The 114,224-nt window shown below is 71.8% G+C and carries 99 protein-coding genes and 3 pseudogenes; 33 read left to right on the top strand and 69 right to left on the bottom strand.

Going from position 1 to position 114,224, the window contains the following annotated elements; genetic code table 11:
* Positions 1-111 precede the first annotated feature (111 nt).
* From ACIBK6_RS34330 to ACIBK6_RS34310, 5 genes are all read right to left on the bottom strand, one after another.
* The gene (locus ACIBK6_RS34330) at positions 112-1,071 is read right to left on the bottom strand and encodes a DUF2690 domain-containing protein (protein ID WP_399056025.1); all 960 of its coding nucleotides are present in this window, start codon (positions 1,069-1,071) and stop codon (positions 112-114) included.
* 79 nt (positions 1,072-1,150) lie between these two features.
* On the bottom strand, positions 1,151-1,825 hold the full coding sequence (locus ACIBK6_RS34325; RefSeq protein WP_399056023.1) for a response regulator: 675 nt from the start codon (positions 1,823-1,825) through the stop codon (positions 1,151-1,153).
* Positions 1,822-2,988 (bottom strand): sensor histidine kinase, encoded by a 1,167-nt coding sequence (locus tag ACIBK6_RS34320; protein WP_399056021.1) that lies wholly within the window; start codon positions 2,986-2,988, stop codon positions 1,822-1,824. The genes ACIBK6_RS34325 and ACIBK6_RS34320 overlap by 4 nt, the downstream gene beginning before the upstream one ends.
* Before the next feature lie 101 nt (positions 2,989-3,089).
* Positions 3,090-3,575 carry a DUF3017 domain-containing protein gene (locus ACIBK6_RS34315; protein WP_399056019.1) on the bottom strand — a complete coding sequence of 162 codons (486 nt, stop codon included), beginning with the start codon at positions 3,573-3,575 and terminating at the stop codon, positions 3,090-3,092.
* 18 nt (positions 3,576-3,593) lie between these two features.
* Positions 3,594-4,451, bottom strand: a complete 858-nt coding sequence (locus ACIBK6_RS34310; RefSeq protein WP_399056017.1) for a bifunctional methylenetetrahydrofolate dehydrogenase/methenyltetrahydrofolate cyclohydrolase — start codon at positions 4,449-4,451, stop codon at positions 3,594-3,596.
* A 205-nt stretch (positions 4,452-4,656) separates the two neighbouring features.
* On the opposite strand from ACIBK6_RS34310, the gene ACIBK6_RS34305 reads away from it, so the two are divergent.
* The gene (locus ACIBK6_RS34305) at positions 4,657-5,301 is read left to right on the top strand and encodes an RDD family protein (protein WP_399056015.1); all 645 of its coding nucleotides are present in this window, start codon (positions 4,657-4,659) and stop codon (positions 5,299-5,301) included.
* Positions 5,302-5,387: 86 nt separating this feature from the next.
* Here ACIBK6_RS34305 and purH read toward each other — a convergent pair whose 3' ends face one another.
* Together purH and purN are read right to left on the bottom strand one after the other, a co-directional pair.
* Positions 5,388-7,022 (bottom strand): bifunctional phosphoribosylaminoimidazolecarboxamide formyltransferase/IMP cyclohydrolase, encoded by a 1,635-nt coding sequence (gene purH, locus ACIBK6_RS34300; RefSeq protein WP_399056042.1) that lies wholly within the window; start codon positions 7,020-7,022, stop codon positions 5,388-5,390.
* Positions 6,949-7,554 carry a phosphoribosylglycinamide formyltransferase gene (purN, locus tag ACIBK6_RS34295; protein WP_399056039.1) on the bottom strand — a complete coding sequence of 202 codons (606 nt, stop codon included), beginning with the start codon at positions 7,552-7,554 and terminating at the stop codon, positions 6,949-6,951. The genes purH and purN overlap by 74 nt, the downstream gene beginning before the upstream one ends.
* 458 nt (positions 7,555-8,012) lie before the next feature.
* On the opposite strand from purN, the gene ACIBK6_RS34290 reads away from it, so the two are divergent.
* Complete coding sequence (locus tag ACIBK6_RS34290) at positions 8,013-8,783, top strand: hypothetical protein (RefSeq protein WP_399056013.1); 771 nt, start codon at positions 8,013-8,015, stop codon at positions 8,781-8,783.
* 8 nt (positions 8,784-8,791) lie between these two features.
* On the opposite strand, the gene ACIBK6_RS34285 is transcribed toward ACIBK6_RS34290, so the two are convergent.
* Positions 8,792-10,696 carry a DUF6350 family protein gene (locus ACIBK6_RS34285; RefSeq protein ID WP_399056011.1) on the bottom strand — a complete coding sequence of 635 codons (1,905 nt, stop codon included), beginning with the start codon at positions 10,694-10,696 and terminating at the stop codon, positions 8,792-8,794.
* Positions 10,697-10,867: 171 nt separating this feature from the next.
* Here ACIBK6_RS34285 and ACIBK6_RS34280 point away from each other — a divergent pair, with 171 nt between their 5' ends.
* Positions 10,868-12,676: a sigma factor-like helix-turn-helix DNA-binding protein gene (locus ACIBK6_RS34280; RefSeq protein ID WP_399056009.1), complete on the top strand. Its 1,809-nt coding sequence runs from the start codon at positions 10,868-10,870 to the stop codon at positions 12,674-12,676.
* Between the two features lie 102 nt (positions 12,677-12,778).
* Here the strand turns inward: ACIBK6_RS34280 and sucD are convergent, their stop codons facing one another.
* From sucD to ACIBK6_RS34255, 5 genes are all read right to left on the bottom strand, one after another.
* Complete coding sequence (gene sucD / locus ACIBK6_RS34275; RefSeq protein ID WP_399056007.1) at positions 12,779-13,663, bottom strand: succinate--CoA ligase subunit alpha; 885 nt, start codon at positions 13,661-13,663, stop codon at positions 12,779-12,781.
* Between the two features lie 21 nt (positions 13,664-13,684).
* On the bottom strand, positions 13,685-14,863 hold the full coding sequence (gene sucC / locus ACIBK6_RS34270) for an ADP-forming succinate--CoA ligase subunit beta (protein WP_399056005.1): 1,179 nt from the start codon (positions 14,861-14,863) through the stop codon (positions 13,685-13,687).
* A 205-nt stretch (positions 14,864-15,068) separates the two neighbouring features.
* Positions 15,069-16,250: a VWA domain-containing protein gene (locus ACIBK6_RS34265; RefSeq protein ID WP_399056003.1), complete on the bottom strand. Its 1,182-nt coding sequence runs from the start codon at positions 16,248-16,250 to the stop codon at positions 15,069-15,071.
* On the bottom strand, positions 16,247-18,619 hold the full coding sequence (locus tag ACIBK6_RS34260; protein ID WP_399056001.1) for a DUF5682 family protein: 2,373 nt from the start codon (positions 18,617-18,619) through the stop codon (positions 16,247-16,249). The genes ACIBK6_RS34265 and ACIBK6_RS34260 overlap by 4 nt, the downstream gene beginning before the upstream one ends.
* A complete protein-coding gene (locus ACIBK6_RS34255; protein ID WP_399055999.1) occupies positions 18,616-19,755 on the bottom strand; it encodes an AAA family ATPase in 1,140 nt (379 codons plus the stop codon). The genes ACIBK6_RS34260 and ACIBK6_RS34255 overlap by 4 nt, the downstream gene beginning before the upstream one ends.
* Before the next feature lie 156 nt (positions 19,756-19,911).
* Between ACIBK6_RS34255 and ACIBK6_RS34250 the strand changes: the two are divergent.
* A pseudogene (locus tag ACIBK6_RS34250) lies at positions 19,912-20,880 on the top strand (SWIM zinc finger family protein); the annotation flags it as partial.
* Positions 20,881-21,007: 127 nt separating this feature from the next.
* Positions 21,008-22,624 carry a DUF5691 domain-containing protein gene (locus tag ACIBK6_RS34245; RefSeq protein WP_399055997.1) on the top strand — a complete coding sequence of 539 codons (1,617 nt, stop codon included), beginning with the start codon at positions 21,008-21,010 and terminating at the stop codon, positions 22,622-22,624.
* Positions 22,625-22,679: 55 nt separating this feature from the next.
* On the opposite strand, the gene ACIBK6_RS34240 is transcribed toward ACIBK6_RS34245, so the two are convergent.
* Positions 22,680-23,093, bottom strand: a complete 414-nt coding sequence (locus ACIBK6_RS34240) for a cobalamin B12-binding domain-containing protein (RefSeq protein WP_189762011.1) — start codon at positions 23,091-23,093, stop codon at positions 22,680-22,682.
* 386 nt (positions 23,094-23,479) lie between these two features.
* Here ACIBK6_RS34240 and ACIBK6_RS34235 point away from each other — a divergent pair, with 386 nt between their 5' ends.
* Positions 23,480-24,304 (top strand): esterase/lipase family protein, encoded by an 825-nt coding sequence (locus tag ACIBK6_RS34235; RefSeq protein ID WP_399055995.1) that lies wholly within the window; start codon positions 23,480-23,482, stop codon positions 24,302-24,304.
* Between the two features lie 323 nt (positions 24,305-24,627).
* Complete coding sequence (locus tag ACIBK6_RS34230; protein ID WP_399055993.1) at positions 24,628-26,130, top strand: M23 family metallopeptidase; 1,503 nt, start codon at positions 24,628-24,630, stop codon at positions 26,128-26,130.
* A gap of 13 nt (positions 26,131-26,143) precedes the next feature.
* Here ACIBK6_RS34230 and pcrA read toward each other — a convergent pair whose 3' ends face one another.
* Both pcrA and ACIBK6_RS34220 read right to left on the bottom strand, forming a co-directional pair.
* Positions 26,144-28,600, bottom strand: a complete 2,457-nt coding sequence (gene pcrA / locus ACIBK6_RS34225; protein WP_399055991.1) for a DNA helicase PcrA — start codon at positions 28,598-28,600, stop codon at positions 26,144-26,146.
* A 118-nt stretch (positions 28,601-28,718) separates the two neighbouring features.
* Positions 28,719-29,072, bottom strand: coding sequence for a hypothetical protein (locus ACIBK6_RS34220; RefSeq protein WP_399055989.1), 354 nt, complete (start codon positions 29,070-29,072; stop codon positions 28,719-28,721).
* A gap of 362 nt (positions 29,073-29,434) precedes the next feature.
* Here ACIBK6_RS34220 and ACIBK6_RS34215 point away from each other — a divergent pair, with 362 nt between their 5' ends.
* Positions 29,435-30,487: an NlpC/P60 family protein gene (locus ACIBK6_RS34215; RefSeq protein WP_399055987.1), complete on the top strand. Its 1,053-nt coding sequence runs from the start codon at positions 29,435-29,437 to the stop codon at positions 30,485-30,487.
* 48 nt (positions 30,488-30,535) lie between these two features.
* Here ACIBK6_RS34215 and ACIBK6_RS34210 read toward each other — a convergent pair whose 3' ends face one another.
* Positions 30,536-31,672 carry an alpha/beta hydrolase gene (locus ACIBK6_RS34210; protein ID WP_399055985.1) on the bottom strand — a complete coding sequence of 379 codons (1,137 nt, stop codon included), beginning with the start codon at positions 31,670-31,672 and terminating at the stop codon, positions 30,536-30,538.
* A gap of 88 nt (positions 31,673-31,760) precedes the next feature.
* On the bottom strand, positions 31,761-33,278 hold the full coding sequence (locus tag ACIBK6_RS34205) for a PLP-dependent aminotransferase family protein (protein WP_399055983.1): 1,518 nt from the start codon (positions 33,276-33,278) through the stop codon (positions 31,761-31,763).
* 28 nt (positions 33,279-33,306) lie between these two features.
* Here ACIBK6_RS34205 and ACIBK6_RS34200 point away from each other — a divergent pair, with 28 nt between their 5' ends.
* Positions 33,307-34,158, top strand: coding sequence for a methyltransferase domain-containing protein (locus tag ACIBK6_RS34200; protein ID WP_399055981.1), 852 nt, complete (start codon positions 33,307-33,309; stop codon positions 34,156-34,158).
* On the opposite strand, the gene ACIBK6_RS34195 is transcribed toward ACIBK6_RS34200, so the two are convergent.
* From ACIBK6_RS34195 to ACIBK6_RS34185, 3 genes are all read right to left on the bottom strand, one after another.
* A complete protein-coding gene (locus ACIBK6_RS34195; RefSeq protein WP_399055979.1) occupies positions 34,155-35,369 on the bottom strand; it encodes an alpha/beta hydrolase in 1,215 nt (404 codons plus the stop codon). The genes ACIBK6_RS34200 and ACIBK6_RS34195 overlap by 4 nt on opposite strands.
* Positions 35,370-35,460: 91 nt before the next feature.
* Positions 35,461-36,141 carry a LuxR C-terminal-related transcriptional regulator gene (locus tag ACIBK6_RS34190; RefSeq protein ID WP_399055977.1) on the bottom strand — a complete coding sequence of 227 codons (681 nt, stop codon included), beginning with the start codon at positions 36,139-36,141 and terminating at the stop codon, positions 35,461-35,463.
* Positions 36,138-37,409: a PspC domain-containing protein gene (locus tag ACIBK6_RS34185; RefSeq protein ID WP_399055975.1), complete on the bottom strand. Its 1,272-nt coding sequence runs from the start codon at positions 37,407-37,409 to the stop codon at positions 36,138-36,140. The genes ACIBK6_RS34190 and ACIBK6_RS34185 overlap by 4 nt, the downstream gene beginning before the upstream one ends.
* Before the next feature lie 150 nt (positions 37,410-37,559).
* Between ACIBK6_RS34185 and ACIBK6_RS34180 the strand changes: the two genes are divergently transcribed.
* A complete protein-coding gene (locus tag ACIBK6_RS34180) occupies positions 37,560-38,846 on the top strand; it encodes a PspC domain-containing protein (RefSeq protein ID WP_399055973.1) in 1,287 nt (428 codons plus the stop codon).
* Positions 38,833-39,099, top strand: coding sequence for a hypothetical protein (locus ACIBK6_RS34175; RefSeq protein ID WP_399055971.1), 267 nt, complete (start codon positions 38,833-38,835; stop codon positions 39,097-39,099). Before ACIBK6_RS34180 ends, ACIBK6_RS34175 begins: the two co-directional genes overlap by 14 nt.
* On the opposite strand, the gene ACIBK6_RS34170 is transcribed toward ACIBK6_RS34175, so the two are convergent.
* The 3 genes from ACIBK6_RS34170 to ACIBK6_RS34160 form a co-directional block, all read right to left on the bottom strand.
* Complete coding sequence (locus ACIBK6_RS34170; protein WP_399055969.1) at positions 39,003-39,521, bottom strand: DoxX family protein; 519 nt, start codon at positions 39,519-39,521, stop codon at positions 39,003-39,005. The genes ACIBK6_RS34175 and ACIBK6_RS34170 overlap by 97 nt on opposite strands.
* A gap of 119 nt (positions 39,522-39,640) precedes the next feature.
* Positions 39,641-40,885 (bottom strand): hypothetical protein, encoded by a 1,245-nt coding sequence (locus ACIBK6_RS34165; RefSeq protein ID WP_399055967.1) that lies wholly within the window; start codon positions 40,883-40,885, stop codon positions 39,641-39,643.
* Positions 40,886-41,126: 241 nt separating this feature from the next.
* The gene (locus ACIBK6_RS34160) at positions 41,127-41,318 is read right to left on the bottom strand and encodes a hypothetical protein (RefSeq protein WP_399055965.1); all 192 of its coding nucleotides are present in this window, start codon (positions 41,316-41,318) and stop codon (positions 41,127-41,129) included.
* Between the two features lie 295 nt (positions 41,319-41,613).
* Between ACIBK6_RS34160 and ACIBK6_RS34155 the strand changes: the two genes are divergently transcribed.
* Entirely contained in the window at positions 41,614-41,961 is a 348-nt protein-coding gene (locus ACIBK6_RS34155) for a hypothetical protein (RefSeq protein WP_399055963.1), read from the top strand.
* Positions 41,962-42,045: 84 nt separating this feature from the next.
* Here the strand turns inward: ACIBK6_RS34155 and guaA are convergent, their stop codons facing one another.
* The gene (gene guaA, locus ACIBK6_RS34150; protein WP_399055961.1) at positions 42,046-43,644 is read right to left on the bottom strand and encodes a glutamine-hydrolyzing GMP synthase; all 1,599 of its coding nucleotides are present in this window, start codon (positions 43,642-43,644) and stop codon (positions 42,046-42,048) included.
* A gap of 322 nt (positions 43,645-43,966) precedes the next feature.
* Here guaA and ACIBK6_RS34145 point away from each other — a divergent pair, with 322 nt between their 5' ends.
* Positions 43,967-44,275 (top strand): chorismate mutase, encoded by a 309-nt coding sequence (locus tag ACIBK6_RS34145; protein ID WP_399055958.1) that lies wholly within the window; start codon positions 43,967-43,969, stop codon positions 44,273-44,275.
* A gap of 528 nt (positions 44,276-44,803) precedes the next feature.
* Here the strand turns inward: ACIBK6_RS34145 and ACIBK6_RS34140 are convergent.
* The 8 genes from ACIBK6_RS34140 to ACIBK6_RS34105 all read right to left on the bottom strand — a co-directional run bounded on the left by ACIBK6_RS34140 (position 44,804) and on the right by ACIBK6_RS34105 (position 60,437).
* Positions 44,804-46,036, bottom strand: a complete 1,233-nt coding sequence (locus tag ACIBK6_RS34140; RefSeq protein WP_399055956.1) for a hypothetical protein — start codon at positions 46,034-46,036, stop codon at positions 44,804-44,806.
* A gap of 280 nt (positions 46,037-46,316) precedes the next feature.
* Complete coding sequence (locus tag ACIBK6_RS34135) at positions 46,317-48,116, bottom strand: GMC oxidoreductase (RefSeq protein WP_399055954.1); 1,800 nt, start codon at positions 48,114-48,116, stop codon at positions 46,317-46,319.
* Between the two features lie 52 nt (positions 48,117-48,168).
* A complete protein-coding gene (locus tag ACIBK6_RS34130; RefSeq protein ID WP_399055952.1) occupies positions 48,169-49,797 on the bottom strand; it encodes a succinic semialdehyde dehydrogenase in 1,629 nt (542 codons plus the stop codon).
* 217 nt (positions 49,798-50,014) lie between these two features.
* A complete protein-coding gene (locus tag ACIBK6_RS34125; RefSeq protein WP_399055950.1) occupies positions 50,015-51,646 on the bottom strand; it encodes a serine/threonine-protein kinase in 1,632 nt (543 codons plus the stop codon).
* Positions 51,647-51,805: 159 nt separating this feature from the next.
* The gene (locus ACIBK6_RS34120; protein ID WP_399055948.1) at positions 51,806-53,452 is read right to left on the bottom strand and encodes a serine/threonine-protein kinase; all 1,647 of its coding nucleotides are present in this window, start codon (positions 53,450-53,452) and stop codon (positions 51,806-51,808) included.
* Between the two features lie 98 nt (positions 53,453-53,550).
* The gene (locus tag ACIBK6_RS34115; protein WP_399055946.1) at positions 53,551-55,215 is read right to left on the bottom strand and encodes a serine/threonine-protein kinase; all 1,665 of its coding nucleotides are present in this window, start codon (positions 55,213-55,215) and stop codon (positions 53,551-53,553) included.
* A 202-nt stretch (positions 55,216-55,417) separates the two neighbouring features.
* A complete protein-coding gene (locus ACIBK6_RS34110) occupies positions 55,418-58,303 on the bottom strand; it encodes a protein kinase (protein ID WP_399055944.1) in 2,886 nt (961 codons plus the stop codon).
* A 229-nt stretch (positions 58,304-58,532) separates the two neighbouring features.
* Complete coding sequence (locus ACIBK6_RS34105; protein WP_399056037.1) at positions 58,533-60,437, bottom strand: protein kinase; 1,905 nt, start codon at positions 60,435-60,437, stop codon at positions 58,533-58,535.
* A gap of 867 nt (positions 60,438-61,304) precedes the next feature.
* Here ACIBK6_RS34105 and ACIBK6_RS34100 point away from each other — a divergent pair.
* On the top strand, positions 61,305-62,351 hold the full coding sequence (locus ACIBK6_RS34100; protein ID WP_399055942.1) for a serine hydrolase domain-containing protein: 1,047 nt from the start codon (positions 61,305-61,307) through the stop codon (positions 62,349-62,351).
* A gap of 37 nt (positions 62,352-62,388) precedes the next feature.
* On the opposite strand, the gene ACIBK6_RS34095 is transcribed toward ACIBK6_RS34100, so the two are convergent.
* Entirely contained in the window at positions 62,389-64,095 is a 1,707-nt protein-coding gene (locus tag ACIBK6_RS34095; RefSeq protein ID WP_399055940.1) for a glycerol-3-phosphate dehydrogenase/oxidase, read from the bottom strand.
* A gap of 234 nt (positions 64,096-64,329) precedes the next feature.
* On the opposite strand from ACIBK6_RS34095, the gene ACIBK6_RS34090 reads away from it, so the two are divergent.
* Positions 64,330-65,574 (top strand): nucleotide sugar dehydrogenase, encoded by a 1,245-nt coding sequence (locus ACIBK6_RS34090; RefSeq protein WP_399055938.1) that lies wholly within the window; start codon positions 64,330-64,332, stop codon positions 65,572-65,574.
* A gap of 110 nt (positions 65,575-65,684) precedes the next feature.
* On the top strand, positions 65,685-66,203 hold the full coding sequence (locus ACIBK6_RS34085; protein ID WP_399055936.1) for a hypothetical protein: 519 nt from the start codon (positions 65,685-65,687) through the stop codon (positions 66,201-66,203).
* Between the two features lie 73 nt (positions 66,204-66,276).
* Here ACIBK6_RS34085 and ACIBK6_RS34080 read toward each other — a convergent pair whose 3' ends face one another.
* From ACIBK6_RS34080 to ACIBK6_RS34065, 4 genes are all read right to left on the bottom strand, one after another.
* Positions 66,277-67,401 (bottom strand): GuaB3 family IMP dehydrogenase-related protein, encoded by a 1,125-nt coding sequence (locus ACIBK6_RS34080; protein ID WP_365436052.1) that lies wholly within the window; start codon positions 67,399-67,401, stop codon positions 66,277-66,279.
* A gap of 107 nt (positions 67,402-67,508) precedes the next feature.
* The gene (gene guaB, locus ACIBK6_RS34075; RefSeq protein ID WP_399055934.1) at positions 67,509-69,014 is read right to left on the bottom strand and encodes an IMP dehydrogenase; all 1,506 of its coding nucleotides are present in this window, start codon (positions 69,012-69,014) and stop codon (positions 67,509-67,511) included.
* A 138-nt stretch (positions 69,015-69,152) separates the two neighbouring features.
* Positions 69,153-69,737, bottom strand: coding sequence for a sigma-70 family RNA polymerase sigma factor (locus ACIBK6_RS34070; protein ID WP_399055932.1), 585 nt, complete (start codon positions 69,735-69,737; stop codon positions 69,153-69,155).
* A 254-nt stretch (positions 69,738-69,991) separates the two neighbouring features.
* The gene (locus tag ACIBK6_RS34065; protein WP_003948568.1) at positions 69,992-70,603 is read right to left on the bottom strand and encodes a response regulator transcription factor; all 612 of its coding nucleotides are present in this window, start codon (positions 70,601-70,603) and stop codon (positions 69,992-69,994) included.
* A gap of 428 nt (positions 70,604-71,031) precedes the next feature.
* Between ACIBK6_RS34065 and ACIBK6_RS34060 the strand changes: the two genes are divergently transcribed.
* Positions 71,032-71,361, top strand: a complete 330-nt coding sequence (locus ACIBK6_RS34060) for a WhiB family transcriptional regulator (protein ID WP_399055930.1) — start codon at positions 71,032-71,034, stop codon at positions 71,359-71,361.
* A gap of 149 nt (positions 71,362-71,510) precedes the next feature.
* Here ACIBK6_RS34060 and ACIBK6_RS34055 read toward each other — a convergent pair whose 3' ends face one another.
* On the bottom strand, positions 71,511-72,404 hold the full coding sequence (locus tag ACIBK6_RS34055) for a LysR family transcriptional regulator (RefSeq protein WP_399055928.1): 894 nt from the start codon (positions 72,402-72,404) through the stop codon (positions 71,511-71,513).
* 80 nt (positions 72,405-72,484) lie between these two features.
* On the opposite strand from ACIBK6_RS34055, the gene ACIBK6_RS34050 reads away from it, so the two are divergent.
* Positions 72,485-73,153, top strand: coding sequence for an MOSC domain-containing protein (locus ACIBK6_RS34050; protein ID WP_399055926.1), 669 nt, complete (start codon positions 72,485-72,487; stop codon positions 73,151-73,153).
* Between the two features lie 123 nt (positions 73,154-73,276).
* Positions 73,277-74,050, top strand: coding sequence for an SDR family NAD(P)-dependent oxidoreductase (locus tag ACIBK6_RS34045; protein ID WP_399055924.1), 774 nt, complete (start codon positions 73,277-73,279; stop codon positions 74,048-74,050).
* Between the two features lie 58 nt (positions 74,051-74,108).
* On the opposite strand, the gene ACIBK6_RS34040 is transcribed toward ACIBK6_RS34045, so the two are convergent.
* Positions 74,109-75,968 carry a DUF2264 domain-containing protein gene (locus ACIBK6_RS34040; RefSeq protein ID WP_399055922.1) on the bottom strand — a complete coding sequence of 620 codons (1,860 nt, stop codon included), beginning with the start codon at positions 75,966-75,968 and terminating at the stop codon, positions 74,109-74,111.
* A 320-nt stretch (positions 75,969-76,288) separates the two neighbouring features.
* On the opposite strand from ACIBK6_RS34040, the gene ACIBK6_RS34035 reads away from it, so the two are divergent.
* From ACIBK6_RS34035 to ACIBK6_RS34010, 6 genes are all read left to right on the top strand, one after another.
* On the top strand, positions 76,289-77,434 hold the full coding sequence (locus ACIBK6_RS34035) for a substrate-binding domain-containing protein (RefSeq protein ID WP_399055920.1): 1,146 nt from the start codon (positions 76,289-76,291) through the stop codon (positions 77,432-77,434).
* Positions 77,435-77,601: 167 nt separating this feature from the next.
* The gene (locus tag ACIBK6_RS34030; RefSeq protein ID WP_399055918.1) at positions 77,602-78,930 is read left to right on the top strand and encodes an ABC transporter substrate-binding protein; all 1,329 of its coding nucleotides are present in this window, start codon (positions 77,602-77,604) and stop codon (positions 78,928-78,930) included.
* 5 nt (positions 78,931-78,935) lie between these two features.
* Positions 78,936-79,859, top strand: a complete 924-nt coding sequence (locus ACIBK6_RS34025; RefSeq protein WP_399055916.1) for a carbohydrate ABC transporter permease — start codon at positions 78,936-78,938, stop codon at positions 79,857-79,859.
* Positions 79,856-80,779, top strand: coding sequence for a carbohydrate ABC transporter permease (locus ACIBK6_RS34020; RefSeq protein ID WP_399055914.1), 924 nt, complete (start codon positions 79,856-79,858; stop codon positions 80,777-80,779). The genes ACIBK6_RS34025 and ACIBK6_RS34020 overlap by 4 nt, the downstream gene beginning before the upstream one ends.
* Before the next feature lie 59 nt (positions 80,780-80,838).
* The gene (locus ACIBK6_RS34015; RefSeq protein ID WP_399055911.1) at positions 80,839-81,879 is read left to right on the top strand and encodes a hydroxyacid dehydrogenase; all 1,041 of its coding nucleotides are present in this window, start codon (positions 80,839-80,841) and stop codon (positions 81,877-81,879) included.
* 119 nt (positions 81,880-81,998) lie between these two features.
* Positions 81,999-82,694, top strand: a complete 696-nt coding sequence (locus ACIBK6_RS34010) for an ester cyclase (RefSeq protein ID WP_399055909.1) — start codon at positions 81,999-82,001, stop codon at positions 82,692-82,694.
* A gap of 110 nt (positions 82,695-82,804) precedes the next feature.
* Here the strand turns inward: ACIBK6_RS34010 and groL are convergent, their stop codons facing one another.
* The 3 genes from groL to ACIBK6_RS33995 all read right to left on the bottom strand — a co-directional run bounded on the left by groL (position 82,805) and on the right by ACIBK6_RS33995 (position 86,081).
* The gene (gene groL / locus ACIBK6_RS34005; protein WP_399055907.1) at positions 82,805-84,433 is read right to left on the bottom strand and encodes a chaperonin GroEL; all 1,629 of its coding nucleotides are present in this window, start codon (positions 84,431-84,433) and stop codon (positions 82,805-82,807) included.
* 115 nt (positions 84,434-84,548) lie between these two features.
* A complete protein-coding gene (gene groES / locus ACIBK6_RS34000) occupies positions 84,549-84,857 on the bottom strand; it encodes a co-chaperone GroES (RefSeq protein WP_004955293.1) in 309 nt (102 codons plus the stop codon).
* A gap of 315 nt (positions 84,858-85,172) precedes the next feature.
* Positions 85,173-86,081 (bottom strand): polysaccharide deacetylase family protein, encoded by a 909-nt coding sequence (locus tag ACIBK6_RS33995; protein WP_399055905.1) that lies wholly within the window; start codon positions 86,079-86,081, stop codon positions 85,173-85,175.
* On the opposite strand from ACIBK6_RS33995, the gene ACIBK6_RS33990 reads away from it, so the two are divergent.
* Complete coding sequence (locus ACIBK6_RS33990; RefSeq protein WP_399055903.1) at positions 86,080-87,381, top strand: methyltransferase domain-containing protein; 1,302 nt, start codon at positions 86,080-86,082, stop codon at positions 87,379-87,381. The two genes, ACIBK6_RS33995 and ACIBK6_RS33990, sit on opposite strands and share 2 nt — an antisense overlap.
* 39 nt (positions 87,382-87,420) lie before the next feature.
* Here ACIBK6_RS33990 and ACIBK6_RS33985 read toward each other — a convergent pair whose 3' ends face one another.
* The 3 genes from ACIBK6_RS33985 to ACIBK6_RS33975 all read right to left on the bottom strand — a co-directional run bounded on the left by ACIBK6_RS33985 (position 87,421) and on the right by ACIBK6_RS33975 (position 89,129).
* Entirely contained in the window at positions 87,421-87,786 is a 366-nt protein-coding gene (locus ACIBK6_RS33985) for a hypothetical protein (protein WP_399055901.1), read from the bottom strand.
* 66 nt (positions 87,787-87,852) lie between these two features.
* The gene (locus ACIBK6_RS33980; protein ID WP_399055899.1) at positions 87,853-88,473 is read right to left on the bottom strand and encodes a hypothetical protein; all 621 of its coding nucleotides are present in this window, start codon (positions 88,471-88,473) and stop codon (positions 87,853-87,855) included.
* A gap of 179 nt (positions 88,474-88,652) precedes the next feature.
* Complete coding sequence (locus ACIBK6_RS33975; protein WP_399055897.1) at positions 88,653-89,129, bottom strand: VOC family protein; 477 nt, start codon at positions 89,127-89,129, stop codon at positions 88,653-88,655.
* 414 nt (positions 89,130-89,543) lie between these two features.
* On the opposite strand from ACIBK6_RS33975, the gene ACIBK6_RS33970 reads away from it, so the two are divergent.
* Entirely contained in the window at positions 89,544-89,969 is a 426-nt protein-coding gene (locus ACIBK6_RS33970; protein WP_399055895.1) for a peptidoglycan-binding protein, read from the top strand.
* 50 nt (positions 89,970-90,019) lie between these two features.
* Here ACIBK6_RS33970 and ACIBK6_RS33965 read toward each other — a convergent pair whose 3' ends face one another.
* From ACIBK6_RS33965 to tsaB, 5 genes are all read right to left on the bottom strand, one after another.
* Complete coding sequence (locus tag ACIBK6_RS33965; protein WP_399055893.1) at positions 90,020-90,859, bottom strand: polysaccharide deacetylase family protein; 840 nt, start codon at positions 90,857-90,859, stop codon at positions 90,020-90,022.
* Between the two features lie 115 nt (positions 90,860-90,974).
* Complete coding sequence (locus ACIBK6_RS33960) at positions 90,975-91,280, bottom strand: hypothetical protein (protein WP_399055891.1); 306 nt, start codon at positions 91,278-91,280, stop codon at positions 90,975-90,977.
* Entirely contained in the window at positions 91,277-92,404 is a 1,128-nt protein-coding gene (tsaD, locus tag ACIBK6_RS33955; protein ID WP_399055889.1) for a tRNA (adenosine(37)-N6)-threonylcarbamoyltransferase complex transferase subunit TsaD, read from the bottom strand. Before tsaD ends, ACIBK6_RS33960 begins: the two co-directional genes overlap by 4 nt.
* Positions 92,404-92,874: a ribosomal protein S18-alanine N-acetyltransferase gene (gene rimI / locus ACIBK6_RS33950; RefSeq protein WP_399056035.1), complete on the bottom strand. Its 471-nt coding sequence runs from the start codon at positions 92,872-92,874 to the stop codon at positions 92,404-92,406. The genes tsaD and rimI overlap by 1 nt, the downstream gene beginning before the upstream one ends.
* 20 nt (positions 92,875-92,894) lie before the next feature.
* Positions 92,895-93,548 (bottom strand): tRNA (adenosine(37)-N6)-threonylcarbamoyltransferase complex dimerization subunit type 1 TsaB, encoded by a 654-nt coding sequence (tsaB, locus tag ACIBK6_RS33945; protein WP_399055887.1) that lies wholly within the window; start codon positions 93,546-93,548, stop codon positions 92,895-92,897.
* 145 nt (positions 93,549-93,693) lie between these two features.
* On the opposite strand from tsaB, the gene ACIBK6_RS33940 reads away from it, so the two are divergent.
* Complete coding sequence (locus ACIBK6_RS33940; RefSeq protein ID WP_399055885.1) at positions 93,694-94,239, top strand: hypothetical protein; 546 nt, start codon at positions 93,694-93,696, stop codon at positions 94,237-94,239.
* A 40-nt stretch (positions 94,240-94,279) separates the two neighbouring features.
* On the opposite strand, the gene ACIBK6_RS33935 is transcribed toward ACIBK6_RS33940, so the two are convergent.
* From ACIBK6_RS33935 to ACIBK6_RS33895, 9 genes are all read right to left on the bottom strand, one after another.
* Positions 94,280-94,456, bottom strand: coding sequence for a hypothetical protein (locus ACIBK6_RS33935; protein WP_399055883.1), 177 nt, complete (start codon positions 94,454-94,456; stop codon positions 94,280-94,282).
* Between the two features lie 153 nt (positions 94,457-94,609).
* A complete protein-coding gene (tsaE, locus tag ACIBK6_RS33930; protein ID WP_399055881.1) occupies positions 94,610-95,119 on the bottom strand; it encodes a tRNA (adenosine(37)-N6)-threonylcarbamoyltransferase complex ATPase subunit type 1 TsaE in 510 nt (169 codons plus the stop codon).
* The gene (locus ACIBK6_RS33925) at positions 95,088-96,323 is read right to left on the bottom strand and encodes an alpha/beta fold hydrolase (protein ID WP_399055879.1); all 1,236 of its coding nucleotides are present in this window, start codon (positions 96,321-96,323) and stop codon (positions 95,088-95,090) included. Before ACIBK6_RS33925 ends, tsaE begins: the two co-directional genes overlap by 32 nt.
* Before the next feature lie 15 nt (positions 96,324-96,338).
* Positions 96,339-97,493: an alanine racemase gene (gene alr / locus ACIBK6_RS33920; RefSeq protein WP_399055877.1), complete on the bottom strand. Its 1,155-nt coding sequence runs from the start codon at positions 97,491-97,493 to the stop codon at positions 96,339-96,341.
* 58 nt (positions 97,494-97,551) lie between these two features.
* A complete protein-coding gene (locus tag ACIBK6_RS33915) occupies positions 97,552-98,505 on the bottom strand; it encodes a L,D-transpeptidase family protein (RefSeq protein ID WP_399055875.1) in 954 nt (317 codons plus the stop codon).
* Positions 98,506-98,646: 141 nt separating this feature from the next.
* Positions 98,647-100,074, bottom strand: a complete 1,428-nt coding sequence (locus tag ACIBK6_RS33910) for an NAD(P)H-hydrate dehydratase (RefSeq protein WP_399055873.1) — start codon at positions 100,072-100,074, stop codon at positions 98,647-98,649.
* A gap of 138 nt (positions 100,075-100,212) precedes the next feature.
* A complete protein-coding gene (locus tag ACIBK6_RS33905; RefSeq protein WP_399055871.1) occupies positions 100,213-100,581 on the bottom strand; it encodes a holo-ACP synthase in 369 nt (122 codons plus the stop codon).
* Positions 100,578-102,425, bottom strand: coding sequence for a glutamine--fructose-6-phosphate transaminase (isomerizing) (gene glmS, locus ACIBK6_RS33900; RefSeq protein ID WP_399055869.1), 1,848 nt, complete (start codon positions 102,423-102,425; stop codon positions 100,578-100,580). Before glmS ends, ACIBK6_RS33905 begins: the two co-directional genes overlap by 4 nt.
* Before the next feature lie 348 nt (positions 102,426-102,773).
* A complete protein-coding gene (locus ACIBK6_RS33895) occupies positions 102,774-103,238 on the bottom strand; it encodes an ATP-binding protein (protein WP_399055867.1) in 465 nt (154 codons plus the stop codon).
* Positions 103,239-103,496: 258 nt separating this feature from the next.
* Here ACIBK6_RS33895 and ACIBK6_RS33890 point away from each other — a divergent pair.
* Positions 103,497-103,658: pseudogene (locus ACIBK6_RS33890) on the top strand (transposase family protein); the annotation flags it as partial.
* A gap of 35 nt (positions 103,659-103,693) precedes the next feature.
* Here ACIBK6_RS33890 and ACIBK6_RS33885 read toward each other — a convergent pair.
* A complete protein-coding gene (locus ACIBK6_RS33885; RefSeq protein ID WP_399055865.1) occupies positions 103,694-104,212 on the bottom strand; it encodes a hypothetical protein in 519 nt (172 codons plus the stop codon).
* Between the two features lie 174 nt (positions 104,213-104,386).
* Here ACIBK6_RS33885 and ACIBK6_RS33880 point away from each other — a divergent pair, with 174 nt between their 5' ends.
* Both ACIBK6_RS33880 and ACIBK6_RS33875 read left to right on the top strand, forming a co-directional pair.
* Positions 104,387-105,073, top strand: coding sequence for a TetR/AcrR family transcriptional regulator C-terminal domain-containing protein (locus ACIBK6_RS33880; RefSeq protein WP_399055863.1), 687 nt, complete (start codon positions 104,387-104,389; stop codon positions 105,071-105,073).
* A pseudogene (locus ACIBK6_RS33875) lies at positions 105,074-105,262 on the top strand (IS5/IS1182 family transposase); the annotation flags it as partial.
* 69 nt (positions 105,263-105,331) lie between these two features.
* Here ACIBK6_RS33875 and ACIBK6_RS33870 read toward each other — a convergent pair.
* Positions 105,332-105,766 carry a VOC family protein gene (locus tag ACIBK6_RS33870; RefSeq protein ID WP_399055861.1) on the bottom strand — a complete coding sequence of 145 codons (435 nt, stop codon included), beginning with the start codon at positions 105,764-105,766 and terminating at the stop codon, positions 105,332-105,334.
* 323 nt (positions 105,767-106,089) lie between these two features.
* Here ACIBK6_RS33870 and coaA point away from each other — a divergent pair, with 323 nt between their 5' ends.
* Entirely contained in the window at positions 106,090-107,079 is a 990-nt protein-coding gene (coaA, locus tag ACIBK6_RS33865; RefSeq protein ID WP_053727628.1) for a type I pantothenate kinase, read from the top strand.
* A gap of 80 nt (positions 107,080-107,159) precedes the next feature.
* Here coaA and glmM read toward each other — a convergent pair whose 3' ends face one another.
* From glmM to ACIBK6_RS33845, 4 genes are all read right to left on the bottom strand, one after another.
* On the bottom strand, positions 107,160-108,518 hold the full coding sequence (glmM, locus tag ACIBK6_RS33860; protein WP_399055859.1) for a phosphoglucosamine mutase: 1,359 nt from the start codon (positions 108,516-108,518) through the stop codon (positions 107,160-107,162).
* A 103-nt stretch (positions 108,519-108,621) separates the two neighbouring features.
* Positions 108,622-109,140, bottom strand: a complete 519-nt coding sequence (rpsI, locus tag ACIBK6_RS33855) for a 30S ribosomal protein S9 (RefSeq protein WP_399055857.1) — start codon at positions 109,138-109,140, stop codon at positions 108,622-108,624.
* A gap of 42 nt (positions 109,141-109,182) precedes the next feature.
* On the bottom strand, positions 109,183-109,626 hold the full coding sequence (rplM, locus tag ACIBK6_RS33850) for a 50S ribosomal protein L13 (RefSeq protein ID WP_329463553.1): 444 nt from the start codon (positions 109,624-109,626) through the stop codon (positions 109,183-109,185).
* Between the two features lie 274 nt (positions 109,627-109,900).
* Positions 109,901-111,523: an ABC-F family ATP-binding cassette domain-containing protein gene (locus ACIBK6_RS33845; protein ID WP_399055854.1), complete on the bottom strand. Its 1,623-nt coding sequence runs from the start codon at positions 111,521-111,523 to the stop codon at positions 109,901-109,903.
* Positions 111,524-111,579: 56 nt separating this feature from the next.
* On the opposite strand from ACIBK6_RS33845, the gene ACIBK6_RS33840 reads away from it, so the two are divergent.
* Positions 111,580-112,422, top strand: a complete 843-nt coding sequence (locus ACIBK6_RS33840; RefSeq protein WP_399055852.1) for a hypothetical protein — start codon at positions 111,580-111,582, stop codon at positions 112,420-112,422.
* Here the strand turns inward: ACIBK6_RS33840 and truA are convergent.
* The 3 genes from truA to ACIBK6_RS33825 form a co-directional block, all read right to left on the bottom strand.
* Positions 112,393-113,274: a tRNA pseudouridine(38-40) synthase TruA gene (gene truA, locus ACIBK6_RS33835; protein WP_399055851.1), complete on the bottom strand. Its 882-nt coding sequence runs from the start codon at positions 113,272-113,274 to the stop codon at positions 112,393-112,395. The genes ACIBK6_RS33840 and truA overlap by 30 nt on opposite strands.
* A gap of 85 nt (positions 113,275-113,359) precedes the next feature.
* Positions 113,360-113,848 carry a 50S ribosomal protein L17 gene (gene rplQ, locus ACIBK6_RS33830; protein WP_189963071.1) on the bottom strand — a complete coding sequence of 163 codons (489 nt, stop codon included), beginning with the start codon at positions 113,846-113,848 and terminating at the stop codon, positions 113,360-113,362.
* A gap of 172 nt (positions 113,849-114,020) precedes the next feature.
* On the bottom strand, positions 114,021-114,224 hold a 204-nt coding region (locus tag ACIBK6_RS33825; RefSeq protein WP_399055848.1), incomplete at its 5' end, for a DNA-directed RNA polymerase subunit alpha C-terminal domain-containing protein.

Here is a 114,224-nt window from a genome sequence, read left to right as displayed (position 1 = left end):
TTGACGTGAAGAGATGTCCGCGGTCAGGCTATCCGACCCTGGGCGTCGCGCACCCCAGCACGCCTGTGGGACGCCTCACGCTGATCGATCATCGACCGGTCGCGTGCTCGGTCATCGACCGGTCGCGGCCGATCCGGCGGCGCAGCCGCTCTTTCCGCTCTTCAGCGTGGCGCACGCCTTCGCCGCCGCGGGCCCGTCCACCGCGAGCATCTTCGTGTACGTGTCGCGGTACGCGTCCGCCACCACCGACTCCCCCGCCGCACCGCCCACGCTGATCTGCACCTTGTCACCGGGGGCCACCTGCTTGAGCCGGGCCCAGGCGGCCCGGCACGTTCTGCTGTAGCGCACCTCGACCACCGAGACGCCGACCTTGGCACTGGCCGCCGTCCTGACCAACTTGTCCGTGCAGCCCATGACTTCGGGGTCCTGGCCGGTGCACGACGCACCTACGCACTTGACCCCGGCGGGCAGCACCGGCGCCGAGGCCGTCGGGCTCGGGCCCGGCTTCGCCCGGGGCTTGTCGCCGCTCCCGCCTAGGTCGGTGAGGAGTACGGCCGATGTGATGACGAGCAGCGCGCCCACCACCCCGGCCAGGAACATGACGATCCGGCGCCGGTTGTCCGCCGGGGCGGGCGGCCCGCCGCGCGGCGGCGCCTTCGCCTTGCCCGGCCGCTTGGCGGTGAGCCCCGCGCTGGGCGACTGGGCGCGCGCCGCACCGGGCTCGGCGGGCCCGAACTCCCCGAGCGCGGCCCGCGCCTGCGCGACCCGGACGTCCTCCATGGTCCGGTCGTGCCGCTGCTCGGAGCGGCTCCAGGCCCGCTCGGCCAGCTCCCACATGGTGGTCAGATGGACCGGGTTGGTGCCGGTCACCTCGGCGAGGGCGAGCACGGCCGCCTTGGGGGCGAGCAGCCGGCCGCCCAGGTACCGCTCCCACGACGTCCTGCTGTACCCGGTGCGGTCGGCGACCGCCGCGATGCTGAGCCCGCTGCGGTCCACCAGCCTGCGCAGCTGGCCCGCGAACTCCCTCACCTGCGGGTCCAGTTCCGCCGGCAGCGCCTTCCAACGAGGCATCGACTTCCCCCCTTGCCGTCGCGCTCCCCCAGGGATGCACGGCCCCAGGATGTCAGTTCCCGGGGGCAGGCGGGGAGGGTCAGGGGCGGGCGCCTCCCGGGGTGACCAGGCCGGTCTCGTACGCCACCACCACCGCCTGGGCCCGGCTGCCCAGGTCCAGCTTGCTCATGGTGCGGTTGAGGTGGGTCTTGACGGTGGCCTCGCTGATGAACAGCCGGTCGGCGATCTCCAGGTTGGACATGCCGCACGCGGTCAGCCGCAGCACTTCGGTCTCGCGGGCGGTCAGCGAGCCGAGTTCGGGCCCGGGGTCCTGACCCGCCCGGCCGGTGCGGCAGGCGAAGGCCTCCACCAGACGCCGGGTGACGCTCGGCGCGAAGAGCCCGTCGCCGCCGCCGACCGCGGCGACCGCCGCGAGCAGCCGCTCGGGTCCGGAGTCCTTGAGCAGGAACCCGGATGCCCCGGCGCGCAGCGCCTGGTAGACGTACTCGTCCAGGTCGAAGGTGGTCAGGACGAGCACGCGGGGCGCGGGATCGGGGGCCTCGGCCAGGATCCGCCGGGTGGCCTCGATGCCGGTCATGCCGGGCATCCGGATGTCCATCAGGATCACGTCGGGGCCGGTCGCGGCCGCCTGCCGGACCGCTTCGGCGCCGTCGCCCGCCTCGCCCACGACGTCGATGCCGGGCGCGGCCCGCAGCAGTCCGACAAGCCCGGCCCGGATGAGGAACTGGTCGTCGACGACGAGCACCCTGGTCATCCCGTTGTGTCTTCTTCCCCCGGTACCGCCCGTGCGGAGGTCGGCAGGGTCAGGGTCACGGCGAACCCGCCTCGGCTCCGCGGGCCGATGCTGATCGACCCGCCGTAGAGCTTGGCCCGCTCGCGCATGCCAATCAAGCCGTGTCCACCGCCCGTACGCACTCTGTCCTGAATCGCCCCCTCGCGCCGGTCGCCGCCGCCCTCATTGATCACCGAGACCGTCAACTGGTGCTGCCCGTAGCCCAGTTGCACCTCCACCCGGGTTTCGCCCGCGTGCTTGAGTACGTTGGTGAGGGCCTCCTGCACCACGCGGTAGGCGCACAGCTCGACGCCGGGTGCCAGCGGGCGCGGGGTGCCGACGGTGCGCAGGGTGACGGGGATGCCGCCGGCCCGGATCCGCTCGGCGAGCTCGGCGACCCGGTCCAGGCCCGGCATCGGGGCGGCAGGCGCCCCGTCCTCGGCCTCGCGCAGCACCTGGAGCATCCGGCGCAGCTCCTCCAGGGCCTCGGCGCTGGTGCCGGAGATGGTCGCGAGCGCGGCCCGCGCGGTGGGCGGATCGGACTCGAAGACGAATCCGGCGAGCCCGGCCTGCACGGAGATCACCGACATGTGGTGGGCGACCACATCGTGCAACTCCCGTGCTATCCGGCCGCGTTCGGCACTCACCTCGCGGCGGGCCCGGTCGGCCTGTTCGCGCTTGAGCCGGCGGGCGAGTTCGGCGGAGCGGCGGGCGAGCGCGCCGAAGCGGATCAGCACCAGCGGGAAGACGACGGCCTGGGTGACGACGGACGCCATGGAACCGTGCGGGCTCACCACCCCGGCGTAGACCCAGACCCCCGCCATGACGAACGCGCACACCACCGCCGTACGCAGGGTGCACAGCGAGGCGACGGTGTACAGCGACAGCATCGGTCCGAAGCTGGCCACGACCGGCCAGTACCCCCCGGCCACGTATACGGCGAAGACCAGATGCGACCAGAGCAGCAGGGGCAGCGGCGCCCTGACCCGGACCGCGAGCGGCAGGCCGCCGAGCACGACCAGCGCATAGCCCCAGGCGTCGAGCGGGCTCCAGCCCTGGCTCCCGGACTCCGTGCCGAGCACCGCGGCGGCGCACACCAGCGCCACCGCGATGACCGCATCGGCGATTTGCGGGCGGATCCGCATCGCCGCAGCGTAGCGCCGGTGCGGACGGAGCGACGTCGACTTCGTCCGAGCAGGGGGACCCCCATCGGCCCGCGGATGTCTGGCCCCACCCCGGCGGAGCGCTAGCGCACCGTGAAGTGCACGGCGTCTTCGAGGAACGGCACGTTCAGCCACGGGCGGGGCTGGGCCATCAGGGCGAGCAGCACGATGGCCAGGCCCAGCGCCCCGTACGTGGTGATGTCGGTGAAACGGGACCTGACAGCGAGCATGCCGACCGACGGCAGCGTCCAGCGCATCGCCGCGCCCGCCATGAGGGCGGCGCCGATGATGATGAGCCCGACCCGGAAGGCCTGTCCGAACGGTTCGGTGGCCACTATCAGCAGCCCGAAGCCGACCGCGAGCAGCACCGAGAGCAGCGGCCACTGGCGGGCGGGTGCCGAGGCGTCCCCCGGTGCGGCCCGGCCGCCGCCCTCGGGGCGTGCGGTGTCCCGGGTGACGGAGGGGAACCGCCGCGAGCCGCCCGGGCGGGACCGCGCGCCGGACCCGCCCTTCGAGCCCGCCGAAGACTCCGCGCCCTTGTCCGGGTCGCGACTCGTACCAGCACCCATGGGGTCAGGCCTTTCCGGTCAGCCGGCGGCGGCGAGCTCGGCCGCCTCGACGACGTTGACGAGCAGCTGGGCGCGGGTCATCGGGCCGACGCCGCCCGGGTTCGGCGACAGCCAGCCGGCGACCTCGGCGACACCGGGGTGCACATCGCCGACGATCTTCCCGCTCTCGTCGCGGCTGACGCCGACGTCGAGCACGGCCGCGCCCGGCTTCACGTCCTCGGGCTTGATGAGGTGCGGGACACCGGCCGCCGCGATGACGATGTCGGCCTGCTTCAGGTGCGTCGACAGGTCGCGCGTGCCGGTGTGGCACTGCGTCACCGTCGCGTTCTCGGAGCGGCGGGTGAGCAGCAGCGGCATGGAGCGACCGATGGTGACACCGCGTCCGACCACGACGACCTCGGCCCCGTTGATCTCGACGCCGTGCTTGCGGAGCAACTGGATGATGCCGTACGGGGTGCAGGGCAGCGGTCCCGGCTCGTTGAGGACGAGCCGCCCGAGGTTCATCGGGTGCAGGCCGTCCGCGTCCTTCGCCGGGTCCATCAGCTCCAGGATACGGTTCTCGTCGATGCCCTTGGGCAGCGGGAGCTGGACGATGTAGCCGGTGCACGCGGGGTCCTCGTTCAACTCCCGCACCACCGCCTCGATCTCGTCCTGCGTCGCGGTCGCGGGCAGTTCGCGCTGGATGGAGGCGATGCCGACCTCGGCGCAGTCGCGGTGCTTGCCCGCGACGTACTTCTGGCTGCCGGGGTCCTCCCCGACGAGCACGGTCCCCAGGCCGGGCGTGACGCCCCGCTCCTTCAGGGCCGCCACGCGGACGGCCAGTTCGGACTTGATCGCTGCGGCGGTGGCCTTGCCATCGAGAATCTGGGCGGTCATGTTTCCCATTCTTTCAGGGCGACGCGTGATCGCCCAAGTTGCACTTGCACAACACATCCAGCGTTCAGCTGGACAAACTTATGTCTCATTTAGAACGATGATCGGCGCAGTGCCGCGGGCAGTGCCGGGGGGCAAACCGCTCAGAACAGCATTCCTCCGCTCGGGCCGCGTCGTCCCCGCATTAACCAACGGAGGAAAATCCGTCATGAGCTTCGGCGACCCCAACAACCCCTACGGGCAGCAGCCCCAGCAGCCCCCGCAGGACGGCAACCCGTACGGCCAGCCTCAGGGCCAGCCGCCGTACGGCCAGCCTCAGGGCCAGCCCGGCTACGGCTACCCCCAGGGCCAGCAGGCCCCCCAGGGCATCCCGCCGCAGGGCTACGGCTACCCTCAGCAGGGTGCCGCTTACCAGCAGGCCCCGCTCGGCTACAGCGGCGGCATGCCGCCGTTCGCCGGCTGGATCCAGCGCGTCGGTGCCACGATCATCGACGGCCTGATCGTCGGCGTGCCGTACGCCGTGGTGGCGATCATCGCCGCGGCTGCGGGCAAGGGCGGCGCGGCAGTCATCTTCGGGCTCCTCGGCTTCCTCGTCGTCGTCGGCCTGATGCTCTGGCTCCTGTACCAGGAGGGCACCACCGGCCAGACTCCCGGTAAGAAGGCCGTCGGCATCAAGGTGCTGCGCGAGAGCGACGGGCAGGTCATCGGCTTCGGCATGGCGTTCGTCCGCCGGCTCGCCCACTTCCTGGACAGCATCGCCTGCTACATCGGCTGGCTGTGGCCGCTGTGGGACTCGAAGAAGCAGACCTTCGCCGACAAGGTGTGCTCGACCGTGGTGGTCAAGTCCCTCTGACCCGCCCGGCCCGGCCCGGAAGGCCGCACTCCCGCACTGGGGGTGCGGCCTTCCGGGTACCTGCGCCGGATCAGACGTGCCCGGGGTCAGTGGAAGAAGTGGCGCGTGCCGGTGAAGTACATCGTCACGCCCGCCTTCTTCGCGGCCTCGACCACCAGCTCGTCGCGGACCGAACCGCCGGGCTGGACCACGGCCTTGACTCCCGCGTTCGCCAGGATCTCGAAGCCGTCGGGGAACGGGAAGAAGGCGTCGGACGCGGCGTACGAGCCCCGCGCGCGCTCCTCGCCCGCCCGCTCCACCGCGAGCCGCGCCGAGTCGACCCGGTTGACCTGGCCCATGCCGACACCGACGGACGCGCCGTCCTTGGCGAGCAGGATCGCGTTGGACTTGACGGCCCGGCAGGCCACCCACGCGAAGGCGAGTTCCTTCAACTCGGCCTCGTCCAGGGCCTCTCCGCTGACCAGCGTCCAGTTCGCGGGGTCGTCGCCCGCGGCCTGGAAGAGGTCGGTCTGCTGGAGCACCGCGCCGCCGGAGACCGGCTTGAGGTCGCCGGGCTGGTGCGGGGTGCCGTCCACCTTGAGCACCCGGATGTTCTTCTTGCGGGCGAGCACCTCGACGGCGCCGTCCTCGTACGCCGGGGCCGCGATGACCTCGGTGAAGATCTCGGCGACCTGCTCGGCCATCGCCACCGTCACCGGCCGGTTGACGGCGATGACGCCGCCGAACGCGGAGAGCGGGTCGCACTCGTGCGCCTTGCGGTGCGCGGCCGCGAGGTCGGCGTCGATGGCGATGCCGCACGGGTTGGCGTGCTTGATGATCGCGACGCAGGGCTCTTCGTGGTCGTAGGCGGCGCGGCGCGCGGCCTCGGTGTCCACGTAGTTGTTGAAGGACATCTCCTTGCCGTGCAGCTGCTCGGCGTTGGCGATCCCGCCGGGCTGGCCGTCGGTGTACAGCGCGGCGGCCTGGTGCGGGTTCTCGCCGTAGCGCAGGGTCGACTTGCGCTCCCAGGTCCCGCCGAGGAACTCGGGCAGCTGGGCCCCGCCCTCCTCGGGCGCGTACACATTGGTCATCCAGGACGCCACGGCCACGTCGTACGCGGCGGTGTGCTGGAACGCTTCTGCGGCCAGGCGCTTGCGGGCGGCCAGGTCGAAGCCGCCGTTCTTCACGGCGTCGAGCACGGCCGCGTACCGCTGCGGGCTGGTGACGACGGCCACCGACGGGTGGTTCTTCGCGGCGGCCCGGACCATCGAGGGCCCGCCGATGTCGATCTGCTCGACGCACTCGTCGGGGCTCGCGCCGGAGGCGACGGTCTCCTTGAACGGGTAGAGGTTGACCACGACCAGCTCGAAGGGGCGCACCCCGAGCTCGTCGAGCTGCGCGCGGTGGGTATCCAGGCGCAGGTCGGCGAGGATGCCCGCGTGGACGCGCGGGTGCAGCGTCTTGACCCGGCCGTCCAGGCACTCCGGGAACCCGGTGAGCTCCTCGACCTTGGTGACGGGCACCCCGGCGGCGGCGATCTTCGCGGCGGTCGACCCGGTGGACACCAGCTCGACCCCGGCCGCGTGGAGCCCTTGCGCGAGCTCCTCCAGACCCGTCTTGTCGTAGACGCTGACCAGCGCCCGCCGAATGGGCTTGACGGCGTCCGTATTAACCGAGTTCACCGATCTGAACCTTTCGTCCCTCAATGCGGTAGCCGTTACGGGCCAGGCGCCCCACGACATCGACGAGCAGCCGTCGCTCGACTTCCTTGATCCGCTCGTGCAGAGCGGCTTCATCGTCCTCGTCCCGGATCTCGACCACGCCCTGGGCGATGATCGGGCCGGTGTCGACTCCGTCGTCGACGAAGTGGACGGTGCACCCGGTCACCCTGGCGCCGTACACGAGTGCGTCGCGTACGCCGTGGGCTCCGGGAAAACTGGGCAGCAGCGCGGGGTGGGTGTTGACCACCCGCCCGCCGAACCGGGCGAGGAATTCCTTCCCCACAATCTTCATGAACCCGGCCGAGACGACCAGGTCCGGTGCGTACGCCGCGGTCGCCGTGGTCAGCGCGGCATCCCACTCCTCGCGCGAGGAGTGGTCCTTGACCCGGCAGACGAAGGTCGGGATCCCGGCCCGCTCGGCGCGCTCCAGGCCGGCGATGGCGCCCCGGTCGGCGCCGACGGCCACGATGGTGGCGCCGTAGCCGTCCGGATCGGCGGCGATGGCGTCGAGCAGGGCCTGCAGATTCGTGCCGGACCCGGACACCAGCACCACGAGCCGGGCGGGGCGGGCCGCTTCGGACGGGTCTTCGGGCCGGGCGTCGGACCGGCCGTCGAGCGGCTCTTCGAGCGGGACTTCGGGTGGATCTTCGAGCGGGGAAGGGGACGCGGAGGGGGGCGGGGAGGCCACAGCGGGGCTCTTTCTCGCGGTCGTACGTCTTTGTGTGGTCGTACGAACGAATCGCGCCCCTCGATACGGGGAACTCTACGAAAGCGCCGACCGTCAGCAACGATACCGGCACACCGGACGGCCCCCACGGGACGGGGGCCGGACCGCCAGGTAGCGTCTGGGAAGACGCCACGACACGAGACGTGTCCCACCAACTCGTCTCCGTCGGTTGGCCAGTCAGCCGTCCAGCCACTTGTCCCACCAACTTGTTCCACCTACATGCGAGATGCGACCCCGCTGGCCCGACCGGCCGGCCGCGGGTCCGAGGGGAAGACGTTCACCAGATGCCGGACCGACGCCACCAGCTGTTCGCAGCACGCCAGTCCCCCTCCCCCGGCTCCTCCTCGACGGACCCGGGGAACTCGGGACCGGGGAGCACGGGGAGCGGCGCCGGAGCGGGCTCCGGCGACGACAACCCCTTCGCACCGCCGCCCGAGGGCCGCCCCGACCAGCCCTGGCAGCCCCGTCGCCCTACGCCGGGCGACGACGACAACCAGGGTTCGCCCTGGGGCAGCCAGTGGAGCAACCACCAGCCTGGCCGCGCCCCGGGCGGCTTCGGCCAGCGCCCCGAGCGGCCCGCGGGCGGCCCTGGCCAGAACCCGCCGCCGACCCCGCCCGGCCTGCGCTGGGACCCCACGGACCCGGCCCAGCGGCGTGCCCGCTACGCCCTGCTGTCCGGGATGTGGGCGTTCTTCTTCGCCCTGTTCGACATGCCGGAGATCGCGCTGCTCCTGGGGGCGCTGGGTCTGTACTGGGCGATCAGCGCGCTGCGGGCCAAGCCGAAGCCGCCGGAGAAGGCGTCCGCCACTGCCGCCGCCCCGGCCGCGCCGGCCGCGGCACTGCCCGGGCAGGGCAAGCCGCAGCTGACGGCGGCGGTGACCGGTCTGGTCACGGCGGTCCTCGCGCTGACGGTCGTGGCGTCGAGCTTCACGATGCAGATCGTGTACCGCGACTACTACACATGCGTGGACGACGCCCTGACCAAGACGGGCCAGCTCGCCTGCAACGACCACCTCCCGCAAAAGCTGGTCCCGCTGTTCGGGGTCAAGGAGTAGCGCGCGCTTTACGCGGGGTGGGGATCGCTGTCGGGGTGGGGGGCGCTGTCGGGGTCGCCGTCGGGGGCGGGGGCTGGGCTGGGGGCGGGGGCTGGTTCGGGCGCGGATGCGGGTGCGGGCACGGATTCCGGCGCGGATTCAGGCGTGGGCGCGGATGGTGATGCTGACGCGGGCGCAGGTTCGGGTGCGTGTACTGGTTCGGCCTTAACATCCGGTTCGGGGGCAGCTTCCAGCCCCTCCGGCGTTTGAGGAGCGGGGTCTGGGGCGGAGCCCCCACGCGGCGGAGCCGCATAGTGTCGCAGCGGGAAAGGGCGGGGTGGGGAAGAAGCCGCGCGCAGCGCCCCGCCCCCACCCACCACCTCCGCCGGAATCTCCGCCATCAGCCCCCCGGACGCCTCCTTGAGCGCCGCCCACCGAGCCTCCCGCGCCCCGTCCTCGTGCCAGAGCCCGACCCCGCTCACCGGCAGGAAGTCGTACGGCTCGAAGTCCGCCCCACCCTCGGCGGCAACCGCAGCCGCCCCCGGCACCCCGACCGGCTCCGCCTTATGCCAAGGCCGCCACGACACCACCCCCACCAACCGGGCCCGAAGCGACCGCCGCTCGCGCGGAGCGGACCGCTCCCGAGTACGCCAGGCCCGCAGGGCCACCGCCCCCGGCACCCCCACCACCGCCGCCCACAGCAGCGCCGCGCCCCCGGTGCGCCACCACACCGGGCCCAGTTCAGCGAGGGCCGCCGTGCCCAGCGGCCCGCCCGCGAGCGCCGCCAGGCCCGCGAGGGCGCAGCCGCACAGCGCCGCGCCGAGCAGGGCGGCCCGCGCGGTGTCCCGACGGCCCCAACCCTCGCGCACGGCCGCCCGCGCGGTGAACCGGGCCAGGACCACCCCGGCCACCAACGGCACCCCGGCCGCCGCCCAGTTCCACCAGGAGCCGTGCCCGCCGGCCGGCACCGCCGCGAGCAGCGGGAAGTGCGGCAACGCGGGGCGGCCCGCGACTCCGAGCGGGGTCGCGAGCGTCCCCGTACCGACGGCGAAGCCGGGCCCGAGCCCGTACGAGGCGCCCCACACCGCCGCGTTCGGCACCAGCGCGACCACGAGCAGCAGCACCGCGAACCGCCCCGACCAGCCCTGCGCGAGCCGCAGGAACGAGTCCTCGGCGACGCCGGCGTGCCAGGCCAGTCCGGCGCCGGCGAGCAGCGCCCCACCGCCGAGCAGCACCGCGACGGCGGCCCCGGCCGCCCGTGCCGCCGCAGCCGTACGACTGCCCAAAAGGGCTGCCCGCAGCCACGCCGGAACCCGGTCCGGGAGCGGGCCGAGCGGGTGGCCGTGCGCGGTCCAGATGCCGAGGGCGGTCGCGAACGCCACGGTCAGCGGCAGGTGCAGTACGGCGCTGAGCGGGTCGGCGGGCAGCGGCCCGGCCGACGCGTACAGCACGGTGGCGCCGCCGATCGCCAGGTATCCGCAGGTCACCGCCCAGAACACGGCCCACCCGGAGGGCAGCGGCGCTGCGCCCCCTCCCTCGTAAACCACGTAAGCCGCGCCGACCTCGCTGACCTCGTCCTCGCCGGGCATCAGCGCGTCGCGGGCTGCCCGGTGTGCGAGCCAGGCGGGCAGCGCCACCAGAAGCAGCGGCACCAACCCGACGGGGGCGGGCGTACCGGTCAGCGTTTCGGGTCTGACCAGTTGGGTTCCGTGGGCGAGCAGCCACAGCGAGGCGGCCGTGCGCAGGGCACCACCGGGTCCGCTGTCGGGGTACGGGGAGCTGATCCACAGCACCATCACGAGCACGGCCAGGGCACCGAGCCCGAGCCCCGCCGCGATCGCGCCACGCAGCAAACAGATGGCGAGCACGGAGGAGCGTGCCTTGACGGGAAGCAACGGCAGGCTGCGGTCGGTCACTTGGGTCACCCGGGCCATGCTGCCAACGACACGCGCTTTCTACGCGTAACAGGCGAATGACCGATGTGTCGCCCAATATACGGTTATGTACTTTTTCGCCCGGGGCATTCCTAGCTGCGTCGCCATGGGTGCAGTCGCCATGGGTGCAACAGCCACTACGGCCTTCGCGGGGAGTCCTGGGAGTCCTTCATGACACAGAGCCCGGCCGAAACCAACGATGCCATGTCCGCCCTGCCCAACCCCAAGGAGCGGCGCAGGCTCCGCGAGGCGAAGTCGCTGAGCGAGAAGCAGCTCGCGACGGCTGTCGGCGTGACGGAGGCGACCGTGCGCTCCTGGGAGAAGGGCCGCACCACTCCACGCGGCCGCAGGCGCGAGAGCTACGCCCGGCTGCTCGCCACCATCGAGGCTGAGCTGGCGGCGGTGGCCGACCGCCCCGCCGTCGACGCCCCTGCCGAGACCGCCGAAGCGGACGGGAGAAAGCAGGATGCGTCCCACCCCGCCGCGTTGACCGGCGGCGAGGCGCCGGGCACGACCCACCAGGCCGACGCGCTCGGCGCGGCCCACCCAGTCGACGAAATCCGCGGCCGAGAGCCGCACGCATTCCGCCCGGCCCCCGAAACCAGCGACGACAAGCTCGCCACGCCACGCCCAGCCGACGAATCCAGCGCCGATGAACTCCCCACGCCCCACCCCGCCGACGAGACCCGCGGCGAAGAGCCGGACGCATCCCGCCTCGCCGCCGCCCGCGCCCAGCCCCCCGCGTGCGGCCCCGCCAAACCTCCGGCGAAGCCGCACGCCGCGAACAGGCGGCCCAAGCCTGCCGCCAAGCGGGCCGCGAAACCCCCAGCCACCCCGCACACCCGGCACGACCACCCGAGCCCCACACCCGCCGCACCCGCCGCATCCGTCCCGGAGCCCGCCCCCGCCGCTTCCGCGTCCGCATCCGTCCCGGAGCCCGCCAAGGCGCTCAAGGCCGACGCCCTCACCGGCGCGAGCACACTGACCGGCGGCAGCGCCCGCACTCTGCCCGAGCGGCCCGAGCCCACCGATGCGGAGCCGGACAGAGCTGACGGAGCCGACGGGAGCGAGCAGCGGGGCGGGACACCGCCCAAGGCGCGCTCCCCGCTCCCCTCGATCGCATTCGCCCCCGAGCACCCCGAACCACTGACCGGGCGCACCCCCGCCGAGGCGTTCGACGCGCTGTACGTGAGCACCGCGCCCGCCCTCGCCCGACAGGCCTATCTGCTGACCGGCCGGACCCGGCTTTCCAGGGAGTCGGTGGAGCGCGCCTTCCATCTGGCCTGGGAGAACTGGCCCGAGGTCGCCACCGACCGGGACCCGGCCGGGTGGGTGCGGGCGGCGGCGTACGAGTACGCGCTGACCCCCTGGCACCGCTTCCGGCGCGCCCATAAGCGCCCCGACCATCCGCCCGCCGAGCCCGAACGCCGGGCCCTGCTCGACGCGTTGCTCGATCTGCCGCCCGTCTACCGGCGCACGGTGCTGCTGTACGACGGCCTCGGGCTCGACCTGCCGGAGACCGCGGCCGAGACGGAGGCGAGCACCCCGGCCGCCGCGAACCGCCTGCTGCACGCGCGGGCCGCGATTGCCCGCCGGGTGCCCGCGGTGGCCGAAGCCGGGGACCCGGGGGCCCTCTCCGCCGCGCTGTGCGAACGCATCGCCGACCTCGCGCAGGCCGAACCCGCCTCCGTCACCAAGCTGCCGTCGGCTCCGGTCGTACGCATCGGCGGCGAGCGGCGCCGGCGGTTCTGGACCCGGGCCGCGATCGCCTTCACCGCACTGATCATCGGGGCGACAGCCTTCACCGTCGTGACCGTGCCGCACCACCATGTGCGCCCGGTGCCGGTGGGCGAACGCGTCGGCGGGGTCCCCGCGAACAACGGCCCGCAGCAGCTGAGCATCGAGGACCTGGAACTCCGCGACAAGCTGCGCCAGGAACCGGCGCACGGGCCCGAACGCCTGGTCCTGGAGATCCGCTGACCCGGCTCCGCCACGTATGAAGGGCCCACACCCTCTGGGGGTGCGGGCCCTTCATACGATGCCTGCGACGGCGTACCCGAGCGGGTCAGCCCGCGCGGGTGCTCAGCTGCCGAGAATGGCGCGGGCGAGCTTGGCGGTCTCGGTCGGCGTCTTGCCGACCTTGACGCCGGCGGCCTCAAGGGCCTCCTTCTTCGCCTGGGCGGTGCCGGAGGAGCCGGAGACGATGGCGCCGGCGTGGCCCATGGTCTTGCCCTCGGGCGCGGTGAAGCCCGCGACGTAACCGACGACCGGCTTCGTGACGTTGGCCTTGATGAAGTCGGCCGCACGCTCCTCGGCGTCGCCGCCGATCTCGCCGATCATCACGATCAGGTCGGTCTCGGGGTCGGCCTCGAACGCGGCGAGCGCGTCGATGTGCGTGGTGCCGATGACCGGGTCGCCACCGATGCCGACGGCGGACGAGAAGCCGATGTCGCGCAGCTCGTACATCATCTGGTAGGTCAGCGTGCCGGACTTCGACACCAAGCCGATACGGCCCGGCTTGGTGATGTCACCCGGGATGATGCCGGCGTTGGACTGGCCGGGGGTGATCAGACCCGGGCAGTTCGGGCCGATGATGCGGGTCTTGTTGCCCTTCGACTTCGCGTACGCCCAGAAGGCGGCGGAGTCGTGGACGGCGATGCCCTCGGTGATGACGACGGCGAGACCGATCTCGGCGTCGATCGCCTCGACAACGGCCGCCTTCGCGAACGCCGGCGGCACGAAGAGGACGGACACGTCGGCGCCCGTCTTCTCCATCGCTTCCTTGACGGAGCCGAAGACCGGGACCTCGGTGCCGTCGAAGTCGACCGACGTGCCCGCCTTGCGGGGGTTCACGCCACCGACGATGTCGGTGCCGTCGGCGAGCATGAGCTTGGTGTGCTTCATGCCGGTGGCGCCGGTCATGCCCTGGACGATGACCTTGCTGTCCTTGGTGAGGAAGATAGCCATGGTGTTGGAGTCCCTCGTCCCTTACTTCGCAGCCGCGAGCTCGGCGGCCTTGTCGGCCGCGCCGTCCATGGTGTCCACGCGCTGCACGAGCGGGTGGTTCGCGTCCGACAGGATCTTGCGACCCAGCTCCGCGTTGTTGCCGTCGAGGCGCACGACCAGCGGCTTGGTGACCTCTTCGCCCTTCTCGGCGAGCAGCGCGAGGGCCTGGACGATGCCGTTGGCGACCTCGTCGCAGGCGGTGATGCCACCGAAGACGTTGACGAACACGGACTTGACGTCCGCGTCGCCGAGGATGATCTCCAGGCCGTTCGCCATCACCTGGGCGGACGCGCCGCCACCGATGTCGAGGAAGTTGGCCGGCTTCACGCCGCCGTGGTTCTCACCTGCGTACGCGACGACGTCCAGGGTGCTCATGACGAGACCCGCGCCGTTGCCGATGATGCCGACCTCGCCGTCGAGCTTGACGTAGTTGAGGTTCTTGGCCTTGGCGGCCGCCTCCAGCGGGTTGGCCGACGCCTTGTCCTCAAGGGCGGCGTGGTCCGCCTGGCGGAACTCGGCGTTCTCGTCGAGCGAGACCTTGCCGTCGAGGGCGATGACCCGGCCGTCGGCGACCTTGGCGAGCGGGTTGACCTCGACCAGGAGGGCGTCCTCCTTGATGAAGGTGTCCCACAGCGTCACCAGGATCTCGGCGACCTGCTCGGCGACCTCGGCCGGGAACTTCGCCTGGGCGACGATCTCGCGGGCCTTCTCGATCGAAACGCCTTCGTTGGCGTCGACCGGGACCTTCGCGAGGGCGTCGGGGTTCTCCTCCGCGACGACCTCGATCTCCACGCCGCCCTGGACCGAGGCCATGGCCAGGAAGGTCCGGTTGGTGCGGTCGAGGAGGTACGAGACGTAGTACTCCTCGGCGATCTCCGGCGCGGTCTCGGCGATCATCACCTTGTGGACCGTGTGGCCCTTGATGTCCATGCCGAGGATGTCCGTCGCGCGGGCGACGGCCTCGTCCGGGGTGGCGGCCAGCTTGACGCCGCCGGCCTTGCCTCGGCCGCCGACCTTCACCTGCGCCTTGACGACCGACTTGCCGCCAAGACGCTCGGTGGCCTCGCGCGCCGCCTCAGGCGTGTCGATGACTTCACCGGCCAGCACCGGTACACCGTGCTTGGCGAAGAGGTCCCTCGCCTGGTACTCGAACAGGTCCACGCGCGTCCGTCCCTTTTCAGTGGTATCGCGGTTGCGTTGTCTGCTGGGCGTGCCGCGAAGGGCAACGTGACGGCGCTGTCACTGAGGGAGGCGTACACGGTGTCCGAGTACGCGGCATGTCCGTCTCGCAGGTTATCTCCGCAGGACGTAGGTCCCTAAATCACAGATCACACCTGAGCGGTGATACCTGTCACAGATCACCTGCTCAGCGCGCGTTGGCGGCTGCCCCGGGCCACGCCTCGGGTATCGGGAGCGGCCGCCGCTCGATCGCCGCGGCCATCACGTCGGGGAAGAGGTCCGGGGTGCAGGCGAAGGCGGGTACCCCCAGGGCGGCCAGGGCCGCGGCGTGCTCGCGGTCGAACGCCGGGGCGCCTTCGTCGGAGAGCGCGAGCAGGGTCACGAACTGGACCCCGGACGCCTGCATCGCGGCGACCCGCTTGAGCATCTCGTGCCGTATCCCGCCCTCGTAAAGATCACTGATCAGAACGACCACGGCGTCGGCGGGGCGGGTGATCCGCGACTGGCAGTGGGCGAGCGCCCGGTTGATGTCGGTGCCGCCGCCGAGCTGGGTGGCGAACAGCACGTCGACGGGGTCGGCCAGCTGGTCGGTGAGGTCCACGACAGCGGTGTCGAAGACCACGAGCCGGGTCGCGAGCGAGCGCATCGAGGCGAGGACGGCACCGAAGACGGCGGCGTGGACGACGGAGGCGGCCATCGACCCGGACTGGTCGACGCACAGCACGACCTCCTTCTTCACGCCCCGCGCGGCCCGCGCGTACCCGATGAGCCGCTCGGGCACGACGGTCCCGTGCTCGGGGAGGTAGTTCTTCAGGTTGGCCCGGACGGTGCGGTCCCAGTCGATGTCGCGGTGGCGCGGGCGGCTGACGCGGGCGGCGCGGTCGAGGGCGCCAGTGAGGGTGGCCCGGGTGCGGGCGGCGAGCCGCTTCTCCAGGTCCTCGGCCACCTTGCGCACCACGGCACGGGCGGTCTCCCGGGTGGTCTCGGGCATCGCCGCCGTGAGCGAGAGCAGGGTGCCCACGAGGTGGACGTCGGGCTCGACGGCCTCCAGCATCTCCGGCTCCACAAGGAGGGCCGCGAGCCCGAGCCGGTCGATGGCGTCACGCTGCATGACCTGCACCACGGAGCTCGGGAAGTACGTACGGATGTCGCCGAGCCAGCGTGCGACGGACGGCGCGGACGCCCCGAGCCCGGCACCGCGCTCCCCGGCCCCGCTCGCCCCGCCGCCGTAGAGCGCCCCGAGCGCGCCGTCCATCGCGGCGTCCCGCCCAGTGAGCGCGCGGCCCGTCCCTTCGGCGCCCGGCTCCCCGCCGAGAACCAGCCGCCAGCGCCGCAGCCGCTCGTCCGTCCCCGCCTGGATGCCGCTCAACTACCCACCTCCACAAGGTTGTTGGATCCGCCGCGCCCCAGCAGAAGGGCGACCAGCGGCAGTACGGCGTCGGCCCGCGCCGCGTCGAGCCCGGAGCCGAACCCGGGTGGGGCAGCATCGCCGTACCCGGCCCGCGCGTCCGGTCCGCGCCGCACCAGCTCCCCGAGCGTGCGGCGCACCCCTGGTTCGTAAGCGGCGAACGTCCGGCGCAGTAGCGGGAGTACGTCGGTGAACGCGTCCGGCGCCACGCCCGTCAGCCAGCCGTCCACCAGGCCGAGCAGCACCTCGTCGTGCACCAGGAGCAGGCCGCCGCCGGAGGCGCCGCCGAAGAACCCCTCGATCCAGGCGGCCGCGTCGGCGGGCGGCGTGCCGGGCGAGAGGGCGAGCCCCAGGTACCGGGCCGCGTCCTCGCTCGCCACCCGCCCGTCGTCCAGCAGCAGCCGCGCCGCCCGGCCGCGGATGCCCCCGGGAACGCTGTCCCGCGAGGCGAGCCGCGCGAGCACACCGGACCAGCGCGCGCGAAGCCCGCCGGAGCGGGTACCGACCGGTTCCGGGAGGAGGTCCATGGCGGTGTGGACGGCATCCAGATCGGTGCGCATCTCGGCGGCGCCATCCGGTTCCGGGAGGAGACCGATGGCGGTGTGCACGGCGTCCAGATGGGTGCGCATCTCGGCGGCGCCGACCGCGTCCAGGGCGGTGCAGGCGGGCGGCAGGCCGACGCAGATCCGTTCGGCGAGGCCCGCCGCGACCTCGGCGAGCCCCTCGGTGGCGGTGCCGCGCACGTCTCCGTAGCGCAGGGTGCGGGCGAGGGCAGGCAGGGCCTGGGCGAGGTGGGCGACATCGGTGTCGAGCGCCGCACGGTCGGCGAGCGCGCGCATCACCACCGGGAGCGCGTCCGGCAGTTCGGCCAGCAGGCAGCGCTCGGCGAGGTCGGTGACGTCGCCCAGCGCGGTCGCGGCGGCCGCGTCCGACTCGGCCTTGGCGGTGGCGGCGGCCAGGACGGTAGTGCCCCACACCCCTGCCTCGGCGACCCGCACCGACAGCTCGGGTTCCCAGCGCAGCCGCCAGCTCTCCCGGAAGGTGCCGGTGGAGCGGGCCCGGCCCGGCTCGCCCCAGCCGACGCCGAGCAGCCGCAGCCGGTGCAGCAGCCGGCTGCGCCCGGAGTCGGTCTCCTTGCGCAGGTCGAGCTCCAACTCCCGCGCCGACGCCTCCGGTTTGAGCCGCAGCGCGCGCTGGGCCCGTACGAGATCGCGCTGGAGCGGCACGGCGGGCGCCGCGTCGGGCACCTCACCGAGCACGTCGCCCACGATCAGCCGGTCCTGGATCAGCGCGAGCGGTACGTCGGAGCCCTCGCACAGCACGGCACGTACGGCATCGGTGGTCTCGGCGAGGCCCGGCAGCGGGCGGCCGCGCAGCGCGGCGAGCGTCCCGGCGAGCCGGACGGCCTCGATGACATGGGCCGGGGAAACCTGGCGGTCCTCCTTCCGCAGCAGCCCGGCGACCTTGGTCATCCAGCGCTCCACCGGCCGGTCGGGGGCGCTGAACAGGTGCCCGTACCAGCCGGGCGAGTCGATCCCCGCGCCGTACCCGCTGCGCCGGGCGAGCCTGCGGTACGTCCACGGCACCCAGGTCAGCTCGACCTTGACCTTGGGCAGCCCCTTGAGCAGGGCGCGGTCGCCCGCCACGGTGAACTTCCCGTCGAGCACGGGCACATGCCAGGCCCCGCAGACCACGGCGACACCGGCTCCGAACTCCCTTGCCGCCGCCCGCAGTTGCTGGCGCATATGAGCCTCGCGGATCAGGTCGCGCGGATGACCGCCGTCACCGTACGTCTCGCGGAGCACGGCCATGGCCTCGGCGAGCACGGCGAACGGCGCGCGGGGATCGGCCGAAGCCGCCCGGTGTTCCACGGCGTCCTCCCACCACCGCTCCGGGTCGTCGTACCCGGCGGCGTCGGCGAGCGTGCCGATGGGGTCGATCCGTGGACCGCTCGCCGTCTCCCCGGGCTCCTCCCCCGTCGCCAGCGAGTGGGCGGCGGGCAGGTCGATGAAGCGGACCTCCGCGCCGTGCTCCAGGGCCCAGCGGATCGCCACCCACTCCGGCGAGAACTCGGCCATCGGCCAGAACCCGGCCCGCCCCGGATCGTCCAGGACATGGGCGAGCAGCGCGACCGGCGGCCGCAGGTCCGGGTCCCCGGCGAGCACGAGCAGCGCGTCCCCCTCGGGCGGCCCCTCGATGAGCACGGCGCGCGGCCGGGCCGCCTCCAGCGCATCCCGCACCGCACGCGCCGAGCCGGGGCCGTGGTGCCGCACCCCCAGCAGCAGGGGCCCTTCCGCGCGGGCCGGGGTGGTGCGCGGCGCCGCTGTCATGCGGACACCTCGCGGCAGGCGCGGTAGAAGTCCTTCCAGCCGTGCCGCTCGCGTACCACCGTCTCCAGATACTCCTGCCAGACGACGCGGTCCGCCGCCGGGTCGCGCACCACGGCGCCGAGGACTCCGGCGGCCACGTCGCCGGACCTGAGCACGCCGTCGCCGAAGTGCGCGGCGAGCGCGAGCCCGCCGGTCACCACGGAGATCGCCTCGGCGGTGGAGAGCGTCCCCGAAGGGGATTTGAGCTTGGTGCGGCCGTCGGAGGTCACGCCGTCGCGCAGCTCGCGGAAGACGGTGACGACGCGGCGGATCTCCGCCGTCCCGTCCGGCACGGCGGGCAGGTCGAGCGAGCGGCCGAGCTGATCGACGCGGCGCGAGACGATGTCGACCTCGGCCTCCGCGGTGGCGGGCAGCGGCAGCACCACCGTGTTGAAGCGGCGGCGCAGGGCACTGGACAGCTCGTTGACGCCGCGGTCCCGGTCATTGGCGGTGGCGATCAGGTTGAAGCCCCGTACGGCCTGCGTCTCGGACCCCAACTCCGGGATGGGCAAGGTCTTTTCGGACAGGATCGTGATGAGGGTGTCCTGCACGTCGGCCGGGATGCGCGTGAGCTCCTCGACCCGCGCGGTCATGCCCTGCGCCATGGCCCGCATGACGGGACTCGGCACGAGCGCCTCGCGGCTCGGGCCGTGCGCGAGCAGCTGCGCGTAGTTCCAGCCGTACCGCACGGCTTCCTCCGGGGTGCCGGCGGTGCCCTGCACGAGAAGGGTGGAGTCTCCGCTGACGGCCGCGGCGAGATGCTCCGACACCCAGGTCTTGGCGGTGCCGGGCACGCCGAGCAGGAGCAGCGCGCGGTCGGTGGCGAGGGTGCTGACGGCGACCTCGACGATGCGCCGCGGGCCCACGTACTTCGGTGTGATCACCGTGCCGCCGGGCAGGGTGCCGCCGAGCAGATAGGTGGCGACCGCCCACGGCGAGAGCCGCCAGCGGGCCGGGCGGGGCCGGTCGTCGGCGGCGGCCAGCGCCGCCAGCTCGTCCGCGAAGGCGTGCTCGGCGTGCGGCCGCAGCGCCGCCTCCGCGCGGGACTCGGCGCGGGCGGACTCCGCGTGGGCGGACGCGATTTCGGACACGGTCATGGCTCCCCCTCAGGTCGTTCGAGACGTTCGACCGGCTTGTGGGTCCACCGTGCACCACGCCACTGACAATCACTCGTCGTCGCAGGTCAGAGCCGATTGTCAGTGGTCGCCCGTACCTTCGGGGACATGACGAGAGCGGAGCCAACAGCCGTCGGGGCCAAGACCGTTGACCCGGCGGCGGCCAGGCGGCGGGCCGAGAGACGGGCGGAGCGGGTGACCGCGGGCGCGGTCGAGCTGGAGCGGCGCCTGGCGGATCTGCTGCGCGGCGGGCTGGCGGCGGCCGAGCGCCCCGGGTACGGCCTGTGGGAGGAGACGGCCGCCCGCATGGTGGACGCGCAGGCGCCCGGACTGGCGGGCAGGGTACGGGAGTTGGGGGCGATTCCGGGTTCCGGAGCGGGCTGGCCGACGCGGCTGCTCGAAGAGTGTGCGCTGCTGCACCTGCTCGACCGGGCCTGGCTGGGCCGCGACACCCTGCCAAAACCGCTGGCCGCGACGGTCCGCTCCCGCATCGGCCTGCCCGCCACGCCGCAGGGTCCCGCGATCCGCGACAGCTGGCAGGTCCTGGCCCAGTACGACACGGCCGACGCGAAGCTCACCACGCGCCGGATATGGCTGTACGGAAGGGGCTCGGGCCGCTGGGCGCTGATCCTGGACTTCGGCGCGGCGGGCCGCGCCCCCGGCATCACGCTGCCGGTCGGCCTGGCGATCGAAGCCGACCTGACGCCGTACCCGGGCGCGGGCCGGCTGCGCGCCGCGCTGGGCGAGCGGTACGGCACCCCGGCCCGGGCCGGGGGCCCGCCCCCGGGCGGCCCGACCACCGAGGCGGTCGAGCGGTACGGGCGAGCCCTCCTGGACGACCCCTGGCTGGACGCCTGCCCCGCGACCCTGACCGAGGTCATACCCGTACCCCCGAAGGACGGCGACGACGGCTGGCAACTGGCCGACGCGGCAGGCGAGTTCGCGCTGCCGGTGACTCCGGGAACGGCGGCCCGCGCGGGCCTGTGGAGACTCGTCGCCCTGTCCGGGGGCGCCCCGGTCACGGTCTTCGGCGAATGCGGCCACCGGGGATTCCGGCCGTTGGCGGCATGGGCGGACGGGGCGGTGGAGGCGGTGCAGCTGACGTGAGCGAACCTCGGCTGACGTGAGCGAGCCTCGCTCGACGGGCCGTCGGCCAGACGGTCGGTCGGACGGCCAGACGGTCGGTCGGACGGTCGGACGAACCGAGGGGGATCGATGAAACGAGGGGGGATCGATGACCAGCACCACCATCGGGGAAATCAGCACCATCATCGGGGGGACCGGCGCATGTTCCTGGGAGGAACTGGTGGCGGCGGGGCTGCTGGGGACGGACCGGCGTCCGGTTGCCGGGACACCAGGGGAGCTGCTCGATGCCGCTGCCGCGCAGACCCTGCGGCGCAGGGCCGGGCTGCTTCCGGCCGCTGCGGGCGTACGTCCCGAGGTGGCACCGGCGGACGGGCGGCCCGCGCTGCCGGAGGCGGCCGGTCGGCGTCTGGCGCTGCTGCTCGCCGACCGTTCGGCGCCCGCGCGTGCCGGGGGCCGGCGCGGGACCGCGCCCGATCTGGGTGAGCTGCTTCCGCAGTGGCTGGCCGCCGCGAACGAGCGGGGCTACCGCGCACCGGCCTCGCTGCTGCCCGCGCTGCTCGACGCGGCGCGGGCCCGCACCGATCTGCGCCCCCTGGCGCTGGCCTTCGCGGGCTCGCGCGGGCTGTGGCTGGCCCGGCTCAACCCGGAGTGGCGGTTCGCGCTGCGCGGCGCTTCGGGCAGTGCGGCGCTGCCCGACCCCGGGGACACCGATTCCGTACAACTCCTGTGGGAGGAAGGGCTGTTCGCCGAGCGGGTGGCGCTGCTGGGGGCGGTTCGGGCGCACGATCCGGGGGCGGGGCGTGCGCTGCTGGCCGCGACGTGGCCGACCGAGCGGGCCGAGGACCGGCTGATGTTCCTGGACTCGCTGCGCGGCGGGCTCTCGGATGCGGACGAGCCGTTCCTGGAGCGAGCGCTGGCCGACCGCAGCCGCAATGTGCGGGCGACCGCGGCGGAGCTGCTGTCCGCGCTGCCCGGTTCGGCGCTCGCGGCCCGGATGGCGCGGCGCGCGGCGACCTGTGTGTCCCTTGACCGGACGGGCGAGGGGGCGTTGATCGCGGTGGAGGCGCCGCACGAGTGCGATGCGGCACTTCAGCGGGACGGGGTCGCGCCGAGGCCGCCCGCCGGGCGGGGCGAACGGTCGTGGTGGCTCGGCCAGTTGGTGGAGTCGGCGCCGCTGGATACCTGGCCCGCCCGGCTCGGCGGGCGCACTCCTCGGGACATCGTGGCGCTGCCCGTTGCCGACGGCTGGGCCGACGAACTGCACGCCGCCTGGTGCCGGGCGGCGGTGCGCCAGCGGAACGCGGAGTGGTCCCGGGCTCTGCTCGGCACCCCCTCGGCGCCGCCCGGCGAAGCGGCGGGCACGACGTCCCTGGCCGAGCGGGCCAAGCTGCTGTCCACGCTCGGGGAGGGGGAACGGGCGGACTGGGTGGCCGAGTTCATAGCCGCGCACGGTCTGTCGGAAGCGTTCCAGCTGCTCGGGGTGTGCGTCGTGCCGTGGGCCGGGGCGCTGGGCCGAGCGGTAGTCGACGCGCTGGAGATCGCGCGGGACGCGGGGAGCTACCCCTGGAGCTTCAGCGGCGTGATGGGCCTGGCGGAACGCTGCCTCGACCCGTCGGAGTCCCCCCGCCTGGAAGCGCTGACGGCTACGCCGCCGGAGTCCGAGGGGGCGTCGCCGGGGGCCGGGGGGTACTGGGCGGAGGCGTTCCAGCGACTGGCGGCAACGCTGTCGCTGCGCGCGGCGATGAGGGAGGAACTACGGGGCTAGCCCCCCCGGGCCGGGCAGCTGGGGGCTCCGCCCCCAGGGGGTCGCGCGCCCGGCGTCACGCTCCCGCCGGCTGCCTGACGTTCGCGTTGACCCAGGTCACGATGGACGCCGTGGTCGCCCCGGGCGTGAAGATCTCCGCCACCCCGAGCTCCTTCAGCGGCGGAATGTCCGCCTCGGGAATGATGCCGCCGCCGAAGACCTTGATGTCCTCCGCATCCCGCTCCTTCAACAGCTCAAGCACCTTCGCGAACAGCGTGTTGTGCGCGCCGGACAGGATGGAGAGGCCGATCGCATCGGCGTCCTCCTGGATGGCGGTGTCCACGATCTGCTCGGGCGTCTGGTGCAGCCCGGTGTAGATGACCTCCATGCCGGCGTCACGCAGCGCCCGCGCGATGACCTTGGCCCCGCGATCGTGACCGTCGAGCCCCGGCTTGGCCACCACCACGCGGATCGGACCAGTTACACCCATCACTGCCTCCACATGTCCCACCTGCGCACCCCCGCGCCGAAGGGCCGGGGAAGTGAACGAACGTTATCGACAGCATCCCGCAACCCGCCGTTTCACGGTGGAGAGGGAGGGGGAAATCACACGTGGGACACATTCGTATTGCACCGGACCCGCACCAGTCGGCCCACCGGCACCAGCCGGAACGCGGTCGCCACGGCGCGGGCGCGGTCGCAAGGGGAGCCGCTACGAAGGCGCCGCACCACCGTGCTGCCAGCCGCACAGCACGGCGGTCCGGCCCCTCGCGTTTTCGGGGCCGGGCCCGCGACAGCCTTCACCGGCGGAGCCCCCATGAGGGCATTACGGGGGACGGAGTGGTCTCCCTGTGTGCCATTGGGGAGGTCGCCGCCGTGCAGGTCTTATCGTTTCTGCCGCTGTACCTGCGCCGCGCCTGGCTCTCGGCGGCACTGGTCCGGGCCACCGCGCTCGATCTGGCCGTGCTGGCGGGCCACCTGCTCCTCTACCCCTCCGGCCTCGCGCCCGAACGACGCCCGGACAACGCCGCCACCGCCACCCCGCAGCTGCCCACCGCGGGCCGCTCACACCCGCCGGTGGTCCTGCTGCACGGCTTCATCGACAACCGGTCCGTCTTCGTACTGCTGCGCCGCTCGCTGGCCCGGCACGGCTGGCGGCATCTCGAATCGCTCAACTACTCGCCGCTGACCTGCGACATCAGGGTCGCCGCCGAACTGCTCGGCCGCCATGTCGAGGAGATCTGCGCCCGCACCGGGCACCGCGAGGTGGACATCGTCGGGCACAGCCTGGGCGGACTGATAGCCCGCTACTACGTACAGCGCCTGGGCGGTGATCTCCGCGTCCGTACGCTGGTCACGCTGGGCACCCCGCACTCCGGCACCCGCTCCGCGCAGCTCGGGCACGCTCACCCGATCGTGCGGCAGATGTGTCCCGGCTCCGAGATCGTCGAGGAGCTGCGCAGGCCCGCGCCGGACATCCGCACCCGCTTCGTGAGCTTCTGGAGCGACCTCGACACGCTGATGGTGCCCGTCGAGACGGCCCGCATCGACCACCCGGATCTGCTCGCCCAGAACGTCCGGGTGACGGGAATCGGTCATCTGGCGATGCCGGTGCATCCGGCGGTCGCGGCCGGAGTGCGTCAGGCGTTGACCGCCGGACAGCCGGAGGTCGCAGGTCAGGAGGCGTTCTCCGTGGCCTGAGCGAGTTCGTCGCCACCCAGTACAAGCCATCCGACGTCCGGGCGCCAGGGCCCTGACGGTGGCTTGGATCAGACCCCGATGGCCCCGGCGGGGCCGTACAGGCAACGCGTCACGCGTCGAACGCGTCTCGAACTCAGGGCCAAAAACTCTGCCATCAGTCCGCCGAAAGGCGGCTGAATGCCCCGTACCTCGGACCGTAAAACCTTCCGAAGATTGTCGGCCTCGCATACCGCCGGGTACAGTCGCGCCACTGCTTTCCCCGGGACCCCCGCCCGTCAGGGCACCCGGCCGCAGGTTCTGTTGCCGAGGCGAGAGAGAAGTTGGTGACTGACCAGCACGCCCACGCCGGGTACGTCGGACACGACGGTTACCTCAGCGGCAGCAGCGGCCACGGTGGCGACAGCGCCCACACCGGAAGCTTCGACGCCGATCCGCTCTACGGCTCGATGCAGTACACGGCGCAGCACACCTACGCCGGTCAGAACGGCTACGCGGCAGGCCACAGCGGCCAGTTCGACACCGGTGTCTTCGCCTCCGCGCACGACCCGTACAACACCACCGGCCAGTGGACGGTTCCGGCCCAGGCCACCGCGTACGACCCGAGCTGCGCGACCGGCGGCTTCGACGCCCGCGCCTTCGGCACCGGCCAGTTCGACACCGGCGCGTTCGCCACCCAGGTCTTCCCCACCCAGAATTCCGGTACCGGCACGTTCGACACCGCCACTTTCGACACGACGGGCCAGTGGGACGCCGGCGCCTGGAACCAGGCGCAGGGCACCGGTCAGTACGACAACAGCGCCTTCGCCGCCGCGTACGACACCACGGGCCAGTGGTCCGTACCCGGCACCCGCTCCGACACCGGTACGTACGACGCCACCGGGTGGCACGCGACGGCGGCGACACCGGCCACGTACCCCGAGCCCGAGCCCGAGAGTCACGCAGCACCCGAGCCTCAACTCGCTTACGAGACAGCTGAGTTCTCCACCCTGGAGCCCGAGCCGGAGCCCGAGCATGATCCCGAGCCGGACGCTGTCGATCTGCCCAGCCCGGTCGTCCCGGGTTCGCGGGCCGAGGCGCGGCGCGGTGCCGGGCGTCGGCGGCGCAACCCCGCCAAGCGTTCGGCGCTGCTGACCGTCGCGGTGCCGTCCGTGTGCGTGATGGGCGTCGCGGGGGTCGCGGTCGCCTCCGTGAGCGGGCTCACCGGCGGCAAGGACGACGGGACCACCGTGACGGCCGCGGCCGACCCCGCCTCGGTCAAGCCGGTCGCCGCCAACACCGCGCTGGACACCCAGCTCGCCCATCTCAGCGCCGACGCGAACAGCTTCGCCGACCGGGCCAGCCGGACGCAGGAACGTCTCGACCTCAAGGCCCGCCAGGACGCGGAGAAGAAGAAAAAGGATGACGCGGCCGCCGCCAAGGAAGCCGCGCGCCCCAAGTTCGTCGTGCCGGTGACGCAGAAGGGGCTCAGCGCGTACTACGGGCAGGCCGGCGTCAACTGGATGTCGGTGCACACCGGCATCGACTTCCCGGTCTCGTACGGCACTCCCGTGATGTCGGCGATCGACGGCACGGTCCGCACCCAGTGGAACAGCGCCTACGGAAACATGGCCATAGTGACCGGCGACGACGGCACCGAGACCTGGTACTGCCACCTGTCCAGCACCAAGCTGCGCTCGGGCCCGGTGAAGGCCGGCCAGGTCATCGCGTACTCGGGGAACTCCGGCAACTCCACCGGACCGCACCTCCACTTCGAGGTACGGCCCGACGGCGGCTCGTCGATCGACCCGCTGCCGTGGCTGCGCAGCCACGGCCTCGACCCGACGTAGCCGACGTAGCGAACTACAGCTTCTCGACCGGCGCGTAGCGCAGCAGCAGCTTCTTGGGGCGCTCGTCGCCGAAGTCGATCGTGGCCTGCGCGTCCGAGCCCGAGCCGGTCACCGACATGACGGTGCCCAGGCCGAACTGGTCGTGCGTGACGCGGTCACCGACCGAGAGCGAGACCACCGGCTTGTCGCTGCCGCGCCGGGTCGCGAAGCCCGAGGGTCCCGCCTTGGAGCGCGACGACGACAGCGAGGCGCCGATCCCGCCGCCGAGCGACTTGCCCGACACCGGGCCCGCCGGGGCGGCCATCGGCCCGGTCCGCTTCCACTCCAGGTGCTGGACCGGGATCTCCTCCAGGAAGCGCGAGGCCGGGTTGTACGAGGGCTGGCCCCAGGCGCTGCGCATCGAGGAACGGGTCAGGTACAGCCGCTCGCGGGCGCGTGTGATGCCGACGTAGGCGAGGCGCCGCTCCTCCTCCAGCTCCTTGGCCTGGCCGAGCGCGCGCATGTGCGGGAAGACGCCGTCCTCCATGCCGGTGAGGAACACGACGGGGAATTCGAGGCCCTTGGCGGTGTGCAGGGTCATCAGGGTGATGACGCCGGAGCCGTCCTGGTCCTCGTCGGGGATCTGGTCGGAGTCGGCGACCAGGGCGACCTTCTCCAGGAATTCCGCGAGCGTGCCCGCGCCTTCCTCCTCGCCCCGCTCCTGCTCGAACTCCAGGGCCACGGCGGCCAGTTCCTGGAGGTTCTCGATGCGGGTCTCGTCCTGCGGGTCGGTGGAGGCCTGCAACTCGGCGAGGTAGCCGGTCCGTTCGAGCACCGCTTCGAGGACGACGGCGGGCCCGGCACCGGAGTCCACGATCGTACGGAGCTCCTCCATCAGCGCGTTGAACCGCTTGACGGCGTTGGCCGAGCGGGCCGCCATTCCGTACGCCTCGTCCACCCGGCGCAGCGCCTGCGGGAAGGTGATCTTCTCGCGCAGCGACAGGGCGTCGATCATCGCTTCGGCGCGCTCGCCGATGCCGCGCTTGGGGACGTTGAGGATGCGGCGCAGCGGGACGGTGTCCTCGGCGTTCGACAGGACGCGCAGATAGGCCAGGACGTCCCGGACCTCCTTGCGCTCGTAAAAGCGGACGCCGCCGACGACCTTGTAGGGCAGGCCGACCCGGATGAAGATCTCTTCGAAGACCCGGGACTGCGCGTTGGTGCGGTAGAAGACGGCGACGTCGCCCGCCTTGGCCTCGCCCTTGTCGGTGAGCCGGTCGATCTCGTCGGCGACGAACTGCGCCTCGTCGTGCTCGGTGTCCGCGACGTAGCCGGTGATCTGCGCGCCGGGTCCGGCGTCCGTCCACAGGTTCTTCGGGCGGCGGCTCTCGTTGCGCTCGATCACCGCGTTCGCGGCGGACAGGATCGTCTGGGTGGAGCGGTAGTTCTGCTCCAGGAGGATCGTCGTCGCGTTCGGGTAGTCCTCCTCGAACTGGAGGATGTTGCGGATCGTCGCGCCTCGGAAGGCGTAGATCGACTGGTCGGCGTCGCCGACCACGCACAGCTCGGCGGGGGCCTGGGCCTCGCCGGCCGGACCCACCAGTTCCCGTACGAGGGTGTACTGGGCGTGGTTGGTGTCCTGGTACTCGTCCACCAGGACGTGCCTGAAGCGCAGCCGGTAGTGCTCGGCGACGTCCGGGAACGCCTGGAGCAGGTGGACCGTGGTCATGATGATGTCGTCGAAGTCCAGCGCGTTGGCCTCGCGCAGCCGCGCCTGGTACATCGTGTACGCCTGGGCGAGCGTCTTCTCGAACCCGTCGGCGGCCTGCCCGGCGAAGGTCTCCTCGTCGATCAGCTCGTTCTTCAGGTTGGACACCTTGGCGCTGAACGACTTCGGCGGGAAGCGCTTGGGGTCCAGGTCGAGGTCCCGGCAGACCAGCGCCATCAGGCGCTTGGAGTCGGCCGCGTCGTAGATCGAGAACGACGAGGTGAAGCCGAGCCTCTTGGACTCGCGGCGCAGGATCCGTACGCACGCGCTGTGGAAGGTCATGACCCACATCGCGTTGGCGCGCGGGCCGACGAGCTGCTCGACGCGCTCCTTCATCTCGCCCGCGGCCTTGTTGGTGAAGGTGATCGCGAGGATCTGGCCGGGGTGCACCCCGCGGGTCGCGAGGAGGTGGGCGATGCGGTGGGTGAGCACCCGGGTCTTGCCGGAGCCCGCGCCGGCCACGATGAGCAGCGGCGAGCCCGCGTGCACCACGGCGGCGCGCTGCTGTTCGTTCAGCCCGTCGAGCAGGGCCGCCGCGTCGATCACCGGGCGCGGGGCGCCGCCGCGGTAGTGCGCGTCCCGGTCCACGGGCGCGTCGAACCGGCCCCCGAACAGGTCGTCCGGCACCGCTTCCGGCGCGTGCGACTCCTCGGGCGGCGGCGGGTGCTCCTCCTCAGAGGGCTGGAGGTCCGCCAGGAAGCTGTCATCAAAGAGGCTGCTCATCGTCTCCCGAGTCTAGGCCGCCCCTCTGACACACCGCGGCCCCCTTGGGGAAGAGGGCCCCGGCTACGGGAGCGCGCGCCCCGCCCGGGGCCGGATCAGGCTCCCGTGCGCGACCGGCTCAGGTCCACAGCAGTGCGATGAAGATGTTCGCGATCGTGAGCCCGCCGACCGCCCCGAACAGGCCCTTCTCGATCTTCTCCTCGTCCCGCTTCACATAGACCAGGCCGAGGACCACGATCAGGATCGCGAGCTTCACGCCGATCTTGATGGTGTTCACGGTGTGGTCGTCGGCCTGGTTGAGGCCGACCAGGGCGACTCCGGTGACCAGCATGGTCAGGGCGCCGTGCAGCATCGCCGGGACGAAGCGGGCGGTGCCCGCGCTCATCGCCTTCATCTGCGTCAGGAAGCCGCCGAGCAGCGACGCGATACCGATGATGTGCAGTCCGACGAAGACACTGATGAGTACGTCCATGGGCCGGAGCCTAATTCCCGCTTAGCAGGCTCCCCGCAGCGGGTGGGGCCCGAGCGGCACTTCGGTCACAGCAGGCACGGAGCCCGCGGGCCGTTGCCCCCGCAACGGTCGAAACCGGTCGCTCCGGCGCCGGAAAGTGGCACTTCCCGTCATTACGTCGCTGGGCCGTGTCATCCAGGTTTAGCGTCCTGCCCCAGGTGGCCGACTCCCCACCGCCGCCGCACCACCGGGCGGCCGTCGGTCACCCCCGCCGAAAGGTCCGGCGGCGGGCCGCTCCCCCTGTGCGGTCCGTCGTCGGAACGGCTCCCGCGAGGGGGCCGCAGGGCGCAAGCACTGCCGTACGGAAGGACGTGAAGGCCCTCGTGGCTGCCCACCGAAAGCCCAAGCAGCATCCGCTCACCGGCCCCGCCGCCCGCACCGCGGCGACGCTCGCGCTCGCGTCGGCGGCCACCGCGACCCTCTTCGAGGGGTCCGGGCACGCGGAGCCGAAGCTCACCCCGGCGCAGGTCAAGGCCAAGGTCGACCAGCTGTACCACGACGCGGAGGTCGCGACGGAGGCGTACGACGGGACGAAGGAGAAGGCGGATGCGACCGAGCGCTCACTGAGCGAGCTGCGGGACGAGGCCGCCCGCAAGACCGATCGGCTCAACACCGCGCGCAACGCGCTGGGTTCGCTCGCGGCCGCCCAGTACCGCAGCGGCGCGGTCGCCCCGGAGCTGCAGCTGATGCTCTCCGCCGACCCGCGGCGGTACCTGGACGACGCCGCGTTCGCGGAACGGACCGGGGACCGGACCGCGGCCGCCGTGACGGGCGTGCGCAAGCAGCTCGCGGAGCTGGACCGGCTGCACTCCACCGCCGACGGAAAGCTCACCGAGCTGCGCGGCCAGCAGTCAACGTTGCAGAAGCAGAAGAGCGACATCCAGTCGAGGATCTCCGCCGCCGAGGCGCTGCTCGCCCAGCTCACCGCGCCGGAGCGGGCCGCCTACGAGGATCCCGCCGCGGCCCCGGCGGACACCCGGGCCGGCCGGTCCGCCGACGCGCCGCGCGGACCGGTCGCGGCCCCCACCGCACGCGCCGCAGCGGCCGTCGCCTTCGCGTACAGCGCGCTCGGCAAACCGTATGTGTGGGGCGCGACGGGGCCCTCGTCCTTCGACTGCTCGGGCCTGACCCAGGCGGCCTGGGGCTCGGCCGGGGTGCAGCTGCCCCGGACCACGTACACCCAGATCAACTCCGGCGCGCGGATCACCCGCTCCGAACTCGCCCCGGGCGACCTGGTGTTCTTCTACTCCGGGATCAGCCACGTCGGGCTGTACATCGGCGGCGGCCAGATGATCCACGCCCCGCATCCGGGGGCGCCGGTACGGATCGCGCCGATCGATGAGATGCCGTTCGCGGGGGCGGCCCGGCCCGCGTGAACCGGCGGGCCGGGGCGGCACGACCGCCGCACAACTTCTGACGCTACGTCAGATTCCTGCCTCGGGAGCGACCTTCGCGCCCGCGCCCATCTCCTTGGTCAGCCAGCGGAAGACGTCCGGCACCTGGGTCTTCCAGACCGCGCTGGCGTGGCCGCCGCCGTTGAGCTTCATCACGGTGACCGAAGTCGGCGCCTTGGCGGCCTTCTTCAGGGCCACCCCGTCGTTGTAGCCGTCGGTCTGCTCGCCCGAGACGAACAGCGAGACGCGCGGCGCGGTCTTGGCGTGCGTCAGGATCCACAGCGGGTTGGTCTCCTCGCGCAGCTTCGGATCCTTCGCGGTGATCGAGTCGCGCTCGGCCGCCGGGTCGTTGTAGCCGGAGAGGTCCACGCCCGCCCGGTAGCGGTCGGGGTGCTCTATCGCCAGCTTGGCCGCGCAGTGGGCGCCCGCGGAGTATCCGGCGACGGCCCAGCCGTCGGCACCGGTGTCGGCCCGGAAGTTGTCGGTGACCATCTTGCGGACGTCCACGCTCAGCCAGCTGTCGGCGTTGACGACGCCCGGCACATTGGCGCAGCCGGTGTCCTTGCCGCTCAGGAGGGTGGTGCGCGGCGAGACCAGGATGAACGGCGCGACCTCGCCCTTCTCCATCATCGGCGTGAGCTGCTCCTGCGTCTTCAGCGTGCCGAACCAGGCGCCTATCGACCCCGGGTAGCCGGGCAGCAGCTCGACCACGGGGAAGGTCTTGTCCTTGTACGCCGGGTCGTTGTACTGCGGCGGCAGCCACACCGCCACATCGCCCTCGACGCCGGAGACCTGCCCCTTGAGCGTGGTCTTCAGCACGCCCTTGCCGACCTTGCTGGTGTACGGCTCGAACTTCTGCTTCACCTTGGGAGCGGCGGCCGCGTTCCGGCCGCCGGTGCCGTCGGGACCCAGGTCCGGGGCGGCGTTGACGTGGTTGCCGCCGCCGAGGAGGTCGCCCCAGGTGTCGTACAGGCCGTTGGCGTTGTTCACGAAGAGGAAGACCACGAGGATCGCGGTGACCTGGGCGAAGGCCAGCATGAGGAGCCGCGACACCCACCGCACGACGGCGGGGCCGCCGATCCTGGTCCACAGGACGAGGGGCAGCAGCAGGGCCGCCGCGGCCGCGAGGATCGCGACCACGAGGAAAGGGGTACCGGTCAGGCTCATCACGCCCCGGTAGAGGGCCGCCCGCGAACACCAGTTGCCCCTTTTACCAGCGTTTTACCAAGTGATGACACCCTGTGCTCCTGGCTGCTCAGCCGGTACGGATTCGTGCCCTCGACTTCTCCCGCAGTACATCTGCGAGGACGGCGATGCCCTCCGCGATGTTTGATCCGCTGCCGGCCGCATAGCCGAGGACGAGCCCCGGCCGCCCGCGTCCCTGGCCGTGCCAGGACAAGGGGTGCACCTTGACACCCCGCGCGAGTGCGGCGGCGGCCAGCGCCGTGTCGTCGAAGCCCGGGCCCGCGAAGGTGACCATGAGGTGCAGGCCCGCCGCCGCCCCGTGCACCACCGCCCCCGGCAGGTGGGCGCCGATCGCCTCGATCATCGCGTCCCGGCGGCGCCGGTGGCTTCGCCGCACCAGGCGCAGCCGCCGCTCCAGCTCTCCGGACGCCATGAAGCGGGCGAGGACCAGCTGCGGCAGCGTGGCGTTGCCGAGGTCCGCGAACCGCTTGGCCTCGACCAGGGCGTCCCGGTAGCGCGGCGGCGCCACCACCCAGCCCACCCGCAGCGCGGGCGCGAGCAGTTTGGAGACGCTGCCCGCGTAGATGACGTGCCGCGGCAGCATCGAGCGCAGCGCGGGCACCGGCGCGCGGTCATAACGGTGCTCGGCGTCATAGTCGTCCTCGATGATCAGCCCGCCGTCCCGCTCGGCCCAGCGCATCACTTCGCGCCGCCGCACACCGCCGAGCACCACCCCGGTCGGGAACTGGTGCGCCGGGGTGAGCAGCACGGCCGGCGCCCCGCTGTCCCGCAGCGCGTCGACCCGTACGCCCTCGCCGTCGACCGGCACCGGCGGCGTGTCCAGACCCCGGTGGCGCAGATGCTGGCGGGCGCCGAGCGAGCCCGGGTCCTCCACGGCGACCGCCGAGATCCCGTCGGCGCGCAGCACCTCCCCGAGCAGGGTGAGTGTCTGGGCGGTGCCGGAGACGATCAGTACGTCGTCGGGGTCGGCCCGGATGCCGCGGTTGCGGGCCAGCCAGTCGGCGACGGCGAGCCGCAGGGCCGGTGTGCCGCGCGGATCACCGTAGCCGAGCTGGGCGGCCGGCAGCTCCGCGAGCACCGAACGCTCGGCCCGCAGCCAGGCGGCCCGCGGGAACGCCGCGAGATCGGGCACCCCGGGCGACAGGTCGATCCGCGCGGGCAGCGCCCGTACGGAATCGAAGACATCGGGGCCGGGAGGTGCGGCGAAGGGGTTCCGGGTGAGGCCGGGCGGCCGGGTCTCCCCGGCGCTCGGCGTGGCCGCCGTCACCGGCGCCGCGACGACCACCGTGCCCGCGCGGCCCCGGCCCACGACGTGCCCGTCCTCCGTCAGGCGCTGGTACGCCTCGGTCACCACACCGCGCGACGCCCGCAGCTCGGCGGCGAGCACACGGGTGGCGGGCAGCCGGCTCCCCAGTGGCAGCCGCCCGTCGGAGATGGCGAGCCGCAGCTGCCGGGCCAGCCAGTCGGAGCGCCCGCCGGGCGGCGCCTCGGCGATGTCGAGCTGGAGGAAGTCGCTGCCGGGCGAGCTCATGGACCGGTCGGAGTGAGCCTCATTGGACCTGTTCACCGGTCCATCGTCGCAGCACGCTGAGCCCATGAACGCTTCCCCAACCGCCCTGCCCGGCACGGCAGTCGACTACGTACACGGCTATTCGGCACGCGAGAGCCGGCGCCTCGGCGACCAGGCGGACACTCTGGCGGCGCTGCTGCACGAGGGCATCGCGTACCCGGTCGGCAGCAGGGTCCTGGAGGTCGGCTGCGGGGTGGGCGCCCAGACGGTGCACCTGGCCGCAGCCAGCCCCGGCGCCCTGATCACCGCGATCGACCGCTCCCCCGATTCGCTCGCCCGGGCCCGCGCCCGTCTGGCCGCCCAGGCGCCGGCCGCCGAGATCGCCTGGCAGTGCGCCGATCTCACTCAACTGCCGTTCCCCGACGGGGAGTTCGACCATCTCTTCGTCTGCTTCGTACTGGAACACCTGGCGGATCCGGCGGGCGCGCTCGCCGGGCTGCGCCGGGTACTGCGCCCCGGCGGCACGATCACCGTCATCGAGGGCGACCACGGGTCGGCGTTCTTCCACCCCGACAGCGCGGACGCCCGCGCGGTGATCGACTGCCAGGTCCGCCTCCAACGGGCGGCGGGCGGGAACGCGCTGCTCGGCCGGGAGCTCGAACCACTGCTCGCCCGCGCCGGATACGCCGACGCCGTGGTCCACCCGCGCACCGTCTACGCCGACCGCACCCGGCCGGGACTGGTGGACGGCTTCACGCGGAACACCTTCATCGCGATGGTCGAGTCCGTACGGGAGGAGGCACTGGCCGCCGGGGCCAGCACGCCGTCGCGGTGGGCGCGCGGCATCGCCGACCTGCACCGCACGGCGGCAGAGGGCGGCACCTTCCACTACACGTTCTTCAGGGCGGTGGCGGTGAATCCGCCGGACACCCCCTAGTTGCGTCCGGGTCGCAGCGGGCCGCCGCCCCAGTTGCTCGTGGCCTGGATCACCGAGGCGTCGGCGGTGCCGCCGTCGGGGCTCAGGCCGCCCTTCGCGTCCTGGACGCCGGTCAGCTGGGTGGAGAGCCAGCGGAAGACCTCCGGGACGAGCGGCTTCCACACCACGTTCAGGTGGCCGCCGCCGGTCTGCTGCACCCACACCTTGGTCGGCGGCTTCGCGGCCTTGCGCAGGGCGAGGCCGTCCTCGAAGCCGTCGCCCGGCTGGCCGGTGAGGAAGAGCGAGGTGCGCGGCGGGTGCTTGGCGTGGGCGAGTATCCACAGCGGGTTGGTCTCGCGGCGCAGTACCGGGTCGCTCGCGGTGATCGAGTCGGACTCGGCGGCCGGGTCGTTGTAGCCGGACAGCCCGGCGCCCGCGCGGTAGCGGTCGGGGTGCTCGACGGCGAGCTTGGCGGCGCAGTGCGCGCCGGCCGATATCCCGGCGACGGCCCAGCCGTCGGAGCGGTCGGTGGCCCGGAAGTTGTCGGTGACCATCTTGCGGACGTCCACGCTCAGCCAGGTGTCGGCGTTGACGACGCCCGGCACATTGGCGCAGCCGGTGTCCTGCCCGGCCAGCAGCGAGGTGCGCGGCGCGACCAGGATGAACGGCTTGACCTCGCCCTTCTCCATCAGCGGCCGGAGCTGGCCCGCGGCATCGAGGTTGGCGAACCAGTCCTTGGCCGAGCCGGGGTAGCCCGGCAGCAGTTCGACCACGGGGAAGGTCTTGGCCCGGTACGCCGGTTCGTCGTACTGCGGCGGCAGCCACACGTACACCTCGCCGTCCGCCCCGGACACCCGGCCGGTCAGCTGCGTCATCCGCACGCCCGCGCCCAGCCGGGAGTCGTCGGCCGGCGTGAAGGCCTGCTTGATGCGCGGCTCCTTGGCGATGCTGTGCCCGCCGGTGCCGTCGACGCCCAGATCGGGCGCGGCGCCGACATGGCTGTCGGTGCCGAGCAGATCACCCCAAGTGTCGTACAGGCCATTCGCGTTGTTGACGGCCACGAACACCACGGCGACCGCCGAGACTTGGGCGAGGAACACCATGAAGAGCCGTACGGCGCCGCGCACCACGGCCGGCCCGCCGACCTTGTGCCAGACGAACAGCGGCACCAGAACGGCGAGCACCGCCACCGCGATCGCGGTCACGAAGAAGGGGGTTCCGGTCAGGCTCATCACGTTGTGGCAAGAGTGACATGTGCGCGTCCGGGTTGCCGGTTTTGCCATGGTTTTACGCAGGTAAAGCCATGGCATCGCACCGGAGCGGTCAGACCAGCCGGCGGGCCGTCGCCCAGCGGGTCAGCTCGTGGCGGTTGGAGAGCTGGAGCTTGCGCAGCACGGCGGAGACATGCGACTCGACCGTCTTCACGGAGATGAACAGCTGCTTGGCGATCTCCTTGTAGGCGTAGCCCCGGGCGATCAGCCGCAGCACCTCGCGCTCGCGCTGGGTGAGCCGGTCCATGTCCTCGTCCACCGGCGGCGCGTCCGTGGAGGCGAAGGCGTCAAGCACGAAACCCGCCAGGCGCGGCGAGAACACCGCGTCGCCGTCCTGCACCCGGAAGATCGAGTCGACCAGATCGGCGCCGGTGATCGTCTTGGTGACGTAGCCGCGGGCACCCCCGCGGATCACGCCGATCACGTCCTCCGCCGCGTCCGAGACGGACAGCGCGAGGAAGCGGACCGGGTTCTCGGCGGCGGCCATCATGGCCGCCGAGCGGCGCAGCACCTCGACGCCACCGCCGCCCGGGAGGTGCACGTCGAGCAGCACGACCTCGGGCCGGGTCGCGGTGATGACCGTGACCGCCTGGTCGACGTCGGCGGCCTCGCCGACCACCTCGACACCCGTGGTCCCGGTCTCGCCGATCTCCGCCTGGACCCCGGTGCGGAACATCCGGTGGTCGTCGACGAGCACCACCCGCACGTGGCGGTCTGTCGTTTCCTCGGTCATGCCTCTGCCCTCTCCATCTCCAGCTCGACCTCCGTGCCCCCGCCGGGCACCGAACGCAGCCTCGCCGTACCGCCGTTGCGCTGCATCCGGCCGATGATTGATTCTCGTACGCCCATCCGGTCACCGGGCACCGCGTCCGGATCGAATCCGGGGCCCCGGTCCCGTACGGAGACGAAGACCGTGCGGCCCTCGACCTCCGCGTACACCTGGACGGCGCCGCCCTCGCCACCGTACTTGGCCGCGTTCACCATCGCCTCGCGTGCGGCCTGCATCTGTGCGGTCAGCCCGTCGTCCAGCGGGCAGTCGCCGACGACGACCACCTCGATCGGGACGCCGTGCTTGTCCTCGACCTCGGCCGCCGCCTGCTTCACGGCCTCGGCGAGCGTCTGGGGTTCCTCCTCGCGCCCGGTGCCCTCCGGCTTGTACAGCCAGGCCCGCAACTCCCGTTCCTGGGCGCGCGCGAGGCGCCGCACCTCGCCGACGTTCTCCGCGTTGCGCTGGATCAGGGTCAGGGTGTGCAGCACCGAGTCGTGCACGTGCGCCGCGACTTCGGCCCGCTCCTGGGCCCGGATGCGCATCAGGCGCTCCTCGGACAGGTCCTGCGTCATGCGGACGAGATAGGGCCCGGCGAGCAGCGCGACGCCCGCGAGCACCGCGATCGCCGCCGTCAGTACGTTGCCGAGCTGCGCCGCCGAGCCGTTGACCACCACGAAGCCGGTCAGTCCGGTGCCGACCAGGGCCACCCCGGCCAGGCCCCGGGCCCACAGCAGCAGCCCGCTGCGGCGGGCGCCCTCGGTCCAGCGGGCCCGGCGCGTGTTGTCGGCCTGGCGCCACACCAGGATGACGCCGACCCCGATCAGGAGGGTGGGGAAGACGTACGGGTTCGCCCAGCCGCCGACGTCCACCTTGGAGGCGAAGATCGCGGCGCCGAAGACCAGCGCGATCAGCGCGACGATCTGCCCCTTGTCGGGCTTGCGCAGCCTGCGCCGGCCGTCCGGGCTGACCTCGAACGCAGAGTGCCGCTCGGCCGTGCCGCCGCGGCCGAGCGGCACCACGAACCAGAACGCGGCGTACAGCAGCGCCCCCAGGCCGTTGATCGTGAGGAGCCCCAGGAACACGATCCGCACCCACACCACCGGCAGACCGAGATGCCCGGCGAGCCCGCGCGCGACCCCGCCGAGCATCCGCCCCTCGGCGGAGCGGTACAGCTTGCGGACCGGCACTTCGTCGGCCTCGGGCGGCGACAGGCGGGGGGTGGCGACTGGCATGCCCCGATCGTCACACGTGCGTACACCCCCGGGCATCAGGGTTGGCCCCCAGGCTTCCCTGAGCGGTGCCGCCCCTTGAGGGGTGAAATCAGGGAGAGGCCAGGGTCGGGGCGGGTGCCGGGGGCGGTGGGCGACCGTCACCATGTACGTATGAACCAGCCGACCGAGACGCCCCTCGCGCCGCCCGATCCGGTCCCCGAGGCCCCGCAGCTGCGCCGCAGCAGCGGCAACAAGGTCATCGGCGGAGTCTGCGGGGGCCTCGGCCGGTACTGCGACCTCGACCCGGTCATCTTCCGGATCGCGCTCGGCGTGCTGTCCGTCACCGGCGGGCTCGGCCTGGTCTTCTACGGCTTCGCCTGGCTGCTCGTGCCGCTCGAAGGGGAGGACGAGAGCGAGGCGCGCCGACTGCTCACCGGCCGGGTGGAGGGCGCCTCGCTGGTCGCCGTGCTGATGGCGCTGGCCGGCTGCGGGATCTTCCTCACGATGCTGAACGACGGCGGGGTGATGACGTTCGGCGTGCTGCTCACGCTGCTGCTCGCGGGCGCCGCCGTCTGGTCGCAGCGGCGCTCCACCGCGCCCGCGGACGTCCCGCTCGACCCGGTCGCGGCGCAGGCCGTCGCGGACGCGCCGCCCGAGACGAAGGCGCCGCCCGCGCCGTCCCCGCCGTCCTGGTGGCGGGACCCGATCGTCAAGGACGGCACCGGCGGGCCGGGCGGCGGCTATCTGTGGGGTCCGGCGGACGCCGCCGCGGCCCCGGCCCCCACAGCGCGCAAGGCCGTGAAGGCGGCGGTACGGGAGATCCGGGGGCCGCGCTCCATCGGCGGGCTCCTCTTCCTCGCCGCGCTGCTCGCCTTCGGCGCCGGGTTCGGCGGCACCTGGCGCCACCAACCGCTTGGCACCGGCCTGGAGATCGGCTTCGCGGCCGCGCTCGGAGTGTTCGGGCTCGGCCTGGTGCTCAGCTCGCTCCTGGGGCGTACGGGCTCCGGCACGATCTTCCTGGCGGTGCTCACGGCGGCGCTGCTGGCCGGGTCGGCGGCGCTGCCCAAGTCGATCGACTCGCACTGGGTACGCACCGGCTGGACACCGGCCGCGATCGGTGAGGTGCGGCCGGACTACCGTCTCGGGACGGGCGTCGCCACCCTGGACCTGAGCCGGATCGCGGTGCCGCCGGGCCGGACCCTGACGACCCGCGCGGAGGTCGGCGCGGGCAAGGCCAGGGTCGTCGTACCGAAGGACGTGACGGTGAACCTGACGATCGACGTGGGGGTCGGCGACATCCAGCTGCCCAGCGAGCGGCCGGGCGACATCCATGTGTCGCCGGACCAGAAGCGGACCACCACCCTGCCGCCGCCCGCCGGTACCAAGCCGGCCGGCACCCTCCAGCTCGAACTCAAGGTCGGCGTCGGCCAGGCGGAGGTGGACCGTGCTGCGTCATGACTTCCGTCCCGGGCGGCTCGTCGCGGGGCTCGCGCTGATCGCCACCGCCGTCCTGTTCGCGGGGGACGCGGCCGGGCGGTGGCACACTCCGCCGTACGCCGCGGTCCCGCTGGTGTGCGGCGGGCTCGGGCTCGCGGGGCTCGTGAGCTGGATCGACTACGGGGTGCGCAAGCGGCGGCGACTGGCCAGGAACGCGTCTGCGGACAGCAGCGGCGTCCCGGCCAGCACGAGCGGCAGCCAGGCCATCAAGTAGGCCAGGTCGTTGCCGTAGTAGTACGGGGTGGTCTGCCAGCTCACCGTGAGCCACAGGGAGAGCGAGATGAGCGCGCCGCCCAGTGCGGCGAGCCGCCCGAACAGGCCGAGCAGGGTGCCGATGCCGACGGCCAGCTCGCCGAGCGCGATGGCGTACCCGAACCCGGGCGGGCTCTTCAGGGCGAGGTCCACGAGGGCGGGGATAGCGGAGGTGTCCCGCACCCCGTGCATCAGCTCGCCGATGGATCCGGTGCCGGTCGCGTGGAAGAACGCGCTGTCCGTGAGCTTGTCGAGGCCGGCGTAGATGAACGTCACGCCGAGGAAGATACGCAGCGGCAGCAGTGCGTACCTGCGGGCCGTCTCCCGCCGCCCCCGGGCCTGGTCCATGCCGGTCCGCACCCTGGTCGCATATCCATGTGCCATGGCTGATCCCGCCTCCATCCGATTCGGCTCTCACCAGACGATACGGACGAGGTGAACGCGTGTCTCAATCCGCCCCGGGTGGCGGACCCCCTCCCGGGTGACAGGGGCCGGGCGGCCCCCTACTCCCCCACCTCCACCACCACCGCCTCCGTCTCCACCCCCGCCGCCGTGACCACCCGGACCTCCACCCGCCCCGCCTCGACATCCACCGGCACCGGCACCGTCAGCACCCCGTCCGTCGGGTTCGCGAAGCCGCCCGGAACCGGGATCAGGGGGACGTGGACGTGGACCGCGCCGATGCGGACCACCATCCGGGCGAGCCGGTCCGGTGTGCTCGCACCCGGCGGGACGAATCCGGCGCCCCGGATCTCGATGTCGTCCCCGGTGCGGATGGGCGCGTCCAGGTCCCCCGCCTCCCGGGCCCGTACCACGGACAGGATCACCGGACGGCCGCCCTCCGCGTACTTCCCCGCGAGATACGTCGCCGCCGAGACGGCGACCAGTACCGCCAACCCCCACGGCAGGTCCGGGAGTTGCTCCGGGCGGCGGGCCAGACGTACGGCCGCGAAGAGGACCGCGACCACGCTCACCACCACGTACTGCACGTCCGCGAAACTGCCCCGCCCCGCGTCGTCGGTCAGCAGATCGGCCCCGCGCGGCCGGTCGGCCCGCACCTTCTGAAGCCGCCGCCCGTAGACGCGTACCGTCACCACCCGGCGGACGACCACCGCGGTCTCCGAGGTGAGGAACAGAGCCGTCAACAGGCCGCCGACCCGGGACAGTTCGAGGCCGCGTAAGACCGTCTCGCGCTCGCCCGCCCCCGACGCCCCGGCCAGTCGCAGCGCCAGGACCAGGGCCGTGAAGACCGCGAACAGCACCCACGTCACCGCGACCGCCCGCGAGGTCGAGAGGCGGTTGTCCTCGCCCAGTACGGGCGCGAGGAGCCCGCCCCGTGCGCGGTGCAGGTACGCCGCCGCCGTCAGCCCGCCCGCCACGGCGAGTACGGACAGGAGCCCCGCCGTGCGTGCGACGGTCCACCCCGCCCCGATCGCCGTGGACGTCTCGGCGAGGGCGAAGACGAGAACCCCGGCCCAGATCACCGTCACCGTTGCGCGCCACACCCGCTCGGGCCAGGCTCGGCCCGCTTCCCGGCCGCATTCGGCGACCGCCCGCGCGGACAGGGTCAGTTCGTCCGACACCCACTGCCGGGACGCCCCTGCCGAGTGGGCGACGGCGGCGGGCAGCCCCTCGCCCGAAGCGAGCCAGTCCCGCTTGGCGAGGAACTCCGCCACCGCGCGCCGGTGCCCGTCCCGCGCGCCGTGCGCGCAGTCACCGCCGCATTGCCGAGCCTCCTGCACCGCCACCGAGAACTCCGTCCCTCCGCCTCAAACCCCTTGAGCCGTCAGGGAATTGTTCCGCACCAAGGGCGCTCCCCGGCCCAGCGATGAGGGGCCTGCGGGTGATTGACGCACCATCAAATTGACGTACTACGACAGGAGTTCGGGCCCGGACCGGCTGAACCGGCACCCCGCCACTCCGGAAGAAAACGGCCCGCCGCCCCGCCCGGACTTCTCGGTCGGGGCGAGGCGGCGGGGGGTCAAGCGTTTAGGACGTCAGGGTGCCGACCGACTGGTCGGTGCCGTTGTGCCCGTCGTGGCCGTTGTCATCCATCGGTACCAGCTTGCTCACCGCAGGGCGTACGTCGGGCGAGCTGACCGCCGCCGTGGCGGTGGCCGCCGAGCCCAGCAGGGCGAGTGCGGCCAGGCCGAGAGCAGTGACAGTAAGACGAGTGCGCATTTTTGCCTCCAAAGAGAGTGCGGTTGATCTCTTAAGCACGATCTCCGGGCATATGGCCCGCCGCAACAAGTACAGGGCCATTCGGCTGGCGGGGCCCGGTACCGGCCCGCAGCTCCCTGGGTTCGGGGATGTGGCGTGGTAGCCCGGGCCCGGCCGGACACCGAGCAGCTTCGCGGCAATGTGGCCCGGCCTTACCTATCTCCTTCAGCCCCTGCACAGGTCTTCTCGTCCCGGCCCCCGCATGCCATCGTGATCTGACTCAACGTCAGGGAAGCTGTGTGCGAGGGAGGTTGGCGTGGCGCAGGACTGGACATCGATCTATCTCGCGCATCGGGAGACGTACGCCGCGTTCTTGACCGCAACCGATGCAGAGGCACGAGTCGCGTGGCGACGCTGGCGCGGTGAGTACGAGGACAAGCAGCAGGCCCTTGCGGCAGTCGACGCGGCGTTCACGAAAACGCAGGCCGCCTTCAACATGATCGATCTGGAGTCCGTGGGCGCTGCGCCGGAGGCCGCGGCGCTCGTCGAGCGGATCCGGGCCATGCATGAAACCGACGACGAGCCGGCGGGCGTCTGGGAGGGGTTCATGAGGCTCCGCAAGGAGTTCGTCCAAGCGGCCCGGGAGCACCTGAAGGCCCACTGAGCAAACACGCCGAAGAGGCCGCCCCCCAGAAACAGCGACGGCGCCGCCCCCAGAGGGGCGACGCCGTGGCCGAAGCGGCGGGGACTACTCCCACTCGATGGTGCCCGGCGGCTTGCTCGTCACGTCGAGCACCACGCGGTTCACATCGGCGACCTCGTTGGTGATGCGCGTCGAGATCTTCGCGAGCACGTCGTACGGCATCCGCGTCCAGTCCGCCGTCATGGCGTCCTCGGAGGAGACCGGGCGCAGCACGATCGGGTGGCCGTAGGTGCGGCCGTCGCCCTGGACGCCCACCGAGCGCACGTCGGCGAGCAGCACGACCGGGCACTGCCAGATCTCGCGGTCGAGCCCGGCCGCGGTCAGCTCCTCGCGGGCGATCGCGTCGGCCTCGCGCAGCAGGTCGAGGCGGTCCTTGGTGACCTCGCCGACGATGCGGATGCCGAGGCCGGGGCCCGGGAACGGCTGGCGCTGGACGATCTCGTCCGGCAGGCCGAGCTCCTGGCCGACCATGCGGACCTCGTCCTTGAACAGCTTGCGCAGCGGCTCGACGAGCTGGAACTCCAGGTCCTCGGGGAGTCCGCCCACGTTGTGGTGCGACTTGATGTTCGCGGTGCCGGTGCCGCCGCCGGACTCCACGACGTCCGGGTACAGGGTGCCCTGGACGAGGAAGGCGACCTCTTCGCCGTCCGCCGCGCCCTCGGCCACGATCTCGGCCTGGGCCTGCTCGAAGACGCGGATGAACTCGCGGCCGATGATCTTCCGCTTGGTCTCCGGGTCCGATTCGCCGGCGAGCGCGGTGAGGAACCGCTCCTGCGCGTCGACGACCTTCAGCTGGACGCCGGTGGCGGCCACGAAGTCCTTCTCGACCTGCTCGGTCTCGCCCTTGCGCATCAGGCCGTGGTCGACGTACACGCAGGTCAGCTGGGAACCGATGGCCTTCTGGACGAGGGCCGCAGCGACCGCGGAGTCCACGCCGCCGGACAGTCCGCAGATGGCGCGCTTGGTGCCGACCTGCTCGCGGATGAGGGCGACCTGCTCCTCGACCACGTTGTGCGTCGTCCAGGTCGGCTCGATGCCCGCACCGCGGTAGAGGAAGTGCTCCAGGATCTGCTGGCCGTGCGTGGAGTGCAGCACCTCGGGGTGGTACTGGACGCCGTACAGCTTCTTCTCGTCGTTCTCGAAGGCGGCCACCGGTACGACGTCGGTGGAGGCCGTCACCGTGAAGCCCTCGGGGGCGGCGGAGCAGGCGTCGCCGTGCGACATCCACACCGACTGCTCGGCCGGGCTGCCCTCGAAGAGCGTGGAGCCGGTCTTGGAGACGGTCAGCGGGGTGCGGCCGTACTCGCGGGCGCCGTTGTCGTCGACCGTGCCGCCCAGCGTCGTCGCCATCAGCTGGAAGCCGTAGCACATGCCGAAGACCGGCACCCCGGCCTCGAAGATCGCGCGGTCCAGGCGCGGGGCGCCCTCCGCGTACACGGAGGAGGGGCCGCCGGAGAGGATGATCGCCTTCGGGTCCTTGGCCAGCATCTCGGCCACGGGCATGGAGCTCGGGACGATCTCGCTGTAGACCCGGGCCTCGCGGACGCGGCGGGCGATGAGCTGGGCGTACTGCGCGCCGAAGTCGACAACCAGGACGACGTCCGGGTTGCTGTCGGGCGCGGCTGCGGAGGGTGCTGCTGGCACGGGTGGCGGCCTTCCGGCGGTGGGAGGGGGTCGGTATTTGTCGATTCTACCGGGGCGGGCGGGGGCGGGTTCGTCTCACCATCCGAACCGGGATTGGCCCGCGCTCGGGGCCCCGGTCCATACTGTGCCCATGCGCGAGCACCTGACCTTCGTCTTTACCTATGGCACCCGGCCCGCCGGACGCCATGGGTTCGTTGGTTCTGCTGCTTGAGCCACTGACATACGAACTTCCCAGAGCGCCCCGGGCCGACAAGGCCCGGGGCGCTCTGTGGTTTCCGGTCCTTGCCGCTCCGGGGCACCCCATCCTCAGAAGGAGCCCCCCATGTCCGTCCCGACGACCGTTACCGAGAAGACCGTCACCGAGAAGACCGGCGCCCGCACCGACGAGGCCGCGGCGGTGATCACCGGTGCGCGTGAGCGCATCGACGCGCTCGACGACCGCATCATCGGCCTCATCCAGGAACGCACGGCCGTCTCGGCCGTCATCCAGGAGTCCCGGATCGCCTCCGGCGGCCGCCGGGTCAATCTGAACCGCGAGATGGAGGTGCTCGCCCACTTCCGCGACGCCCTGGGCAAGCCCGGGACCGCGCTCGCGATGACGATGCTGGAGCTGTGCCGGGGCCGGATCTGAGTTCGGGCGCTCCTCACCCGTACGGCACCGTGACCGTCCCCGGCCCGGCTTCGTTGGTGGGATGTCCGTGCCAGCCAGGGGCGGGCCCGAAAAAACCACGCGTGGCTCCGCTGGGGCGTGTGACGCACCTCAAGTGCGTCGTGGGACCTCGCCCCGGTGTGCGTGACCGGTCGGCAGGGGACAGCAGCCCGGTCACCCCATAAGGGCGGTCGGTTCCGGGGACGCCCGGGGCCGGCCGCATCCGGTCCAAACGGTTGCGCCGGGCGCGGCCCGTCCAGCACGATGCAATGACAAGTCCCCTACCGCACCCGCCCGTTGCCAATGGTCGACACCACTCGTGCGCCCCGCGCGCGCCGGGTCGGCCACCCGGGCGCACAGTCCAGCGGCGCACCCCCCGGCGCCGCCCCGCGGCACCGACGCTGCCCTGACGCCGGTGCCGACGGCCCAGGGCCCCGTCGGCCGCCCGTACAGCTGGTCTGTACCGGACGGCTACGGGGCCCTTCGCCTGCCGCTCCGTACGGCTGTGGACTACGTACGGCTGGTGAGGTAGCAGCCCTTCGAGCGGTCGGCGCTCAGCTCCCTGCGGTCGTACGGGTCGACCGGGGAGCCGCTCGGGGTGGGGCCCGACGCGGTGGTGTCGTCGTGGAAGTCGGGGTGCAGATATCCGTCGTCGACTTCGCACACGTCGTTGGCGAAGCTCTCGTCGGAGCGGACGATCCAGAGCTTCCCCGCGGTGCTCTCCTTCACGGACGGGTCGGACGCCTCGACGTCGAGGACGCGGCGCACGATCGTGCGGGCCACCGTCTCCGAGCCGGGCGCGGCCTGCTTCAGCGGGTAGACGAAGGTGTAGTCGGCGTGCACGGCGACTCCTCCCCCGTCGGCCTTGGTGAACGTCATGCGGCCGCGGGTCTTGACCACGTCGCCGACGAGCGCGACCTCCTTGGGGTTGAACCGGGTGAACATGAGCAGCGGGTCGTTCTTCTTGTCCGGCTTGGCCAAGGAGGTGTTGAGGTGGTCCACCTCATCCTTCTCCTGGGGGTCGATGAGCCCGAGGGCGGCCTCGGGGCGGTCGCCGCGCAGGGTGGCGGGAGCGAGGTCGGCGTCGACCAGGAGGGCGCGGGTGTTGTTCAGGGCCGTGGCCACCTCCTCCTTGGAGAGCCCGCCGACGGCGGTGGCCTCGGGCACTTCGATGCCGGCGGCGCCGTCCGCGTACTGGAGCGCGGGCGAGCCGCGGAAGGGTTCCTTGAGGGTGGGCAGGTCCGGGTAGACCGAAGCCGGGGCGACGGTGGGCGCGGCGGTCTCCGGCGGCAGCTGGGCCGCCGTGTTGCCGTCGGACGAGTCGCCGCCGGTGAGCAGGGACAGCGCGCGGGACGGGTTGAGCGCGACAAGCAGCAGCGCGGCGCAGCCCAGGATGCCGAGCACGCCCCACATGCGGCGCCGGCGTCCGGCCTGCCCGTTCATCTCCTGCCAGGCGGGGCCGGTCCGCCAGCCCGCCGGCTCGGTGCCGCGTTGCTTGCCCTTGCGGGCGTCGGCGCCGCGCCACCTGCTCCTGCGCCTGCCCTTGTCCGCGCGGGCGGCACGCTCGGCGACCTCCTGCTCCTTGCGCAGCCGCTCGGTCACCATCCGGGCCCGCGCCGAGGGCTCCTTGGGCGCGGATGCCCGGATGTCCTGCTCGGTGTCGCGTACGAACCGCTCCCAGATCTCGTCCGGCAGCGAGGCGTCGCCCGACGGCTCCCCCGAGATCGGCGGCTTTTCGCTCACTGTGGCCCCTCTTGGCATGTCCTGTGCGGCACAGGCGGCCGCGGCAGGGGTTCGACAGACGGGGCCGGGTGATGGTTGCCGTGGTGAACAAGTGGCGTGGATCACATAAGGATCTCGTGAAGGCAGGACAACCATTCGCTGTGGCCACAGGTCATGTATGCGGAACCAACAGCCCCGCCCGCGTTCTGTTCACGCCGGTGGGGCGCCACCAGGTCTCCGCATACGTGAGAGGCGCTGCACTCGGAGGGGGGTGCAGCGCCTCTTGCCGTGGGGCGCCCACTTACTCCTTCGGCGGGACCGCCGGCATCCCGAGGAACGGCAGCCTCAGGGCGCCGAACGCCTCCGCGGGCACCGCGGGGGACTTCGGTTCGACCGGGGCGAGCCGGACATAGGCCGCGCCCTGGGTGGGCCGGGGGTCCTCCTCGCCCTTGTTGGGCCAGAACGACATCGCGCGCTCGGCCTGCGCGGTGATCGTCAGGGACGGGTTCACGCCCAGGTTCGCCGAGACCGCCGCCCCGTCGACCACCGAGATGCCGGGGTGCCCGTACAGCCGGTGGTACGGGTCGATCACACCGGTCTCGGCCGAGTCGCCGATCGGGCAGCCGCCCAGGAAGTGCGCGGTGAGCGGGGTGCCCATGAGCTCGCCGACGTTGGAGCCCGCGAAGCCGTTGATCTCCGCGGCGATCGCCGCCGCCCCCTCCGAAGCCGCCCTGATCTGCTTGGGGTTGGGCGCCCCGTGGCCCTGTTCGGCGGTCAGCAGGCCCTTGCCGACGCCGTCCGCCTTCAGATGGGTCGTGAGCGAATTGTCGAGCGACTGCATGACAAGACCGATGATCGTTCGCTCGGACCAGCGGTGGTTGTTGATCGAACGTGCGAGGAGCAGGGGGTGCTTCGCCGCGTTGCCGAGCCAGTTCCGCACCCGGTTGGCTCCGAACGGCACCTGGAGGATCGACATGCCGCCCATCGCGTTCGAGCCCTTGCCGTAGCGGACCGGCTCGATGTGGGTGTTCTCGTCCGGGTGGATCGAGGAGGTGATGGCGACGCCCCGGGTGAAGTCGACCTTGGGCGCGCCGTGCCGCCTGCGGTAGCGGCGGTTGTTGGTCTGCGCGCCGACCAGCGCCTCCGAGTTGGTCCGGGTCAGCTCGCCCAACCGCCTGGAGACGTACGGGAGTTGGCCGCCCGCCTTCATGCGGTGCAGCAGGGTCTGGGTGCCGTAGGTGCCTGCGGCGATGACGACGCGGCGCGCCGTGAAGAGGCGGCCCGCGGAGTTCTTGCGGTCGGTCGGCAGGGTCGCGACGGCGAAGCCGCCCCGGGAGTCGCCGGTCACCGAGACGACCGTCGTCATCGGGTGGACCACCGCGCCCGCCTTCTCGGCGAGGTAGAGGTAGTTCTCGTTCAGGGTGTTCTTCGCGCCGTGCCGGCAGCCCGTCATGCACTCGCCGCACTCGGTGCACGCCGTGCGGGAGGGGCCCGCGCCGCCGAAGTACGGATCGTCAACTGCCGCTCCCGGCCGGGCTTTTGACGTTCCGTCCGCGTCCTGGCCGTCGCCGAAGAAGACGCCGACCGGCGCCATGTGGAAGGTGTCGCCGACCCCCATGCGCTGCGCGGCGGCCTTGAGGTGGACGTCGGAGGGCGTCATCGTCGGGTTGAGCCGGACCCCGAGCATGCGCCGCGCCTGGTCGTAGTACGGCTTCAGCTCCTGCTGCCAGTCGGTGATGTCCTTCCACTGCGGGTCCTCGAAGAACTGCTTCGGCGGCACGTACAGGGTGTTGGCGTAGTTCAGGGAGCCGCCGCCGACCCCGGCGCCCGCCAGCACCATCACGTTGCCGAGCAGGTGGATGCGCTGGATGCCGTACATGCCGAGCCTGGGCGCCCAGAGGTAGTTCTTGATGTCCCAGGAGTTCTTGGGCAGGGTGGCCGGCGTGAAGCGGCGGCCCGCCTCCAGGACGCCGACCCGGTAGCCCTTCTCGGTGAGCCGGAGCGCGGTCACCGAGCCGCCGAAGCCCGAGCCGACCACGACGACGTCGTAGTCGTACGTGCCGTCCTCGGCCGGATTCCGGGCAGGGGGTACCTGGGACATGACTCTCCTCGCGTCAAAGGGGTGCGTAGCGGGCGGGGCCCCTCGGTGGGCGTCAGCGCAGGCGCAGGGCCTTCATCGCCTTCAGGCTGCGGGTCATGAAGGCCGCGTACTTCTCGTCGTCCATGCCGAAGGAGGGGGCCAGCGGGATGAGCCGCTGCTGGGCGACGGTCTGGGCCTCGGTGTACTTGAGGATGCCCTCGGAGCCGTGCCGGCGGCCGAGCCCGGAGTCCTTCATGCCGCCCATCGGCGACTGGACGCTGCCGTACGCGGGGGCGTACCCCTCGTTGATGTTGACCGTTCCGGTGCGCAGCTCGGCCGCCACCTCGTGGCCGCGGCGCGAATCCTTCGTCCACACCGAGGAGTTGAGGCCGTACGCGGTGGCGTTGGCCCGCTCGACGACCTCGTCCTCGTCCGTGAAGCGGTAGACGGAGACGACCGGGCCGAAGGTCTCCTCGCCGCACACCGCCATCGGGGCCTCGACGCCGTCGAGGATGGTGGGCTCGTAGAAGAGGGGGCCGATGTCGGGGCGGGCGACGCCGCCCGCGATGAGCTTGGCGCCCTTGGCGACGGCCTCTTCGACGTGCCGGGTGACGGTCTCCAACTGGCGCTCGCCGACCAGCGAGCCCATGTCCGCACCGTAAGCGAGTGAGCGACCGAGCCGCATCGCCTTCGTACGTGCGGCGAATCGCTCAAGGAAGGCGTCGGCGATCGACTCGTGAACGTACAGTCGCTCGATCGATATGCAGAGCTGTCCGGCGGAGGAGAAGCAGGCGCGGACCGCGCCCGCGGACGCCTTCTCGATGTCGGCGTCGTGCAGCACGAGCATGGCGTTCTTGCCGCCCAACTCCAGTGACACGCCCACCAGTCGGGCCGCCGCGCCCTGCGCGACCTCGCGGCCGGTACGGGTCGAGCCGGTGAAGGAGACGTAGTCGGCGTGCCGGACGACCTCGGGTCCGACCACCGGCCCGTCCCCGAGGACGACCTGGAAGACCTCGGCCGGAAGCCCCGCCTCGATCAGCAGGTCGCGCGCCCACAGCGCGGTCAGCGCGGTCTCGGTGTCGGGCTTCATCACGACCGCGTTGCCGGACACGAACGCGGGCAGCGCGTCGCCGATCGACAGCTCGAAGGGGTAGTTCCAGGGCGCGATCTGCCCGACCACCCCGCGCGGCTGGCGCAGCTCGGTGACCTTGGTCAGGGTGGGCACAACTCCCGTGTGCCGCCTGGGCTTCAGATAGGCGGGGGCCTTGCGCCCGTAGTGGCGGGCGGCGACGGCGACGGCCTGCACCTCTTCGTGCGCGTGCAGCCGCGCCTTGCCCGTCTCCAGCTGGATCAGGTCGAGCACCTCGGCCTGGCGGGCGAGTACGAGGTCGTGGAAGCGGAGCAGCACGGCGGCGCGGGCGCGGACCGGGGTGGCGGCCCAGGCGGGCTGCGCCGTGCGGGCCCGCGCGAAGGCCTCGGCGACGTCCTCGGGCGTGGACTCGGGCAGTTCGGCCAGCTTCTCCCCGGTGAACGGGGTGTGGTTGGCGGTCCGGCCGGAGCCGACCACGCCCCGGGTGAGCTGGGCGACCAGCTGACCGGTGACCACGTCGGCGGCGGTGCGCGCGCCTGCGGGGGCCGGGGCGACCGGGTTGGTACCGGCGGGCTTGAGGGTGGTCGTGGGCGAGGCCTGCGAGTCCGTCATGGGGCGAGGGTATGCCCGGGCGGGCACTTTCGGTACCCGTCGGTAACGGGTTTTCGGACCCCCGGTAACCGCGCCAGCGATCGCTGGCTGCGTAACCGCTGATCAGCGGCTTACGAGCGTCCGGACCCGGTGAACTCCCGCAAGTGGAACGAGCTGTGATCCGTCACAGCGCCCTCTCCGCGAGCTGTGACGGATCCCGGTCGAGTCCCCGGCCGGCCTACAGATCGTGGATCTTGAGCCCGTCCGCGACCTGGCGGAACAGCGCCTCGCCGTCCTTGGCCGCCTTGCCCGCCGCGGGCATCGAGACGCGCAGCCGCCAGTAGCCGGTGCCCTTCCCGGGCACGAGCAGCTCGTGGAAGCGGTAGCGGGTCGGAACGGGGTCGGGGGAGGACAACGGCGTGTAGTCGGTGACGACGTCGTACGCGTTCTTGCCCTGGTGCCGCACCGTCTTGGTGGTCACCCCGCCGTCCTTGAACTCCGTGCCGTTCTGACCGCCCTTCTCGTAGTACGCCTTCCACGCGGCGGGGTCCGCGGGCAGTGATTTGTCGTTCTTGTCGTTCTTGCCGCTGGCCGGGTCGATCCGGTCGGCGTAGATCCTGAACACCGCGCTCGGGTCCGCGTACGTGACGTTGTCGCCCTCGTTGCCCTGGCTGCGCGCGTAGTCCTCGGGGACCGCCATGTCCGCGTGCAGCACCTCGTTCTCCGGCCGGACCTGCCAGCCGGCCGGAAGCCCGCCGCCGCCGAACGGATCGGTCAGGACCAGCGCGAGCGCGACCGCCACGGCGAGCAGCCCGCCGCCGAGCCCGTACTGGGCCGCCCGGTTGCCGACGAGGACCGGCGGCACCCAGCGACTTCCGCCGTTCGGCGCCGAGTCGCCCGCGTACAGCCGGGTCGCCGCGGGCGCGGCCGGCGCCGGGCCGGCCGCCGGTGCCAGGACCGCCCGGATCTCGGCGGCGGCCGGCCTGGCCGCGGGGTCCTTGCGCAGGAGCTGCATGACGAGGGTGCCGAACGCGCCGGAGCCCCGGGCGGGCATCTGCGGTTCTGCGGAGAGCACCGCCTGGAGGGTGGCGGGGGTGTTGCTGCGGCGGTAGGGCGACATGCCCTCGACCGCCGCGTACAGCACGACGCCGAGCGACCACAGGTCGGACTCGGGGCCCGGACGCTGCCCCAACACCCGTTCCGGGGCGATGAATTCGGGCGAACCGACGAACGCGCCGGTCTCGGTCAGGCCCTGCTCGCCCTCGACCTGGGCGATGCCGAAGTCGGTGAGCACGACCCGGTCGCCGCGGCCGAGCAGCACGTTGTCCGGCTTGACGTCACGGTGCAGTACGCCCGCCTCGTGGGCGGCACCGAGCGCGCCGAGCACCGCGAGCCCGATCCGGGACGCCTCGCGGACGTCGAGGGTGCCCTCCTGGAGCCGGTCGGCGAGCGACTGGCCGCGGACGAGCTCCATCACGATCCACGGCCTGCCGTCCTCCATCACCACGTCGTGCACCGTGACCACGGACGGGTGGTCGATGCGGGCGGCGGCGCGGGCCTCGCGCTGCATGCGCAGGTGGACGTTGGCCCGCTCGCGGTCCCCCAAGTGGTCCGGCACACGCGGCTCCTTGACCGCCACATCACGGTCGACGACCTCGTCGCGCGCCCGCCAGACCGTGCCCATGCCGCCGTGCCCGAGCCGCCCGACGAGCCGGTAGCGGCCGCCGATCAGCCGGCCGGTGCCGTCGGCCGCCGCCGTCTGCTGATGCTGCGTCGGCTCGTACGGGGTCTGCGGCGGTACCGGAGCGGGCTCCGGGGGTCGCAGGCCGTAGCTGGTGGGCTCGTTCGCCCGTCCCCCATCGTTCGTCATGTCCACATCCTGACGAAGGGTCGCGCACGGTGCCACCTTGACAGATGCGCGGATGCACACCCGTGACAGAAGGCGGGGGATTCGGGGCGCGGGGGATTCAGGGTGCGGTGCCCCAGGACGCGGGGACTTCAGGGTGCGGCGGATTCGGGGCCGGGGGCTTCAGGGCCCGGGGACGAAGGAGTCGAGGGCGGTGTCGAAGTTCCGCTTCGCCTCGTCGAGGCGGCCGACCGGTGCCGAGACCCACACGTCGTACATCCGCCCGTACTCGTCCCAGCACACGTCATAGGTGTGCCGGGCGCCCTCGGCCTTGGTGAAGCCGTCCCAGGTGAACTCCCACAACGCCGCGTCGAGCCCGTGATGGGTGGTCGCGGTGACCTTGCCGTCGCGGTAACCGGGGTTGCTGGTGGGCCCGTTGGCGGCCGAGTCGCGCATCACACCGAGCGGTCCTGCGGACACCGAGTTCTGCGTGCGGATGCCGATCCGCTGGGCGCCGTCCGCCGAGGTGTAGAAGACGCGCTGCGTGTCGGTCGTACGGACGTATCCGTCGGGCAGCGTGAGGCCGAAGCCGTCCGGGTCGCGCACGAACTGGTACCCGGCGGGCACCGGCGGCGGGGGCTGCCGGGGCGGTGGCGGGGGCGGCGGGGGCGGTCGCCAGGACGCGTACGGCGGGGCCTCGCCCGCGCTCGGCGCGGACTGCCGCACCGAGCCGCCGACCGTTTCCGCATCGCCGAGTGCGAAGACCGCGATGGCCGCGCCCGCCCCGGCCAGCACGATCACCAGGGCGGCCCCGACCAGCACGCTCCGCGCCTGCCACGGGCGGACGGCGGGAGCCGCCGGGGCGACCGGCGGCGCGGGCACGTCGGGCACCTCGGGCACCTCGGGCACCTCGGGCGGTGAAGGCCGCTGCGCGACGCGCTCGGTCGGCACGTAGCGCGGCATGGGCGTGCTGCCGGTCGCGGCGAAGGTGCGCAGCAGCGACTCCGCCTCCACCGCGCCGAGGCGGTGCGCCGGGTCCCGCTCCAGGAGGCCGTGCACGACGGGGAGCAGCGGGCCCGCGGCCCGCGGCGGGCGGATCTCGTCCAGGACGACGGCGTGCAGGACCCCGCCCAACGAGTCGCGGTGGAAGGGGGATTCGCCGCTCAGCGCCGCGCACAGCAGCGCGCCGAGCGACCAGAGGTCCGACTCGGGCCCGGCCCTCGCGCCCTGCATCCGCTCCGGCGCGGTGTATTCGGGCGAGCCGACGAACGCGCCCTCCTCGCTGATGGTCGAGGTGCCCGGCACCTGGGCGATCCCGAAGTCGGTGAGCACGACCCGCCCGGTGCCCTCCTCGATGAGCACGTTGGCGGGCTTGAGGTCGCGGTGGAGAACCCCCCGGGCGTGCGCGGTGGCGAGGGCGCCGAGGAGCGCGATCCCCATGCGCGCGGCCTCGCCGACCCCGACCGGCCCGGCCGAGGCGAGCCGGTCGGCGAGCGAGCCGCCGTCGACCAGTTCCATCACGATGTACGAACGTCCGCCCCCGGCGGCCCCTTCGGGGAACTCCTCCACGACGTCGTGGACGACGATCACGTGCGGGTGCTTGATCTGGGCGACCGCGCGGGCCTCGCGCAGTGCGGCGGTGGCGGGCGCGCCGCCCTCGGGGTGCAGTTCCTTGACGGCGACCTGGCGGCCGAGGAGTTCGTCGTACGCGCGCCAGACCGTGCCCATCCCGCCCCGGCCGAGCCGGTCGCGCAGGCGGTAACGCCCCGCGATCAGACGGGAGTTGAGCCGCTCCCGGGGATCTCTGGGATCCTGGTCTGCTGTGGGCACCGGGTTCCCCCTCGATCTCCCCGCACACGTTCAGGGGCCCATCATGCCGCACCCCGGCCCGGCTCCGGCGGTGTTCGCGAGAGGCCGGAAAGCCCCGGTCAGCCGCCGGTCACGGGTTTCGGCTGCCAGCCCTGCAGGACCGTGTCGAACTGCTGGCGGGTGGTGGCCCAGTCGTCCTCGGGCCCCGACATGTAGATCGCGTACTCGGGCCTGCCACCGTCTCCGTAGTACATCTGGTCGATCGCGTGCCGCTTGCCGGGGAAGTCCACCTTCTCCACGTACGTGAACTCCCAGAGCGAGGACTTCACCTGGTCCCGGAAGTTGTTGCCGTGCAGGGTGACCCGCTTGTACTGGGGCAGCCGGTCCTTGAGCGACTTCTCCATGTTGAGCATGTGCATGTACGGGTTCTCGAAGTCCGGCACCTTGGTGACGCTGATCCGGATGCGGTGCTTGCCGTTGTCCGGGGTGTAGTCGGTCTCGGCACCGTCCATCTGGCGCCGCCAGCCCTTGGGCACCAGCAGGCTGAAGCCGCTCGGGTCCTTGACCCGCTGCCAGCCGTCCGGCACCGACTGGTCGCCGCCGCCCGGCTGATGGCCGGCCTGCGGGGTGCCGGTCGCGCCGGAGGTCTCCGAGCTGCCGACGCCCGAACCTCCTTGGTCCTTCTGGTACTTCATGAACGCGTATCCGGCGCCCACCCCGATCACCGCGGCCAGCGCGACCGCCAGCGCGACGGTCCGCCGGCGCCCCCGGCGGGCCGGAGCGGCGACGGGCACCGGCGCGGGCCGCGCGGGAGCGGGCCGGTGCCGCGGGGCCGGGTCGAGCTCGGCGGGCCCGGTCTCCGGGGCGGCCGCCGAGCGCAGCTCGTCCTCTGAAAGTTGACGGGTCGGCACATAGGCCTGCGCCGACTTGGACGTACGCCCCTCCATCGCGTCGAGGAACATCCGCTCGGCCTCCTCGGCCGAGGGCCGCTCCTCCGGCCTCTTGCGCAGCAGCGCGACGATGACCGGGGCCAGCGGCCCGGCCCGGTCCGGCGCCGGGGGTTCCTCGGCCACCACGGCCTGCATGGTGGAGATCGGCGAGTCCCGGCGGAACGGCGACTCGCCCTGCACCGCGGCATACAGGGTGGCACCGAGCGACCACAGGTCGGAGGCGGGGCCGGGGTGGGCGCCCTGGACCCGCTCGGGCGCCAGGTAGTCGATGGAGCCAACGAGTTCGCCGGTCTTGGTGATGGCGACGTCGCCCTCTATGGCGGCGATCCCGAAGTCGGTGAGCAGCACCCGGCCGTCGCTGGCCAGCAGTACGTTGCCGGGCTTCACGTCGCGGTGCAGTACGCCGGCGGAGTGCGCGGCGCGCAGCGCGCCGAGGACGTGGAGCCCTATGCGGGCGGCCTCGCGCGCCTCGATGCGGTGGCCTTCGGCGGCCTTGACGGCGTCGGCGAGCGAGGGCCCGTCGACGTACTGCATGACGATCCACGGGCGGCTGTCGTGGTCGAGCACGTCGTGGACGGTGACGACGCCGGGGTGGGTGATCCGGGCTGCGGCGCGGGCCTCCTTCTGGGTGCGCGCGTGCAGCACCACCCGGTCGGCCTCGGACACGTACAGGGCCGCGGTGAGTTCCTTGACGGCCACGGTGCGGTGCAGGAGCTCGTCGTGGGCGCGCCAGACCTTGCCCATGCCGCCGCGGCCTATCGCGTCCCCGAGCCGGTAGCGCCCGGCTAGCAGCAGCCCCGCCCCGGAGCCGCTCGTGCTGTGAGTGTTTTCCACGTCCCCCGCCCGGCCAGACCTTTCCTACGGGGCCAGGTTACGGAGCGGAATCCAGCCATGGAACCTCGGGGCACCCAACCGTGACCATACGGACCGTTGGTCCCGCGATGATGAGGTCTTTCGCCCCTGCCGGGCGCCCCGCAAATCCGTCGATTCTCGTGCGGGCGGGGCGATTTCGGAGACTGCGCAGAGTGACGGAACGTCAGCGGGTGGCCCGGTAGGCACCGGTCGCCTGCCCATATATTTCCGTGACCTTGTCGCGCTGCGCCTCCGGACCGATGACCTGGACCACGTGATATCGGCCATTTATGATCATGGCCAGATTCCGGACGTACACCTGCCGCCCACTGCTGTCCCGCCAGGTGAACTGCCCCTCGGCCATGGTCCGCTGCCCCACGTCGATCCGCCGCAGGCCGCTCGACGTGGACCAGCTGGAGTCCCGGAAGGGCTGGAGTTCGCGCTCCTTGTCCGCCTGGTAGACCAGCGGATCGGAGCCGTCGCCCTGTACCGAGTCCCGCCCGGGAACGACGATCAGGGTGAAATCGCCGCCGACATAACGGACTTGCCCGGCATCGTTCATCGGCTGCCGCTGCCAGCTCTTGTCGACGCCGACCTGGAAGCCCTCGGCGTCCTTGCGCACGGCGTAACCGGCGGCCGGGGCGGGGCTCGGCCCGTCGGCGCCGGTGGTCTGCGTCTGCTGGGCGGGCGGCGTGCCGCCGGGCGCGGGCACCTGGGCGCTGCCCCCGGGCCGCGGCCCGGGGCTCGCCTGCGCGGACGAGTGCGGCGGGGTGGCGCTGCCGGTGTTCTGCGCGGAGCCCGACCTGGGCATGAACAGCACGGCGTACCCGACCGCCGTGGCCATCAGCACCAGGATCAGCACGAGCAGCAGCCGGCCGAGCGATCTGGGTCTCGCGCTCTGCGGCGCGGGCTGGCGCTGCCGGTGCCGCCCGTGCTCGACGGGCGCGGCGGCGGACCGCCGTCTGCGGCGCACGAGTTCGCCCCGGCGGCGCAGCACGGGCAGCCGCTTGGCGTCCGGCACCATCGGCGGGGCGAGGCGAGTGCCCGCCTCCGGCTCTGGCGCCGAGCGCACCAGCGAGCGCAGCCAGCCGCGCAGCTCCTCGAACTCCGGCCGCTCGGTGGGGTCCTGGCGCAGCAGCGACTCGACGACGGGCCGCAGCGGCCCGCACTCCTCGGCGAACGCGGGCGGCTCCCCGCACACCATCTGCGCGAGATCGGCCGCGCTCTCCTCGGGGTACGGGGCATGGCCCTGCACCGCGCGGAACAGCAGCGCCCCGAGCGCCCAGAGGTCGGTGGCGGGACCGATGGGCGGCGCGAGCCGCCAGTTCTCGTGTATGGGCCCGGCCTGCTCGGGCGCCCACCGCTCGGTGACGGCCCCGACGACGACCATCCGGGTGTGCCGGGCCCGCTCGGCGGCCAGGCGGGTGGCGGGGCCGCGGTAGGGGGCGGCGGGGTTTTCGGGGGCGGGTCCCGGGTCGGCCGGCTGCCCCTGGGCGTGGTTGCGATCCGGGGCGAGCGACCGTTCCCGGTTGTCGCTGCGGGCCGGTGCGGGCAGCCGGCCCTGGGCGTGGGTGCGGGCGGGTACCTGTTCCCGCGCGTTGCCCCATCCCTGTGCGGCCCTGCGCTCCTCTTCCCGTGCGGCCGTCCGGTCTTCGGCCGGGGTGGGCTGCGGGGTGCTGGGGTGCGGTCGGCGCTGGGAGTCGGCGCGGAAGGCGTCGGCCCGGAAGCCGGGGGGCAGCGCGGGGGTCCGGGGGGCGGGGCCTGCCGCGGCGGGCGGCAGCGCGGGGGCGCTCCGCCCCGAATTCCCTTGAGAAGTACGGAAGTTGGGCCCGTCCGCGTCGGCCTGCTGCGGTGCGGGCCGGGGCACCCAGCGGCCGGTCACCGGATCGTACTGGCGGCGGGTGCGGCCGGAGTCGGGTCCCTCGTTCTCGGCGTACGGGCTCGCGGCGGCCCCGCTCGGCACCCGCACACCGCGTACGGGGTCGTAGATGCCCTGGTCGCCGGGGCCGTCCGGACCGGTCCAGGTCCCTTCGAGCCCGGCCTGGGCGCCCTGTTCGGGCGAGGCGGGGAGCCCGGCTGAAGTGGGGAACGCTGCTGAGGTAGGGAGCTCGGCTGAAGTGGGCAGCCCGGCTGAGGTGGGGAGCCCGGCTGAGGTAGGGAGGCCGGCGTCCGGCCCGGGGCCCTGGACGTCGGGCCGCGAGGCGGGGGGCGCGATGTCCGGCCCGGGGCGCTGGACCGGAAGCGAGCCGTCCGCTCCGGTGCGCGCCGCGGCCCTGGCGCCCGCCCGGTACGCGGCGATCACCCCGGGCCGCGCGCCGGCCCCGGGCGGTACGGACCGCGGCGCCGGCTCGGGGTCCGGGTCCGGGTCCGGCGCTGAAGCGGCGTACCGCGGCACCTCGTTGAAGCCTTCGCCGTCCGGCGGGAGCGGCACGGTGACGTACCCGCACAGCGCCTCCTCCGCCGCGCCCACCGCGAGCCCGGTCAGCACGACCCGCCCGTCATCGCATATCAGCACCGTACGGGCGGTGATATTGCGATGCGTCCAGCCGTGCGCGTGCAGCACCCGCAGCGCGGTCAGCACGTCGGAGGCGACCTCCGCGGCGCGGAACGCGTTCAGCGGCCGCTCGGCGAGCAGCGCCGACAGCGGGCGCGCGGCGACGAGTTCGCTGACTATCCAGAGCGAACCGTCCTCCGCGAACACGTCGAAGACCTGGTCGAGCCGCGGATGGTCGGGGATCTGCGCGGCCGCCTGCGCCGCCTCGACGGCCCGGCGCACGGCGGGCTCGGCGGGTTTGCGGGTGGTCCGCCCGTAGCCGGGCGCGGCGCCGTATCCGCCCCCGCTCATATAGGCGTCGGGCGTCCCGTATCCGTCCCCGTACCCGCCGCCGGACCCGTCGTCGCCGTCGAGTACCTCCGCGTCGACGACCTCCGGCAACGGCACCTGGCGGACCAGGACTTCCTGCCCGCTGTACGTGTCGAAGGCGCGCGTCTCGGCCTGTTCGTACGCGTCGTCGGAGGGCAGCGGCAGCCGGTAGCGGCCGGCGAGCACCCGGCCCGCGTAGTCGTCCACGACGCCTCCCCACAGCGCGCTGTTCCCCCGGACCTCAGCCCCGCAGCCTCGCCACAATCCATCAATTCCGGTCGATTACCGGCCACTTGCGGCTGCGTACGGTCCGCGAGCTCTCACGATACGTGGCCCCGCCGCATCACGTCCGGGGGATACCCGTTTCCCGGGCGCGGCAGCCCCCGCGCCGGCGGCGGGTCAGCCCTCGGGCCGGTCGGCCTTCGAGGACGGCGGGTCAGCTGGGGCCGGGCTGGAAGGTGGCGAAGAGCGCGGCCAGCGTCTGCTGGGTCTCCGGCTTCGCCCAGTCCTCGTCCTTGGCCGAGAACATGATCCCGTAGCCCTGGCTGGTGCTCACGACGAACCCCCGGTCCACCGAGTGGTACTTCGTTGCGCTGTCGTTGTAGGTGAATTCCCAGTCGGCCGCGGGCCAGCCCCGGTAATCCACCCCGGCTATCCTGACCCGCTTGTAGCCGGGCCTGGTCATGGACGACTCCTGGCTCATCCAGTCCGTCACCGGGTTCCCCTTGGGGGTGTCGGTCCAGCCGATCAGGAGGCGCTGCCCGTTGGGGCCGGTGAAGCGGGCGCCCGCGTCGTCGGTCGACTTGTACGACCAGCCCGCGGGCAGACCTATGGTGAAGCCCTGGCTGTCGTGGTAGGGGGTGGTGGCCGGAGTGCCCGTCGCACCACCCTTGTTGCCGTCGCCGTTACCGGTGCCGTTGGTCGTGCCGTTACCGGTGCCGGCGGTGCTCTTGCCGTCGTCGCTCTTGCCGTCACCCTGTCCGGCCGTCGCCGGGGAGCCGTTGCCCGACGGCGAGTTACCGCCGGACGACTGCTGGCTGCCGGTCCCGTTCTTGCTGCTCGCCGGGGAACCACCGGTCGCGGGCCCGCTGGACACGGCCTTGCCGCCTTGGGGCCGGCCCGCGGAATCGTCTCCTCCGCTGAGGGTGACGGCGAGCACCGTGCCGAGCACCGCGAGCGCCGCCACGACCGCGATGATCACGAGGGTGCGGCGCGGCACGACATCGGTGAGCGGGGCGCGCGGCGGCGGCACCGGACCCGACGGCAAAGCCGACGACTTCGGCCGCACGGGCACCGCCTTCGTGCGGACGTCCCGCGCCTCCCTGGCGCTCTGCGCCTTCTCCTTGGCCGAGGCCCTCGCCTCGGCAGCCGCGTTGCGTACGGACTTGAGCGCGCCCCGCACCCGGTCGGCGGTCGCGTCGGTCTTCGGCTCGCCGGGGACCGGCGGCAGCGGAACCACCCGGGTCGCCTCGGGCGACTCCGGCTCGGGCACGGGGGCCGGGCGGTCCGGGGCGTTCAGCACCTCGGTGAGCAGCTTGCGCGCGGCGGCGTTGTCGAGCCGCTGCGCCGGGTCCTTGGCGAGCAGACCGTAGATGACCTGCTCCAGCAACGGCCCCGCGTTCTTGGGCGGGTCGACCGGTTCGGTCATCACCGCGGTCAGCGTCGCGATCGCCGAACCCTTGTCGTACGGCGGCACGCCTTCCACGCTCGCGTACAGCAGCCCGCCCAGCGACCAGAGGTCGGCGGCGGGGCCGGGCTTGTGGCCGCGGGCCCGCTCGGGCGAGATGTACGAAGGCGCGCCGACGAGCATGCCGGTGGAGGTGATGGAGGGGTCGCCCTCCACCTGGGCGATGCCGAAGTCGGTCAGCACGACCCGGCCGTCCTCGGCGATCAGCACGTTGGACGGCTTGACGTCGCGGTGCAGGATGCCTTCCCGGTGCGCGGAACGCAGTACGTCGAGGATCGCGAGCCCCACCTCGGCGGCTCTTCGGGGCGTCAGCGTGCCGTCCTCGCGCACCGCCTCGGCGAGCGACTTGCCCTCGACCAGCTCCATGACGATCCACGGCCGGTCGTCCTCGTCCACGACGTCGTAGACGGTCACGGCGGCGGTGTTGCGGATCCGGGCGATCGCCTTGGCCTCGCGCAGGGTGCGCGTGATGAGCCGGCGCTTCTCCTCGTCGTCGATGCTGGAGGGGAACCGCAGTTCCTTCACGGCGACGGTCCGCCCGAGCGTCTCGTCCACGGCCCGCCAGACGGTCCCCATCCCGCCCCGCCCGAGCACCCCACCGAGCCGATACCGCCCAGCGAGCAACCGCCCTTCCCCACCCCGAACAGCCTGCAGCCCGTCCGCGGCACCCCGGCCAACGGATTTGGACTCGGCAGGATCGGCCGGAGCAGAGCCCGACTTGGCCTCAGCCTTGGGAGCAGGGTTGGGCGCAGCAGCCTTGGCGGCCGGGTCGGCGTCAACCCCGGAAGCGGGCTTGGTATCGGCAGCCTTCGCAACGGGCTTGGCCTCAGCCTTGGGCGCAGGGTTGGACCCAGCAGCCTTGGCAGCGGGGTTGGCGTCAGCCCTGGCAGCCGGCTTGGACTCAACAGCCTTGCCCGCCGGCTTCGCGTCAGATGCACCGGCACCGGACTTGGCCGCAGCGGCACCCTGCCCGGCATCGGCGACGCCGTCATCCGCGCGCTCGGCGACGGGGGCTTGGTCGGCCTTACCGGTGTCCGAAGCCGCGCCCTCACCAGACGCCGCGCCCCCAGCAGACTGGGGAGCGGGCTTGTCCGCCCGGTCGGCCGGGGCGGCGGCGTCAGCCTTGTCCGCCGTACGCCGCCCGGGCTCCGTGCCCGCCTCGCCCGAGGCAGATTCTGCGGGCGCCGACGACGCCCCCGGTTCCTGCCGCTCGTCCCGCTGGGGTTCCCGCGACTGCTCCGCCTCCGACATGCGTCCCCTCTGCGATTCCTGATCTTCGCCCGCGCCGGCCTCGGCCCGCGGCCTGCCGTGACCTGCCCTCATGGAGGCGGCCCGGCTCACCGCTACCGACCTGCTTGTCCTGCCGGGTGCCCGGCCCGCATCGGAGCCGTTCTCGAACTCGGCGTCCGCGCGAGGCCCGTAACCCGCCCTGGCAGAGCCCCCATTGTCCCTCACGCCGGGACCGGTGATGGTCCCGGGTCCGCCGTCCGCCAAGATGGCTCCGAAGAAGGGAAGCCCGCCATGCCAACGCTTCGGGCGCTGCTCGTCGCGCCGCTGGCCACGGCCCTGTGCGCGCTCGGCACGACCCCGCTGCTCGGCGAGCCGACCCCTTCCCCCTCGCACACCGCACTCGTCCGGCTGGTCACCGACGCAGGCGCCCCGGCAGCCGCACTGCTGGCCGAGGACCCGTCGGGCACCCGGTACCGCACCGCCGGTTCCGGACTCGGCCAGAACGACCACTTCCGCGCGGGCAGCATCACCAAGACCTTCGTGGCCACCGTCGTACTCCAGTTGGCCGCCGAGCACCGGCTCGGCCTGGACGACACGGTGGACCGGTATCTGCCCGGCCTGGTGCGCGGGCACGGCAACGACGGCCGCCACCTCACCCTGCGCTCCCTGCTCTCCCACACCAGCGGTCTCTTCGACTACACGGCGGACACCACCGTTCCGGTTCCACTCACCCCCTCCGAAGCGATCCGCACCGCCCTCGCCCACTCCCCCGGGCGCCCCGGCACGTACGCCTACTCCAACACCGACTACGTCCTGCTCGGCCTGGTCATCCAGCAGGTCACCGGCCGCAGTTACGCCACCGAGGCCGACCGCCGCATCATCACCCCGCTCCGTCTCACCGGCACCTCCTTCCCGGGCGCCCGCACCACGCTCCCCGATCCGCACAGCCGCGGCTACGCCCCTGACGGCAAGGACGTCACCGAACTCGACCCGCGCCAGGCGGGCGCCTCCGGCGAGCTGATCTCGACCCTCGCCGATCTCAGCCGCTTCTACGCGGCCCTGCTCAGCGGCGCCCTGCTGCCCGCGGCCCAGCAGCGCGAACTGCTCAGCACCACCGCCACCCGGGGCATTTACGCCCTGGGCGTCTATCCGCAGCGGCTCTCCTGCGGCCTGACCGTGTGGGGCCACAACGGCCGCATCTCCGGCAGCTACGTCCGCGCCGCGGCCACCCCGGACGGCCGCCACACCGCCGTCTTCCGCGTCAATACCGACGGCCTCACCCAGCCCTCCCGCGAACTCGCCCTGCTCGACGCCGAGTTCTGCCCGGACACCACCTAGACAGGCGCGATGTCCGGCGCCCCGAGGCAGGCCCGCCCTACACCGGTGCGATGTCAGGCGCCCCCAGGCGGGCCGCGTCCGCCGTCAGGTCGTCCGGCTGGCGCTGCGACTCCCGCTCGGCCTCCACCCGCTTCTCGTAGTGCTCCACCTCCTTCTCGATCTGTTTCTTGTCCCAGCCGAGCACCGGTGCCATCAACTCCGCGCACTCCCTGGCCGAGCGCGTCCCCCGGTCGAAGGTCTCGATCGAGATCCGGGTCCGCCGGGTCAGCACGTCGTCGAGGTGGCGGGCGCCCTCGTGCGAGGCGGCGTAGACGACCTCCGCGCGCAGGTAGTCGTCCGCCGCGCCGAGCGGCTCGCCGAGCGAGGGATCGGCGGTGATCAGCTCAAGCAGGTCCTCGGCCATCGAGCCGTACCGGTTCAACAGGTGCTCCACGCGCACCACATGGAGCCCGGTCCTGGCCGCGATCCTGGCCCTGGCGTTCCACAGCGCCCGGTACCCCTCGGCGCCAAGCAGCGGGATGTCCTCGGTGACGCAGGCCGCCACCCGCTGGTCCAGCGCGTGCACCGCCTCGTCGACCGCGTCCTTCGCCATCACCCGGTACGTCGTGTACTTGCCGCCCGCCACGACCACGAGCCCCGGCACCGGGTGCGCGACCGTGTGCTCGCGCGAGAGCTTGCTGGTGGCATCCGACTCCCCGGCGAGCAGCGGTCGCAGACCGGCGTACACGCCCTGGACGTCGTCCCTGGTCAAAGGCACCGCGAGGACCGAGTTGACGTGTTCGAGAAGGTAGTCGATGTCGGCGCTGGACGCGGCCGGGTGCGCCTTGTCGAGATCCCAGTCGGTGTCGGTGGTGCCGATGATCCAGTGCCGGCCCCAGGGAATGACGAACAGCACGGACTTCTCGGTCCGCAGGATCAGCCCGGTATTCGAGTGGATCCGGTCCTTGGGCACCACCAGGTGGATGCCCTTCGAGGCCCGTACATGGAACTGCCCCCTCTCTCCGATCAGCGCCTGGGTGTCGTCGGTCCACACCCCGGTCGCGTTGACCACCTGCTTGGCGCGGACCTCGTACTCCCCGCCCGCTTCTCCATCCTGCACCCTGGCACCGACAACGCGTTCGCCCTCGCGCAGGAAGCCCACGACGCGGGCCCGGTTGGCGACGTGCGCACCGTACGAGGCGGCGGTGCGCACCAGGGTGGTCACATAACGGGCGTCGTCCATCTGGGCGTCGTAGTACTGCAAGGCCCCGACCAGCGCGTCCTTCTTCAACGCGGGGGCGACGCGCAGCGCGTGGCGACGGCTCAGATGACGGTGCGTCGGCAGGCCCCTGCCGTGCCCCGACGACACCGACATCGCGTCGTAGAGCGCCACGCCCGATCCGGCGTACAGCCGCTCCCACCCCTTGTGCTGCAGCGGGTAGAGGAACGGCACCGGCTTCACCAGGTGCGGGGCGAGCCGTTCCAGGAGCAGGCCGCGCTCCTTCAGCGCCTCGCGCACGAGGGCAAAGTCGAGCATCTCCAGATAGCGCAGCCCGCCGTGGATCAGCTTGCTGGAGCGGCTCGATGTGCCGGACGCCCAGTCCCGCGCCTCGACCAGACCGGTGGCCAGGCCCCGGGTCGCCGCATCGAGTGCCGTGCCCGCGCCGACCACCCCCGCGCCCACGACCAGCACGTCCAGTTCGCGCTCGGCCATGGCGGCGAGTGCGTGTGCGCGCTGCTCGGGTCCCAGTGTCGCTGTCCTCACGGCTTGCCTCCCGTTGATCGGGGTGGTTCCGCAGACCGGGTGGTCTGGCTCACAACTTCGATTCTGGACGGGACCACCGACATCGGCCACCGCCTGTGGACAACACTCGGGTTCCCTCACCCGCACAATGCCGCAAATCAGTCATATTTCCTCCTAGTCTGACATTCCGCACGCTCGTTCTGTCCACAGGGCTTGCGCTCCATGTCCCCTCCGGCTAAGGGAAAGGACGGCCACATGCCCGCAGATCTCGCCGTCATCGGACTCGGCCACCTGGGCCTGCCCCTCGCCCAAGCCGCCGTCGCCGCCGGCATCCAGACCGTCGGCCACGACACGGATCCACACGCCATCGCGGAACTCAACGCGGGCCGCACCCCGGTCGACGGCTCGCTCACCCCCGCCGATCTGCGCCGGATGCTCTCGGGGGGCTTCCGGACCGCAACCGACCCGGCCGAGCTCGGCCGGGTCCGTACCGCCGTCATCTGCGCGCCCACCCGCCTCGCCGCCGACCGCACCCTCGACCTCGGCCCGGTCGCCGAAGCGGCCCGGGCGCTCGCCGCGCGGCTGCGCCCGCACACCACCGTCATCCTGGAGTCGCCCGGACACCCCGGCACCACCGGGGAGTTCCTGCGCCCGCTCCTCGAAGAGGGCTCGGGCCTGCGGGCCGGGCGCGACTTCCACCTCGCCTGTTCGCCCAGCCGCGCCGACCCCGGCAACCGCACCCACCCCTACGCGGCCATCCCCAAGGTCATCGGCGGCCTCACCCCCGCCTGCACCGAATCGGCCGCCGCGTTCTACGGCCGGCTCACCGACAAGGTGGTCCGCGCCCGGGGCCTGCGCGAGGCCGAGATGTCCCAGCTCCTCGAAACCAACTTCCGGCACGTCAACATCGCCCTGGTCAACGAAATGGCCGTGCTCTGCCACGACATGGGCGTCGACCTCTGGGACGTCATCCGCTGTGCGGAGACCAAGCCGTTCGGCTTCCAGGCGTTCCGGCCGGGCCCGGGCGTCGGCGGCCACGGCATCCCGCTCGACCCGGCCCCGCTCCCGTACGCGGGCCTGCGGATGGTCGGTCTGGCCCGCGAGATCAACGCACACATGCCGAGCTACGTCATCCGGCGCTCCACCACGCTCCTCAACGAGCACGGCAAGTCGGCCCGCGGCGCCCGCGTTCTGCTGCTCGGCGTCACCTACAAGCCGGACTCGGCCGACCAGGAGGGCTCCCCCGCCCAGGAGATCGCCGGCCGGCTGATGGCTCTGGGCGCCCAGATCACGTACCACGATCCGCACGTGCCCGCCTGGCGCGTGCGCGACCAGCCGGTTCCGCGCGCGGACTCGCTGTACGAGGCGGCCGCCCACGCCGATCTGACGGTGCTGCTCCAGCACCACCGCACGTACGACCTCCAGGGTCTCGCCGTCAAGGCGCAGCTCCTTCTGGACACCCGCGGCGCGACCCCGGCGGGAGCCGCCCACCGGCTCTGATGCAGGGCCTTACACATTTCTTATGACGTCGGCGCGAGGGACTGCTAATCTTCGGGGCCGCTCAATCGCACAATCGTGCGCTTGTCCATGTTTCAGGGGGGAACACGAAGATGAGCCAGTCCTTTCCGCCGCCACAGCAGCCGGGCCAGCAGCCGGGCCAGTTCGGCCAGACCCAGCAGCCGCAGGCAGCCTTCGGCTACCCGATGGCCCCGCCGGCCGCTCCGGTGCGGGAAAACTTCGCGCTCGGACTGATCGCCGCGATCGTCGCCGCCGTCGTCACTGCGGGCATCTACGGTGCGATCATCGGCGCCACCAAGCACGAGATCGGCTATGCGGCCGTGGGCGTCGGCTTCCTGGTCGGCTTCGCCGGTGGCAAGGCGGGCGGCCGCAGCGCCGCCCTGCCCGTCCTCGGCGCCGTGCTCTCGCTGGTCGCCGTCTACTTCGGCCAGCTCCTCGGCGAGGCGATCATCGCCTCCAAGGAGCTCCCGGTGACCGTTTCGGAGATGTTCTTCCAGCACTTCGGCCTCCTGAACGAGGCCTGGAAGGCCGGCGCCGACCCGCTCACCTTCGTCTTCTTCGTGATCGCCGCCGTGGCCGCCTTCTCGGGCGCCAAGAAGGCCTCCGCCTGAGAAGCCGCCCGAAACCGCACGCGGAAGGGGCCCGGATCGCCAGACGATCCGGGCCCCTTCCGCGTGCCGAACCTCAGCGCTTGTGCTGCGCGTCCGCCACCGTGACCTCGACCCGCTGGAACTCCTTGAGCTCGCTGTAGCCGGTCGTCGCCATCGAGCGGCGCAGAGCGCCGAACAGGTTCATCGAACCGTCCGGGGTGTGCGAGGGACCCGTGAGGATCTCCTCCGTGGTGCCGACGATGCCCAGGTCGACGAGCTTTCCGCGCGGCACGTCCTCGTGCACGGCCTCCATGCCCCAGTGGTGGCCGCGGCCCGGCGCGTCGGTGGCGCGGGCCAGCGGGGAGCCGATCATCACCGAGTCGGCGCCGCAGGCGACGGCCTTGGGGATGTCGCCGGACCAGCCGACACCGCCGTCCGCGATGACGTGCACGTACCGGCCGCCGGACTCGTCCATGTAGTCGCGGCGGGCCGCGGCGACATCGGCGACGGCGGTGGCCATCGGGACCTGGATGCCCAGGACGTTGCGGGTGGTGTGCGCGGCGCCGCCGCCGAAGCCCACCAGGACGCCGGCCGCACCAGTGCGCATCAGGTGCAGGGCCGCGGTGTACGTGGCGCAGCCGCCGACGATGACCGGGACGTCCAGCTCGTAGATGAACTGCTTCAGGTTGAGCGGCTCGGCGGCACCGGAGACGTGCTCGGCCGAGACGGTGGTGCCGCGGATGACGAAGATGTCGACACCCGCGTCCACGACGGCCTTGGAGAACTGGGCGGTGCGCTGCGGGGAGAGCGCGGCGGCGGTGACGACACCGGAGTCGCGCACCTCCTTGATGCGCTGCCCGATCAGCTCTTCCTTGATCGGGGCCGCGTAGATCTCCTGGAGGCGGCGGGTCGCGGCGGCCTCGTCCAGCTCGGCTACCTCGTCGAGGAGCGGCTGCGGGTCCTCGTACCGGGTCCACAGGCCTTCGAGGTTCAGCACGCCGAGGCCGCCGAGCTCGCCGATGCGGATCGCCGTCTGCGGCGAGACCACGGAGTCCATGGGGGCGGCCAGGAAGGGCAGTTCAAAACGGTAGGCGTCGATCTGCCAGGCGATCGAGACCTCCTTGGGGTCCCGGGTGCGCCGGCTCGGGACGATGGCGATGTCGTCGAACGCGTACGCCCTGCGGCCGCGCTTGCCGCGCCCGATCTCGATCTCAGTCACGTTGTGTGGGCCTTTCCCTCTACGTCTGCATGCCCCAGTATCCCCGACATACGTCCGAGGGGCGGCCCCGGGAACTCCGGGACCGCCCCTCGGGCGCTCTGCGGGTGTCAGCGCCTGTTGTAGTTCGGCGCTTCGACCGTCATCTGGATGTCGTGCGGGTGGCTCTCCTTGAGGCCCGCCGAGGTGATCCGGACGAACCGGCCGTTCTGCTGAAGCTCGGGTACGTTGCGGCCGCCGACGTAGAACATCGACTGGCGCAGACCGCCGACGAGCTGGTGGACGACCGCGGAGAGCGGGCCTCGGTAGGGCACCTGGCCCTCGATGCCTTCCGGGATCAGCTTGTCGTCGGTGGACACGGTCTCCTGGAAGTACCGGTCCTTGGAGAACGAGCGCTGCTCGCCCCGGGACTGCATGGCGCCGAGCGAGCCCATGCCGCGGTACGACTTGAACTGCTTGCCGTTGATGAACAGCAGCTCGCCCGGGGACTCCTCGCAGCCCGCGAGCAGCGAGCCCAGCATCACCGTGTCGGCGCCCGCGACCAGGGCCTTGGCGATGTCGCCGGAGTACTGCAGGCCGCCGTCGCCGATGACCGGGACGCCCGCGGCCTTGGCGGCGAGCGAGGCCTCGTAGATCGCGGTGACCTGCGGGACGCCGATGCCGGCGACGACGCGGGTCGTGCAGATGGAGCCGGGGCCGACGCCGACCTTGATGCCGTCGACGCCCGAGTCGATGAGCGCCTGGGCGCCGTCCCGGGTGGCGATGTTGCCGCCGATGACGTCGACGCCCGCCGAGTTCGACTTGATCTTGGCGACCATGTCGCCGACCAGGCGGGAGTGGCCGTGCGCGGTGTCCACGACGATGAAGTCGACACCGGCGGCGATCAGCGCCTGGGCGCGCTCGTAGGCGTCACCCGCGACACCGACGGCGGCACCGACGAGCAGCCGGCCGTCCTTGTCCTTGGCGGCGCCCGGGTACTTCTCGGCCTTGACGAAGTCCTTGACCGTGATGAGGCCCTTGAGGATGCCCTGGTCGTCGACGAGCGGCAGCTTCTCGATCTTGTGGCGGCGCAGCAGCTCCATGGCGTCCACGCCGGAGATGCCGACCTTGCCGGTGACCAGCGGCATCGGGGTCATGACCTCGCGCACCTGACGGCTGCGGTCCGACTCGAAGGCCATGTCGCGGTTGGTGACGATGCCGAGCAGCTTGCCCGCCGAGTCGGTCACCGGGACGCCGCTGATGCGGAACTTGGCGCACAGCTCGTCGGCCTCGCGCAGCGTCGCGTCCGGGTGCACCGTGATCGGGTCGGTGACCATGCCGGACTCGGAGCGCTTCACCAGGTCGACCTGGTTGGCCTGGTCCTCGATGGAGAGGTTGCGGTGCAGTACGCCCGCGCCGCCCTGGCGGGCCATGGCGATGGCCATCCGCGCCTCGGTGACCTTGTCCATCGCCGCGGAGAGCAGCGGGACGTTCACCTTGACGTTCTTCGAGAGGTGCGAGGAGGTGTCGATCTGGTCGGGCGCCATGTCGGACGCGCCCGGCAGCAACAGCACGTCGTCGTATGTCAGCCCGAGCGTCGCGAATTTCTCGGGCACTCCGTCGACGTTTGCAGTCATGACACCTTCCCCATGGCCTTGATCGGTGCGGATGTCCATGCTAACGGGCTATATGGGTGTCTCATTCCACGAGCAAGATCATCGAGATTCTTTGTGCGTTCGTACGGGTTTCGCATTCCCGTGGGCACAAAGGCACGCCTACTGCTCCGCGAGCGCCCGCAGCCTGCTCAGCGCGCGGTGCTGGGCCACCCGGACCGCGCCCGGCGACATCCCCAGCATCTGCCCGGTCTCCTCGGCGGTGAGGCCGACCGCGACCCGCAGCACCAGGAGCTCCCGCTGGTTCTCCGGCAGGTTGGCGAGCAGCTTCTTGGCCCACGCCGCGTCGCTGCTGAGCAGGGCGCGCTCCTCGGGGCCGAGCGAGTCGTCGGGCCGCTCCGGCATCTCGTCGGACGGCACAGCCGTCGAACCGGGGTGGCGCATCGCGGCCCGCTGGAGGTCGGCGACCTTGTGCGAGGCGATGGCGAAGACGAAGGCCTCGAAGGGCCGTCCGGTGTCGCGGTAGCGCGGCAGCGCCATCAGTACGGCGACGCAGACTTCCTGGGCCAGGTCCTCGACGAAGTGGCGAGCATCACCCGGAAGGCGGTTCAGCCGGGTGCGGCAGTAGCGCAGCGCGAGTGGGTGAACGTGCGCGAGGAGATCGTGCGTGGCCTGCTCGTCGCCGTCGACCGCACGGTGGACGAGTGCACCGATGACCCCGTGGGCCGCAGCCTCGTCGTCGCGCATCGATCCATGGTGCCCCGGCGTCGTCCTGTCCGTGGCACCGCGTCCGTAGTTGTGCACCGAAGCGTTATGAGCGGGTGCGCCGGAACTCATCCCCTGCACCCCCCTCCCGCTCGACCGACCTGTCCCCGAGGAACTCCACACCTACAAGGATGCGGCATCGCGGCGGAAGCAACACCTACTGCTGCCGTTCGCGGGGCGACCGGGCCCGTCCGCCCGACGGCGGACGGGGCTCCGACCGGCTGTGCAAAGCGCCGTCAGCGCACCAGACCCCAGCGGAAACCGAGCGCCACGGCATGCGCCCGGTCCGAGGCACCGAGCTTCTTGAACAGCCGCCGGGCATGCGTCTTGACCGTGTCCTCGGACAGGAACAGCTCACGGCCGATCTCGGCGTTGGAGCGGCCGTGGCTCATGCCTTCGAGCACCTGGATCTCACGCGCGGTGAGGGTCGGCGCGGCGCCCATCTCGGCCGACCGCAGTCTGCGCGGGGCGAGCCGCCAGGTCGGGTCGGCGAGCGCCTGGGTCACGGTCGCCCGCAGTTCGGCGCGCGAGGCGTCCTTGTGCAGATAGCCGCGGGCACCGGCGGCGACCGCGAGCGCGACCCCGTCGAGGTCCTCGGCGACCGTGAGCATGATGATCCGGGCGCCCGGATCCGCGGACAGCAGCCGGCGGACGGTCTCCACGCCGCCCAGTCCGGGCATGCGTACGTCCATCAGAATCAGGTCCGAGCGGTCGGCACCCCAGCGGCGGAGGACTTCCTCGCCGTTGGCCGCCGTCGTCACACGCTCGACGCCGGGCACGGTCGCAACCGCGCGGCGGAGCGCCTCGCGGGCAAGCGGGGAGTCGTCGCAGACGAGGACTGATGTCATGGCCGCCCTCCGCAGCTGATGCGCGTCACCTTGAGCCTCCAGGCTGGGTACATGTGTCACCTGTGCGATTGACGCTCTCGGACACCTGCCCGAGCGCTTGTTCTTTCAATCGCCTCCGCACTCTCAACGATGGTCACTCGAAAGAGTTACGGGTCGGACGGGCACGTTCGGCACTCTACGTGAGGAAGCGTGCACGCAGGAGAGCTTCACGGGCTGGACGCCCCAACTTTTTGAACTATGCCCCATTTAGCGGCTTTTCTTCCCTTTTGCTGGTGTCTGTGGCTAGATTCCCAATGAGTCATATTTACATCTACTTACACAGGAGATGTACCTTCGTCGGTACGTACGTTTCGGATGAGCCCTCGCGCACACCCGTCCCGTACCGGCCCGCCCATCCGCCTCAGCACGGTTTCAAGGGGACTAGAGCAATGGCAGATTTCTCCCGCCTTCCCGGACCGAACGCCGATCTGTGGGACTGGCAGCTCCTCGCGGCCTGCCGTGGGGTCGACAGCTCGCTCTTCTTCCACCCGGAGGGCGAGCGCGGCGCGGCACGGAGTGCGCGCGAGAGCTCAGCGAAAGAGGTGTGCATGCGCTGCCCGGTGCGTGCACAGTGCGCGGCCCACGCCCTGGCGGTACGGGAGCCCTACGGGGTGTGGGGCGGGCTCACCGAGGACGAGCGCGAAGAGCTCATGGGCAGGGCGCGCAACCGCCTCGTGACGGCTGCCGCGCCGGCCGGGGGCCCCATGGGGCCCACCTGAGGAGAGCCCCGGATCGGACCGGATCAGAAGAAACGTTCCTGCGCCGTTTGGCCCAGCAACGTCGGCAAAGCGGCGCCGGGCGGCGCCGCCCATAGGAGTGTCCGCCGGACCGTGCCCGGGGGCGCCCTCACTCGTCGGACACCCCCCGCTCAGTCGCGCGCGGCGGCCCGCGCCAGCTGGTCAAGCGTGGCCGAGACGGCTGGGACCCGGGCCAGGTCGGGCAGGGTCAGCGCCACGATCTCCCGCTCGACGGCGGGCTCGACGGTCACCGTGCGCGCACCCTTGGGCCGTACGGATTCGATCGCGAGCTCCGGCAGCACCGCGACCCCGAGCCCGGCGCCGACCAGGCCGATCACCGCCGGATAGTCATCGGTCGCGAAGTCGATGCGCGGGGTGAACCCGGACGCCTCGCAGACCTCCACCAGCTGACGGCGGCAGCGCGGGCAGCCCGCGATCCACGGCTCGCCTGCCAGGTCCTTGATGGCGACGGTGCCCGCCTCGGCCAGCGCGTGCCCCTCGGGGACCAGCCCGACCAGGCGGTCGACGAGCAGCGGGCGCACCACCAGGTCGTCCCACTCCGTGGCGTTCGAGCCGTACCGGAAGGCCAGCGCGATGTCGCAGTCGCCCTCGCGAAGCATCTCCACCGAGTGCGGCGGCTCGGCGTCGACCAGCGAGACCCGGGTGCCGGGGTGCTCGGCGCGCAGGGCGGCGAGCGCGGTGGGTACGAGCGTGGACGATCCGCTCGGGAAGGAGACCAGGCGCACCCGGCCGGCCCGCAGGCCCGCGATGGCCGCGACCTCCTCCTCCGCGGCGGTCAGCCCGGCGAGGATGCCGGCGGCGTGCCGGACCAGCACCTCGCCGGCCTGGGTCAGGCGCATCTCGCGGCCGGTGCGGATCAGCAGCGGGGTGCCCGCGGAGGATTCGAGGGCCTTCATCTGCTGGCTGACGGCGGGCTGGGTGCAGCCCAGCTCGCGGGCGGCCGCCGAGAAGGAACCGGTGGCGGCGACGGCGCGCAGGACACGGAGATGACGGGCCTCGATCATTCCTTCAGCATAAGCGAATCTTGGGGATCGTGGTGGAAATTCACTCGCAGCTTTGGGTTTAGCTCGGTTAGCGTTCCCTTATGGAGCTTCTGTCTTTGAACCTGGGCCGCGCGACGGCGGTCGAGTACACCGACGCCGCGGGCGGCCGCACCGGCGTGGACAAGCGGCCGGTGACCGGCCCGGTCCGCGTCTTCGCACCGGGGCCCAAGGGCGTGGGCGCCAGCGGCGTCGAGGGCGACGACGTCTGCGACCTGCGCCATCACGGCGGCGACCACCAGGCGGTCTACGCCTACGCCCGCGAGGACTTGGACGTCTGGGCGAAGGAGCTCGGCCGCGAGCTGCCGAGCGGCTCGTTCGGCGAGAACCTCACGACGTACGGCGTCGATGTGAACGGCGCCCGGATCGGCGAGCGTTGGCGGATCGGCCGGGATGTCGTCCTTGAGGTCGCCTCCGGACGTATCCCCTGTCGTACGTTTGCGGGCTGGCTGGATCAGAAGGGCTGGGTCAGGCGCTTCACGCAGGCGGCCGTTCCAGGCGCGTACTTGCGGGTGATCGAACCGGGCGAGATCCGTGCGGGCGACCCGATCGAGGTGATCGAACGACCGGATCACGAAGTTTCGGTCTCCTTCTGGTTCCGGGCGTTCACGACCGAGCGGGAGCTGCTGCCGCGCACCCTCGCGGCGGGCGAGGCCATGGAGCCCGAGGCGCACGAAGCCGTACGGAAGTACCTGGCCCAGCAGGCCTCGTAGCGGACGGCGCCGGGCCCGGCGCCGGAAGAACTGTCGGTATTGCGGCAGTTCATGCAGCCAGGACCGGACAGGGGCAGGTCGGGGGCGGTCACCGCACCGCCACCGGGGCACTAACGTGCGCGTATGACGACTGCACTGATTACGGGAGCGACGGCGGGCATCGGCGCCGCGTTCGCGCGGCGCCTCGCGGCCGATGGACATGATCTGGTGCTGGTGGCCCGGGACACCAAGCGGCTGCGCGAGCAGGCCACCGAGCTGCACGACCGGCACGGCATCGAGGCCGAGGTGCTGACCGCCGACCTGTCCACGGAGGACGGGATCGCCGCGGTCGAGGCACGCCTCTCGCAGCCCAGGCAGCCGGTCGATCTCCTGGTCAACAACGCCGGGTTCGGCAACAAGGGCAGCTATCTGGACGTGTCCATGGCGGATGAGCTGACCATGGTGAAGGTGCACATCGAGGCGGTGCTCCGGCTGACGTCGGCGGCGGCCGCCTCGATGCGCGAGCGCGGGCGCGGCGGGGTCGTCAACGTGGCCTCGGTCGCCGCCTTCGTACCGCGCGGCACCTATGGCGCCTCCAAGGCGTGGGTCGTGCAGTTCACGCAGGGCGCGGCCCGGGACCTGGCCGGGTCCGGGGTGCGGCTGATGGCGCTGTGCCCCGGGTTCGTGCGCACCGAGTTCCACCAGCGGGCCGGCATGGGCACCGACAACATTCCGGGCTGGCTGTGGCTGGACGCCGACAAGCTGGTGGCGGCGGCCCTGAGCGACCTGGCGCGCGGGAAGTCGCTGTCGATCCCCGACCCGCGCTACAAGGCGCTGATGGGCGCGGTGAAGCTGGCGCCGCGCGGCCTGCTCGGCGGGCTCACCTCCAGGACGGGCCGCAAGTACGGGCCCAAGTAGCCAGTTGAGGCCCTGCCCCCATAGGCGCCGATGTTGGGGGCCGCCGTGGAGACCGGGTTCACCTGTCCTCCGTACGGACGGTCGGGGAGGCGGAGTCGAGCACGAGCCGGCAGGTGGTGCCGTTCGGCCAGGTCACCTGGACGGTGTGACCGGTGACCTGGATGTCGGCGAGGGTGTGGACCGGGCTTGGATCCGGCTCCGCGGTGAGGGAGGCGAGTGCGATGAACAGCGAGGATCCGGCACTGGTCGCTCCGTGCAGGGCCTGGACGACCGACGCGGGCCCGAACAGGGTTGATCCGGCGGCCAGTTGGCGTACCGCCGCCGCGTAGCCGTGCACCGGGTGCAGCTGTGCGGTGCGGCCGGGGGTCGTGGCCCAGCCGGTCTGGCGCACGGGGGTGCCGGGGGCGGCCCCGATGACCAGGTGCGCGCGGAGTTCGGCGCGTCCGTGCACCAGCGTCGCCGAGACGATCCGCACGCCGGGCGGGCCCGGGTGCGGCTCGGACAGCGATGCCGCCCAGCCGGGGCCGTGACCGAGCGGTACGGCGGGGCCCCGGCTGGTGGACACGCCTTGCGCCAGCAGGCCGAAATGGTTGTCGGGGACGCCCACCGAGGTGGGTCCGGTCGCGGTCGAGTAGGCGAAGCGGGAGTAGCAGGGGTCCTCGTCCGCGCCGCCGTCCACATGGGAGTTGCTGCCGTGGTTGTGGAGGCGGACCAGGCCGTCCGCGGCCGTCGACTGGATCAGCATGTTGGGCGGCCCGAGGGTGACGGCGGCATCCTCGGTCTCGACGGGCAGCGGCTCCTCGACTGCCGTCCATGCGGGGTGGTCGGGCGGCAGGAGCAGTCCGAGGTAGCCCTTGGCCGCCCAGTACGGGGAGGCGGGGCCCGAGTAGTGCTGGATCACCGGCGGGTACGGGCCGTGCCAGCCCAGGGTGAGCAGCCCGTCGGGGTCGGTGGCGCCCCGGTCCGCGGGCCGGTCGAGGAAGTACTTCAGGGTGCCCGAGGCCAGTCGGCGGGTGGCGCCGGGGGTGAGCGGGGTGTGCCCGGTGAGCGCGCCGAGCCAGGGCGCGGCCGCGGCGGCGAAGCGGTAGGTCAGCGAGCGGCCGTACGGCAGGGGTGCGCCGTCGGCCCCGAACAGGCGGGTGTGGGCGTCGAGTTGGGCGTGCAGCCGTGGTCCGTAGCGGTCCAGGAGTTCCTGGTCGCCCCCGAGGTGGGCGTGCAGGACGGGATAGAAGTGGAGGGCCCAGGCGTTGTAGTGGTCGAAGGAGCGGTTGGGGCCGTCGCTGTACCAGCCGTCGCCGAGGTACCACTGGTCGATGCGTTCCAGGGCGCGTTGGATGGTGGCCGCGGCGCGGTCGGTCTCGATGCCGGCGTCCTGGAGGAATCCGGCGACGGTGAGGCCGAACAGCCACCAGTTGTTGTCGACCGGGGAGGGGCCGAGGGCGGGCAGCAGCCAGTCGACGGCGCGCTGCCGGGTGCGGTCGTCCAGCTTGTCCCACAGCCAGGGGCGGGTGAGCCGCAGGCCGAGGGCGACGGAGGCCGACTCCACGACGGCCTGCCGGACGTGGGTGGCCAGCGGCCAGGCGTCGGGGGCGGCTGACGTCAACTCTGCGGTGGACAGCGGGTGTTGGGTGCCTGACGCGAGGCCGTCGGCGTAGCGGTCGAGGTGGCCGTGCGGGTCCTCACCGTCGGCGCCGGCCACGCGGAGGGCGGCGAGCAGCCAGGTGCGGGCATAGCCTTCGAGGCCGTCCGAGCGCGGCCCCGACCAGCTGGGCCGGGCGCCGGGCAGGTTGATCAGGCCCCGGCCGGGCGACGCGTGGGGCCGTACCGCAAGCAGGAGTTGGTCCGCCGTCCGCTCCCAGTGCTCGCGGGTCCAGCCGGTGTACGGGCTGAGCTCACGGTTCTCGGAGGCGATGGGCATGATGCTCCCCTGGAGACGGCGGCGTCGGCACGGGCGGGACCCGCGGGGCTCGGGTCCTGGGCAGTCCCGAGCCCCGGACGGGGCCTGTTTACCGGGCCCAGCCGGCCGGATCCGGGTCCTGTCCCGGCCTCGGGCCCAGCCGAGTCCCGTCCCGGGCCCGGCCCAGCCGGGTCCTGGTCCCGCGAAATCTCTGGGAACTTAGAACTCTGTTTGATCGAACGTCAATGGACAGGACCGAATGATCGAAACTCTCGTCATTCGATCACGGTGCAATAGGGTCATGGCCCGCTGGGCCACCACACCGCGAAGGGGCTGCCGCCGTGCGTGAAAGTGCTGCTGAACGTCATGACCGACTGCTGGAGCTGGTGCGCGGGCGCGGTTCGGCCCGGGTCTCCGAGCTCGCCGCCCAGCTGGGGGTCTCGCCCGTGACCGTGCGGCGGGACGTGGAACTCCTGGCCAACGAGGGGCGCCTCGACCGGGTGCACGGCTCGGTCTCCTGGCCGGGCGCCGCGGACACTCCCCCGCAGAGCGGGCCGGGCGCCGACCCCCGCGAGCTGGTCATCGGCATGCTCGCGCCCAACGCCACGTACTACTTCGCCGAGGTCATCAGGGGTGCGCACGAGGCGGCGGCGGCCGCCGGGGCGCGGCTGATCCTGCGGATCTCGGACTACCGGCCGCAGGAGGACGCGGGCCGGGCGGCCGGGCTGCTGGCGGCCGGGGCCGAGGGCCTGCTCATCGCGCCGGGCTGGAAGGAGCCGGACGACCCGGTCGAGCACGGCGCCTGGATCGCCGGCCTCCCGGTGCCCACGGTGCTGCTCGAACGGCGCGGGGTGCCCGGCCGGGAGCTGGACGACCTGGACCGGGTCTGCTCCGACCACAGCCACGGCGTGCTCATCGCGGTGCGCCATCTGCTCGGCCTCGGACACCCGACGCCCCTGCTCGTGGCGCGGGCGGACAGTCCCACCGCGATCGCGGTGCGCGCCGGATACCGGTACGCGCTCGACGCGCTCGGCCTCAAGTCGCCGCTCCCGCCGATCGGTTCGGTGTCGGCCGAGGCGGACCCGGCCGGGTTCGAGCGGGCCGTGCAGGCGCTGCGCACCGCGGTCCTGGCCGGGCAGGCCACGGCGGCGCTCGTGCACAACGACGTGGACGCCATCCGGATCGTGCAGCGGCTGGCCGAACTGGGCATGCGGGTGCCGGACGACCTGGCGGTGGTGGCGTACGACGACGAGGTGGCGGCGCTCGCGGACATCCCGCTGACGGCCGTCGCCCCGCCCAAGCACGAGGTCGGGCGGTACGCCGCCGAGCTGCTGATCGAGCGGCTGCGCGGGGGGCCCGCGGGCGGCCCGGGCAGGGGCGAGGAGGGACCGCGGCGCCATGTCGACCTGCTGCCGAGGCTGCGCGTGCGGTCCTCCTGCGGGGCGCCCTCCGAGCCCGTACCGAGGGCGGTGACCGCTCAGCCCTGACCTGAGACCGTTCGGTATTGATCTAAGACCGTCCAGCCGTGACCTACGACCGTTCAGTCTTGATCTGATCTTTTTTCGATCAATCGAACTTTCGCTCTTGACTTCGGTCAGAACTGGGCCAAGGATCGCGGCCATCGCCTCGTCCCCTCACGTTCAGGAGCCGTGCCGTGAGCCGCAGTTGGACCAGATCGAACTCCGCCCTCGTCGGTGCCGCCGTCGCGCTCGCCGTGCTCACGGCCTGCGGTGGCGGGGACACCAAGTCGAGCGACGCGGGCAAGGGCACCGCCGACCAGCCCGTCACCATCACGTTCTGGGCCTGGCAGAAGGGCACCAAGGACGTGGTGGACGCCTTCAACGCCACCCACAAGAACATCCGGGTGAAGTTCGAGGAGATCCCCTCCGGCAACGCCGGCGGCTACGCCAAGATCTCCAACGCGGTGAAGGCCGGCAACGCGCCGGACCTCGTCACCGTCGAGTACCCGATGCTCCCGGAGTTCGTCAGCCAGGGCTCGTTCCAGGACATCAGCAAGTACGTCACCGACGACGTGAAGAAGCAGTTCCTGCCGCAGTCGGTCCAGCAGACCACGCTCGGCGGCAAGAACTGGGCGATCCCCTTCGACGCCGCGCCCCAGGCGTACTTCTACCGCAAGGACTTCTTCGAGAAGAACAAGATCGAAGTCCCCAAGACCTGGGCCGAGTTCAAGTCGGCCGCGCAGAAGGCCGAGGCAGCCGACCCGAAGGCGCGCATCGGCACCTTCTTCCCGGACGACCCGACCACCTTCGAGGCGATGGTCTGGCAGGCCGGCGCCCAGTGGTTCAAGGCCGACGGCGACACCTGGAAGCTCAACACCACCGACGCCGCCACCACCAAGGTCGCCGACTACTGGCAGGGCCTGATCGACGACAAGCTCGTACAGACCGCGGTCTCCTTCAGTCCCGAGTGGACGGCCTCCCTCAAGGACGGCTCCACCGTCGGCTACCTCGGCGCCTCCTGGGGCGCCGGCGTCCTCAAGGGCACCCTGCCCGACCAGAGCGGCAAGTGGGCCGTCGCCCCCGTGCCGACCTGGGACGGCAAGCCGGCCAGCGGCATGCTCGGCGGCTCCACCTGGGCCGTGACCAAGGGCAGCAACAAGACCGAAGCGTCCCTTGAGTTCGCGAAGTGGATGTCGACCACGCAGGAGGGCGTCCGGGCCCGCATCAAGTCCGGTACGTCGAGCGCCTTCCCGGCCGACATCGCGCTGCGCCCAGCCGCCAAGCAGGCCTTCGACGCGAACTTCTACACCGGCGAGGACATCTACCAACTCTTCGACGCCGCGGGCACCTCGATCAACGCCAACTGGGGCTGGGGCCCGAGCATGGGCACCACCAACACCACGCTCAAGGACCAGCTCGGCAAGGTCTCCGGCGGCTCGGTGAAGATCACGGACGCCATCAGGGCCGCCCACGACGCCACCGTGACCGAGCTGAAGAAGCGCGGACTGAAGGTCGAGGGCTGACCGCGATGAGGCCGAAGGGCCCCCGGGCGCCCCTCGGGGCCCGAAGCCGCACCGGCACCGCCGCGGGCGTGCTGCTGACCCCCTTCTTCGTCCTGTTCACCGCGGTGACGGTGGTGCCGATCGGTTACGCGGTCTGGCTGAGCCTGTTCACCGAGAAGCAGTCGGGGCTGGGCTTCGGCGGCGCCGAGTCCGTCTTCAGCGGGCTCGACAACTACACGGCTGCGCTGGGCGACCGGGCCTTTCGCGAGGGCTTCTGGGTGCTCGCCGGCTACTGCGTCGTCTACATCCCGCTGATGATCGGCGGCGCCCTCGCGCTCGCCCTGCTGCTCGACTCCACGCTGGCCCGCGCCCGCCGCTTCTTCCAGCTGGCGCTGTTCCTGCCGCACGCCGTGCCCGGCATCATCGCCGCGCTGATCTGGGTGTACCTCTACACCCCCGGACTCAGCCCCGTCGTGCGGGCCCTGGACTCCGGCGGCATCGGCTTCAGCTTCTTCTCCTCCAGCGGCACGCTCCCCTCCGTCGTCAACATCGCGCTGTGGGAATGGCTCGGCTACAACATGGTCATCTTCTACGCGGCGCTCCAGGCCATCGACCGCTCCGTCCTGGAGGCGGCCACCGTCGACGGCGCGGGCGAGTGGCGCACCGCGTTCGGCATCAAACTCCCCCTGATCCGCGCCTCGTTGGTGATGGTCTCGCTGTTCACCGTCATCGGCTCGCTCCAGCTCTTCACCGAGCCGCTGATCCTCAACCAGGGCGGCAGCGCCACGGTCACCACCACCTGGACGCCCAACATGTACGCGTACACCGCCGCGTTCAACCGCAACGACTACGGCCTCGCCGCCGCCTCGGCCGTGCTCCTCGCGCTCACCGCGGCGCTGCTCTCCTTCGTCGTCACCCGCCTCACCAACCGGAAGGGCGCCAGGGCATGACCTCCCCGACCATGGCCGGGCCGGACACCGCGGCGCGTGCCGGGCCCGGTACCCCGTCGCGTACCGGCACGGCCCACAGGGCGCCCAGCCGCTGGCTGTCGAGGACCGCGGTCAACGGCGCGCTGCTGCTCTCCGTCCTCTACACGCTCTTCCCCCTGGTATGGCTGGTCACGGCCGCCACCAAGGACACCGGCGGGCTGCTGTCCGGCGAGGCCTTCTCCTTCAAGGGCTTCGACCTCGGCCACAACCTGTCCCAGCTCGCCGCGTACAACGACGGCGTCTACTTCCGCTGGTACCTCAACTCCCTTCTCTACGCGGGCGGTGGCGCCGCCGTCTGCGCGCTGGTCAGCGTCGCCGCCGGGTACGCCTTCGACAAGTACGCCTTCCGGGGCAAGGAGAAGCTGTTCGGCGTGGTGCTGCTCGGCGTGCTGGTGCCCACCACGGCGCTCGCGCTGCCCATGTATCTGCTCGCCAGCAAGGTCGGCCTGGTCAATACGTACTGGTCGGTGCTGATCCCCGTACTGGTCAACCCGTTCGGGGTCTATCTGTCCCGGGTGTTCAGCGCGAGCTACATCCCCGACGAGGCCCTGGAGGCCGCCCGTATCGACGGGGCGAGCGAGCTGCGCACCTTCTGGTCGATCGGTCTGCGCATGGTCATGCCGGGGTTCGTGACCGTCTTCCTCTTCCAGTTCACCGCGATCTGGAACAACTTCTTCCTCCCCCTGGTCATGCTGAGCGACCAGAAGCTCTTCCCGCTGAGCCTCGGTCTGTACGCGTGGAACAGCAACACCCACGCCGAGCCCGGCTACTACCCGCTCGTCGTCACCGGCTCCCTCCTCGCCGTCATCCCCCTGATCGTCGCCTTCGTCTCCCTCCAGCGGCACTGGAAGGCCGGACTCGCCGCGGGCAGCCTCAAATGACCGGCCCGGACACCCCGTTACCCTTGCGCCAGCGCCTCGTGAGGAGCCCGAGTCCCACCATGCACCACACCACTGACAATGCCGTCGCGCGGCGTCCCGCCCTGCTGCTCGCGATGGGCCCCGGCATCGCGGACCGGGTCCTCGCCGACCGGCACCGCACCCGGCTCGCCGCCCTCACCCGTACCGACCCGTACCTGGTGGCCCACGACCTGGCCGCGCCGACCCCGCCGGTCGCCGCCGCCCTCGCCGGGGCCGAGGTGCTGCTCACCTGCTGGGGCGCTCCCCCGCTCACCGCCGAGGTTCTCGACGCGGCCCCCAAGCTGCGCGCGGTGGTCCACGCGGCGGGTTCGGTCAAGCACCACATCACGGACGCCTGCTGGGAGCGGGGCATCGCGGTGACCTCCGCGGCGGCGGCGAACGCTCGGCCGGTCGCCGAGTACACGCTGGCCGCGATCCTCTTCGCCGGCAAGCGTGTGCTGCGCTCCGCCCAGCGCTACGCCGAGCTGCGCACCGCCCCCGAATGGCTGAGCGAGGGCGAGGACACCGGCAACTACCGCCGCACCGTCGGCCTGGTCGGCGCCTCCCGCATCGGCCGCCGGGTCATCGAGCTGCTGCGGCCCTTCGATGTCGAAGTCCTCCTGTACGACCCGTACGTGAGCGGAACCGATGCGGCCGCACTGGGCGTTGAACGGGTGACCCTGGACGCGCTGTGCGCCCGCAGCGACGTCGTCTCCGTCCACGCGCCCCAACTCCCCGAAACCCACCGCATGATCGGCGCGCGCCAGCTGTCCCTCATGCCGACGGGTGCCACGCTGATCAACACCGCCCGCGGCTCCCTGGTGGACGAGCCCGCCCTGCTCGGCGAACTCCTCTCGGGCCGCCTGCACGCGGTCCTGGACGTGACAGAGCCCGAACTCCCGCCCCGCGAATCCCCGTTGTACGACCTCCCCAACGTCCTGCTGACCCCGCACATCGCGGGCTCGCTCGGCAACGAGCTGCACCGGATGGCGGATCAGGCCCTTGACGAGGTGGAGCGGTTCGCGGCGGGGCTGCCGTTCGCGGACCCGATGCTTCCGGAAGCCCTGGACCACTCCGCGTAGGGCCGCAGGATCGGAGGCCGCAGGATCGCCGACCGTAGCCCGTTGATCACCCCGCCCTCTGGGACATACAGCCCTAAACTGGACGTATTCCCACCTGGACCACCACACCGGGAGGCGCCGTGAAATTCGCACAGATAATCGACTTCAAGACCGAGCGGTTCGACGACATGGACCGGCTCATGGACCAGTGGGTCGAGCAGACCAAGGGCAAGCGGACCGCCACGCGCGAACTCATCGGCAAGGACCGAGCCGACGGGGCCCACTTCGTCGAGATCGTCGAATTTCCCTCGTACGACGAGGCCATGGCGAACTCCAAGCTCCCGGAGACCGAGCGCATCTTCCAGGAGATGGTGGCGCTCTGCGACGGCATGCCCACTTTCACGGACCTCGATGTCGTGCGCGACGAGGGGTTCAACGCCGCAACGTCCCGGCGGTTCTTCCACGAGATCGCGGTCGGCGGCAACCTCGACGCGATCGAGGAGGTGTTCGCGGCCGACTACGCCGACCACGACATCGGCAAGGAGCAGGAGACCGTCGTCGGGTCCGACGGCATCCGCAACGACGTCAGCGGCTGGCGGGACGGTTTCGACTTCATCTTCGAGCTCGACCGGCAGATCTGCGAGGGCGACGACGTGGTGACGCTGTGGACCTGGACCGGCACCCACACGGGCGACTTCATGGGCGTCGCGCCCACCGGCCAGCAGGTCTCCATGACTGGCACCACGATCTTCCGGTTCAAGAACGGCAAGATCCAGGAGGGCTGGTGGCACTACGACGTCATCGGCCTGATGAAGCAGCTCGGCGTCATGGGCTGACCCGCTCCGCCGCCCGGCACAACGGAAGGCCCCCGCTCCCGCCAGTGGCGGAAACGGGGGCCTTCACACGTCGTACGACGTCACGCTCTCAGGACGTCATGACGCTCGGGTCAGTGGCTGTGGCCGTGACCGTGGCCGTGGCCCGCGTCGGCCTCTTCCTCGGCCGGCTTCTCGACGACCAGGGTCTCGGTCGTCAGGAGCAGCGAGGCGATGGAGGCGGCGTTCTCCAGGGCGGAGCGGGTGACCTTGACCGGGTCGATGACGCCGGCCTTGACCAGGTCGCCGTACTCGCCGGTCGCGGCGTTGAAGCCGAAGCCCTGGTCCAGCTCGCTCACCTTGGAGGTGATGACGTAGCCCTCAAGGCCCGCGTTCTCGGCGATCCAGCGCAGCGGCTCGACGACGGCGCGGCGCACGACCGCGACACCGGTGGCCTCGTCGCCGGTCTTGTCGAGGTTGCCCTCAAGGACCTTGGCGGCGTGCACCAGGGCGGAGCCACCACCGGAGACGATGCCCTCCTCGACCGCGGCGCGGGTCGCGGAGATGGCGTCCTCCAGACGGTGCTTGCGCTCCTTGAGCTCGACCTCGGTGGCGGCGCCGACCTTGATCACGCACACGCCGCCGGCCAGCTTCGCGAGGCGCTCCTGGAGCTTCTCGCGGTCCCAGTCGGAGTCCGTGGACTCGATCTCGGCCTTGATCTGGGCGATGCGGCCCTCGACGTCACCGGAGTTGCCGCCACCGTCGACGATGGTGGTGTCGTCCTTGGTGATGGTGACGCGGCGGGCGCTGCCGAGCACCTCAAGACCGGCCTGGTCCAGCTTGAGGCCGACCTCTTCGGCGATGACGGTGGCACCGGTGAGGGTGGCCATGTCCTGGAGCATCGCCTTGCGGCGGTCGCCGAAGCCGGGGGCCTTGACGGCCACGGCGTTGAACGTGCCGCGGATCTTGTTGACGACCAGGGTGGAGAGCGCCTCGCCCTCGACGTCCTCGGCGATGATCAGGAGCGGCTTGGAGGAGCCGGCCTGGATGACCTTCTCCAGGAGCGGCAGCAGGTCCTGGATCGAGGAGATCTTGCCCTGGTTGATCAGGATGTACGGGTCGTCGAGGACGGCCTCCATGCGCTCCTGGTCGGTGACCATGTAGTGCGACAGGTAGCCCTTGTCGAAGGCCATGCCCTCGGTGAACTCAAGCTCGACACCGAAGGTGTTGGACTCCTCGACGGTGATGACACCGTCCTTGCCGACCTTGTCCATGGCCTCGGCGATGAGCTCGCCGATCTGCTTGTCCTGGGCGGACAGCGCGGCGACGGCGGCGATGTCGGTCTTGTCCTCGATCGGACGGGCGGTCGCGAGGAGCTCCTCGGACACGGCCTTGACCGCGGCGTCGATGCCCTTCTTCAGGGCGGCCGGGGAGGCGCCGGCGGCGACGTTGCGCAGGCCCTCGCGGACCAGCGCCTGGGCCAGGACGGTCGCGGTGGTGGTGCCGTCACCCGCGATGTCGTTGGTCTTGGTCGCCACCTCCTTGACGAGCTGGGCGCCCAGGTTCTCGTACGGGTCGTCGAGCTCGACCTCGCGCGCGATGGTGACACCGTCGTTGGTGATGGTGGGAGCGCCGAACTTCTTGTCGATGACGACGTTGCGGCCCTTGGGGCCGATCGTCACCTTCACCGTGTCGGCAAGCTTGTTGACGCCGCGCTCAAGGGCGCGACGGGCGTCCTCGTCGAACTTCAGGATCTTCGCCATGGGAGCGGTTCAGCCCTCTCGGAAAACTCGGGTTAACGAAACTGCGCCCCTCGCCGCCCGGCAATCAGCGGGGTGACCAGGGGCGCAGCACTCAAAGCATTCGCTTCGAGGTGAATTACTTCTCGATGATCGCGAGCACGTCGCGAGCCGAGAGGACGAGGTACTCGTCGCCGTTGTACTTCACCTCGGTGCCGCCGTACTTGCTGTACAGCACGACGTCGCCGACCTTGACGTCGAGCGGCAGGCGCTCGCCGTTCTCGAAGCGGCCCGGGCCCACGGCGAGGACAGCACCCTCCTGGGGCTTCTCCTTCGCGGTGTCCGGAATGACCAGGCCGGAGGCCGTGGTCTGCTCGGCGTCGAGCGGCTGGACCACAATGCGGTCCTCGAGCGGCTTGATGGCAACCTTGGAGCTGGCGGTCGTCACGATCCGGTCTCCCCCTTCGGAGATCTCACGGGGTTAACTGTTTGGGGTGGCGACCAGGTGGATCCGTCGTCGCGGGTGCCGGACCTGCCCGTCGCTGTGTTGGCACTCTCCGGTGGGGAGTGCCAGAAGCGAGACTAGGACGGTGATTAGCACTCGGTCAAGCGGAGTGCCAATCTCCCACCGACGCGGCGCACCCTCGCGGGGCTCCCGACCCCGCCCCGCCGGGCACCCCGCGACGGCGCACCGGCCGCGAGCGGCCCGTCGGGAGCGGCCCGCGACCGGTGCCCGCGGTTCATCCCGGCTCCCCGGACCCGGTCATACGTAGTCCTCCAGCCTGGCCACCGCGTACCCCTTGTCGGTGATCACCTTCATCACCTGCCGGACCATGTCGGCCATCGTGCCGTTCCAGTCCTGGCGCCCCCGGAAGTGGCTGAGGATGATGTCGCCGGGGTGCAGATCGCGGTCCCACTCGCGCCATTCCATGTGATCGGTGAAGGCCTCCTCCGCCCACAGCGGCGCGGCCTGGATCCCGCAGGACTGGGCGGCTTTCAGGGTGTCCTCGTTGTAGTTGCCGTACGGCGGCCGGAACAGCCTGGGCCGCTGGCCCGCCCACTGGCCGATCTTGTCCTGCTGGTCGCAGATCTCGTGCCGCTGCTCGTCGTAGGAGAGCGCGGGCATGTAGCGGTGGTTGATGGTGTGGTTGTTGAGCGTGACCCCGAGGCTCTGCATCTTCCGGAAGTACGTGTGGTCGTCCTTGACGAGGTAGTCGCTCAGGAACGCGCTGTAGGGGATGCGGAGTTCCTGCATCATCTTCAGGAACTGGGGGTCCTTCTCCGCGCCGTCGTCGATCGTCAGGAAGACGATCCTGTCCTTGGTCGGCACGGTGGTGAAGACGGGTGGCAGCGAGTCGCCCCCGTCCGTCTCGAACCCCTTCCGGTTGGTGATCCTCGGCTTGACGGCGGGCGGAGCGGGCGCGAGCAGGGGCGGCTTGTCGAGCCCCCACTTCCTGACCGCCGCGAGCCGGGCGGCCTCGGCCTGCTTGAGCTGCTCGGAGTAGCCGGTGAGCGCGCCGGCGGGGCCTTTGGCGCCCTGGGGGCCGGGCCGTCCGGTCCCGCCGTCGTCGGCGGAGCATCCGGCGGCGAGCAGGGCGGCGGCGAGAACCGCGGCGGAGGCGGCCGCGGTGCGGGATCTGCGGGATTTACCCTTTTGTCCGACTAGCTGCATGGCGCCGCATCCTGTCAGGACCGGGCCCCGCAAGCCGTACGACACCGCCACCGCGGGCGCACCGTCGCCCACCTGGCCCACACCGGCGCGGCGGCTGGACGACAATGGCGGGGTGAACGACCTCGACACCTTCTCCCTCCTGCTGACCGGCGAGGGCCGCGCCCTGCTCGCATCACTGCGGGAGTACGACCCGTCCCAGGAGCTGGCGGTCGCCACCCGGCTGCGCCGCGAGCACGACGCGGGGCTGGTGTCGGCGGCGCTCGGGCAGGCGCGGCTGCGCCAGCGGGCGGTGGCGAAGTTCGGCGCGGTGGACGCGCACCGGATGTTCTTCACGCCGAACGGCGTCGAGCAGTCGACCCGCGCCTCGGTCGCCGCCCACCGCGCGGAGGTCTTCGCCTCGCGCGGCGTGCGCGGCGTCGCGGACCTGTGCTGCGGCATCGGCGGCGACGCGCTGGCCCTTGCCCGGGCCGGGATCCGTGTCCTCGCAGTCGACCACGACCCGCTGACGGCGGCCGTCGCCCGCGCGAACGCGGCGGCGCTGGGCCTCGGCGACCTGATCGAGGTGCGCTGCGCGGATGTCACCGACATCGATACGGCTCCGTACGACGCGGTGTTCGTGGACCCGGCCAGGCGCGGCGGTCGAGGCCGTGTCTTCGACCCCGAGGCGTACTCGCCGCCCCTGTCGTGGGCCGTCTCGGCAGCCCTCAAGGCGCCGTTCGCCGCGCTGAAGATCGCCCCCGGCATCCCGCACGAGGCGATCCCGCCGCAGGCCGAGGCGGAGTGGATCTCGGACGGGGGCGATGTGAAGGAAGCGGTGCTGTGGTTTGGCACCGGCGTGAGTCCGGGCGCGTTCCGCGCCACCCTGCTGCCCTCGGCCGCCGTCCTGTCGGCGCCCGCCCCGCTCCCCGCCCCGCCGGTGGGCCCGGTCGGCCGCTATCTGTACGAGCCGGACGGCGCCGTCATCCGCGCGCACCTGGTCGCCGAGATCGTGGAGCGGTGCGGTGGGCGGCTGATCGACGAGACGATCGCGTACGTGACGAGCGATGAGCCGTACGCGTCCCCGTACACCTCGGCGTACGAGATCACCGATCAACTCCCGTTCAACATGAAGAAGTTGAAGGCGCTGCTGCGGGAGCGCGAGGTGGGCGTCCTGACGGTGAAGAAGCGCGGCTCGGCCGTGGAGCCGGAGGAGGTGCGCCGCAAGGTGAAACCCCAGGGCCCGAACGCGGCCACGGTCTTCCTGACCCGGGTGGCGGGGGCCCCGACCATGCTGATCGGCCGCCCCGTGGCCCGGAAGTAGTTGCCGATCGGGCACCCCGCACCCCGGGACTGGTTGCGCCTAGCCGAGGTCGGTCAGCTCGTCCGCGTACACCTGGGAGAGCGGCTGGGGGCCCACGTACTGCTGGCAGTTGCACTGGGCCGATTCGAAGCGCAGCGGCTTCTTGTTCTCGTCCCAGGCGACCGGGACCTCGACCCGCTCGTGGCACCTGCCCTGCTTGTCGTGCTTGGCGAGGTGATGGGTGCAGCCGCAGACCGGCTCCGGCGGCTTGTGCGCGGCCTCCACGGCGAGCCGCTCCTGCTTGGCCGCCTCAAGGCGTTCCATCTTCCGCTCGTGCCGGGTGCGCAGCGCGGTGCGGGCGTTGTCGATCGCCCAGCCGAAGCCGCCCATCCAGAAAACGATCAGGAACCACCAGTACCAGGCCATGTGGGCCGCCCTTCCCCCGGTTGCGCCGGCGCCTGTCCGCGTCGGCACCCCCAGGATAGGCCGGGTTCAGCGGGGTGCGCCGCCGGTCAGCGAGCGCAGTACCCAGCGCCGGTGCGCGGCGGCCTTCACGACGCCGATCAGGCCGGTGAGCCAGCAGATGAGGCCGAGGCCCATGCCGTAGACGACGAGGGCGTACGTGTCGTGGGCGGGGTCGGCGGTCGCGGGCAGCACCAGGCAGACGGCGAGGCCGACCGCGCACAGCGCCGCCGACGGCAGCATCCAGGCCAGGTTCAGGCCGGGCCTGCGCAGGTTGCGGTCGAGCACCGGGTCGCGGTCCAACTCGCCCCACTGGCGCAGGAGTTGATGGATCCGGTGGTCCTTGCGCAGCCCGAACCCGACGGCCAGGCCGGTGGGGATCATCACGCCGAGTCCGAGCAGCAGGAACACCCCGCCGACGATCGCGGTGAGGAGGTCGGTGAGGGAGGTGAGCGCGGTGCCGACCAGCGACCAGCCGAGCGTGAAGAGCGCCGCCCACAACCAGAGCAGCCCCAGCCGCCCTGCCCCCAAGTACCCCTTGACCAGGGCGTCCAGGACCTGCGCCCGGTCGGCGAGCAGCGCGTTGCGGTCGCGCCAGGCGCGTATCTCGACCGGGGGCGGGGGCGGCGGAAGCGGCGAACGGGACGACATGCGGCAGAGATTAGCGGGGGCGGAACGGGGCCCGCCGCCCAGCCTCGGTCAGGCTCCGACCAGTTGGCCGGGATCGGCCCTTCGGGGACGCCAAAGGGCCCGGTCCGACCGTGCCGCGCACCCGCACGAGACCCCGGGTGCCGCGGAACTCGGCCGAACCGGGCCGGCCGCGCGCGGCGTCAGGCGTCCCGCAGTGCCTGGAGGTCCAGCTTCTTCATTCCCATGATGGCCGCGGCGACCCGCTCGGACTTCTCCGCGCCCTGGCCGAGCAGTTGGGGCAGTTCGTCGGGGACGATCTGCCAGGACAGGCCGTACTTGTCCTTCAGCCAGCCGCAGGGCCCCTCTTCGCCGCCCTCGGAGAGCCGCGCCCAGAACCGGTCGATCTCCGCCTGGCCGTCGCAGGCCACCGCGAACGAGACCGCCTCGGTGAACTTGAACTGCGGGCCGCCGTTGAGGGCGACGAACTGCTGCCCCGCGAGCTGGAACTCGACGGTCATGACGGAGCCGGTCTCGCCGGGGGTCGACTCGGTGTAGTGGGTGATCCCCCCGATGCGCGAGTCGCCGCCGAAGATGGCGACGTAGTGCTGGGCGGCCTCCTCGGCCTGGGTGTCGAACCAGAGGAAGGGGGTGATCTTCTGGGTGATCTTCGCGGACATCGTCGGCCTCCTTGCCGTCGCCGGACCGGTGCGCCCGGCATCGACAGGTAGACCGGCCCCGCCCGCGAAACTCATCGCGGTACGGCCCCCGAAGAAGCGCCGCCTCCTCGCCGCGGCCCGGCCGTTCCAGCAGATCACCGCGGACACCGGCCAGCAACATTTCTCATCGGTCGCCCATCAGGGACGTCGGCATCTTCGCAGGTCAAGGCGGTGGGACGTCCCCGGGCGTCCCCTCGCGTCCCTGGGATGCCGTCATCTGTTGCCTCTGGTGCGCCGCCTGCCCGAAGGTGATCAAGGTCTGGGAGGGGCCCGGGCAATGAGCACCCGGCCCGGTACCGGCACACACATCTATGGCTGACGTGGTCGCAGGGGCGACCGCCCGAAGCCGCTGTCTTTTACGTTGAGGGGTAACGAGTGATCAAGAAGAGTCTGGCCAGGATCGGTGCGCTGGGCGCGGCCGCCGCTCTGGCCGCCATCGCCACGACCGGTACCGCCCAGGCCTCCACCGGCGCCTCGTACGTCGGCTACGGGTACACCGAGTCCGGCGCGGGAGTGTGGTGTGTTCAGCACCTGCTCAACGACGTGGCGCGCGAGAACGGGGGCCCGACGGTCTCCGAGGACAGCTACTGGGGGCAGGCGACGTACAACCAGGTTCGTTGGTTCCAGCAGCTGGTGCACAACGTGGACTCCTCGGTTGGGGTTGACGGCGTCGTCGGGCGCCAGACCGGGGAGCAGATCCTTGAGTGGGGGGACCAGTACTACGGGGGCAACGGGTACTGCATGAGCTACGTCCCGAGCCAGACGGACAAAATCGTCTACCCGCCGACCCATCTCGACTGAGCCCGCACGCACCCGCTGGGCCCGTCCCGAACCGGGCCCAGCTGGCGTGTCTAGACGTAGTCCTCCAGGCGGGCCACCGTGAAGCCCTGCTCCTGGATGTGGCGGAGCATGTTCGCCGTCATCTCCGTCATCGAGGCGCCCTTGAGCTCACTGGGGCCGCGGAAGTGCGCCAGGATGATGTCGCCGGGGTGCAGCTTCTTGTCGCCGCGCTGGTACTGCATGTTGGTGATCTGCATCGACTCGCGCCACAGCACGATCGCCTGGAGGTCGCAGGCCTTGGCGGCCGCCCGCGTGTTCTCGTTCCAGTTGCCGTACGGCGGCCGGAAGAGCCGGGGCGCCTTGCCGTACTCCTTCTCCAGCTTCTTCTCCTGGGTGCAGATCTCGTTCTTCTGCGCGGCCTCGCCGAGGGTGCGCAGGTTCGGGTGCGAGAGCGTGTGGTTCTCGATGGAGTTGCCGAGCTCCTGCAGTGGCTTGAAGTAGCCGTAGTCGCCGCGGATGATGTCGTCGGTCAGGAACATCGTGAAGGGGACCTTCAGGTCCTTCATCATCTCGACGAACTTGGGGTCCTTCTCGGCCCCGTCGTCGAACGTCACGAAGACGATCTTGTCCTGGGTGGGGATGTCGCTCACCACCGGCACCTCGCCCGGCTTCGGCTTCACCGGCTTCTCGGCCGGCGGCGCGGGCGGTGCGGCGAACGGCTTGAGCCCCCACTTGCGGTACGCGGCCTCGGCGCCGGCCGGGTCGGCGCCCGGGGATGCCGTCGACGCGGCACCGCTGCCCTGGGCGGACGGGGCGGACGCGGACGGCGTGCTGCCCGATCCACCGCCGGACGAGCAGCCCGCGACCATCAGCAGACCGAAGAGCGCCGCACCGACTGCCTTGTTGCGCACGAGCCAACCCCATGTCCGTTTCCGTCATCACTTCCAGACAGCTTGATGCCAGAAACGGTCATAGGGTTGCTTTGAATGATCAGCAGGAGGCCATCCGACGGTCGCCGGTGGTCAGTCAGCGATCGGCTTGCCCGCCGATCGAGGCGTCGGCCGAGCCGCCGCCCGAGCCCTCGGTCACCGACTCGAAGCGCCAGCGGTGTACCGCCCTCGCCACCAACTCCCCCTCGGGATCCGGCAGTTCGGGCAGCTCCGCGTCGTAGGGCGCGTCCCACCAGGTGATGACGAGGACCCGGTCGCCGGGCGCGCGCAGGATCTCGCGGCGCAGCGGCGAACCGGCGGCGGGCCGCGCCCGCACCCAGGCGAGCAGCTCGGCGCCGCGCCCCTCGGCGGCCCGGGCCTCCCACATCAGCGCGACGGTCATGAGTACAGGTTCTTCTTGCTGACCTCGTGCACATGGTCGTGATCGTGGGCGTGCGCGTGCGCCTCACCCGACGCGTGTGCCTCGCCCGGCACGTGCGGCTCGGTCACCGGCAGCGAGGAGTCCGCCGACAGCTCCCAGTCCGACGCGGGCCGGTTCCTGGCCACCATCTCGGCGCCCAGCGCCGCGACCATCGCGCCGTTGTCCGTGCACAGACCGGGGCGCGGCACCCGCAGCCGGATCCCGGCCCGCTCGCAGCGCTCCTGGGCGAGCGCCCGCAGCCGGGAGTTGGCGGCGACCCCGCCGCCGATCATGAGGTGGTCGACGCCCTCGTCCTTGCAGGCCCGTACGGCCTTGCGGGTCAGCACGTCCACCACGGCCTCCTGGAAGGACGCGGCGACATCGCGCACCGGCACCTCCTCGCCCGCGTTCCGCTTGGCCTCGATCCAGCGGGCCACGGAGGTCTTCAGACCGGAGAAGGAGAAGTCGTACGCCGGGTCGCGCGAGCCGGTCAGGCCGCGCGGGAACGCGATCGCCGTCGGGTCGCCCTCCTTCGCGAGCCGGTCGATGACCGGGCCGCCGGGGAAGCCGAGGTTCAGGACGCGGGCGATCTTGTCGAAGGCCTCGCCCGCCGCGTCGTCGATGGTGGCGCCCATCGGGCGGACGTCGGCGGTGATGTCGGGGGCGAGCAGCAGCGAGGAGTGGCCGCCGGAGACGAGCAGCGCCATCGTCGGCTCGGGCAGCGGCCCGTGCTCCAGCTGGTCGACGCAGATGTGCGAGGCGAGGTGGTTGACGCCGTACAGCGGCTTGTTCAGGGCGTACGCGTACGCCTTGGCGGCCGAGACGCCGACGAGCAGCGCGCCCGCCAGTCCGGGCCCCGCGGTGACCGCGATGCCGTCGAGGTCCTTCGCAGAGATCCCGGCGGTCTTCAGGGCGCGCTCGATGGTCGGCACCATCGCTTCGAGGTGGGCCCGCGAGGCGATCTCGGGGACCACGCCGCCGAACCGGGCGTGCGTGTCCACGCTGGAGGCCACGGCGTCGGCGAGCAGCGTCGTACCGCGCACGATGCCGACGCCGGTCTCGTCGCAGGAGGTCTCGATACCGAGTACGAGCGGTTCGTCAGCCATCAGTCAGTCTCTTCTGTTCCTTGGGCATGTTCCTGGACGGTCAGTCGCATCACGAGCGCGTCGACGTTGCCCGGCTGGTAGTAGCCGCGCCGGAAGCCGATGGGCTCGAAGCCGAAGCGCTCGTAGAGCTTCTGGGCCCGGGTGTTGTCCACGCGCACTTCGAGGAGGACCTCGTCGCACTCGAAGGCGGTGGCGTGCTTGAGCAGGTCGGTCAGGAGGCGGGCGCCGAGCCCGGTGCCCCACTGGTCGCGGGCGGCGGCGATGGTCTGGACGTCGCCGAGCCCGCCGGCCGCGGCGAGCCCGGCGTAGCCGACGAGGACGCCGTCCTGTTCGGCCACCACGTAGCGGCGGGTGGCGCCGGGCCCGCGCGCGTGGGCGAGCTCGGACCAGAACATCCCCGCGGACCAGGCGTCCTCGGGGAAGAGGTCGTGTTCGAGGTCGAGCACGGGCGCGATGTCCCACCAGCGCATCTCGCGCAGTACGGCTGAGGTCACTTGGGGGTGACCACCTTGTAGTTCTTGGGCACCTGCGCGTCCGGGCGGCGCAGGTAGAGGGGGGTGGGCGGCAGGAACGCCGATCCCTCGGCCAGCTTGTGGGCCGCGAGCGCGGCGAGCGCCGCCGCCGACTGGTGCTCGGGGCCGCGCGCGTCGGGGAACGCCTCCGGGTAGAGCACGGCGCCCGCGCCGACGACGGGCAGGCCGCTCAGCTCGGCCGCGATGTCGGCGGGCCGGTCGACCCCGGGCTCGCCCGCGCGCGTACGGAAGTCGTCGTATCTCGCCCAGTAGACCTCCTTGCGGCGCGCGTCCGTCGCGACCGCGAAGGGCTCCTCGATGCCGGAGGCGTAGGCGAGTCCGTCCAGGGTGCACAGGCCGTGGACGGGGACGCCAAGCACGGAGGCGAAGGTCGCGGCGGTGACCAGACCGACCCGCAGCCCGGTGTACGGGCCGGGGCCGACCCCGACGACCAGGTCCGTCACGGCGTCGAGTTTCAGCCCGGCCTCGGTGAGAACCCGCTCGACGGCGGGCAGCAGGAGCTCCCCGTGCCGGCGGGCGTCGACCTGACTGGACTCGGCGACGACGGCGGTGCCGTCGTGCAGGGCGACGGTGACGGCGGGGGTGGCGGTATCAACGGCGAGCAAGAGCACGCGAACAGCCTACGACCAAGGCGCCGGGGGCACGGCGTCCCGCCCGAGCCGTCACCTGCTGCTACCGTCAGCCGCAGGTATGACCGTAGACATGCACGTACGTACGAAAGGGGAAGCCCAGGTGGCAAGGAGCAGCTCGGGATTCGTGGCCGCGATCACCGTGGCCGCTCTCGCGGTGGTCGGCTTCCTCGCCTTCCAGGCCTCGGCGAGCGCGCCCCCGGCCGCCGATCTGGCGGCCCCCGGCACCAGTGCGTCCCCCTCCGTGAAGCCGTCGAACGCGCCGCCCGCCGGCTCGCCCGCCAACCGGGAGGACCTCACGGTGCCGGCCGACTCGGGCACCGGCGTACGTGTCGTGTACGCGCTCGGCGCGAAGCGGGTGTGGCTGGTGGGCGTGACGAAGACGCCGAAGACGTTCGCGGTCATGCCGTCCGCGATCAGCCCGAAGCCGGGCACCTACATCGTGACCTCGCGCTCGGGCAACGTCACGGGCTCGGACGGGGTGGCGGTCGAGCACGTGGTGCGGTTCGCGAGCAACGAGAACGTGGCGATCGGCTTCAGCGCGGCGGTCGACGGCTCCATGGCGAGCCCCAAGGCGGGCAAGAAGACCGGCGGGATCCGGATGAGGCGGGCGGACGGCAACGCGATGTGGACGTTCGCGACCGTCAACTCGAAGGTCGTCGTCGTCCCGTAACCGCAAGCGCCGCGGCCGCGGCGGCGTACGCCCGATCGGGCTACGCGGCGTCCTTGCGGGCGTCGTCCTCGGCGGCGGGCGGGGGGCTTTCGCGCGGCGGGGTCGACACCGCGCTGGCAGCGGCGCACGAGGCGAGCAGATCGTGCACCGACACCTTGGGCGGCACCGGTACGCCGCGCGGGGCCTGCGGCTTCGCTTCGCGTTCCGGCACGGTCATGGCGGCCTCCTGGGGCTGCGGAAGAAGGCGCGGTTAGGTAGACCTAACCAGGTCTCTGCCTCCATGTGACCACGCCTGGTACGACCCGCGCAACATTTTACCGACGTCTTGTCGGAACGCACGGCTCCCGCCGGCCGCACCCGAGGCGCGTCGTCAGAGGCTCTCGACTCCGGCGCCCGTCCAGCGGGTTCCGATCCCGGTGACCGTGACGATCCTGCGGTCGTCGTCGGTCTCGCCCACCACGCGGTCGATCAGCACCTGGAGCCGGTCCTCGGAGAGCTCCTCGACCTTGCCCTCGCCCCACTCCACCACCACCACGGACTCGGGCAGTGACACGTCGAGGTCGAGGTCCTCCATCTCGTCCAGCCCGCCGCCGAGCCGGTACGCGTCCACGTGCACCAGCGCGGGCCCGCCCACCAGCGAGGGGTGGACGCGGGCGATGACGAAGGTGGGCGACGTCACGGCGCCCCGCACCCCGAGGCCCTCGCCGAGGCCCCGGGTGAGGGTCGTCTTGCCCGCGCCGAGCTCGCCGGTGAGCATCACGAGATCGCCCGGGCGGAGCAGTTTGGCGATGCGGTGGCCCAACTCCTGCATTTCGGAAGGGGAGTTGAGGGTCAGGCGGGTGCCGGCGTCAGCCGCCGGGCTGCTGTGCGGTGCTTCCATACGTCCCAACGTTAGCGGCCTGCGGGACCGCGCCGACCCGGGCCAGGAGGTCCGCGAGGCGGTCGGTGACCGTCTCGGGGTGCTCCAGCATCACCAGGTGCCCGCCGTCCGGCACGATGACCAGCTCCGCGTCGGGCAGCAGATCGGCGATGGCCTCGCTGTGCGAGCTGGGCGTGACCAGATCGCGGTCGCCCGCCAGGACCAGGACCGGAACCTCCGCGAAGACCGCGAGGGCCGCGGCCTTGTCGTGCTCGGCGAAAGCCGGGTAGAACTCCGCGACGACATCGATCGGGGTGCTCTCGATCATCCGCTCGGCGAACCGGGCGACCGCCGGGTCGACGTCCTTCGAGGAGAACGAGTAGCGCTTGATCATGCCCGCGAACAGGTCGGCCGTCGCCCGCCGCCCCCGCTCCACCAGCTCGGCCTGCGAGCCCAGCGCCTTGAGCACCCCCGGCAGCACCCGGCGCACGGCGTTGACCCCGGCCACCGGAAGGCCGTAGTTCACCTCGCCCAGCTTGCCCGCCGACGTACCGACGAAGGCGACGCCGGCCACCCGCTCCCGGATCAGTTCGGGGTACTGGCCGGCCAGGGCCATGATCGTCATGCCCCCCATGGAGTGGCCGACCAGGACCAGCGGGCCGTCCGGTGCGGCCGCGTCGATGACGGCCTTCAGGTCGCGGCCGAGCTGGTCGATGTCGACCGGCACGCCGTCGCGCTGGGCCTTGCCGCGGTCGGAGCGGCCGTGGCTGCGCTGGTCCCAGTGCACCGTGCGGACCACTCCGCGCAGCGCCGCCCGCTGGAAGTGCCAGGAGTCCTGGCTCAGGCAGTAGCCGTGCGAGAACACCACGGTGACCGGGGCCGGGGGCTTGCGCCCGAAGAGCCTGCGCTTGCGCGAGCCGTTGGACCCCGCCGCCGGCTCCACCTCGTCGGTCTCGTAATACAGGACGGTGCCGTCGTCGGCGACCGCCTTGCCCGGCGTGCCCCGCAGCGCCCCGTAGGGCCCGGCCGCGTCGAGCGCCAGGCGCGCCTTCTGCCGCATCCCGCGCCCGACGGTGAGCCGCTCTATGGCGACCCCCGCCGCCGCGCCCGCCGCGACCACGCCTATCGCGGCACCCGCGATCCCCGCCAGGCGCCAGTTGCCCAGCGCCGACTGGGCATCCTGGACCGCGGATGCGACGGCGTCCCCCGTGCTGGTCTCGCTCACCGTGCCGCTCCGCTCTTACTCGTCGTCGGAACACTCATTCACATAGACGCGGGGCACCCGTGCGCCGATCCGGGTCACGATCTCGTAGCCGATGGTGCCCGCCGCCTCGGCCCAGTCCTCGGCCGTCGGCTCGCCCCGGTCGCCCGGCCCGAACAGGATCGCCTCCGCGCCCGGCTCGACCGTGTCCCCCTCAAGGTCGACCACGAACTGGTCCATGGCAATGCGGCCCGCCGCGGTACGTACTTTCCCACCGACCAGAACCGGCCCGCGCCCCGAGGCGTGCCGCGGGATGCCGTCGGCGTACCCGAGCGGGACGAGGCCGAGGGTGGTCTCGCTCCCGGTGACGTAGTGATGCCCGTAACTGACGCCGTGACCCGCCGGAACCTGCTTGGCAAGCGCCACCGAGGCCGCGAGCGTCATGACGGGCCGCAGCCCCAGCTCCCGCGCGGTGCCGAGCTCGGGGGAGGGCGAGACGCCGTACATCGCGATGCCGGTGCGCACCAGGTCGAAGTGCGCCTCGGGGAGCGTGAGCGTCGCCGGGGAGTTGGCCATGTGCCGCACCTCGGGCGTGACGCCCGCCTTCTCGGCGAACGCGAGCATCTCCTGGAAGACGGAGAGCTGGGAGGCGATCGAGGGGTGCCCCGGCTCGTCGGCGCAGGCGAAGTGCGACCACAGGCCGGTGACCGTCACCTCGGGGGTGGCGAGCGCGGCATGCACCAGTTCCGGCCAGTCGGCGGGCTGGCAGCCGTTGCGGCCGAGCCCGGTGTCGGCCTTGAGCTGGATCCTGGCGGTGCGCCCGGCGGCGCGGGCGGCGTCGGTGACCTCGCGCAGCGCCCACATCCCGCTCACCGAGGCATCGATGTCCGCCTCGATCGCCTCGCGCCAGGGGCCGCCCGGCGTCCACAGCCAGCACAGCATCGGGCCGTCGATGCCGGCCGCGCGCAGGGCGAGCGCCTCCAGAGGGGTCGCGGTGCCGGTCCAGGCCGCGCCGGCCTGCCGCGCCGCCCTGGCACAGTGCACCGCGCCGTGCCCGTACGCGTCCGCCTTCACCACGGCCATCAGCTGCGCGCCGGGTGAACAGGCGCGCAGCGTACGCACGTTGGCGCGCAGCGCGCCCAGGTCGATCTCGGCGCGGGCGCGCACGGCGGGGTTCTGTGTGTTCGCGGTCATCACGCCAAGTCTCTCAGAGCGCAGGGGGACCCGGATTGTGCCGCGGGACACACGCGGATCAGGTGCCGTCCCGGTGCCCCCACACATAGACGGCATCTCCCTTGCGCAGGACGTCCCAGAGCTTGCGGGCGTCGCTGACGCTGAGGTTCACACAGCCCTGGCTGCCGACGGAGGTGTAGACGCTGTGGTAGATGGCGTGGAAGGCCTGGCCGCCGTCGAAGAACTGGGCGTACGGCATGGACTGGTGGTAGATCGTCGACCAGTGGTTCTTGTGCCGCCAGTAGACCTTGTGCCAGCCGGCCCGGGTGGGCAGACCGGCCCGCCCGCTGCGGATCGGCACCGGACCGAACGTCACCTTCTGGCCCGTCTGCACCCACATCAGCTGCCGCGTCAGGTCCACACAGGCCACCCGCTGCGCCTTCACGGGGCACTTGTGCGCGGCGTTGGGGTTCTTGCGCGCCGACAGGAACTGCATCCGGGACCAGGTGACCGGCCCCGCGAAGCCGATGGCCGGCTGAATGCCCTGCGCCTGCTGGAACTTGCGGATCGCGGCGCAGTCCGCGGCGGACTGCCTGCCGTCCGCCGCGAGCCCCAGCCAGCGTTCGACCTGCCGCTGGTAGGGCCCGGTCCTGCTGGTGCAGCTGCCGGCCTTGGCGCCGAGCTCCTCCCGCGGCACGTACTCGACGAGCCGGTCCGCGCCCGCGGGCGCCGCGGCGGGTTCAACCCGGTCCTCGGCGGCCCCGGGCTCGTACACGAGCGGCGGCAGCACCTGGTCGGGGGTGTCGAGCGGGGCGCCCCGCGGGTCGAGCGGCACCCCGGGCACCAGCACGTCGGCGGGCGCCGGCTCGGCGGGCACCGGCGCGGGCGGGGCGGGCGGGGCGGGGATTCCGGGCGGCGGGGGCAGCGGGTGGTCCGCCACGGGGGCGGCGGCCCCGAGCGCGAGCGCGGCCGCGAGCACCAGCCCGCGCGCGCCCCATTTCTGACGTTTCTTACGCGTATGTCCTTGTCTCATACGCGTAGCGAACCTCGCACTCCGGGCGTGTCGCGGAAGCCGCGCGGCAGAAGTCACCCAGCAATGGGCCAAGCGTGGGGCGCGGCCGGGGGCGCAGGATGATCAGACCCCGTCACCTGGCGCGGCCGGGGCCTTGGGTGATCAGACCCCCGTCACGTCCCGCCACACCCCCGGCAGCGCTTCCGCCACCGCGTACGCCGTCGTCGGGGCGCCCTGGGCGGCGTGGCGGCCCGCGAGGCCGTGCAGGTAGGCCGCGACCGAACCGGCGTCCCGCGCGTGGAGGCCGGCGGCGAGCAGCGAGCCCGCGAGGCCGGACAGCACGTCGCCGCTGCCGGCCGTGGCCAGCCACGGGGTGCCGGTCGGGTTGACCCGGACCGGCCCTTCGGCGTCCGCGACCAGCGTGGTCGAGCCCTTCAGGAGGACCGTCGCGCCGTACCGGGCGGCCAGTTCGCGCACCGAGGCGAGGCGCTCGGCCTCGACCTTCTCGCGCGGGACGCCGAGCAGCGCCGCCGCCTCGCCCGCGTGCGGGGTGAGCAGGGTGGCCGCCGACCGGGCCCGTACGGCATCGGGGTCGAGACCGCGCAACCCGTCCGCGTCCACCAGGACCGGCACGTCCGAGGCGAGCACCTCGGCCACGCCCGCGCCTTCGCCCTCGCCGAGCCCGGGTCCGACCACCCATGCCTGCACCCGCCCGGCCTTGGCGGGCGAGCCGTCCGACACCAGCGTTTCCGGGAAGCGCGCGATCACCGCATCGGCGCCGGGCCCCACGTACCGCACGGCTCCGCCCCCGCCGCGCAGCGCCCCGGCCACCGCGAGGACCGCCGCGCCGGGATACCGCGCCGACCCGGCGACGACCCCGACGACGCCCCGCCGGTACTTGTCGCTCTCGGCCGCCGGAACGGGCAACAGGTCGGCCACGTCGGCGTGTTGGAGCGCCTCGGCATCGGGGACGGAGGGCAGGTCGAGCCCGATGGGGATCAGCCGCACCGCCCCCGCGTACTCCCGCGCGGGGTCGATGAGCAGCCCCGGCTTGTACGCCCCGAACGTGACCGTCGCATCGGCCCACAGCGCCTCGCCGGCCACCTCGCCGGTGCCCGCGTCCACGCCGCTGGGCAGGTCGACGGCGACCACCAACGCGTTCGACCCGCGGGCGGCCCGGGCGACCGGCACCGCGTCGGGACGCAGGCCGCCGTGGCCGCCGATGCCGGTGATGCCGTCGAGTACGAGGTCGGCGACGGCGAGCACCTCGTACGGGTCGTCGGCGACGCGTCCGCCGGCCCGGGTCAGCGCGGCGAGGCCGCCCTGATGGGCGCGGTCGGGGGCGAGCAGCACCGCGTGCACTCCGGCGCCCCGGCGGGCGAGGCGGGCCCCCGCGTACAGCGCGTCGCCGCCGTTGTCCCCGCTGCCGACGAGCAGCACGACCCGGGCCCCGTACACCCGCCCCAGCATGGCGGCACAGGTCGCGGCGAGCCCGGCGGCGGCCCGCTGCATGAGCGCGCCGTCCGGCAACCGCGCCATCAACTCCCGCTCGGCGGCCCGGACGGTCTCGACGGAGTAAGCAGTACGCATGGGCCCCACTTTCCCCCACCCCGCCCCTTCCCGAAACTGGGAATGCTGCTCAGCGAAAATCCAGCCCGTCCGGCGTTTGAGGACTGGGGGTCTGGGGGCAGAGCCCCCGGTTCGGGAAGGGGCGGGGTGGGGAAAAACTCAGCCCTCCGCGATCACCACCGCCGACGCCACCCCCGCGTCATGGCTGAGCGACACATGCCAGTGCCGAACCCCCAGCTCCGCCGCCCGCGCCGCCACAGTCCCCCGCACCCGCACCCGCGGCTGCCCGCTCTCCTCCACGTACACCTCCGCGTCAGTCCAGTGCAGCCCCGCCGGCGCCCCCAGCGCCTTCGCGAGCGCCTCCTTCGCGGCGAAGCGCACCGCCAGCGAGGCGACCCCGCGCCGCTCCCCGCTCGGCAGTATCAACTCCTCTTCCACGAACAGCCGTTGGAGCATCGCCGGGGTCCGCTCAAGCGACTCCCCGAACCGTACGATCTCGGCCACGTCGATCCCCACCCCGATGATCATTCGACGGTGACCGACTTCGCGAGGTTGCGCGGCTGGTCCACTTCGTTGCCGCGCGCGGTCGCCAGCTCGCAGGCGAAGACCTGGAGCGGCACGGTCGCCACCAGCGGCTGGAGCAGCGTGGGCGTGGCCGGGATCCGGATCAGGTGGTCGGCGTACGGCACCACGGCCTCGTCCCCCTCCTCCGCGATCACGATCGTCCGGGCCCCGCGCGCCCGGATCTCCTGGATGTTGGACACGATCTTGTCGTGCAGGACGGACCGGCCCCGGGGCGAGGGAACCACGACCACCACCGGAAGATCCTGCTCGATCAGCGCGATCGGCCCGTGTTTGAGCTCGCCCGCCGCGAACCCCTCGGCATGCATGTACGCCAGCTCCTTGAGCTTGAGCGCGCCTTCGAGGGCTACGGGGTAGCCGACGTGCCGCCCGAGGAAGAGCACGGTGTTCTTGTCGGCGAGCGAACGCGCCAACTCCCGTACGGGTTCCATGGTTTCGAGGACCCGGTCGACCTCGGAGGCGATCGCGGCGAGGTCGTGCACGACGGCCCGGACCTCGTCGCCCCACTTGGTTCCGCGCACCTGCCCGAGGTACAGCGCGACCAGGTAGCAGGCCACCAGCTGGGTGAGGAAGGCCTTGGTCGAGGCGACGGCGACCTCGGGACCCGCGTGCGTGTAGAGCACCGCGTCCGACTCCCGCGGGATCGTGGACCCGTTGGTGTTGCAGATCGCGAGCACCTTCGCGCCCTGCTCGCGGGCGTGCCGCAGCGCCATCAGGGTGTCCATGGTCTCGCCGGACTGCGAGATGGCGATGACCAGCGTGCGCTGATCGAGGATCGGATCGCGGTAGCGGAATTCGCTCGCGAGCTCCGTTTCACACGGAATCCTGGTCCAGTGTTCGATCGCGAGCTTCGCGATCATTCCGGCGTGGTACGCCGTCCCGCAGGCCACGATGACGACCTTGTCGACCTCCCGCAGCACCGCGTCGGGGATCCGCAGCTCGTCCAGGGTCAGCGAGCCCGCCGCGTCGATCCGCCCGAGGAGCGTGTCGGCGACCGCCTTCGGCTGCTCGGCGATCTCCTTGAGCATGAAGTAGTCGTAGCCGCCCTTCTCGGCGGCCGACGCGTCCCAGTCCACGTGGTAGGCCCGGGTCTCGGCCGGCGCCCCGTCGAAGTCGGTGACGCTCACCCCGTCCCGGCGCAGCTCGACCACCTGGTCCTGGCCCAGTTCGATGGCGGAGCGGGTGTGCGCGATGAACGCGGCGACGTCGGAGGCAAGGAAGGACTCCCCTTCGCCGACGCCCACGACGAGCGGCGAGTTGCGCCGCGCGCCCACCACGACGTCCGGCTCGTCCGCGTGCACCGCGACCAGCGTGAACGCGCCCTCAAGGCGCCGGCACACCTGCCGCATGGCCTCCGCCAGGTCCTCGGCCGAGGAGTAGCACTCGGCGAGGAGGTGCGCGACGACCTCGGTGTCCGTCTCGGAGGCGAGCGTGTGCCCGCGCTCCGCCAACTCGGCCCGCAGCGCGGCGAAGTTCTCGATGATCCCGTTGTGGACGACCGCGACCCGCCCGGCGTTGTCCAGGTGCGGATGCGCGTTGGCGTCGGTGGGCCCGCCGTGCGTGGCCCACCGGGTGTGCCCGATGCCGGTCGCCCCGGCGGGCAGCGGCGCCTCCAGGAGCGCCTTCTCCAGATTGACCAGCTTCCCGGCCTTCTTCGCGGCGGCAAGCCCGCCGTCCGCGAGCACCGCGACGCCCGCCGAGTCGTACCCGCGGTACTCCAGCCGCTTCAGCCCCGCGACCACGACGTCCAACGCCGACTGCCCGCCTACATATCCCACGATTCCGCACATAAAAACCCCTTCGTGGCCGCCTGATCAGCGACTCAAGGTGTCACTTACCGCCCCTGGCACCCGCTGGGAGCCGGTGGGGAGTTCAGCTCCCACCGACCCGCACATCGAGCGCTTCGAGACCACGGGTCCCGAGCCCGGCAGCACGTGCACGCACGTTCGCAGCGTGCACGCCGGGTCCTCGTGACCGAGCCACCTTGCCACGAGAACCAGCGACTCTTCCGCTTCGGACAGTGCCGACGCGTAGGTGTGGCGCGGAACATGCAGGCTCCGCGGGGTCGTCGAGGTCGGATTCACCCGCACCGACGGATCGCTCGCCCGCCGTCCACTGGGGGCAAGCCTTGGGTTTGATCACGATGTCCCCCGCCCGCCCTTGACCATGCGGAACCACACAGCATTGGAATGCGGACGCGGGCCCCCGTAGCAGGGCGCACCCCACGCATCCGACAGGTCATCGACCAGGACCAGTCCGCGCCCGCGCTCACGGATCTCTGGCACCGCTTCAGGCGGCACGGGCAAGGCGTGGGGCTGGTCGTCGTGGACGCAGACCGACACCTCGTGGTCGCCGAGGATCACCTCGACGTGCACGAGGTGCGCCTGCGTATGCCGGTAGACGTTCGTGACGAGCTCACTCGTGCAGATCTTCGCCGATTCAACGAGTTGCGTGTACCTGCCGACTTGGAGCAGCGCAGCGACCGAAGCGCGCATCTCGACGGCCGCCGTCTTCCGGTTCGCGGTACTGAGCCGGTGCGTCCTGATCGCAGTTGAAGCGGTTGAAGCCGATGGTTCGGGAGGTCCTAAGGCTGCGGTCGTCATGGTCAACGTCTCCCAACGCGGTTATTCGCGCTCACCTCGCGCGACTCCCGCCGTGCAATCAACTGGGCTGACAGCGAATACGTACTCGCCCTCGCCGCCCTCGCCCGCGGCGAGCACGTCGGATACGCCCTCGCACTCCGCAACGGAGAAACCGCCGAGTGGTGCGTCCGTCCCGTGCCATATCTGCAACTCGCCCTGCCCGGCTGGTGCGACCAGCCGCATTGCACCGGCACCACCTGATCGGGAATCGCACGGCCGATCCGCACTCTCGGTACGGACCAGGTGCGCAAGGGTCGACCGTGGAGCCTGACTCTGGTGGACCGGATCCTGCTCGTAGCGGCTTACTGGCGTACGAACTTGACGCTGCGGCAGCTCGCCCGACTGTTCGGGGTGTCGAAGGCCGATAGTGCGGCCGGGCGGCGGGGCGTCAGGGAGCCGGTGAGGTGGGCCCGGCATCAGACCAGCGAGGCGGCGATCAGGGCGACGGCGGAACCGGCGAAGACGGTCGTGTTGCGGAGGTAGGCCTGCCAGCGCACCCAGCCAGGGAAGGCGTCTTCGGCGGCCTTGAGGAACGGTGCGACCTCGATGCGGGCCAGTTCCGGGTCGCCCTTGCGACGGAAGGCGGCCTCGACGGACTTCACCGCGGTGAGGTTGCTGTGGACGATGACGGCGTTCATCAGGATCACCAGCGAGGAGAAGATCCAGGTCAGCAGTTGAGCGATGTCGGGGCCCGCGAAGTTCAAGGCGGCCGTGAGGGTCATCACCGCGGCGACGGTCACCGGGGCCGCGGTCTCGTGTCCGCCGGCGTCGAACCGGAGCTTGTTCTCCTCCAGGACCTCGGGGCGGACACCCTGGCGGCGCAGTTCGGCAACAGCGGCGGCCTTCGCGGCGGGCCCGAAGCGGTGACGGACCACCGGGATGCTGACGAAGGCGACGGCGACGAGCAGTTGCATGACGGCGGCGAGGGCGTTCACGGGGCTCTCCTTCAACTTGGCGTACAGAGTGGGCACTTGAGGTCCACCCCACGGGATTGCACTTAGTTCAAGTGGCGTCGACGTGAATGACTGTAGGGCAGGACTTGAACTAAGTGCAAGACCTCGGCGGGTGCCGTCTTGAACTATGTGCAAGTGGCTGCGTACCGTGAGCCCATGCCACGCGACACACTCACCCGGGACCAGATCGTCCGCACCGCCGTCGACCTCCTCGACGCCGACGGCCTGGAGGGCCTGAACATGCGCGCCCTCGGCAAGCGCCTCGACTCCGCCGCCACCGCGGTCTACTGGCACGTCAAGAACAAGGACAACCTCGTCCTGCTCGCCACCGACCAGGTATGGAGCGAGCTCACGCTCCCCGACCTCGACGCCGCCCACTGGCGCGAAGCCGCCACCACCATGGCCACCGACCTGTACCAGATGTTCACCCAACACCCCTGGCTGGTGCAGGTCCTAGCCGCGCACCTCGTCTACGGCGAGGGCAAGGCCCGCCACGACGACCACCTTCTGGCCGTGTACGAAACCGCCGGCTTCACCCCCGACCGGGCCGACCGGGCCACCGCCGCCGTCTTCACGTACGTACTCGGCAACGCGGCCGGTGCCGCCGCGACCGCGTCCCTCACCCGCAAACTCGTCCAGGCCGACGAGCCCGCCACCGCGGAACAGCGACTCCAGGACGTCATGGCAAAGGCCCACGACGTGGCCAAGAACTACCCGCGGCTGCGCGCCCGTTTGGAGACCCCGGCAGCCACCGGATACGCCACCGCCCCCGAAAGCACCTTCGAGTTCGGCCTCCAGTCACTCCTGGACGGGCTGGAACGACAGCTCTCGACACAGCCGTAGGCCGCCGTAGGCCGGGCCACAGTCATCGCGGACGGCGGCTATCAGGGCGCTGGCCTGCTCATCCCGCACCGCCGTGAACGCGGCCAGACCGAACTGCCGGTCCTTCGTGACTGCCGTCTGAAAGGCGACGGCGTTCACGCCGCCGTGCTCGGCATCGCCCGGCTGCACAACCTCGCCCTCACGGGGTAACTCCCGCCCCGTACGAGACCAGAGAGGCCCAAGGGAGGCGGCTCCCCGCCTCCCCGGCTCGGAGAATGCTCAGTCGATACAGAATTCGTTGCCCTCGATGTCCAGCATGGGGATGCACGACTCGTTTTCCTCATCGGCATACAGCGTTTGCACGTGGGTCGCACCGAGCGCGACCAGTCGTGCGCACTCAGCTTCGAGCGTGGCGAGGCGCTCGTCCCCCACGAGCCCGGTGCCGACCCGGACGTCGAGATGCACCCGATTCTTGACGATCTTGCCTTCGGGGACGCGCTGGAAGTACAGGCGCGGGCCCACACCTGAGGGATCACTGCAGGCGAACCATGAACCCCGCTCCTCAGGCGGCAGGGTGCGGTTGAAATCGTCCCAGGTGGCGAACCCCTCCGGTGGCGGCGGTATGACATACCCCAACACCTCGCACCAGAAACGAGCGAGGCGCTCAGGTTCTGCGCAGTCAAAGGTGACTTGGAACTTCTTGATCGCTGACATCGGCGCACCGTACCGCGCACCAGGGGGACCCTGCCGCTCATTTCCCCAGGCGGATCCGCCCGCCACCCGTCGCGCCCTGGGTCACCTTGGACGCCAAGTGACCAAACCGGACAGTCCACGAGAACGGACGCCCCGCGCAAGACCGATTCGGATCGACGCCACGTCCCCGCGGAAGGGAACGCACCCGCACCCGCAGGCCGCCGCTTCCCGCCTGATCGACGGGATCCCGGGTACCCCGTCGACCCCTTCAGCCGGATTCGTGCCCTCGGCCACGTGACCCACCCCACCCCCCACGCGGGACCCGCACCACCCACAATGGGGAGGTGATCACTTCGCCGCCACGGAGCGCCCACCGCAAGCCGGAGGCGACTCCCTACGTGGACCTGACCCGCGCCGAGTGGAGCGCCCTGCGCGACAAGACGCCGTTGCCGCTGACCGCCGACGAGGTCGAGCGGCTGCGCGGGCTCGGCGACGTCATCGACCTGGACGAGGTGCGGGACATCTATCTGCCGCTGTCCCGGCTGCTCAACCTGTACGTGGGGGCCACCGCCAATCTGCGCGGCACGCTCAACACCTTCCTGGGCGACGCGGGCAACGGGCACGGCACCCAGCACGGCACCCCGTTCGTCATAGGGGTGGCGGGCTCCGTCGCGGTCGGCAAGTCGACCGTGGCCCGGCTGCTCCAGGCGCTGCTGGCCCGCTGGCCCGAGCACCCCAGGGTGGAGCTGGTCACCACCGACGGCTTCCTGTACCCGATGGCCGAGCTCCAGCGGCGCGGCCTGATGTCGCGCAAGGGCTTCCCCGAGTCGTACGACCGCAGGGCCCTGACCCGGTTCGTCGCGGACATCAAGGCGGGCAAGGACGAGGTGACCGCGCCCGTCTACTCGCACCTCATCTACGACATCGTGCCCGACGAGCGGCTCGTGGTGCGCCGGCCCGACATCCTGATCGTGGAGGGTCTCAACGTCCTCCAGCCCGCGCTGCCCGGCCAGGACGGCCGCACCCGGGTCGGCCTCGCCGACTACTTCGACTTCAGTGTGTACGTCGATGCCCGCACCGAGGACATCGAGACCTGGTACCTCAACCGCTTCCGCAAGCTGCGCGAGACCGCCTTCCAGAACCCGTTCTCGTACTTCCGGAAGTACACCCAGGTCTCCGAGGAGGAGGCGCTGGACTACGCGCGCACGACCTGGCGGACCATCAACCGGCCCAATCTGGTGGAGAATGTGGCGCCCACCCGCGGGCGGGCCACGCTCGTCGTGCGCAAGGGGCCCGACCACAAGATCCAGAAGATCTCCCTGCGCAAGCTCTGAAGGCTCCGGAAAGCTCCGGAAACACGCGTGCGCCGGTCGCCCGGAACCTCTCCGGGCGACCGGCGCACGCGCCAACTGCCTTAACCCAGCGCCGACTTGACGACGTCGGCGAGGCGGCCGGCGATCGAGCGGGCCTGCTCGATGTCGGCGGCCTCCACCATGACGCGGACCAGCGGCTCGGTGCCCGACGGGCGCAGCAGCACCCGGCCGGTGGCGCCCAGTTCACGCTCGGCCTCGGCCACCGCGGCGCCGAGCTCGGCGGAGGTGGTGACCCGGGACTTGTCGACGTCGGGGACGTTGACGAGGACCTGCGGCAGCCGCTCCATGACGGCGGCGAGCTCGCCGAGCGAGCGGCCGGTCGCGGCGACCCGGGCGGCCAGCATCAGACCGGTGAGCGTGCCGTCGCCGGTCGTCGCGTGGTCGAGGATGATCACGTGGCCGGACTGCTCGCCGCCGAGCGCGTACCCGTGCTCCTTCATCGACTCCAGGACGTAGCGGTCGCCGACCCCCGTCTGGACAAGCTCGATGCCCTCGCGCTCCATGGCGATCTTGAAGCCCAGGTTGGACATGACGGTGCCGACGACGGTGTTGCCGCGCAGCGTGCCCGCCTCGCGCATGGCGAGGGCGAGCACCGCGAGGATCTGGTCGCCGTCGACCTCGTTGCCCGCGCCGTCCACGGCCAGGCAGCGGTCGGCGTCGCCGTCGTGCGCGATGCCGAGGTCGGCGCCGTGCTCCACGACGGCCGCCTTGAGGAGGTCGAGGTGGGTGGAGCCGCAGCCGTCGTTGATGTTGAGCCCGTCCGGCTCGGCACCGATCGTGATGATCTCGGCGCCGGCCCGCGTGAACGCCTCCGGCGAGACCCGCGCGGCCGCGCCGTGCGCCTCGTCCAGAACGACCTTCAGACCGTCGAGGCGGTTGGGCAGCACTCCGATGAGGTGGGCGACGTACCGGTCGAAGCCCTCGCCGTACGACCTGACGCGGCCCACGCCGGCGCCGGTCGGGCGCTCCCACGGCTCGCCCGTGCGGTGCAGCTCGTAGATCGCCTCGATGCGGTCCTCCAGCTCGTCGGCGAGCTTGTGGCCGCCGCGCGCGAAGAACTTGACACCGTTGTCCGGCATGGCGTTGTGGCTGGCCGAGAGCATCACACCGAGGTCGGCACCCAGCGCGCCGGTGAGGTACGCCACCGCGGGGGTGGGCAGCACACCGACGAGCAGGACGTCCACGCCCGCGCTCGCGAGGCCCGCGACGACCGCGGCCTCCAGGAACTCTCCCGACGCGCGGGGGTCGCGCCCGACCACAGCGGTCGGCCGATGCCCCTCGAAGGTCCCCGCCTCGGCGAGCACGTGCGCCGCCGCGACCGACAGGCCGAGCGCGAGCTCAGCCGTCAGATCCGAGTTGGCGACACCGCGCACGCCGTCCGTGCCGAAGAGTCGTCCCACGTCTGTCCTCCGAAAACCTCAAAGTGCCAGGTGATAGACGAACGCCCCGGCAGCACGGAAAGTGCTGCCGGGGCGAACGAAAGCCGTACGGGCAGGCGCGGATTTAGCGCTTGCTGTACTGCGGAGCCTTACGGGCCTTCTTGAGACCGGCCTTCTTGCGCTCGACCGCACGGTCGTCGCGGGAGAGGAAGCCGGCCTTCTTGAGGGCGCCGCGGTTGTTGTCCACGTCAGCCTCGTTCAGCGCGCGGGCCACGCCGAGGCGCAGGGCACCGGCCTGACCGGACACGCCGCCACCCGAGATGCGGGCGATGACGTCGTAGCGGTTGTCGAGTTCGAGCACCTTGAAGGGCTCGTTGACTTCCTGCTGGTGGACCTTGTTCGGGAAGTAGTCCTCGAGCGTACGCCCGTTGATCTTCCACTTGCCGGTGCCCGGAACGATCCGGACGCGGGCGATGGCGTTCTTGCGGCGACCCAGGCCGGCGGCCGGCTGCGGGTCACCGAAGCGGGACGCCAGCGACTCGGAGGTGTACTCGCCCTCGACGGGCACCTCGGACTCGAAGGTGGTCACTTCGGCGTAGGTCTCGTCGCCCTCAAGCGGGGTCTCGACGGTGGTCTCGGCCACGATTCTCCTCAGATTTCTTTACGTCTTAGGGGGTGGCCGGAACTACTGCGCGACCTGGGTGATCTCGAACGGCACCGGCTGCTGGGCAGCGTGGGGGTGCTGGTCGCCCGAGTAGACCTTCAGCTTCGAGAGCATCTGACGGCCCAGGGTGTTCTTGGGGATCATGCCCTTGATGGCCTTCTCGACGGCCTTCTCCGGGTTGTTCGCCAGGAGGTCGTCGTAGCGCACCGAACGGAGACCGCCCGGGTAGCCGGAGTGGCGGTAGGCCATCTTCTGGGTCTTCTTGTTGCCGGACAGGTGAACCTTGTCGGCGTTGATGATGATGACGAAGTCACCCATGTCCATGTGGGGCGCATAGACGGGCTTGTGCTTGCCCCGGAGGAGGTTCGCGGCGGTGGTCGCCAGACGACCCAGGACGACGTCCTGGGCGTCAATGACGTGCCACTGGCGAGTGATGTCGCCGGGCTTGGGGCTGTACGTACGCACTTCGTAGCCTTCGCTTCTTCAGTGGATGGGGTCCAGACACATTGCACCCTGAAGCGATCATGCAGCTTGGGCTCACAATGCCGGGGACGCTGCCCGTATGCGAGCCACTGGTAACTGCTCCAGAGAACCTACGTAAGGGCCCCTCGCGTGAGAACGACCAAGCCAATACGCATAACAAACCAGAAGAATACCCGGCGCCCCCGGGCGGGTCAAAACCGCCAGAGCCCGACCTGGCCGGATTCGGCCGTATCGGGCCCTGGCCTGCGCAAATGCCCTAGCGCGCCCGCTCCACCCGGCGCTCGTCCCACACCGGCTCCGCCGTCTCGCGCACCACGCCGTCCGAGCCGAACACCAGATAGCGGTCGAACGTCTTCGAGAACCAGCGGTCGTGGGTGACCGCGAGCACCGTGCCGTCGTACGACTCCAGACCGTCCTGCAGCGCCTCCGCCGACTCCAGGTCCAGGTTGTCCGTCGGCTCGTCCAGGAGCAGCGCGGTCGTACCGGCCAGCTCCAGGAGCAGGATCTGGAAGCGGGCCTGCTGGCCGCCGGAGAGCTTCTCGAAGGGCTGGTCGCCCTGCCGCTCCAGCTCGTACCGGCGCAGCACCGACATCGCGGCCCCCCGGTCCTTGGCGTGCTCGGTCCACAGGATGTCGACCAGCGTGCGCCCGAGCAGCTCGGGGTGCGCGTGGGTCTGCGCGAAGTGGCCGGGCACGACCCGCGCGCCCAGCTTCCAGTTCCCGGTGTGCGTAACCGACGGATCACCGGCGAGCAGCCGCAGGAAGTGCGACTTCCCGGAGCCGTTGGAGCCGAGGACCGCGACCCGCTCGCCGTAGAAGACCTCCAGCGAGAACGGCTTCATCAGCCCGGTCAGCTCAAGGTTCTCGCAGGTCAGGGCGCGGACACCGGTACGGCCGCCGCGCAGCCGCATGGTGATCTCCTGTTCGCGCGGCGGCTCCGGCGGGGGCCCGGCGTCCTCGAACTTCCTGAAGCGGGTCTGCATCGCGTGGTAGCGGGACGCCATGTCCGGGCTGATCGCGGCCTGGTTGCGCAGCCGCAGCACCAGCGCCTTCAGCCGCGCGTGCTCCTCGTCCCAGCGGCGCTTGAGCTCCTCGAAGCGCGCGAACCGCTCCCGGCGGGCGTCGTGGTAGGTGCCGAAACCGGCGCCGTGCACCCACACGTCCGTACCGGCCGGGCTCGGCTCCAGGCTCACGATGCGCTCGGCGGCCCGGGACAGCAGCTCCCGGTCGTGCGAGACGAACAGCACGGTCTTGCGGGTCTCCCGCAGCCGCTCCTCCAGCCAGCGCTTGCCCGGCACGTCCAGATAGTTGTCCGGCTCGTCCAGGAGCAGCACCTCGTCCGGCCCGCGCAGCAGCGCTTCGAGCACGAGCCGCTTCTGCTCGCCGCCGCTGAGCGTGCGCACCTCGCGGAACTGGGCCTTGTCGTACGGCATGCCGAGCGCGGCCATGGTGCACATGTCCCAGACCGTCTCGGCCTCGTACCCGCGCGCCTCCGCCCAGTCGCTGAGCGCCTGCGCGTACTTCATCTGCGCGGCCTCGTCGTCCACCGTCATGATCAGGTGCTCGGCCGCGTCCACCTCGGCCGCCGCCTCCCGAATCCGCGGCTGGGCGACGGATACCAGCAGGTCGCGCACCGTGCGCTCATCGCGTACGGAGCCGACGAACTGCGGCATCACACCGAGCCCGCCGCTCACGGACACCGAGCCGCCGTGCGGCTGGAGCTCGCCGGAGATCATGCGAAGGAGCGTCGTCTTGCCGGCCCCGTTGGCGCCGACCAGGGCCACCACCGAGCCCTCCGCCACCCGGAACGAAGCGTCGCCGAGCAGCACCCGCCCGTCCGGCAGGTAGTACTCCAGGTGTGCAGCCTCTAGATGTCCCATGGGCGGATTGTCACCCAGGCCCTGCCCCCCTGAACAATCGAATTAGGATGCGCGGCATGAGCTTTGGGCAAGGGGGACCCGCGTGGGGCCCGGGGGATCAGCAGACACCCGACTGGGCGGCGCTCGCCGATCAGTCGGCCGCGCGCAGCCGGCGCAGGAAGTGGCTGCTCATGGGAGGCGGCGCGGTGGCGACGGCGGTGGTCGTCGCGGTCGTGGCCGCGGTGATCGTCAACGCGGGTTCGAAGGACAGCGGCAAGTCCGCCGACCAGTTGCCCTCTCCCCCGGCGCTGCCCAGCAACAGCGCCCAGCCGGGGCCCTCGTTCTCCAAGGTGGCTCCGCCGCCCCCGCCCAACCCGTACGACTACGTGGCGGACGCGAAGAAGGACAAGGCGCCGCTCAGCGCCGACACCCTCTTCCCGGGCAGCAGCCTGACGCTGGGCAGCGGCGTCTACGCCAAGGGCCCCACCGACCAGGTCACCGACTGCTCCTCGGTCACCCAGGGCGCGCTCGGGTCGGTCCTCAACGGCAACGGCTGCCGCCAGGTCATCCGGGCCACGTACACGAAGGACGGGGTCGCGGTCACGGTCGGCGTCGCGGTCTTCGACACCGACGTACCGGCGAAGAAGGCGAAGGACCAGGCGTCGGGCGGCATCGCCTCGCTGTCCGGCTCGGGGGTGGGCACCTTCTGCCGGGGCGGTTCGGTCTGCCGTCAGACCACCAACTCCTATGGCCGCTATGCCTACTTCACGACCGGTGGCTTCGCCAACGGGAAGAACGTGACGCAGGGCGACGCCACCGTCTTCACGGCCGGCGACGACCTCGCGAAGTTCGCCTTCGACCAGATCGTCGCCCGCGGCCGCAACCAGGCCTCAGCAGCAGCCGCCGTCCCCGCCACCTGACATACCGTCAACGACCGGCAGGGTCCGCATGTTCCGCGCCTGCCTGCTGCGCTCGGCGAGCAACTCGTCGGCGGGGTAGCCGACTTCCTCCAGGGTGAGCCCGTGCGGCTTCACCACATGCACCGAGGAGTCGCGCACCGCCGCCGCGAGGACCTTGCCGGGCCACTCGGGACCCCGGTGCCCGTCGCCGACGTACAGCAGCGCCCCGACCAGCGAGCGCACCATGTTGTGGCAGAAGGCGTCCGCGCGCACGGTCGCGGTGACGATCCCGTCCTCGCCGCGCACCCAGGAAAGCTCCTGGAGCGTCCGGATGGTGGTGGCGCCTTCCCGCTTCTTGCAGTACGCCGCGAAGTCGTGCTCGCCGAGCAGCGCGGCGGACGCCGCGTTCATCGCCTCGACGTCCAACTCCCAGTCGTGCCACAGGACATGACCGCGCAGCAGCGGGTCGACACCGCCCGGGTTGTCGGTCACCCGGTACGCGTAGCGCCGCCAGATGGCCGAGAATCGCGCGTTGAAACCGCTCGGGGCCTCCGCGACGCGCCAGATCCGCACATCGTGCGGCAGCCGCCCGGCCAGGCGCCGCAGCAGCTTCTCGCGGTGCTCCGCCCACACGTCCTCGGGGAGGTCGACGTGCGCGACCTGCCCGCGCGCGTGCACCCCGGAGTCCGTGCGCCCGGCGACGGTCAGGTCGTACGTCGCCTCCGAGCGCGTGACCGTGCGCAGCGCGCCCTCGATCTCGCCCTGGACGGTCCGCCGCCCGCCGGGCTGCTTGGCCCAGCCGGAGAAGTCCTTGCCGTCGTACGACAGGTCAAGCCGCACCCGGACGAGGCCGGGCTCCACCTCATCACTCACGTAACAGATCCTCTCAACGCATCCACACAGCAGAACGGGCCCGCCCCCCGAAGGGAACGGGCCCGTTCACCAGCCTTCAGAACGCTTACGCGTCCTTCGCCTCGTCGGCCGGCTTGGCGTCCTCGACGACCTCGGCCTCAGCGGCCTTGGCGTCGGACTCCTTGACGGCGCGCACGGTGGCGGCCTCGGCCTCGGCAACGGTCGCCTTCTTGGCGATCTCGCCCTCGACCAGCTCGATCACGGCCATCGGAGCGTTGTCACCACGGCGGTTGCCGATCTTGGTGATACGGGTGTAACCACCCGGACGCTCCTCGTAGCGGGGCGCGATCTCGGTGAAGAGGGTGTGGACGATGCCCTTGTCGGTGATCGTCTGCAGCACCAGGCGACGGTTGTGGATGTCGCCCTTCTTCGCCTTGGTGATCAGGCGCTCGGCGACCGGACGCAGGCGGCGGGCCTTGGCCTCGGTCGTCGTGATGCGGCCGTGCTCGAACAGCGACTTCGCCAGGTTGGCGAGAAGCAGACGCTCGTGCGCGGCGCTGCCGCCCAGACGGGCACCCTTTGCGGGACGCGGCATGGTGTTTCTCCTTGTGATCTGCACCGGCCGTACGAGGTACCGGTGTCAGTGTCCGAGCAGGCGGTCGCCCGTCGGAGATCCAGGCCCCCGAAGGGGCCTGGAAGGGGCGCGGGGAACTGCGCGACCAGCCGAAGCCGGTCCGCAGAAGCAGTACAGCCTCCCCGCAGAGCGCTTAGTACTGCTCGGTCTCGACGAACCCGGCATCGGCGTCATCATCGGCGCCAAAGGCGTCAGCCGCAGCGGTCGGGTCGAATCCGGGCGGGCTGTCCTTGAGGGCCAGGCCCATGCCGGCCAGCTTCGCCTTGACCTCGTCGATCGACTTCGCACCGAAGTTGCGGATGTCGAGCAGGTCGGCCTCGGAGCGCGCCACGAGCTC

The sequence above is a fragment of the Streptomyces sp. NPDC050485 genome (assembly GCF_044458185.1).
GTDB lineage: Bacteria > Actinomycetota > Actinomycetes > Streptomycetales > Streptomycetaceae > Streptomyces.
Note: the sequence above shows the minus strand (reverse complement) of the source record. Positions and strands in the feature narration are given on the sequence as shown.

Bases quoted from the DNA above. Each gene is read 5' to 3' on its own strand.
- ACIBK6_RS33905 (WP_399055871.1), bottom strand. From the start codon at position 100,581: ATGATCATCGGGGTGGGGATCGACGTGGCCGAGATCGTACGGTTCGGG.
- ACIBK6_RS34180 (WP_399055973.1), top strand. From the start codon at position 37,560: ATGAACCAGCCGACCGAGACGCCCCTCGCGCCGCCCGATCCGGTCCCC.
- glmS (WP_399055869.1), bottom strand. From the start codon at position 102,425: ATGTGCGGAATCGTGGGATATGTAGGCGGGCAGTCGGCGTTGGACGTC.
- rplQ (WP_189963071.1), bottom strand. From the start codon at position 113,848: ATGCCGCGTCCCGCAAAGGGTGCCCGTCTGGGCGGCAGCGCCGCGCAC.
- ACIBK6_RS33935 (WP_399055883.1), bottom strand. From the start codon at position 94,456: ATGACCGTGCCGGAACGCGAAGCGAAGCCGCAGGCCCCGCGCGGCGTA.
- ACIBK6_RS34055 (WP_399055928.1), bottom strand. From the start codon at position 72,404: ATGATCGAGGCCCGTCATCTCCGTGTCCTGCGCGCCGTCGCCGCCACC.
- ACIBK6_RS34170 (WP_399055969.1), bottom strand. From the start codon at position 39,521: ATGGCACATGGATATGCGACCAGGGTGCGGACCGGCATGGACCAGGCC.
- ACIBK6_RS34015 (WP_399055911.1), top strand. From the start codon at position 80,839: ATGCACCACACCACTGACAATGCCGTCGCGCGGCGTCCCGCCCTGCTG.
- ACIBK6_RS33985 (WP_399055901.1), bottom strand. From the start codon at position 87,786: ATGGCCTGGTACTGGTGGTTCCTGATCGTTTTCTGGATGGGCGGCTTC.
- tsaD (WP_399055889.1), bottom strand. From the start codon at position 92,404: ATGGCTGACGAACCGCTCGTACTCGGTATCGAGACCTCCTGCGACGAG.
- ACIBK6_RS34255 (WP_399055999.1), bottom strand. From the start codon at position 19,755: ATGACCGTGTCCGAAATCGCGTCCGCCCACGCGGAGTCCGCCCGCGCC.
- ACIBK6_RS33910 (WP_399055873.1), bottom strand. From the start codon at position 100,074: ATGCGTACTGCTTACTCCGTCGAGACCGTCCGGGCCGCCGAGCGGGAG.
- ACIBK6_RS34065 (WP_003948568.1), bottom strand. From the start codon at position 70,603: ATGACATCAGTCCTCGTCTGCGACGACTCCCCGCTTGCCCGCGAGGCG.
- ACIBK6_RS34245 (WP_399055997.1), top strand. From the start codon at position 21,008: ATGACCAGCACCACCATCGGGGAAATCAGCACCATCATCGGGGGGACC.
- ACIBK6_RS34060 (WP_399055930.1), top strand. From the start codon at position 71,032: ATGGCAGATTTCTCCCGCCTTCCCGGACCGAACGCCGATCTGTGGGAC.
- ACIBK6_RS34025 (WP_399055916.1), top strand. From the start codon at position 78,936: ATGAGGCCGAAGGGCCCCCGGGCGCCCCTCGGGGCCCGAAGCCGCACC.
- ACIBK6_RS34100 (WP_399055942.1), top strand. From the start codon at position 61,305: ATGCCAACGCTTCGGGCGCTGCTCGTCGCGCCGCTGGCCACGGCCCTG.
- ACIBK6_RS34195 (WP_399055979.1), bottom strand. From the start codon at position 35,369: ATGAGCCTGACCGGAACCCCCTTCTTCGTGACCGCGATCGCGGTGGCG.
- ACIBK6_RS34190 (WP_399055977.1), bottom strand. From the start codon at position 36,141: ATGACCGAGGAAACGACAGACCGCCACGTGCGGGTGGTGCTCGTCGAC.
- ACIBK6_RS34160 (WP_399055965.1), bottom strand. From the start codon at position 41,318: ATGCGCACTCGTCTTACTGTCACTGCTCTCGGCCTGGCCGCACTCGCC.
- alr (WP_399055877.1), bottom strand. From the start codon at position 97,493: ATGACCGCGAACACACAGAACCCCGCCGTGCGCGCCCGCGCCGAGATC.
- ACIBK6_RS34290 (WP_399056013.1), top strand. From the start codon at position 8,013: ATGCCGGACCGACGCCACCAGCTGTTCGCAGCACGCCAGTCCCCCTCC.
- ACIBK6_RS33880 (WP_399055863.1), top strand. From the start codon at position 104,387: ATGCCACGCGACACACTCACCCGGGACCAGATCGTCCGCACCGCCGTC.
- ACIBK6_RS33995 (WP_399055905.1), bottom strand. From the start codon at position 86,081: ATGCAGCTAGTCGGACAAAAGGGTAAATCCCGCAGATCCCGCACCGCG.
- pcrA (WP_399055991.1), bottom strand. From the start codon at position 28,600: ATGAGCAGCCTCTTTGATGACAGCTTCCTGGCGGACCTCCAGCCCTCT.
- ACIBK6_RS34285 (WP_399056011.1), bottom strand. From the start codon at position 10,696: ATGGCCCGGGTGACCCAAGTGACCGACCGCAGCCTGCCGTTGCTTCCC.
- guaB (WP_399055934.1), bottom strand. From the start codon at position 69,014: ATGACTGCAAACGTCGACGGAGTGCCCGAGAAATTCGCGACGCTCGGG.
- ACIBK6_RS33840 (WP_399055852.1), top strand. From the start codon at position 111,580: ATGAGCTTTGGGCAAGGGGGACCCGCGTGGGGCCCGGGGGATCAGCAG.
- ACIBK6_RS34325 (WP_399056023.1), bottom strand. From the start codon at position 1,825: ATGACCAGGGTGCTCGTCGTCGACGACCAGTTCCTCATCCGGGCCGGG.
- ACIBK6_RS33845 (WP_399055854.1), bottom strand. From the start codon at position 111,523: ATGGGACATCTAGAGGCTGCACACCTGGAGTACTACCTGCCGGACGGG.
- ACIBK6_RS34130 (WP_399055952.1), bottom strand. From the start codon at position 49,797: ATGACGGACTCGCAGGCCTCGCCCACGACCACCCTCAAGCCCGCCGGT.
- ACIBK6_RS34020 (WP_399055914.1), top strand. From the start codon at position 79,856: ATGACCTCCCCGACCATGGCCGGGCCGGACACCGCGGCGCGTGCCGGG.
- ACIBK6_RS34280 (WP_399056009.1), top strand. From the start codon at position 10,868: ATGACACAGAGCCCGGCCGAAACCAACGATGCCATGTCCGCCCTGCCC.
- ACIBK6_RS34220 (WP_399055989.1), bottom strand. From the start codon at position 29,072: ATGGACGTACTCATCAGTGTCTTCGTCGGACTGCACATCATCGGTATC.
- purH (WP_399056042.1), bottom strand. From the start codon at position 7,022: ATGTCGTGGGGCGCCTGGCCCGTAACGGCTACCGCATTGAGGGACGAA.
- ACIBK6_RS34330 (WP_399056025.1), bottom strand. From the start codon at position 1,071: ATGCCTCGTTGGAAGGCGCTGCCGGCGGAACTGGACCCGCAGGTGAGG.
- ACIBK6_RS33915 (WP_399055875.1), bottom strand. From the start codon at position 98,505: ATGAGACAAGGACATACGCGTAAGAAACGTCAGAAATGGGGCGCGCGC.
- sucD (WP_399056007.1), bottom strand. From the start codon at position 13,663: ATGGCTATCTTCCTCACCAAGGACAGCAAGGTCATCGTCCAGGGCATG.
- rimI (WP_399056035.1), bottom strand. From the start codon at position 92,874: ATGCGCTGGTGGGACATCGCGCCCGTGCTCGACCTCGAACACGACCTC.
- ACIBK6_RS34320 (WP_399056021.1), bottom strand. From the start codon at position 2,988: ATGCGGATCCGCCCGCAAATCGCCGATGCGGTCATCGCGGTGGCGCTG.
- ACIBK6_RS34145 (WP_399055958.1), top strand. From the start codon at position 43,967: ATGTCCGTCCCGACGACCGTTACCGAGAAGACCGTCACCGAGAAGACC.
- ACIBK6_RS33975 (WP_399055897.1), bottom strand. From the start codon at position 89,129: ATGTCCGCGAAGATCACCCAGAAGATCACCCCCTTCCTCTGGTTCGAC.
- ACIBK6_RS34070 (WP_399055932.1), bottom strand. From the start codon at position 69,737: ATGCGCGACGACGAGGCTGCGGCCCACGGGGTCATCGGTGCACTCGTC.
- ACIBK6_RS34305 (WP_399056015.1), top strand. From the start codon at position 4,657: ATGAGCTTCGGCGACCCCAACAACCCCTACGGGCAGCAGCCCCAGCAG.
- tsaE (WP_399055881.1), bottom strand. From the start codon at position 95,119: ATGGAAGCACCGCACAGCAGCCCGGCGGCTGACGCCGGCACCCGCCTG.
- ACIBK6_RS34200 (WP_399055981.1), top strand. From the start codon at position 33,307: ATGAACGCTTCCCCAACCGCCCTGCCCGGCACGGCAGTCGACTACGTA.
- ACIBK6_RS34310 (WP_399056017.1), bottom strand. From the start codon at position 4,451: ATGACCGCCCAGATTCTCGATGGCAAGGCCACCGCCGCAGCGATCAAG.
- ACIBK6_RS34125 (WP_399055950.1), bottom strand. From the start codon at position 51,646: ATGACGAACGATGGGGGACGGGCGAACGAGCCCACCAGCTACGGCCTG.
- ACIBK6_RS34185 (WP_399055975.1), bottom strand. From the start codon at position 37,409: ATGCCAGTCGCCACCCCCCGCCTGTCGCCGCCCGAGGCCGACGAAGTG.
- ACIBK6_RS34050 (WP_399055926.1), top strand. From the start codon at position 72,485: ATGGAGCTTCTGTCTTTGAACCTGGGCCGCGCGACGGCGGTCGAGTAC.
- ACIBK6_RS33960 (WP_399055891.1), bottom strand. From the start codon at position 91,280: ATGACCGTCGCGCTGATGTGGGAGGCCCGGGCCGCCGAGGGGCGCGGC.
- ACIBK6_RS34135 (WP_399055954.1), bottom strand. From the start codon at position 48,116: ATGTCCCAGGTACCCCCTGCCCGGAATCCGGCCGAGGACGGCACGTAC.
- ACIBK6_RS34085 (WP_399055936.1), top strand. From the start codon at position 65,685: ATGAGCCAGTCCTTTCCGCCGCCACAGCAGCCGGGCCAGCAGCCGGGC.
- ACIBK6_RS34210 (WP_399055985.1), bottom strand. From the start codon at position 31,672: ATGAGCCTGACCGGTACCCCTTTCCTCGTGGTCGCGATCCTCGCGGCC.
- groL (WP_399055907.1), bottom strand. From the start codon at position 84,433: ATGGCGAAGATCCTGAAGTTCGACGAGGACGCCCGTCGCGCCCTTGAG.
- ACIBK6_RS34090 (WP_399055938.1), top strand. From the start codon at position 64,330: ATGCCCGCAGATCTCGCCGTCATCGGACTCGGCCACCTGGGCCTGCCC.
- ACIBK6_RS34315 (WP_399056019.1), bottom strand. From the start codon at position 3,575: ATGGGTGCTGGTACGAGTCGCGACCCGGACAAGGGCGCGGAGTCTTCG.
- ACIBK6_RS34260 (WP_399056001.1), bottom strand. From the start codon at position 18,619: ATGACAGCGGCGCCGCGCACCACCCCGGCCCGCGCGGAAGGGCCCCTG.
- ACIBK6_RS34045 (WP_399055924.1), top strand. From the start codon at position 73,277: ATGACGACTGCACTGATTACGGGAGCGACGGCGGGCATCGGCGCCGCG.
- ACIBK6_RS33895 (WP_399055867.1), bottom strand. From the start codon at position 103,238: ATGACGACCGCAGCCTTAGGACCTCCCGAACCATCGGCTTCAACCGCT.
- ACIBK6_RS34040 (WP_399055922.1), bottom strand. From the start codon at position 75,968: ATGCCCATCGCCTCCGAGAACCGTGAGCTCAGCCCGTACACCGGCTGG.
- ACIBK6_RS33990 (WP_399055903.1), top strand. From the start codon at position 86,080: ATGGCGCCGCATCCTGTCAGGACCGGGCCCCGCAAGCCGTACGACACC.
- ACIBK6_RS33870 (WP_399055861.1), bottom strand. From the start codon at position 105,766: ATGTCAGCGATCAAGAAGTTCCAAGTCACCTTTGACTGCGCAGAACCT.
- ACIBK6_RS34240 (WP_189762011.1), bottom strand. From the start codon at position 23,093: ATGGGTGTAACTGGTCCGATCCGCGTGGTGGTGGCCAAGCCGGGGCTC.
- ACIBK6_RS33980 (WP_399055899.1), bottom strand. From the start codon at position 88,473: ATGTCGTCCCGTTCGCCGCTTCCGCCGCCCCCGCCCCCGGTCGAGATA.